Source organism: Halomonas sp. E14 (genome assembly GCF_052568415.1).
Genome location: NZ_CP199423.1, coordinates 1,906,440 through 2,019,428 on the forward strand (window position 1 = coordinate 1,906,440; position 112,989 = coordinate 2,019,428).

Annotated in this window: 108 protein-coding genes and 1 tRNA gene (2 of these 109 running past the window's edge); 69 read left to right on the top strand and 40 right to left on the bottom strand. The window is 64.7% G+C overall.

Annotated elements, in window-relative coordinates:
* The 11 genes from ruvC to ACT7B3_RS08985 form a co-directional block, all read left to right on the top strand.
* A protein-coding gene (gene ruvC, locus ACT7B3_RS08935) for a crossover junction endodeoxyribonuclease RuvC (protein WP_445157675.1) crosses the window boundary here: on the top strand, nt 1-366 show its 3' portion. Its footprint begins 174 nt before the window's first position; the window shows 366 of its 540 coding nt (coding positions 175-540); its start codon lies beyond the left edge, outside the window; the stop codon is at nt 364-366.
* Nucleotides 367-528: 162 nt separating this feature from the next.
* The gene (gene ruvA, locus ACT7B3_RS08940) at nt 529-1,143 is read left to right on the top strand and encodes a Holliday junction branch migration protein RuvA (RefSeq protein WP_444677730.1); all 615 of its coding nucleotides are present in this window, start codon (nt 529-531) and stop codon (nt 1,141-1,143) included.
* An 81-nt stretch (nt 1,144-1,224) separates the two neighbouring features.
* The gene (ruvB, locus tag ACT7B3_RS08945; protein ID WP_445157676.1) at nt 1,225-2,262 is read left to right on the top strand and encodes a Holliday junction branch migration DNA helicase RuvB; all 1,038 of its coding nucleotides are present in this window, start codon (nt 1,225-1,227) and stop codon (nt 2,260-2,262) included.
* Nucleotides 2,259-2,654: a tol-pal system-associated acyl-CoA thioesterase gene (gene ybgC, locus ACT7B3_RS08950; RefSeq protein WP_444677729.1), complete on the top strand. Its 396-nt coding sequence runs from the start codon at nt 2,259-2,261 to the stop codon at nt 2,652-2,654. The genes ruvB and ybgC overlap by 4 nt, the downstream gene beginning before the upstream one ends.
* Nucleotides 2,655-2,676: 22 nt before the next feature.
* Nucleotides 2,677-3,366 (top strand): protein TolQ, encoded by a 690-nt coding sequence (tolQ, locus tag ACT7B3_RS08955; RefSeq protein ID WP_445157677.1) that lies wholly within the window; start codon nt 2,677-2,679, stop codon nt 3,364-3,366.
* A gap of 11 nt (nt 3,367-3,377) precedes the next feature.
* A complete protein-coding gene (gene tolR / locus ACT7B3_RS08960; protein ID WP_444677728.1) occupies nt 3,378-3,815 on the top strand; it encodes a protein TolR in 438 nt (145 codons plus the stop codon).
* 16 nt (nt 3,816-3,831) lie between these two features.
* A complete protein-coding gene (gene tolA / locus ACT7B3_RS08965; RefSeq protein WP_445157678.1) occupies nt 3,832-5,094 on the top strand; it encodes a cell envelope integrity protein TolA in 1,263 nt (420 codons plus the stop codon).
* Nucleotides 5,094-6,380, top strand: coding sequence for a Tol-Pal system beta propeller repeat protein TolB (tolB, locus tag ACT7B3_RS08970; RefSeq protein ID WP_445157679.1), 1,287 nt, complete (start codon nt 5,094-5,096; stop codon nt 6,378-6,380). Before tolA ends, tolB begins: the two co-directional genes overlap by 1 nt.
* A 44-nt stretch (nt 6,381-6,424) precedes the next feature.
* Entirely contained in the window at nt 6,425-6,967 is a 543-nt protein-coding gene (pal, locus tag ACT7B3_RS08975; RefSeq protein WP_444677726.1) for a peptidoglycan-associated lipoprotein Pal, read from the top strand.
* 37 nt (nt 6,968-7,004) lie between these two features.
* Entirely contained in the window at nt 7,005-7,775 is a 771-nt protein-coding gene (ybgF, locus tag ACT7B3_RS08980; protein WP_445157680.1) for a tol-pal system protein YbgF, read from the top strand.
* 23 nt (nt 7,776-7,798) lie between these two features.
* Nucleotides 7,799-8,560 carry a YciK family oxidoreductase gene (locus ACT7B3_RS08985; protein ID WP_445157681.1) on the top strand — a complete coding sequence of 254 codons (762 nt, stop codon included), beginning with the start codon at nt 7,799-7,801 and terminating at the stop codon, nt 8,558-8,560.
* Nucleotides 8,561-8,569: 9 nt separating this feature from the next.
* Here the strand turns inward: ACT7B3_RS08985 and ACT7B3_RS08990 are convergent, their stop codons facing one another.
* Both ACT7B3_RS08990 and ubiG read right to left on the bottom strand, forming a co-directional pair.
* Nucleotides 8,570-9,235, bottom strand: coding sequence for an HAD family hydrolase (locus ACT7B3_RS08990; RefSeq protein WP_445157682.1), 666 nt, complete (start codon nt 9,233-9,235; stop codon nt 8,570-8,572).
* On the bottom strand, nt 9,232-9,966 hold the full coding sequence (gene ubiG, locus ACT7B3_RS08995) for a bifunctional 2-polyprenyl-6-hydroxyphenol methylase/3-demethylubiquinol 3-O-methyltransferase UbiG (protein WP_445157683.1): 735 nt from the start codon (nt 9,964-9,966) through the stop codon (nt 9,232-9,234). The genes ACT7B3_RS08990 and ubiG overlap by 4 nt, the downstream gene beginning before the upstream one ends.
* Nucleotides 9,967-10,116: 150 nt before the next feature.
* Here ubiG and galU point away from each other — a divergent pair, with 150 nt between their 5' ends.
* The 6 genes from galU (at nt 10,117) to msrA (ending at nt 20,176) form a co-directional block, all read left to right on the top strand.
* A complete protein-coding gene (gene galU / locus ACT7B3_RS09000; protein WP_445157684.1) occupies nt 10,117-11,007 on the top strand; it encodes a UTP--glucose-1-phosphate uridylyltransferase GalU in 891 nt (296 codons plus the stop codon).
* A 5-nt stretch (nt 11,008-11,012) separates the two neighbouring features.
* Nucleotides 11,013-12,326 carry a UDP binding domain-containing protein gene (locus tag ACT7B3_RS09005; RefSeq protein WP_444677723.1) on the top strand — a complete coding sequence of 438 codons (1,314 nt, stop codon included), beginning with the start codon at nt 11,013-11,015 and terminating at the stop codon, nt 12,324-12,326.
* A 79-nt stretch (nt 12,327-12,405) separates the two neighbouring features.
* A complete protein-coding gene (locus ACT7B3_RS09010; RefSeq protein WP_445157685.1) occupies nt 12,406-13,329 on the top strand; it encodes a hypothetical protein in 924 nt (307 codons plus the stop codon).
* Between the two features lie 112 nt (nt 13,330-13,441).
* A complete protein-coding gene (gene tamA / locus ACT7B3_RS09015) occupies nt 13,442-15,277 on the top strand; it encodes an autotransporter assembly complex protein TamA (protein WP_445157686.1) in 1,836 nt (611 codons plus the stop codon).
* A gap of 2 nt (nt 15,278-15,279) precedes the next feature.
* Nucleotides 15,280-19,539 carry an autotransporter assembly complex protein TamB gene (gene tamB / locus ACT7B3_RS09020; RefSeq protein WP_445157687.1) on the top strand — a complete coding sequence of 1,420 codons (4,260 nt, stop codon included), beginning with the start codon at nt 15,280-15,282 and terminating at the stop codon, nt 19,537-19,539.
* A gap of 22 nt (nt 19,540-19,561) precedes the next feature.
* Complete coding sequence (gene msrA / locus ACT7B3_RS09025) at nt 19,562-20,176, top strand: peptide-methionine (S)-S-oxide reductase MsrA (RefSeq protein WP_445157688.1); 615 nt, start codon at nt 19,562-19,564, stop codon at nt 20,174-20,176.
* On the opposite strand, the gene ACT7B3_RS09030 is transcribed toward msrA, so the two are convergent.
* Nucleotides 20,157-21,197 (bottom strand): hydrolase, encoded by a 1,041-nt coding sequence (locus ACT7B3_RS09030; RefSeq protein ID WP_445157689.1) that lies wholly within the window; start codon nt 21,195-21,197, stop codon nt 20,157-20,159. The genes msrA and ACT7B3_RS09030 overlap by 20 nt on opposite strands.
* Before the next feature lie 7 nt (nt 21,198-21,204).
* On the bottom strand, nt 21,205-22,533 hold the full coding sequence (gene pepQ / locus ACT7B3_RS09035) for a Xaa-Pro dipeptidase (RefSeq protein WP_445157690.1): 1,329 nt from the start codon (nt 22,531-22,533) through the stop codon (nt 21,205-21,207).
* A 239-nt stretch (nt 22,534-22,772) separates the two neighbouring features.
* Here pepQ and gorA point away from each other — a divergent pair, with 239 nt between their 5' ends.
* The 10 genes from gorA (at nt 22,773) to yidD (ending at nt 31,892) form a co-directional block, all read left to right on the top strand.
* A complete protein-coding gene (gene gorA, locus ACT7B3_RS09040) occupies nt 22,773-24,134 on the top strand; it encodes a glutathione-disulfide reductase (RefSeq protein WP_445157691.1) in 1,362 nt (453 codons plus the stop codon).
* Between the two features lie 295 nt (nt 24,135-24,429).
* The gene (gene ectA / locus ACT7B3_RS09045) at nt 24,430-25,008 is read left to right on the top strand and encodes a diaminobutyrate acetyltransferase (RefSeq protein ID WP_445157692.1); all 579 of its coding nucleotides are present in this window, start codon (nt 24,430-24,432) and stop codon (nt 25,006-25,008) included.
* An 89-nt stretch (nt 25,009-25,097) separates the two neighbouring features.
* On the top strand, nt 25,098-26,363 hold the full coding sequence (gene ectB / locus ACT7B3_RS09050; RefSeq protein ID WP_444677714.1) for a diaminobutyrate--2-oxoglutarate transaminase: 1,266 nt from the start codon (nt 25,098-25,100) through the stop codon (nt 26,361-26,363).
* Nucleotides 26,364-26,470: 107 nt separating this feature from the next.
* The gene (locus ACT7B3_RS09055; protein WP_445157693.1) at nt 26,471-26,869 is read left to right on the top strand and encodes an ectoine synthase; all 399 of its coding nucleotides are present in this window, start codon (nt 26,471-26,473) and stop codon (nt 26,867-26,869) included.
* A 299-nt stretch (nt 26,870-27,168) separates the two neighbouring features.
* The gene (locus tag ACT7B3_RS09060; protein WP_445157694.1) at nt 27,169-28,017 is read left to right on the top strand and encodes a putative ATP-dependent zinc protease; all 849 of its coding nucleotides are present in this window, start codon (nt 27,169-27,171) and stop codon (nt 28,015-28,017) included.
* Nucleotides 28,018-28,049: 32 nt separating this feature from the next.
* On the top strand, nt 28,050-29,555 hold the full coding sequence (locus ACT7B3_RS09065; RefSeq protein WP_445157695.1) for a UUP1 family membrane protein: 1,506 nt from the start codon (nt 28,050-28,052) through the stop codon (nt 29,553-29,555).
* A gap of 3 nt (nt 29,556-29,558) precedes the next feature.
* Complete coding sequence (locus ACT7B3_RS09070) at nt 29,559-30,521, top strand: alpha-L-glutamate ligase-like protein (RefSeq protein ID WP_445157696.1); 963 nt, start codon at nt 29,559-29,561, stop codon at nt 30,519-30,521.
* Between the two features lie 69 nt (nt 30,522-30,590).
* On the top strand, nt 30,591-31,043 hold the full coding sequence (locus tag ACT7B3_RS09075) for a transcriptional repressor (RefSeq protein ID WP_444677711.1): 453 nt from the start codon (nt 30,591-30,593) through the stop codon (nt 31,041-31,043).
* Between the two features lie 45 nt (nt 31,044-31,088).
* Nucleotides 31,089-31,538, top strand: coding sequence for a phosphoribosyl-AMP cyclohydrolase (hisI, locus tag ACT7B3_RS09080; RefSeq protein ID WP_444677710.1), 450 nt, complete (start codon nt 31,089-31,091; stop codon nt 31,536-31,538).
* Nucleotides 31,539-31,541: 3 nt separating this feature from the next.
* Nucleotides 31,542-31,892: a membrane protein insertion efficiency factor YidD gene (yidD, locus tag ACT7B3_RS09085; RefSeq protein WP_444677709.1), complete on the top strand. Its 351-nt coding sequence runs from the start codon at nt 31,542-31,544 to the stop codon at nt 31,890-31,892.
* 18 nt (nt 31,893-31,910) lie between these two features.
* Here the strand turns inward: yidD and ACT7B3_RS09090 are convergent, their stop codons facing one another.
* The gene (locus tag ACT7B3_RS09090) at nt 31,911-32,336 is read right to left on the bottom strand and encodes a SufE family protein (RefSeq protein ID WP_445157697.1); all 426 of its coding nucleotides are present in this window, start codon (nt 32,334-32,336) and stop codon (nt 31,911-31,913) included.
* A gap of 28 nt (nt 32,337-32,364) precedes the next feature.
* Nucleotides 32,365-33,492 (bottom strand): tyrosine-type recombinase/integrase, encoded by a 1,128-nt coding sequence (locus tag ACT7B3_RS09095; RefSeq protein ID WP_445158863.1) that lies wholly within the window; start codon nt 33,490-33,492, stop codon nt 32,365-32,367.
* Nucleotides 33,493-33,813: 321 nt separating this feature from the next.
* On the opposite strand from ACT7B3_RS09095, the gene ACT7B3_RS09100 reads away from it, so the two are divergent.
* A complete protein-coding gene (locus ACT7B3_RS09100) occupies nt 33,814-34,836 on the top strand; it encodes a DNA-binding protein (RefSeq protein ID WP_444677707.1) in 1,023 nt (340 codons plus the stop codon).
* A gap of 100 nt (nt 34,837-34,936) precedes the next feature.
* Here the strand turns inward: ACT7B3_RS09100 and nfuA are convergent, their stop codons facing one another.
* Nucleotides 34,937-35,527 (bottom strand): Fe-S biogenesis protein NfuA, encoded by a 591-nt coding sequence (gene nfuA, locus ACT7B3_RS09105; RefSeq protein WP_445158864.1) that lies wholly within the window; start codon nt 35,525-35,527, stop codon nt 34,937-34,939.
* A 248-nt stretch (nt 35,528-35,775) separates the two neighbouring features.
* On the opposite strand from nfuA, the gene metH reads away from it, so the two are divergent.
* From metH to ACT7B3_RS09120, 3 genes are all read left to right on the top strand, one after another.
* Nucleotides 35,776-39,477, top strand: a complete 3,702-nt coding sequence (gene metH, locus ACT7B3_RS09110; RefSeq protein ID WP_445157698.1) for a methionine synthase — start codon at nt 35,776-35,778, stop codon at nt 39,475-39,477.
* A gap of 222 nt (nt 39,478-39,699) precedes the next feature.
* A complete protein-coding gene (locus ACT7B3_RS09115) occupies nt 39,700-41,352 on the top strand; it encodes a nitrite/sulfite reductase (protein ID WP_445157699.1) in 1,653 nt (550 codons plus the stop codon).
* Complete coding sequence (locus ACT7B3_RS09120) at nt 41,345-41,878, top strand: DUF934 domain-containing protein (protein ID WP_445157700.1); 534 nt, start codon at nt 41,345-41,347, stop codon at nt 41,876-41,878. Before ACT7B3_RS09115 ends, ACT7B3_RS09120 begins: the two co-directional genes overlap by 8 nt.
* A 52-nt stretch (nt 41,879-41,930) precedes the next feature.
* On the opposite strand, the gene smrA is transcribed toward ACT7B3_RS09120, so the two are convergent.
* Nucleotides 41,931-42,524 (bottom strand): DNA endonuclease SmrA, encoded by a 594-nt coding sequence (gene smrA / locus ACT7B3_RS09125; RefSeq protein ID WP_445157701.1) that lies wholly within the window; start codon nt 42,522-42,524, stop codon nt 41,931-41,933.
* A 138-nt stretch (nt 42,525-42,662) separates the two neighbouring features.
* On the opposite strand from smrA, the gene ACT7B3_RS09130 reads away from it, so the two are divergent.
* From ACT7B3_RS09130 to pdxH, 7 genes are all read left to right on the top strand, one after another.
* Entirely contained in the window at nt 42,663-43,118 is a 456-nt protein-coding gene (locus ACT7B3_RS09130) for a gamma-glutamylcyclotransferase family protein (protein ID WP_445157702.1), read from the top strand.
* 157 nt (nt 43,119-43,275) lie between these two features.
* Nucleotides 43,276-43,632 carry an arsenate reductase (glutaredoxin) gene (gene arsC / locus ACT7B3_RS09135; protein WP_445157703.1) on the top strand — a complete coding sequence of 119 codons (357 nt, stop codon included), beginning with the start codon at nt 43,276-43,278 and terminating at the stop codon, nt 43,630-43,632.
* 36 nt (nt 43,633-43,668) lie between these two features.
* Nucleotides 43,669-44,289 carry an NAD(P)H:quinone oxidoreductase gene (gene wrbA / locus ACT7B3_RS09140; RefSeq protein WP_445157704.1) on the top strand — a complete coding sequence of 207 codons (621 nt, stop codon included), beginning with the start codon at nt 43,669-43,671 and terminating at the stop codon, nt 44,287-44,289.
* Nucleotides 44,286-44,687, top strand: a complete 402-nt coding sequence (locus ACT7B3_RS09145) for a DUF2069 domain-containing protein (RefSeq protein WP_444677703.1) — start codon at nt 44,286-44,288, stop codon at nt 44,685-44,687. Before wrbA ends, ACT7B3_RS09145 begins: the two co-directional genes overlap by 4 nt.
* A gap of 125 nt (nt 44,688-44,812) precedes the next feature.
* Entirely contained in the window at nt 44,813-45,529 is a 717-nt protein-coding gene (locus ACT7B3_RS09150; protein WP_445157705.1) for an AzlC family ABC transporter permease, read from the top strand.
* A complete protein-coding gene (locus ACT7B3_RS09155; RefSeq protein ID WP_445157706.1) occupies nt 45,526-45,876 on the top strand; it encodes a branched-chain amino acid transporter permease in 351 nt (116 codons plus the stop codon). The genes ACT7B3_RS09150 and ACT7B3_RS09155 overlap by 4 nt, the downstream gene beginning before the upstream one ends.
* A 79-nt stretch (nt 45,877-45,955) precedes the next feature.
* The gene (gene pdxH / locus ACT7B3_RS09160; protein ID WP_445157707.1) at nt 45,956-46,597 is read left to right on the top strand and encodes a pyridoxamine 5'-phosphate oxidase; all 642 of its coding nucleotides are present in this window, start codon (nt 45,956-45,958) and stop codon (nt 46,595-46,597) included.
* Between the two features lie 73 nt (nt 46,598-46,670).
* On the opposite strand, the gene ACT7B3_RS09165 is transcribed toward pdxH, so the two are convergent.
* Nucleotides 46,671-49,418 (bottom strand): bifunctional acetate--CoA ligase family protein/GNAT family N-acetyltransferase, encoded by a 2,748-nt coding sequence (locus tag ACT7B3_RS09165; RefSeq protein ID WP_445157708.1) that lies wholly within the window; start codon nt 49,416-49,418, stop codon nt 46,671-46,673.
* A 110-nt stretch (nt 49,419-49,528) separates the two neighbouring features.
* Between ACT7B3_RS09165 and ACT7B3_RS09170 the strand changes: the two genes are divergently transcribed.
* The 5 genes from ACT7B3_RS09170 to ACT7B3_RS09190 all read left to right on the top strand — a co-directional run bounded on the left by ACT7B3_RS09170 (nt 49,529) and on the right by ACT7B3_RS09190 (nt 53,280).
* The gene (locus ACT7B3_RS09170) at nt 49,529-50,464 is read left to right on the top strand and encodes a histone deacetylase family protein (protein ID WP_445157709.1); all 936 of its coding nucleotides are present in this window, start codon (nt 49,529-49,531) and stop codon (nt 50,462-50,464) included.
* 83 nt (nt 50,465-50,547) lie between these two features.
* Entirely contained in the window at nt 50,548-51,180 is a 633-nt protein-coding gene (locus ACT7B3_RS09175) for a helix-turn-helix domain-containing protein (RefSeq protein WP_445157710.1), read from the top strand.
* Nucleotides 51,181-51,240: 60 nt separating this feature from the next.
* Entirely contained in the window at nt 51,241-51,561 is a 321-nt protein-coding gene (locus ACT7B3_RS09180; RefSeq protein ID WP_444677699.1) for a DUF1244 domain-containing protein, read from the top strand.
* On the top strand, nt 51,558-52,079 hold the full coding sequence (gene moaB, locus ACT7B3_RS09185; protein WP_444677698.1) for a molybdenum cofactor biosynthesis protein B: 522 nt from the start codon (nt 51,558-51,560) through the stop codon (nt 52,077-52,079). Before ACT7B3_RS09180 ends, moaB begins: the two co-directional genes overlap by 4 nt.
* Complete coding sequence (locus tag ACT7B3_RS09190; RefSeq protein WP_445157711.1) at nt 52,072-53,280, top strand: molybdopterin molybdotransferase MoeA; 1,209 nt, start codon at nt 52,072-52,074, stop codon at nt 53,278-53,280. The genes moaB and ACT7B3_RS09190 overlap by 8 nt, the downstream gene beginning before the upstream one ends.
* 12 nt (nt 53,281-53,292) lie before the next feature.
* On the opposite strand, the gene ACT7B3_RS09195 is transcribed toward ACT7B3_RS09190, so the two are convergent.
* The 6 genes from ACT7B3_RS09195 to ACT7B3_RS09220 form a co-directional block, all read right to left on the bottom strand.
* The gene (locus ACT7B3_RS09195) at nt 53,293-53,865 is read right to left on the bottom strand and encodes an acyl carrier protein phosphodiesterase (protein WP_445157712.1); all 573 of its coding nucleotides are present in this window, start codon (nt 53,863-53,865) and stop codon (nt 53,293-53,295) included.
* 4 nt (nt 53,866-53,869) lie between these two features.
* Entirely contained in the window at nt 53,870-54,223 is a 354-nt protein-coding gene (locus tag ACT7B3_RS09200) for a TusE/DsrC/DsvC family sulfur relay protein (protein WP_444677696.1), read from the bottom strand.
* Nucleotides 54,223-54,513, bottom strand: coding sequence for a sulfurtransferase complex subunit TusB (gene tusB, locus ACT7B3_RS09205; protein WP_445157713.1), 291 nt, complete (start codon nt 54,511-54,513; stop codon nt 54,223-54,225). The genes ACT7B3_RS09200 and tusB overlap by 1 nt, the downstream gene beginning before the upstream one ends.
* A 41-nt stretch (nt 54,514-54,554) precedes the next feature.
* Nucleotides 54,555-54,935, bottom strand: a complete 381-nt coding sequence (gene tusC / locus ACT7B3_RS09210; protein WP_445157714.1) for a sulfurtransferase complex subunit TusC — start codon at nt 54,933-54,935, stop codon at nt 54,555-54,557.
* Between the two features lie 10 nt (nt 54,936-54,945).
* Entirely contained in the window at nt 54,946-55,338 is a 393-nt protein-coding gene (gene tusD, locus ACT7B3_RS09215) for a sulfurtransferase complex subunit TusD (protein ID WP_445157715.1), read from the bottom strand.
* Nucleotides 55,339-55,407: 69 nt separating this feature from the next.
* Entirely contained in the window at nt 55,408-56,076 is a 669-nt protein-coding gene (locus tag ACT7B3_RS09220; protein ID WP_445157716.1) for a Bax inhibitor-1/YccA family protein, read from the bottom strand.
* A gap of 256 nt (nt 56,077-56,332) precedes the next feature.
* Between ACT7B3_RS09220 and ACT7B3_RS09225 the strand changes: the two genes are divergently transcribed.
* The 3 genes from ACT7B3_RS09225 to nhaD all read left to right on the top strand — a co-directional run bounded on the left by ACT7B3_RS09225 (nt 56,333) and on the right by nhaD (nt 58,705).
* Nucleotides 56,333-56,422, top strand: a tRNA-Ser gene (locus tag ACT7B3_RS09225).
* Between the two features lie 137 nt (nt 56,423-56,559).
* On the top strand, nt 56,560-57,102 hold the full coding sequence (locus ACT7B3_RS09230) for a YaeQ family protein (RefSeq protein ID WP_444677693.1): 543 nt from the start codon (nt 56,560-56,562) through the stop codon (nt 57,100-57,102).
* A 124-nt stretch (nt 57,103-57,226) separates the two neighbouring features.
* A complete protein-coding gene (gene nhaD / locus ACT7B3_RS09235; RefSeq protein ID WP_445157717.1) occupies nt 57,227-58,705 on the top strand; it encodes a sodium:proton antiporter NhaD in 1,479 nt (492 codons plus the stop codon).
* Between the two features lie 203 nt (nt 58,706-58,908).
* On the opposite strand, the gene ACT7B3_RS09240 is transcribed toward nhaD, so the two are convergent.
* Entirely contained in the window at nt 58,909-59,103 is a 195-nt protein-coding gene (locus ACT7B3_RS09240; protein WP_445157718.1) for a hypothetical protein, read from the bottom strand.
* A 104-nt stretch (nt 59,104-59,207) separates the two neighbouring features.
* Nucleotides 59,208-60,914: a potassium/proton antiporter gene (locus ACT7B3_RS09245; RefSeq protein ID WP_445157719.1), complete on the bottom strand. Its 1,707-nt coding sequence runs from the start codon at nt 60,912-60,914 to the stop codon at nt 59,208-59,210.
* A 202-nt stretch (nt 60,915-61,116) separates the two neighbouring features.
* On the opposite strand from ACT7B3_RS09245, the gene ACT7B3_RS09250 reads away from it, so the two are divergent.
* The gene (locus ACT7B3_RS09250) at nt 61,117-62,349 is read left to right on the top strand and encodes an ABC transporter substrate-binding protein (RefSeq protein WP_445157720.1); all 1,233 of its coding nucleotides are present in this window, start codon (nt 61,117-61,119) and stop codon (nt 62,347-62,349) included.
* 8 nt (nt 62,350-62,357) lie between these two features.
* On the opposite strand, the gene ACT7B3_RS09255 is transcribed toward ACT7B3_RS09250, so the two are convergent.
* The 3 genes from ACT7B3_RS09255 to ACT7B3_RS09265 form a co-directional block, all read right to left on the bottom strand.
* Complete coding sequence (locus ACT7B3_RS09255) at nt 62,358-63,137, bottom strand: alpha/beta fold hydrolase (RefSeq protein ID WP_444677689.1); 780 nt, start codon at nt 63,135-63,137, stop codon at nt 62,358-62,360.
* 27 nt (nt 63,138-63,164) lie between these two features.
* A complete protein-coding gene (locus ACT7B3_RS09260; RefSeq protein WP_444677688.1) occupies nt 63,165-63,836 on the bottom strand; it encodes a 7-cyano-7-deazaguanine/7-aminomethyl-7-deazaguanine transporter in 672 nt (223 codons plus the stop codon).
* A 142-nt stretch (nt 63,837-63,978) separates the two neighbouring features.
* Nucleotides 63,979-65,889, bottom strand: coding sequence for a propionyl-CoA synthetase (locus ACT7B3_RS09265; protein ID WP_445157721.1), 1,911 nt, complete (start codon nt 65,887-65,889; stop codon nt 63,979-63,981).
* Between the two features lie 343 nt (nt 65,890-66,232).
* On the opposite strand from ACT7B3_RS09265, the gene ACT7B3_RS09270 reads away from it, so the two are divergent.
* Nucleotides 66,233-66,553 (top strand): ArsR/SmtB family transcription factor, encoded by a 321-nt coding sequence (locus ACT7B3_RS09270; RefSeq protein ID WP_444677687.1) that lies wholly within the window; start codon nt 66,233-66,235, stop codon nt 66,551-66,553.
* 11 nt (nt 66,554-66,564) lie between these two features.
* On the opposite strand, the gene sohB is transcribed toward ACT7B3_RS09270, so the two are convergent.
* Entirely contained in the window at nt 66,565-67,605 is a 1,041-nt protein-coding gene (gene sohB, locus ACT7B3_RS09275; protein WP_445157722.1) for a protease SohB, read from the bottom strand.
* A gap of 143 nt (nt 67,606-67,748) precedes the next feature.
* Between sohB and ACT7B3_RS09280 the strand changes: the two genes are divergently transcribed.
* The gene (locus ACT7B3_RS09280) at nt 67,749-68,060 is read left to right on the top strand and encodes an SCP2 sterol-binding domain-containing protein (protein ID WP_444677683.1); all 312 of its coding nucleotides are present in this window, start codon (nt 67,749-67,751) and stop codon (nt 68,058-68,060) included.
* A gap of 116 nt (nt 68,061-68,176) precedes the next feature.
* On the opposite strand, the gene nudC is transcribed toward ACT7B3_RS09280, so the two are convergent.
* From nudC to ACT7B3_RS09300, 4 genes are read right to left on the bottom strand one after another with little or no spacing between them, the layout of a single operon-like run.
* Nucleotides 68,177-68,968, bottom strand: a complete 792-nt coding sequence (nudC, locus tag ACT7B3_RS09285) for an NAD(+) diphosphatase (RefSeq protein WP_445157723.1) — start codon at nt 68,966-68,968, stop codon at nt 68,177-68,179.
* Complete coding sequence (dnaQ, locus tag ACT7B3_RS09290; RefSeq protein WP_445157724.1) at nt 68,955-69,728, bottom strand: DNA polymerase III subunit epsilon; 774 nt, start codon at nt 69,726-69,728, stop codon at nt 68,955-68,957. The genes nudC and dnaQ overlap by 14 nt, the downstream gene beginning before the upstream one ends.
* Nucleotides 69,729-69,744: 16 nt before the next feature.
* Nucleotides 69,745-70,236 (bottom strand): ribonuclease HI, encoded by a 492-nt coding sequence (rnhA, locus tag ACT7B3_RS09295; protein WP_445157725.1) that lies wholly within the window; start codon nt 70,234-70,236, stop codon nt 69,745-69,747.
* Entirely contained in the window at nt 70,229-71,020 is a 792-nt protein-coding gene (locus ACT7B3_RS09300) for a methyltransferase domain-containing protein (RefSeq protein WP_445157726.1), read from the bottom strand. Before ACT7B3_RS09300 ends, rnhA begins: the two co-directional genes overlap by 8 nt.
* A 179-nt stretch (nt 71,021-71,199) precedes the next feature.
* On the opposite strand from ACT7B3_RS09300, the gene gloB reads away from it, so the two are divergent.
* From gloB to ACT7B3_RS09330, 6 genes are all read left to right on the top strand, one after another.
* Nucleotides 71,200-71,967 carry a hydroxyacylglutathione hydrolase gene (gene gloB / locus ACT7B3_RS09305; RefSeq protein ID WP_444677680.1) on the top strand — a complete coding sequence of 256 codons (768 nt, stop codon included), beginning with the start codon at nt 71,200-71,202 and terminating at the stop codon, nt 71,965-71,967.
* A gap of 61 nt (nt 71,968-72,028) precedes the next feature.
* Nucleotides 72,029-73,189: a transglycosylase SLT domain-containing protein gene (locus tag ACT7B3_RS09310; protein ID WP_444677679.1), complete on the top strand. Its 1,161-nt coding sequence runs from the start codon at nt 72,029-72,031 to the stop codon at nt 73,187-73,189.
* Between the two features lie 91 nt (nt 73,190-73,280).
* Entirely contained in the window at nt 73,281-75,116 is a 1,836-nt protein-coding gene (locus ACT7B3_RS09315) for an extracellular solute-binding protein (RefSeq protein WP_445157727.1), read from the top strand.
* Nucleotides 75,117-75,146: 30 nt separating this feature from the next.
* Nucleotides 75,147-76,220, top strand: coding sequence for a microcin C ABC transporter permease YejB (locus ACT7B3_RS09320; protein ID WP_445157728.1), 1,074 nt, complete (start codon nt 75,147-75,149; stop codon nt 76,218-76,220).
* A gap of 24 nt (nt 76,221-76,244) precedes the next feature.
* Nucleotides 76,245-77,324: an ABC transporter permease gene (locus ACT7B3_RS09325; protein WP_445158865.1), complete on the top strand. Its 1,080-nt coding sequence runs from the start codon at nt 76,245-76,247 to the stop codon at nt 77,322-77,324.
* Nucleotides 77,317-78,915, top strand: a complete 1,599-nt coding sequence (locus ACT7B3_RS09330) for an ABC transporter ATP-binding protein (protein WP_445157729.1) — start codon at nt 77,317-77,319, stop codon at nt 78,913-78,915. The genes ACT7B3_RS09325 and ACT7B3_RS09330 overlap by 8 nt, the downstream gene beginning before the upstream one ends.
* 55 nt (nt 78,916-78,970) lie before the next feature.
* On the opposite strand, the gene ACT7B3_RS09335 is transcribed toward ACT7B3_RS09330, so the two are convergent.
* Together ACT7B3_RS09335 and ACT7B3_RS09340 are read right to left on the bottom strand one after the other, a co-directional pair.
* Complete coding sequence (locus ACT7B3_RS09335) at nt 78,971-79,666, bottom strand: pseudouridine synthase (protein ID WP_445157730.1); 696 nt, start codon at nt 79,664-79,666, stop codon at nt 78,971-78,973.
* Entirely contained in the window at nt 79,666-80,481 is an 816-nt protein-coding gene (locus tag ACT7B3_RS09340) for an amidohydrolase (RefSeq protein WP_444677677.1), read from the bottom strand. Before ACT7B3_RS09340 ends, ACT7B3_RS09335 begins: the two co-directional genes overlap by 1 nt.
* A 151-nt stretch (nt 80,482-80,632) precedes the next feature.
* Here ACT7B3_RS09340 and rarD point away from each other — a divergent pair, with 151 nt between their 5' ends.
* On the top strand, nt 80,633-81,571 hold the full coding sequence (gene rarD, locus ACT7B3_RS09345) for an EamA family transporter RarD (RefSeq protein WP_445157731.1): 939 nt from the start codon (nt 80,633-80,635) through the stop codon (nt 81,569-81,571).
* Between the two features lie 81 nt (nt 81,572-81,652).
* On the opposite strand, the gene ACT7B3_RS09350 is transcribed toward rarD, so the two are convergent.
* Together ACT7B3_RS09350 and ACT7B3_RS09355 are read right to left on the bottom strand one after the other, a co-directional pair.
* Nucleotides 81,653-83,320, bottom strand: a complete 1,668-nt coding sequence (locus tag ACT7B3_RS09350; protein ID WP_445157732.1) for a methyl-accepting chemotaxis protein — start codon at nt 83,318-83,320, stop codon at nt 81,653-81,655.
* 180 nt (nt 83,321-83,500) lie between these two features.
* On the bottom strand, nt 83,501-84,775 hold the full coding sequence (locus ACT7B3_RS09355; protein ID WP_445157733.1) for an O-acetylhomoserine aminocarboxypropyltransferase/cysteine synthase family protein: 1,275 nt from the start codon (nt 84,773-84,775) through the stop codon (nt 83,501-83,503).
* 145 nt (nt 84,776-84,920) lie between these two features.
* Between ACT7B3_RS09355 and ACT7B3_RS09360 the strand changes: the two genes are divergently transcribed.
* From ACT7B3_RS09360 to ACT7B3_RS09375, 4 genes are all read left to right on the top strand, one after another.
* Nucleotides 84,921-86,633: a SulP family inorganic anion transporter gene (locus tag ACT7B3_RS09360; protein ID WP_445157734.1), complete on the top strand. Its 1,713-nt coding sequence runs from the start codon at nt 84,921-84,923 to the stop codon at nt 86,631-86,633.
* 295 nt (nt 86,634-86,928) lie between these two features.
* Complete coding sequence (locus ACT7B3_RS09365) at nt 86,929-88,089, top strand: TAXI family TRAP transporter solute-binding subunit (protein WP_445157735.1); 1,161 nt, start codon at nt 86,929-86,931, stop codon at nt 88,087-88,089.
* 64 nt (nt 88,090-88,153) lie between these two features.
* Nucleotides 88,154-90,178: a TRAP transporter permease gene (locus ACT7B3_RS09370; protein WP_445157736.1), complete on the top strand. Its 2,025-nt coding sequence runs from the start codon at nt 88,154-88,156 to the stop codon at nt 90,176-90,178.
* 55 nt (nt 90,179-90,233) lie between these two features.
* A complete protein-coding gene (locus ACT7B3_RS09375; RefSeq protein ID WP_445157737.1) occupies nt 90,234-91,655 on the top strand; it encodes an enoyl-CoA hydratase/isomerase family protein in 1,422 nt (473 codons plus the stop codon).
* A 16-nt stretch (nt 91,656-91,671) separates the two neighbouring features.
* Here the strand turns inward: ACT7B3_RS09375 and ACT7B3_RS09380 are convergent, their stop codons facing one another.
* From ACT7B3_RS09380 to ACT7B3_RS09395, 4 genes are read right to left on the bottom strand one after another with little or no spacing between them, the layout of a single operon-like run.
* Entirely contained in the window at nt 91,672-93,060 is a 1,389-nt protein-coding gene (locus tag ACT7B3_RS09380) for a hypothetical protein (protein ID WP_445157738.1), read from the bottom strand.
* Complete coding sequence (locus ACT7B3_RS09385) at nt 93,057-93,473, bottom strand: PaaI family thioesterase (RefSeq protein ID WP_444677668.1); 417 nt, start codon at nt 93,471-93,473, stop codon at nt 93,057-93,059. Before ACT7B3_RS09385 ends, ACT7B3_RS09380 begins: the two co-directional genes overlap by 4 nt.
* Nucleotides 93,470-95,092, bottom strand: a complete 1,623-nt coding sequence (locus tag ACT7B3_RS09390; protein WP_445157739.1) for a class I adenylate-forming enzyme family protein — start codon at nt 95,090-95,092, stop codon at nt 93,470-93,472. The genes ACT7B3_RS09385 and ACT7B3_RS09390 overlap by 4 nt, the downstream gene beginning before the upstream one ends.
* A complete protein-coding gene (locus tag ACT7B3_RS09395) occupies nt 95,092-96,243 on the bottom strand; it encodes an acyl-CoA dehydrogenase family protein (protein WP_445157740.1) in 1,152 nt (383 codons plus the stop codon). The genes ACT7B3_RS09390 and ACT7B3_RS09395 overlap by 1 nt, the downstream gene beginning before the upstream one ends.
* Before the next feature lie 245 nt (nt 96,244-96,488).
* Here ACT7B3_RS09395 and ACT7B3_RS09400 point away from each other — a divergent pair, with 245 nt between their 5' ends.
* The 9 genes from ACT7B3_RS09400 (at nt 96,489) to ACT7B3_RS09440 (ending at nt 104,882) form a co-directional block, all read left to right on the top strand.
* A complete protein-coding gene (locus tag ACT7B3_RS09400; RefSeq protein ID WP_445157741.1) occupies nt 96,489-98,009 on the top strand; it encodes a 3-hydroxyacyl-CoA dehydrogenase in 1,521 nt (506 codons plus the stop codon).
* Nucleotides 98,010-98,034: 25 nt separating this feature from the next.
* Entirely contained in the window at nt 98,035-99,243 is a 1,209-nt protein-coding gene (locus tag ACT7B3_RS09405; RefSeq protein ID WP_445157742.1) for a 3-oxoadipyl-CoA thiolase, read from the top strand.
* A 90-nt stretch (nt 99,244-99,333) separates the two neighbouring features.
* A complete protein-coding gene (locus ACT7B3_RS09410; RefSeq protein ID WP_445157743.1) occupies nt 99,334-100,149 on the top strand; it encodes an IclR family transcriptional regulator in 816 nt (271 codons plus the stop codon).
* A 107-nt stretch (nt 100,150-100,256) separates the two neighbouring features.
* The gene (locus ACT7B3_RS09415) at nt 100,257-101,378 is read left to right on the top strand and encodes an MlaE family ABC transporter permease (RefSeq protein WP_445157744.1); all 1,122 of its coding nucleotides are present in this window, start codon (nt 100,257-100,259) and stop codon (nt 101,376-101,378) included.
* Nucleotides 101,375-102,166 (top strand): ABC transporter ATP-binding protein, encoded by a 792-nt coding sequence (locus ACT7B3_RS09420; RefSeq protein ID WP_445157745.1) that lies wholly within the window; start codon nt 101,375-101,377, stop codon nt 102,164-102,166. The genes ACT7B3_RS09415 and ACT7B3_RS09420 overlap by 4 nt, the downstream gene beginning before the upstream one ends.
* A complete protein-coding gene (locus tag ACT7B3_RS09425; RefSeq protein WP_444677660.1) occupies nt 102,166-103,104 on the top strand; it encodes an MlaD family protein in 939 nt (312 codons plus the stop codon). The genes ACT7B3_RS09420 and ACT7B3_RS09425 overlap by 1 nt, the downstream gene beginning before the upstream one ends.
* The gene (locus ACT7B3_RS09430; protein WP_444677659.1) at nt 103,101-103,739 is read left to right on the top strand and encodes an ABC-type transport auxiliary lipoprotein family protein; all 639 of its coding nucleotides are present in this window, start codon (nt 103,101-103,103) and stop codon (nt 103,737-103,739) included. The genes ACT7B3_RS09425 and ACT7B3_RS09430 overlap by 4 nt, the downstream gene beginning before the upstream one ends.
* Nucleotides 103,740-103,849: 110 nt before the next feature.
* Nucleotides 103,850-104,536: a DNA-binding transcriptional regulator CsiR gene (gene csiR, locus ACT7B3_RS09435; protein ID WP_444677658.1), complete on the top strand. Its 687-nt coding sequence runs from the start codon at nt 103,850-103,852 to the stop codon at nt 104,534-104,536.
* 124 nt (nt 104,537-104,660) lie between these two features.
* Complete coding sequence (locus ACT7B3_RS09440; RefSeq protein ID WP_445157746.1) at nt 104,661-104,882, top strand: hypothetical protein; 222 nt, start codon at nt 104,661-104,663, stop codon at nt 104,880-104,882.
* Nucleotides 104,883-104,914: 32 nt separating this feature from the next.
* Here the strand turns inward: ACT7B3_RS09440 and ACT7B3_RS09445 are convergent, their stop codons facing one another.
* The 7 genes from ACT7B3_RS09445 to ACT7B3_RS09475 all read right to left on the bottom strand — a co-directional run.
* Nucleotides 104,915-105,859 carry a biotin-dependent carboxyltransferase family protein gene (locus ACT7B3_RS09445; protein ID WP_445157747.1) on the bottom strand — a complete coding sequence of 315 codons (945 nt, stop codon included), beginning with the start codon at nt 105,857-105,859 and terminating at the stop codon, nt 104,915-104,917.
* On the bottom strand, nt 105,856-106,566 hold the full coding sequence (gene pxpB, locus ACT7B3_RS09450) for a 5-oxoprolinase subunit PxpB (protein WP_445157748.1): 711 nt from the start codon (nt 106,564-106,566) through the stop codon (nt 105,856-105,858). Before pxpB ends, ACT7B3_RS09445 begins: the two co-directional genes overlap by 4 nt.
* An 11-nt stretch (nt 106,567-106,577) precedes the next feature.
* Nucleotides 106,578-107,333: a 5-oxoprolinase subunit PxpA gene (locus ACT7B3_RS09455; protein WP_444677654.1), complete on the bottom strand. Its 756-nt coding sequence runs from the start codon at nt 107,331-107,333 to the stop codon at nt 106,578-106,580.
* Between the two features lie 68 nt (nt 107,334-107,401).
* Nucleotides 107,402-109,249, bottom strand: a complete 1,848-nt coding sequence (locus ACT7B3_RS09460) for a protein kinase domain-containing protein (RefSeq protein WP_445157749.1) — start codon at nt 109,247-109,249, stop codon at nt 107,402-107,404.
* 57 nt (nt 109,250-109,306) lie between these two features.
* Nucleotides 109,307-110,941, bottom strand: coding sequence for a dihydrolipoyllysine-residue acetyltransferase (locus ACT7B3_RS09465; protein WP_445157750.1), 1,635 nt, complete (start codon nt 110,939-110,941; stop codon nt 109,307-109,309).
* Between the two features lie 27 nt (nt 110,942-110,968).
* Nucleotides 110,969-111,946, bottom strand: coding sequence for an alpha-ketoacid dehydrogenase subunit beta (locus ACT7B3_RS09470; protein WP_445157751.1), 978 nt, complete (start codon nt 111,944-111,946; stop codon nt 110,969-110,971).
* A gap of 1 nt (nt 111,947) precedes the next feature.
* A protein-coding gene (locus ACT7B3_RS09475) for a thiamine pyrophosphate-dependent dehydrogenase E1 component subunit alpha (protein WP_445157752.1) crosses the window boundary here: on the bottom strand, nt 111,948-112,989 show its 3' portion. The gene runs 185 nt beyond the window's last position; only the last 1,042 of its 1,227 coding nucleotides appear in the window; its start codon lies off the right edge, out of view; its stop codon occupies nt 111,948-111,950.

The following is a 112,989-nucleotide window of genomic DNA, read 5'->3' on the forward strand; positions in this document are numbered from 1 at the left end:
CGCCCGGGCGAGCTGGCCATCGAGCAGGTATTCATGTCGAAGAATCCCGATTCTGCGCTCAAGTTGGGACAGGCGCGCGGCGCGGCCATCGTCTGCGCCGCCAACCATGGCCTGCCGGTAGAGGAGTACGGACCGCGCCAGATCAAGCAGGCGGTAACCGGCAGCGGAGCGGCGACCAAGGCCCAGGTGCAGCACATGGTCGTGTCGATCCTGGGGCTCAGCGGCGTTCCCCAAGCGGATGCGGCCGATGCCCTGGCCATTGCGCTGACCCATGCCTACGCCCGCCTGGGGCTGGTCCAGCAGGGCAGTTTCGGCGGCCATCGCAGCCGCCGGCGCGGGGGCTCCTGGCGCGATTTTCAGCCTTGAAGCGTGCGTCTGGCGAGCGGCGAAAATATTTTCGAACACCGTTTACGGTGGGCTGGTAAGGCGCTTGGGCGACCAGTATAGTGGCGCCAAAGAGGCCCTGGGCCCGGGTGGCGCCATGATAGCCGGGCTGCCTCTCAACGACGAATACATAGTGGGAGCCCCATGATCGGACGCCTGCGTGGCACTCTGCTCGACAAGCAACCGCCCTGGCTGGTGGTCGATGTGGCCGGTGTCGGCTATGAGCTCGAAGCCTCGATGACGACCCTGGTGGCACTACCCGCCGTCGGTGAGCCGGTGTCGCTGTTCACCCATCTGACGGTCCGCGAGGATGCGCACCTGCTCTACGGCTTCGCCCGCGATCAGGAGCGTGCGCTATTCCGGGCACTGATTCGCGTCAACGGTGTCGGGCCCAAACTGGCGCTGGCCATTCTTTCCGGCATGGAGGAAGACGCCTTCATTCGCTGTGTCATGGAGGACGACATCAAGGCCCTGACGCGGCTGCCGGGGGTCGGCAAGAAGACCGCAGAGCGGTTGATCGTCGAGATGCGCGACCGCTTTCCCCACTGGGAGCATCCGGGCGGCTCGGGCCTGTTCGCCGATAAGGCCGGCACCGGGCTGCCGGCATCGCCAAGCCATCCGCTGGCCGACGCCGAGGCCGCCCTGGTCAGCCTTGGGTACAAGCCAGCCGAGGCGGCCCGCATGCTATCGGGGCTGGACGAGGGGCTCTCCACCGAGGCCATGATCAAGGCGGCGCTGACGCGGCGCCTGGCCGGTTGATACGGCATGCTCGGGCACGCGAAGGAACCGGGCAGTGAGGCGGGTGAGGGGAAGTGGCGAACATGACTGCAGGTGGTGGCCATGCTGGACAATGATCGACTGATAGCCGCCGAGGAGCGGGCCGGGGAAGGGCGTGTCGACCATGCCATTCGCCCCAAGCGCCTGGCCGAGTACATTGGCCAGGCACGAGTCCGTGAGCAACTGGGCATCTTCATCGATGCGGCTCGCGGGCGCGACGAAAGCCTCGATCATACCCTGGTGTTCGGCCCCCCGGGGCTGGGCAAGACCACGCTGGCCAACATCATCGCGGCCGAGATGGGCGTGGGGCTGAAGTCCACCTCCGGCCCGGTGCTCGAGCGTGCCGGTGACCTGGCCGCCATGCTTACCAACCTCCAGCCCGGCGACGTGCTGTTCATCGACGAGATCCATCGGCTGTCGCCGGTGGTGGAGGAGATTCTCTATCCCGCGATGGAGGACTACCAGCTCGACATCGTCATCGGTGAGGGGCCGGCGGCGCGCTCGATCAAGCTCGACCTGCCGCGCTTCACGCTGGTGGGCGCCACCACCCGTGCGGGGCTGCTCACCTCGCCACTGCGCGACCGCTTCGGCATCGTGCAGCGGTTGGAGTTCTACACCATCGACGAGCTCACCGAAATCGTCGAGCGCTCGGCGCGGTTGCTCGGCGTCGAAGCGGATCGCGAGGGGGCGCAGGAAGTGGCGAGGCGCTCGCGCGGCACGCCGCGAATTGCCAATCGACTGCTGCGCCGAGTCCGCGACTTCGCCCAGGTGCGCGCCGATGGACGCGTCGATGCCGAGGTGGCCGATCAGGCGCTCAACATGTTGCACGTCGACCATCATGGCCTCGACCACATGGACCGGCGCCTGCTGCTGGCCATGATCGAGAAGTTCGACGGCGGGCCGGTGGGCGTTGACTCGCTGGCGGCCGCCATCGGGGAGGAGCGTGACACCATCGAAGACGTCATCGAGCCCTACCTGATCCAGCAGGGACTGATGATGCGCACGGCGCGAGGCCGCGTGGTGACGCGTCAGGCCTGGCTGCACTTCGGCCTGGCCCCCCACGAAACGGCCGTCGACGCCGCGGGCGAGGTGCGTCCGTGACGCCGTTCCAACTTCCGCTGCGGGTCTATATCGAGGATACCGATGCCGGTGGCATCGTCTATTACGTCAATTACCTGAAATTCATGGAGCGCGCCCGCAGCGAGTGGTTGCGCCACCAGGGTTTCACGCAACGCGACCTGCTTGAGGCAGGCATTCAACTGGTCGTGCATCGTCTGGAGTGTCGCTACGCCAAGCCGGCGCGCCTGGATGATGAACTGGTGGTCACGGCCGCCGTCGAATCGCAGGGCCGCTGCCGCTTGCGCTTTACGCAAGCGGTGCAGCGCCACGGGGAACCCCTGTGCGAAGCGAAGGTCGACATCGCCTGCCTGGATGCCAGCCGCCTCAAGCCTACCCCCTGGCCGCCGGCCCTTGCCGCGGTACTCAACGGTTAACTGCTAGTCGACGAGGATGCCCGTGAACGACACCATGTCCATTCCCTATCTGATCATGAGCGCCAGCACCGTGGTGCAGCTGGTCATGCTGCTCCTGGTGGTCGGCTCGATCCTCTCCTGGATCGTGATCTTTCAGCGCACCCTGGCGATGCGGCGCGCACGCGCGGCGCACCAGGCCTTCGAGGAACGGTTCTGGTCGGGCGTCGACCTCAACGAGCTCTATCGGGAGACCCCCTCCGAGCAGGAAACCCAGGGTGCCGAGCATGTATTCCGCGCGGGCTTTCGCGAGTTCAACCGGCTGATGCCCAAGACCAAGAGCCCCGACGCCATCCTCGACGGCGTGCAGCGCAGCATGCGCGTGGCCTGGTCGCGCGAAGAGGAACGCCTGACGCTGCACCTGGTGTTCCTGGCCACGGTGGCCTCGGCCAGTCCCTATATCGGCCTGTTCGGCACCGTCTGGGGCATCATGGGCTCCTTCCAGTCGCTCTCCATGACCCAGCAGGCCACCCTGGCAACCGTCGCCCCCTGGATCGCCGAAGCCCTGATCGCTACCGCCATGGGGCTGTTTGCCGCCATCCCGGCGGTCATTTTCTACAACAAGCTGTCGTCGGAGTCGGGGCGCCTGCTTGGCAAGTACGAGGACTTCGCTGAGGAGTTCCACTCCATCCTGCATCGCAATCTGCAGGGTCGTGGCGACGCAGGATCGGCCTGAGGAGGCGTACGATGCACGGACCCTTCAATAGAGGTAGCCAGCGCAAGCCGATGGGCGAGATCAACGTCGTGCCCTTCATCGACGTCATGCTGGTTCTGCTGGTCATCTTCATGATTACTGCGCCCATGCTTACGCAGGGGGTGCAGGTGGAACTGCCTCAGGTCACCTCCGAGCCCATCGAGAGCCAGGAGGATCGCGACCCGATCATCGTTTCCGTGGACCGCGAAGGAGGCTACTACCTCTCCATCGGCGGTGACGAGATGGCCGTGGACCTCGAGGAGCTGGGTGACCGCGTGATCATCCTGCTCGATCGTCAGCCCGGCACGCCGGTCATGGTGCGCGGAGACCGCTTCGTGCCCTATGGCGAGGTCGTGACGCTGATGAGCACTCTCCAGGTGGCTGGCGTGACCAATGTCGGCCTGATCTCCGAGCCGCCGGCGCGTGACTGAGAAACGAGGAGAGGCGATGGCTCGGAAGGAGCGACGTGCGCCCTTGCAGCAGGAGACAGAGGTTGGCTACGGCCTGCCGGCGGTTTTCTCCATCGGTCTGCATCTGCTGGTGGTGATACTCAGCATCATCACGCTGCCCCAGCGTGAGCCTGACGCGCCTGAGTCGAGCTCGATCGTGCAGGCCACCCTGGTCAGCACCGAGACCACCACCAACCAGGCGCAGCGTGCGGAAGAGGCGCGTGCGCGTGCCCAGGCGCGCCAGGCCACCGAAGAGGCGCAGCAGGCGGAAGAGGCGGCCCGGCAGGCGGAGGCCGAGGCCGAGGCGCGTGCCGAGGCTGAACGCCAGGCGGCCGAGCAGCAAGCGGCCCGCGAAGAAGACGCGCGACGCCTTCAGGCCGAGCGCGAAGCGGCCGAGGCCGATGCCCAGCGCCGTGCCGATGAGGCCGAGCGCCAGGCGCAACTGCGCCAGGAGCAGGAGGCCGAACGGCAGCGACAGCAAGAACAGGCGGCCGAAGCCGAGCGGCAGCGTCAGGCCCAGCAGCGCGAGGAAGAAGCTCGGCGCCAGCAGGAAGCCGAGGCGCAGCGTCAGCGCGAGGCGGAAGCCCAACGCCAGCGTGAAGCTGAAGAGCAGGCGCGCCGTGAGGCGGAAGCCCAACGTCAGCGTGAGGCCGAGGAGCAGCGCCGTCGCGAGGCCGAGGCGGAAGCCCAACGCCAGCGCGAGGCCGAGGAGCAGCGCCGTCGGGAAGCCGAAGCGGAAGCCCAACGCCAGCGCGAGGCCGAGGAGCAACGCCGTCGGGAAGCCGAAGCGGAAGCCCAACGCCAGCGCGAGGCTGAAGAGCAGCGCCGTCGCGAGGCCGAGGCGGAAGCTCAGCGTCAGCGTGAAGCCGAGGCCCAGGCACGCCGGGCCGCCGAAGCCGCCAGCCAAGGGCTCGATCGCGCCATCGAGGGTGAGTCCGATGCCGTGGCCAATGCGCGCCAGGCTCAGGAGGCTGCCAACAGTTTCATCAACATTGTGCGACGTGCCGTGGAGCAGGCATGGGTAATCCCGCCGGGCGCTGGCAGCAATCTGGACGCCACGGTACAGGTTCAGCTTGGCCCGTCGGGTGAGTTGTTTGGCGCTACCATTAGTCAAAGCAGTGGTGACAGCAGTTTCGATCGTTCGGCGATACAGGCGGTCGAAGCGGCAGCACCCTTTGCAGAACTGCGGCAACTGCCGGCAACGGCACAACGAGACTTCCGTCAATTCAATCTGCGATTCAGACCGGGAGATGTACGCTGATGAAAGCCCTGATGACCGCCTGGCTAAGCGTCGTGCTGCTGATGTTCAGCACGCTAGCCCAGGCCAACCTCACCATCGAGATCACCCGCGGCAGCGACCGGGCGACGCCCATCGCGGTGGTGCCCTTTGCCGCCGACGGTGACGTCCCGGAGGACATCGCCCGGATCGTGAGCGATAACCTCCAGCGCAGCGGCTACTTCGACCCATTGTCGCGCAACGCCATGTACGACCGGCCGAGCCAGAGCGACGAGGTGCGCTATGGCCAGTGGCGGGCGCTGGATGTGCGCTATCTGGTGGTCGGGCGCGTCAGCCGTGAGGGCGATGGCTTCCGTATCCGCTATGAGCTGATGGACGTGAGCGGCGAGCGACGCATGCTCGGCGAGAGCGTCACGGCTGGGCGCAACGAGCTGCGCGGCGGTGCCCACTATGTCAGCGATCAGATCTTCGAGGCGATCACCGGCATTCGCGGTGCCTTCTCGACGCGTATCGCCTATGTCACCGCCCAGGGGGTAGGTGACCAGATGCAGTTTGCGCTCTACGTGGCCGATGCCGATGGCCACAACAGCCAGCAAGTGCTCAACTCACGCGAGCCGATCCTGTCACCGGCCTGGTCTCCCGATGGCCGCAAGCTGGCCTATGTGTCGTTCGAGACCGAGCGGCCGGCCATCTACATCCAGGAACTCGCCACCGGACAGCGCATCCGTGCCACCTCGTTCGAGGGCCTCAACGGGGCGCCGTCCTGGTCGCCCGATGGGCGCCGCCTGGCGATGTCGCTGTCCAAGGACGGCCAGCCAGAGATCTATTTGATGGATGTGGCATCGCGCAATGTCGAGCGCATCACCAACAGCTCCAGCATCGATACCGAGCCGGCCTGGGCGCCCGATGGCCGCAGCCTGCTGTTCACCTCGGATCGCAGCGGTGGGCCGCAGCTGTATCGCTACCATCTGGCCAACGGCCAGACCGAACGCCTGACCTTTACCGGTAACTACAATGCCCGCGGCCGCTTTGCGCCGGATGGCCAATCGATCTATCTGGTGCACCGCAGCAGCAATGGTTACCAAGTGGCTCGGCAGGATCTCGGCTCGGGCCGACTGGTCGTACTCAGTGACTCACGTTGGGATGAATCGCCTAGTGTTGCGCCCAACGGGACCATGGTAATCTTCGCCACCCGGCAAGGTAGCAGCGGGGTGTTGGGGGCCGTGTCGGCAGATGGACGTTCGTCCTATCGGCTGCCATCGGCACAGGGTGACGTGCGTGAACCCGCATGGTCACCGTTTCTGAACTAAAGCTCGATGATCGGTGTCATTCGATTCCTCCAAGGAGTTTGACGATGCAATTCAAGTCCTATGCCAGGAGCCTGGCAGTCGCTTTGTCTCTGGCTCTCGTGGCCGGCTGTTCCAGCACCGGAGGGTCCCGTGACGGGTCCATGGATGGCACCCGTACCGGTACCGGAAGTGGTGTCGCTGGCTCTGGCGTAGCCGGCTCCGGTCAGGTCGGTGGTACGGGCATCAGCGGTGACCGTGCCGGCCAGCAGGCCGATGGCCGTATCCCTGATGTGCGCGTGATCTACTTCGATTTTGATCGTGACAACATTCGTCCCGAGTTCGAATCGGTGCTGGTATCGCATGCTCGCTACCTGCGTTCCAGCGGCGCTCGCGTCGTGCTGCAGGGCCATACCGACGAGCGTGGCACGCGTGAATACAACATGGCGCTCGGCGAGCGTCGTGCCAATTCGGTGAAGCGTTTCCTCGAAGTGCAGGGCGTGTCGCCCTCGCAGCTCGAAGTCGTCAGCTATGGCGAAGAGCGCCCGGCCGTAAGCGGCAACAACGAAGCGGCCTACTCGCAGAATCGTCGCGTGGTGTTCGCCTACTGATTGGAACGGGCGCGAAGCTGCGCCTATGGAGTGTTACATGAGACACAGTCTGAAAAGGCTGTGCGGCGCGGGAGCCCTGGTGCTCCCGCTGTCCGTAATGAGCCTAGCCGTAGCCCAGCAGCGACCGGTGATCGAGGACCGCAGCCCGCAGCCCCGCACTTTTCTGGATCAGGCAGAAGTGCGCGAGGAGGCCGGCGGCAGCCTGGTGATCTTCAACCAGGTTCAGGAGCACCAGCGCGAAATCCAGCAGCTGCGTGGGCAGATCGAAGAGTTACGCCATCAGCTCGAGCAGCTGCGCAACCAGACGCGCCAGCAATACATGGACCTCGACGAGCGGCTCATGGCCGGCAGCGCCGGTATCGAGACCCGCCCGGAGGTGGATCAGGAGGCGGCGCGCCAGGTGCGCGAAACGCCGTCGCCCAGCGGCGCCAGCGCCGGGGCGCAGGCCGAATACCAAGCGGCCTTCGCCAAGGTGCAGAGCCGCCAGTTCGGCGAGGCCATCACCGCATTCGAGCGCTTCGTGCAGCAGCATCCCGACAACAATCTCACCCCCAACGGTCACTACTGGCTCGGTGAGCTGCACTCCGCGGAAGGCAACCTGGACGAGGCGGAAACGGCATTTCGGCGGGTGATCGATGACTATCCGCAAAGCAGCAAGGTGCCGGATGCGCTCTACAAGCTTGGCTTGATCAAGGCGCGCCAGGGCAACCTGCAGGAGAGTCGAGCCCTGCTGGAGCGTGTGCGGGAGAACCATCCCGACAGCAGCGCGGCGGGGCTGGCCAACGACTTTTTACGTCAGTCCCTGTAGGACTGGCTACTTAAGGAGCCGACATGAGCTGCAAGATCGACTATCAAGCGCCGAGCCATCTGCTTGAAGATCGGATCATCCTGGTGACAGGGGCAGGCGACGGCATCGGCCGCGAAGCGGCACTGAGCTTTGCGCGCCACGGTGCTACCGTGGTGCTGCTGGGACGCACCATCGCCAAGCTGGAAAAAGTCTACGACGAGATCGAGGCATTCGGCGGGCCGCAGCCCGCCATCTTCCCGCTCAACCTGGAAGGGGCCACGCTCAAGGACTACCACGACATGGCCGAAACCCTGGACAAGGAATTCGGTCGTCTCGATGGCCTGCTGCACAACGCCGGGCTGCTGGGGCGCATCACTCCCTTCGAGCAGTACAACCCGGAGCTGTGGGAGCAGGTCATGCAGGTCAACATCAACGGGCCGATCTGGATGACCCAGGCGCTGCTGCCGCTGCTCAAGTCGTCCCGCGATGCCTCGGTGGTCTTTACCAGCTCAAGCGTCGGTCGCAAGGGGCGTGCCTTCTGGGGGGCCTACGCCGTTTCGAAGTTCGCCACTGAAGGCTTCGTCGAGGTGCTGGCCGACGAGCTGGAGCACCTGGGCACGATTCGCGTCAACAGCCTCAACCCTGGCGCCACGCGCACCAAGATGCGCGCCAATGCCTATCCGGGCGAAGACCCCGACACCCTGCGCAGTGCAGCGGAGATCATGCCGACCTACCTGTGGCTGATGGGGCCGGACAGCCACGGTCACAACGGCCAGCGATTCGACGCTCAACCGCCCCGTGCCTGAGCGTTCCCGCTACTCGATGGCGGGCTGCAGGGCCTCAACCAGCGCTTCGCAGGTCTCGAACCAGAGATCGGCGGGCCAGCTGAGGTAGTCGTCGCCCTCCTCAATGTAGCCGTAGCCGACTGCCACCGCCGGCATGCCGGCGGCGCGAGCCGCCTGCATGTCGCGCACATGATCGCCGATGTACCAACACTGCGAAGGCGCTACCCTCAGGGCCTGGGCCGCGGCCAGCAAGGGCTCCGGAGCCGGCTTTTTTACCGGCAGGTCGTCGGCACAGAGCAGGGCGCCGGGCCTCAGCCCGAGCGCTTCCACCAGCGGTGCGGCGTAGGCGCGGGGTTTGTTGGTCACGATTCCCCAGGGCCGCTGCAAGGCCTCCCAGCGCTGCAGCAACATGTCGAGTGGCGCAAACACATAGCTCTCTTCCGCCACGGCCTGGCCGTAGGCATCCAGCAGGAATTGTCGCGCTTCGGCGTGGGCTTCATGCTCGGGGGCGAGGCCAAGGGCCAGCGCCACCAGGGCGCTGCCGCCATTGGATACCTGCGCCCGAATCGCCGGGAAGGGCAGGGGCGCCAGCCCATGGTGGGCCCGCAGCGCGTTGGTGGCGCGCGCCAGGTCGGGCGCGGTGTCGACCAGCGTGCCGTCGAGGTCAAACAACAGCCCTTGAGGCATCGGGGTCATGCCGGCTCCTGCGGCGTCTTTTCGCGCTGGCAGTGCACTAGGTAGTTCACCGTCACGTCATGGCTCGACAGCCGGTAGCGCTGTGTCAGCGGGTTATAGACCAGGCCGCTCTGCTCGCGCACGACGATGCCGCTTTCCCGGCACCAGCCCGCCAGCTCGGAAGGGCGAATGAACTTACGGTAATCGTGCGTCCCCCGTGGCAGCAGCTTCAGCACGTATTCGGCCCCAATGATCGCCAGGGCATAGGCCTTGGGAGTACGGTTGATGGTAGAGAAGAACAGCTGCCCACCCGGCTTGACCAGCGTGGCACAGGCGCGAATCACCGAGCCCGGGTTGGGCACGTGCTCGAGCATCTCGAGACAGGTCACCACATCGAACTCGCCGGGATGCTCGGCCGCCATAGCCTCGGCGCTGGCCTGGCGATAGTCGACCGACACTCCGCTTTCGAGTGCATGCAGGCGAGCCACGGCCAGCGGCGCTTCGCCCATGTCCACCCCGGTGACCTGGGCGCCGCGACGAGCCATCGCCTCGGCCAGGATGCCCCCACCGCAGCCGACGTCCAGCACCTTACGTCCCGCCAGCCCACAGCGGGCGTCGATGAAGTCGAGGCGCAGGGGGTTGATGTCATGCAGCGGCTTGAACTCGCTGTGCGGGTCCCACCAGCGGCTGGCCAGAGCCTCAAACTTGGCGATCTCGCCCTGGTCGACGTTATGGTGGAGGCTTGCGCTCATGTGGTCTCTCCGTGTGAATTGGTCTCGCACCCTGGCAACATTCTTTACCTTCGGTATCATGCTCTATTCTACCCGTAGCAGCCTGGGCTTTCCCATGACGGAATCATGGCGACGCCCGGGGGGACATCCACAACCGACAAGGAAGGCACCATGATCCGCAAGGCCGTTCTGCCCGTCGCCGGTTTCGGCACTCGCTGCCTGCCCGCTTCCAAGGCAATTCCCAAGGAAATGATCACTATCGTTGACCGCCCCGTGATCCAGTACGTGGTCAACGAGGCGGTGGCAGCGGGCATCCGCGACATCGTGCTGGTCACCCATGCCAGCAAGAGCGCCATCGAGAACCACTTCGACAAGCACTTCGAGCTCGAGGCCACCCTCGAGGCCAAGGGCAAGCAGGAGCTGCTCGATGAGCTGCGGGCCATCGTGCCCAAAGGTGTCAACATCATCAGCGTGCGCCAGCCGGAGCCCCTGGGGCTCGGCCATGCCGTGCTCTGCGCGCGCCCGGTGATCGGCGACAGCGAGCCCTTTGCCGTCCTGCTGCCCGATGTCCTGGTCGACGACGAGGGGCTGGCACGCAATGATCTGGCCGGCATGATCGATGCCTTTGAAGCTACCGGCCGCACGCAGCTGATGGTGGAAGAGGTTGACTGGGCGACGGTGCACAAGTACGGCATCGTCAGCCCCGAGGGCGAGCCGCCAGCGGCCGGGCAGTCTTGCCGCCTGGCGGGCGTGGTGGAAAAGCCCGCTCGCGAGCAGGCGCCTTCCAACCTGGCGGTGATCGGCCGCTACGTGTTGCCCGGCAGCATCTTCTCACTGCTGGCCGAAACCCCCCCGGGGGCAGGTGACGAGATTCAGCTGACCGATGCCATCGAGACCCTGCGCCAGCGCGACGGCGTCGATGCCTGGCGCATGTGTGGCAAGACCTATGATTGCGGCCATCAGCTCGGTTACCTCGAGGCGACGCTGGTCTACGCCCGCCGCCACCCGCGCTTCGGCGAGGGGTTCCGTGAGCTGATGGCTCGCTATAGCCGGGCGGAGTGACGTCGATGCGTATCGAGCTACATGGAAGTGAACTGGCCGCGGTCACGGCGGCGGCCGCACTCTCGTGGGTGGGGCATCAGGTGCACTGGATTCCCCACGCCACGATTCCCTGGGCGGCCTTGCTGGAGGCCGACTGGGTGCGGCGCGAGCCCGACCTGCTCGGCCACCTGCAGGAGAGCCTGCAGCAAGGCACCCTCACGGTGTCCGACGACGCCTCGCTGCCTTCGGCGGAGCCGATCGACGTGCTTTGGTTCTCGCTGTCGCCCGAACAGCGTGAAGAGGCAGGACGGCTGGCCGAACAGGCCGCACAGCGGCAGAGCAAGCCGCTGGTCCTGGTCAACCACTCCACCTTCCCGGTCGGCGAGACCGAGCGCCTCGAGGCGCGCCTGGGCAACTACGAACGGCGTGCGGTCGCCTTGGTCGACATGATCGAGGAGGGGCGGGCCTGGGATAGCTTCACGCGTCCTGGCCGCTGGCTGCTGGGCTGCGATGATGAGCGCGCCGAGGCCCAGGTGCGTGAACTGCTGCGTGCCTTCAATCGCCGTCGCGACGTCATGCAGCTGATGCCGCGTCGCGCCGCGGAGCTGACCAAGCTGGCCACCATCGGCATGCTGGCCACCCGCATCAGCTACATGAACGAGATAGCCGGCCTGGCCGACAGCCTCGGTGTGGACGTGGAGTACGTGCGCCAGGGCATGGGCGCCGACTCGCGCATCGGCTACGAATACCTCTACCCTGGCTGTGGCTTTGGCGGCCCCAATTTCTCGCGTGACCTGATGCGCTTGGCCGATGTGCAGGTGGCCAGCGGCCGCCAGTCGGCGCTGCTCGAACAGGTGCTCGATATCAACGAGCAGAAGAAGGAAACCCTGTTTCGCAAGCTCTGGACGCATTTCAATGGTCAGCTGGAAGGGCGCACGGTGGCGATCTGGGGCGCGGCGTTCAAGCCCGGCTCGGCGCGCATCGATCATTCCCCAGCACTGACCCTACTGCGGGCGCTCTGGGCCCAAGGAGTGCGGGTGCGCCTTCACGACCCGGCGGCCATTCCCGCCGTGCGGGCCGAGGTGGGCGACCATCCGCTGCTCGAAACCTTCGACGCCGACCCCTACATCGCGTGCCAGGGCGCCGACGCCTTGATGTTGGTGACCGAGTGGAAGCATTATTGGAACCCGGATTGGGCTCGGCTGGCCAAACACTTGCGTGAACATCTGTTACTCGATGGCCGTAATATCTACGACCCCAACCACGTGGCAAGCTGGGGGCTGGTCTACCGCGGCATAGGTCGGCGCGCTGACCCGAAGGTGGCTGGCTCCTCGCATTGAGGCAACAGCGAGCGCGCAGGCGTGGCCTCTGTTTATCATCGGCGGGCGCCTGCCGCACCTGTCCACAAGGAGTTAGCTCATGCCCGAATCGCGCCCCGTCGAGCGACGCCCTATCGTGCCTGACCCTGATGCCAGCCTGACGCGTTCGCGCCGCTACGCTCCCCCCCGGCAGCGGCTGTGGCCCGTCAAGCTGGTGACGCTACTCCTGGTGGTGGCCGTGGCGGGGCTCGGCTGGCTGGGCTGGCAGGAGCAGCAGCGGTTGCATAACCTGTGGCAGCAGCTGGCCGGCGAAATGTCCAACCTGCATGCACGCTTCGATGCCGAAGAAGGGCGCGGCGACAGGCTGGAAGGCATCGAGTCGCGGCTTTACAGCATCGAGGCACACGGCGAGTCGGTCGTGGCGCGGATGGCCGGCCTTGAGGCCGAGGTGCGCCAGGTCACCCAGCACGATGCGCCACGAGTGGAAAGCCTGGCCGAGACCCTGGCCGCCATCGAAGCGCAGCTCGACAGGCTGAACGAGGAAGCCCAGACGCGCGATGCCTTGCTCGGTGCCATTCGGCTCTCCGTCGATGCCATCGAGCGCGCTGGCGAGGAGGGTAGGCAGGCACTGGCGGCACGGCTCGACACCGTGGCCGAAGGCAGCCAGCAGCATGCCGCCCAGATCGAGGACACTGACGCGCGCCTGCAGGCACTCGTGGCAGAGCGCGATGATCAGCAGGTGAATCTGACCGAGCGGGTCGAGGCACTGGAACAGCGTTTCGACACGGCGCTCGACCAGCAGGCAATGCAGATCGACGAAAGACTCGACGCCCGCGATGACGCCATGACGCAGCGCCTGGCGGCCCTGTCGGAGCAGCTTGAGTCGCTGAACGAACAGCTGGACGCAATCAGCGAGGTGCAGCAGGGCCTGCCGACAAGAATCACCGCCATGGAAGCGGAACTGCTCGAACTCAGGCAAGCCCAGCTATCCTTGAGCGCAGGGCTTGAAGCCTTGCAGCAGTAACGTCGCAAGCCGCCGGGCCCAGGTCCTGCGGTTTTAAGGAGTCAGTCAGGAAGCCGTTGATATGAGGAAAGGCGTGATTTCACGCATGGGTGCGACGGCCTTGTGTCTTGGCATGGCTCATGCAGCGCTCGCGCTCGAGGCACGCATCGACGGTCTCGAAGGCGACGTCGCAGACAATGTGCGCTTCTACCTGGCCAGTCTCGACGCCGAGCAGTACGATCGGCGCCGCCTGGAGGGGGTGGTGGCACGCAGGACACGTGAAGCCATGCGCGTGTATGGCTATTACGAACCGCGCCTGGCCATTGCCCTGGACGAGACGGAGCCGCCCAAGCACGTGGCGCTGACCATCGACCCCGGGCCACGGGTCAGGATCCAGGTGCTCGACGTGAACCTGGAGGGCGAGGCCGCGAGCGATAGCCCCTTCCGCGACACCGTCGACGCCCTGCCGCTCGCCGTCGGCGATCCGCTGTTGCATGCACCATGGGATCGCATGCGCAACCGCCTGGCCAACCTGTCGCTCGAGCGCGGCTACTTTGATTGGCGCTTCACCGATCGCCGAATGGAGGTCAGACCCTTCGACGAAAGTGCGCGCCTTTATCTGACCCTTGACAGCGGCCAGCGCTACGATTTCGGCCAGGTCAGCATTCGCGGCAGCCATATCGTCGAGGAGCGCCTGCGTAGCATGGCGCCCTTCACTCCGGGCGAACCCTACCTGGCCGGCGACGTTGCGCTATACGCCCAGCGCCTTGGGCAGTCGCGCTGGTTCAGCTCGGTCAGCGTCCGCCCACGCCTCGATGCACGGCGCGAGCTGGCCTTCCCGCCGCCGACGCTGGGCTGGTGGAACGAGGTGACGACGGAAGGGGAGGCGCTGCTGCCACGCGGGCCCACGCGGCTGCGCATGGCGCGACCGCCCGGCCCCCAGCTGTCGGCCCAGGCGCTCGCCGCCGTCAGTCAGCTGCACGCGCCCGAGCGCCCCAATATGCCAATCGACATAGAGGTGGCACCGGCGGACCGGCACCATTTCGAAGTCGGCGTGGGCTTCGCCACCGACGTGGGTCCGCGGCTTTCCTTCAGCTGGGATCAGCCATGGATCAACCGCTACGGGCATAGTCTGGATCATGACCTGTTCGTCTCTCAGCCGGAGCAGCGCCTGACCGGTACCTATCTGCTGCCGCTGGATGATCCACTGCGCGACCAGTACCGTTTCCAGTACGGCTTCCGCCACCGCGACATGGACGATACCCGTACCAACGAACTCTCGCTCGAGGCGGCACGGCGCTGGGAGTTCGACAACCGCTGGGTGCAGACGGTCTATGTGCGTGCCACCTACGAGGACTTCACCCAGGGCGGTGAGGCCGAAAGCGTTTTCATCTACTACCCCGGGGTCAGCTGGTCGCGCACGCGCACGCGGGATCCCCGCTTTCCGACCTGGGGCGATCGCCAGCGCATCGCCTTCGAATATTCCGACAGCGCCTGGGGTTCCGATGCCGACTTCCTGCGCATGACCGGCGACACCGAATGGATCCGCATGCTGGGCGAGCGGCTGCGCTTCGTGACCCGCCTGAGCGTGGGCGCCATCGAAACCGATGACTTCTCGCAAATTCCGCCTTCGCTGCGCTTCTTCACCGGCGGCGATCGCTCTGTGCGGGGCTACGCCTTCGAAAGCCTGGCGCCACGCAACGAGGAGGGGCGCCTGATCGGCGGACAGCAGCTGCTGGTCGGCAGCGCCGAGCTCCAGCGTCATGTCACGGGTGACTGGTGGGGAGCGCTGTTCCTCGACAGCGGCGACGCCTTCACCGACTGGTGGCCGGAGCAGCTCAACACTGGCGTTGGGCTGGGGGTGCGCTGGATCTCGCCGGTTGGCCCGGTGCGCTTCGACGTGGCCCACCCGTTCGACGACGAAGAGAATGCCTGGCGCATTCACTTCACCATCGGCCCGGAGTTTTGAGTGTGAGGTTACTGTTGTGGTCCCTGCTGCGCCTGTCGATTCTGTTGCCACTGTGGCTGTTGGGCCTGACGCTGCTCGCCCTGGGCCTGGCGCTCTCGCCCTGGGGGACTGGCCTGCTGCTGCAGGAAGGGGCCAAGCGAGGCTTCTACGCACTGGAAAGCGTCGAAGGGGCCCCGCTGGAGCGCCTGGTATTGCGCGGCTTCGCGCTTGACACCGCCACCTTGTCTTTCTCCGCTACACGCCTTGAGCTGGCCTGGGCCGACGACTGCCTGCTGCAGGGGCGGCTGTGCATCGATCAACTGGTCATCGAAGACGCCCGCATTGCGCTGGACGCGTCGCCAACAGAGGACGAAATCACACCCGCCGCGCAAGAGGACGCTCCCGGCGAGCCCGTGCAGCTACCGATTCCCGTCGAGCTCCGCTCGCTCGAGCTCATCAACGTCCAATTACACCTGGCCGATGGCACCCGAGTGGCTCTTGATCACGGCAGTAGCGCTGCAGAGGCGGGAGCGTCGCGGTTGGAGCTCGGCGCCACCCACCTCGAGGGGCTGCGTGTGAGCCTGCCGCCACCGTCGCAAGCGCTGGTAAATGAAGCGACGCCGCTGACCGCAGCGAGCCTGGAAGCCGCCGAAGAGGTCCAGGCCCCCGTTACTACTGCCGAGTTTCGTTTTCCCCTGGCGATCGAGGCGCCGGAGCTCGCCCTAGACAATGCGCGCGTCGTGCTGGGGGATGGCACCCGAATCACCCTGGAGGAGCTTCGCGCCGGCGTGCATGCCGAGGACGACTTCCTGCAGCTGCTGCCCAGTCGACTCCGCGGCATGACGCTGGCCTTGCCACCGCCGCTCGCTGCGCTGGTTTTGGCCGCGGAAGACGGCGCCCCCCCACGGCTCGACGAGGCAGCGCTATTGGCCGCCCAGGCTGTACAGGCGCCGGCCTTATCCACCGAGCCGGTTCAGGAGCTTCCGCTGGCGGAGCAGGCGCGGCGCGAGCTGCCCAGTGTGACCTTGCCGTTCCGTCTCTCGGTGCCACGTCTGCAGGTCGAGGACATTGCCATCAGCGGCCCCCTCGACTACCACGTTCGCCAGCTAGCCGTGGGACTCGAGGCCGAGGACCAGAGGGTCGAGCTCCATTATCTGGATATCGCCAGCCTCGACGCCGATGCCAGGCTCAGCGGACGCGTGGCGCTGCGCGACGACTACCCGCTGGAGGCCAGGCTCGAGGTAGCACTATGGCTCCCTGACCTCATGCCGGAGCTGGCGAGTCAGCGCCTGACCCTGGCGATAAGCGGTGACCTTTCCGATCTGCGTGCCGAGCTTGCGGCAGCCGGTCCGGTTGATGCACAGCTGACGGCCGGCGCGGATCTCCTCGACCCCACGCTACCTTTCACGGCCGCCCTGGATAGCGACTTTCTGCAATGGCCGCTGCCTTCGCGGTGGATGCTGGAAGTGCCCGAGTCGCCCGAGGAGACACTGGACGAACCCTTCCTCGCTGAGGATGTGAGGGCGCGCGTCAGCGGCGATCTGGAACACTACACCGCCGCCCTGTCGCTGTGGCTGGAAGGCCCTGACGTACCGCGCACCCGCGTGGCGATGACGGGCAGCGGGGACAGTAGCCACTTTGCCTGGACGCCGCTGTCGATGTCCCTGGGCGACGCTTCGGTGGTCAGCCGCGGGCGCATCGACTGGCAGGACGGCCTTGGCCTGAATGCCACGCTGCGGCTCGATAATCTTGACCCCGGGCGCTTCACCGATGCCGTACAAGGACGGCTGAGCGGCAATGTCGATATCGCCTTCGAGCAGGCACCTGACGGCTGGGAGCTTGGCGTGCCAAAGCTCGCCATTGCCGGTGAGCTGCAAGGCCTGCCGCTATCGCTGCAGGCGCGCCTGGCGGGCGACAGCGACATGCGCTGGAGCGTCGAGGAGTTCGACTTCCGCCAGGGCGAGCGCAATCGTCTGACCGCCAGCGGCGAGATTTCCGACCGCCGCATGTCGCTGAGCGGCGATATCGCGCTCAGCGAGCTTTCGGCCTTGCATGAGTCGCTGAGCGGCAGCCTGCAGGGCCGCTTCCGAACTGCAGGCACGCTCGATGCACCACGGCTCGAGCTCGACCTCGACGGCAGCGAGCTGGCCTTCGATGACAACCGTCTGGCAGCGTTGAGCCTGAGCGGCACGGTGCAGGGTCTCGACGACCCCGTACTGGACCTGCGCCTGGCTGCGACGGGGATCGCTGCCGCCGGCCAGCGTTTCAGCGAGGTGACGCTGGACCTCGAAGGACGGCTGTCGGCCCATCAGGCCAGGCTGAATGCCGTGGCCGGCCCCGACATGCCGCTGTCGCAAGCCTCGCTGACGCTGCAGGGCCGGCTCACCGAGGACCGCCAGCGCTATGTGGGCGAAATCGATCCCTTGGCGGTGAATACCGAACATGGGGAGCTGCGCCTGGCGGATCCGCTGCGCTTCACCGCCGACCTGGCGGCCGGCAGCGCCCAGGTGCAGCCGTTCTGCCTACGCCGCGAGCAGGGCGGCCGCCTGTGCCTCGATGAAACGCTGCAAGCCAGTGGCGACCAAGGGCAGATGGCGCTGTCGGTGCAGCAGCTGCCGATGGCGTTGATTAACGAATGGTTGCCCGACGATTGGCGCGCCGGTGGCGAAAGCAACCTGCAGCTGCAGGTGCAGTGGCGGCAGGGAGGCGACCAGTGGCGAGTCAGAGGAGGGCTGGACAGTGACCTGTCGCTGCAGGGGGTGGATATCTATGGCCAGCCGTGGTCGCTACCTGCGACGCGTCTGAACCTCGATATCGATGCCACCCAGTCTCGCGCCGATCTCGACGTGGATCTCAACCTGGCCGGCGCCGGGCGCCTGGCGCTGCAGCTCGGCCTGCAGGATCCGATGGGAGAGGGGCGCCTGCAGGGAGCCTTGACCCTGGCCGAGGTGGACCTCTCACGCTATCGCACCCTGGCCGCTGGGGTCGATACGCTGGAAGGTGTGCTTAGCGGCCGCGTCGAGATCAGCGGAACGCGTGACTCGCCCAGTCTCGATGGTGCGCTTGAGCTGGCGGGGCTTCAGGCCGCTGGCATGGACATTCCGCTGTTTGTCGAGGATGGCCGCATACGCGTCGAGTTCCAGGGCGATGGTGCGCGTATCCTCGGCTTCGTTGCCACTGACGACGGACGCCTGGTGATCGACGGAACGGCCACTTGGCCGACCCTCGAGACCTGGCGTATCGCCATCGGCGTGGACGGCACACGACGCCCGCTGCTGGTGGCACTACCCGAGTTCGGCCGGCTGCGTGTGGCACCGAACCTGCGCATCCGCATCGACCCGAGCGAGCTGCGCGTACGTGGCGAGGTCCAGGTGCCCTGGGCGCGACTGGAGATCGGTGAGACGCCGCCGGCCGCCGTCAGCCCGAGCCCGGACGAGATCATTATCACGCGGCGAGACGAAGCCCGGGCCCAGCGCTCGGAGGCGCTGGATGTACGAGCCGGCGACGACGAGGCGGCCGCGGTGGCGCTGCGCGAGGCCGGCATGCGCCTGGATGTTCGCATCGATCTGCTGCTCGGCCCTGACATGCTGCTGGCCGCCTCCGGGCTGGAAACCGGGCTGCGCGGTACCCTACAGGTGCGCCAGCAGGACGGCCCGGTCCAGCTGTTCGGCGAGGTCATTCTGACCGATGGCCGTTTCCGCGCCTTTGGCCAGGACCTGCTGATTCGCCAAGGCCAGCTGCTGTTCAGCGGACCGCCGGACCAGCCGCTGCTCGACTTCGAGGCCATCCGCAATCCCGATGTCACCGAAGACGGCGTGGTGGCCGGGCTGCGCGTCACCGGCTTCGCCGCGGAGCCGAGCCTCGAGATCTTCTCCGAGCCGGCGATGAATGAAGCCTCAGCGCTGTCCTACCTGCTGCGCGGCAGGGCGCCGCGGGACGGGGATACCGACGGCGCCCTGACCTCGGCACTGGTGGGCTTGACCCTGGGTCAGACAGGCGGTGCGGTGGGGGCGTTGGGGCGTGCGTTCGGCATCGATGACCTGGCCCTGGAAACGGCAGGCGTGGGCGATGAAAGCCAGGTGGTCGTCACCGGCTACCTGACCGAGGACCTGCGCATCAGCTACGGGGTCGGCATCTTCTCGCCGATCGCCGAACTGACCCTGCGCTACACGCTGTGGCGCAACCTTTATGTGCAGGCTGTCTCCGGGGCGGCCCAGGCCGTCGACCTGGTCTATATTTTCACCCGACCCGGCAGGCCGCCGGGCGGCAGCGAAACCCCGTGAAGGCCACTACCAGGAGACCAGCATGATCATCGATCCCTCTCTGGCACTGCCAGGTCGCGACACGCCGCTGCGCGTGTCGGGCGTCCATGCCGTCAGCGGTCGCTCGATGCTGCCGCCATTTCCGCAAGGGCACGAGGTCGTGGTGCTGGGCCTGGGGTGCTTCTGGGGGGCCGAACGCTTGTTCTGGCAGCTGCCAGGGGTGCATGTCACCGCAGTGGGCTATGCCGGTGGGGTGACGCCGAATCCGACCTACGAAGAGACCTGCACCGGGCGTACCGGGCATACGGAGGTAGTCCAGGTGGTGTTCAATCCGCAGGAGCAGGATTTCGAGACACTGCTGAAAACCTTCTGGGAAGCGCATGACCCGACCCAGGGCATGCGCCAGGGCAACGACATGGGCAGCCAGTACCGCTCCGCGATCTATACCACTCACGACGCCCAGCTCCGCGCGGCAAAGCGCAGCCGCGATATCTACCAGTCTGCCTTGGCCCAGGCGGGACGGAGCACGATTACCACCGAGATCGCGCCGCTGACCCACTTCTATCTGGCCGAGGAGTACCACCAGCAGTACCTGCACAAGAACCCGGGCGGCTATTGCGGCCTGCGGGGCACGGGCGTCAGCTGTCCGATCGGCTGAGTCGCGCGCCGGTCGCTTGCCGCCAGATGTCGTCCTGCGGACGCCAGGCCAGAAGGGCCTGTTCCACGCGCCTGGCCAGCCAGGGGCGCAGTCGACCTTGGCGCCACTCCATGAAGCCCACATGACCGCCGTGCTCGGTGATCTCCAGGCGTACGGCATCGGACGGAACCGGAAGCCGTCTAAAGAGATTCGCCGGCATGAAGGGGTCGTCATCGGCATGCAGGATCAGGGTGGGCAGCTCGATGCTGTCCAGCAGCCTGCCGGCCGAGGCACGCTGATAGTAGTCGGCGGCATCGCGAAAGCCGTGCAGCGGGGCGGTGACGGCATCATCGTAGGCGCGCAGGCTGTCGATGCGCGCCAGCCCCTTGTGGTCCAGCGCCAGGGGCAGGCCGCCGCGATTCAGTTTTACCTGGACCTTGGATTTCAGCGCCTTGAGCAGGTGGCGTTCGTACACTCGTGAAAAGCCGCGATGTAGGGTATCGGCGCTGGCGGCCAGGTCGAGCGGGGCGCTGACGACGATGGCGCCGGCCAGGTCGAGACCATCGCCGCCTTGTTCGGCGACCAGCTTGAGCAGCATGTTGCCGCCCAGCGACACGCCTGCGGCCACCTTGAGCGCCCTGGGATAGCGGTGCGAGAGTTCGCCGAGCAGCCAGTAGGCGTCCGCCGTGTCACCGCTGTGGTAAGCACGCGGCAGGCGATTGGGCTGGGCACCGCAGCCGCGGAAATGCATCAGTACGGCACGCCAGCCCAGGCCCGTGGCGGCCTTGAGAAGCCAGCGAGCATAGGGCGAGTCGAAGGAGCCTTCCAGCCCATGGAACAGCACGAAGAGCGGGGCGGTCGGCTCTGCCGGCTTGGGGAGCGCCCAGTTGAGCTCGACGAAATCACCGTCTGGCAGCTCTAGCACCTCGATCTCCCGCGCCAGGCGGGGCAAGGACATCAGCCGAGGCAGCAGGGTCTGCACGTGAGGGTTGGCGGCCCCACGCGGCGGCGTGAAATCGGCACAAAAATAGCGCTCGCTCATGGTCGCCTCACCGGACCCTGGCCTCCACTTCCCGCTCGTCGGGCGTCAAGTTCAACGCAGCGTCAGCCGTGATCAGCAGGTTGTCTTCGATGCGTATGCCACCGTGCGGCGCCAAGCGTGCCACTCGCGTCCAGTCGATCGTTTTCCCCTGCGGCTGTGCCTTGAGCGGCTCGAGCAGCATCGGAATGAAATACAGCCCCGGCTCGATGGTCAGCACCATGCCGGGCTCCAGGTCGCGCGTCAGGCGCAGGGCCGGATGCGCCGGGGGCGGTGGCAGCGAGGAGCCATCGGCGGCGCGGCGCCCGGCGACATCGTGCACCTGGAGCCCCAGCAGATGGCCCAGCCCATGCGGGCAGAAGGCGTGCGTCACGCCCTCATTCACCGCGGCCTCGGGACTACAGGTGATCAGCCCGCTGTCGCGCAGAAGCTTCGCCAGCCCCTCATGCATGGCCATGTGTAGCACCACATAGGAAAGCCCGGGGCGCAGCTCGGCCACCAGGCGCTGCTTGAGTTCGGTCATGCCGCGGATCAGGTCAGCGAACAGCGGGTCGGCGTCGGCGCCTGCCCAGGTGCGGGTGATATCCGCGCAATAACCGCGATGACGGGCGCCGGCATCGACCAGCAGGCTGTGCCTGCGCGCCGGAGGCCGAACCTCATAGTGCTGGTAGTGCAGCACACTGCCATGAGCATTGATGCCGACGATATTGCCGTAGGGCACCTCACTTTCACGCTGGCGTGAAGCACCAAGGTAGGCGAGCTGGACGTCGAGTTCGGCGCCGCCGGCCAGGAAGGCGTTGCGGGCGGCCAGATGGCCGACCATGGCCTGCCGATTGGCCTCCATCAGGCAGGCTATCTCAAAGTCGCTCTTGCGTACGCGTGCCTCATCAAGTGCCTGCCACAGCGCGGCGGGGTTGAGTTCGGCGCCGAGCGCCTGGGCAGTGGCGGAGTCGAGATCTCCCAGCACGGCGAAGCGGCCGGGTGTGGCGGGCGGCGGCGTCTCGAAGCGTCCTACCACGATCTCCATGCGCTCGGTCCATGCTTCGTCCGGCAGACGGGTCGGCAGGTGCCAGAAGTCATCCGGGGCGTGCAGGAAGAGAGTCGGGCGCTTGCCGGGGATGATGCGCAACCAGCAGTGCGCCATGCCGGGCTGGCCGGTCCAATGCTGGAAATGCCCAAAGCTGCTGTAGCTGGCGTACTGGTCGTCGCCGAAATGCAGGAGCGGCCTCCCGCTGAACAGCCAGACACCGTCATAGCCGAGCGCTGAGAGCCGCTCGGCGTAGTATCGTTCGAGCCCATCGAGATGCGCCTGTTGCAGTGGGGCGAAAGGATCGTTCATGCGGGTTCCCTGCGTGGTGTCGCACATGTCCGTGGCTTGGGCAGGCGCCGGCGTCCGCTGTGCCCGGTTGCACTGACGATGCCGGCTGGCTGCCACCGTCGAGTTCACTCGTGCGTTTTCTACGGATCGAGTAGGCCGCGGTCAAGCGCCGCACTCCCACTGTCCATCCACGGGCTGGTAGTATCGGCGGAGGCAACGCTGGGCCTTGTACGCCAAGCCCGCATGACTAGGAGATTTTCGTGCCAGATTTCGACTACGACCTGTTCGTCATAGGGGCCGGCTCCGGCGGCGTCAGGGCGGCGCGTACCGCCGCAGCCACCGGGGCGCGTGTGGCAGTCGCCGAGGACCGCTACCTGGGAGGCACCTGCGTCAACGTGGGCTGCGTACCCAAGAAGCTTTATTCCTATGCCGCGCATTTTCAAGAGGCCTTTGGCGATGCCGATGGTTTTGGCTGGAGCCTGCCAGAGGCGCCAACCTTCGACTGGGCCACGCTGCGCGACAACAAGACCCGCGAGATAAACCGACTCAACGAGATCTATGGCAGGCTGCTGGAGAGTGCCGGTGTCACGCTCATTGAAGGGCGCGCCAAGGTGCTCGACCCGCACCGGGTCGAAGTGGCCGGGACCGTTCACAGTGCCGCCAAGATCCTCGTCGCCGTGGGAGGCTGGCCTTGGGTGCCCGAGTTCCCCGGCCGCGAGCATACCCTGACGTCCAACGAGATCTTTGATCTTGATACCTTCCCGAAGCGCTTCCTGGTGCTGGGCGGCGGCTACATTGCCGTGGAGTTCGCCAGCATCTTCAACGGCCTGGGCAGCGAATCACACCTGGTCTATCGCGGCGAGCTGTTCCTGCGTGGATTCGACCGCGAGGTAAGGGAGTTCACCCGTGAGCAGATGGAAGAGCGGGGCGTCCGGCTGCATTTTGAGACCAACATCGAAAGCATCGAGAAGGGCGAATCAGGCTTGACCGTCAGCCTGACCAACGGCGAGACCCTCGAGGTGGATGCCGTGCTTGCCGCCACCGGGCGCAAGCCGCATCTGCAAGGCTTGGGGCTGGATACACTGGGCGTTGAACTGAATTCGGATGGCACCGTGCATGCCAATGAGCGCCACGAGACCTCGATCCCTTCAATCCTGGCCTTGGGCGACGTGACCGGTGGCCCGGAATTGACCCCGGTGGCGCTGGCCGAAGCGATGCACCTCGTGCGCTGTCATTTCAGCGATGATACGCCGCCGCCTCTGGATTACTCCCATATTGCAACCGCGGTGTTCTGCCACCCTAATATTGGCACGGTGGGCCTGTCGGAGGAGCAGGCGCGTGAGCGCTACGCGGCTATCCGCGTGTATCGCACCGACTTCAAGCCGATGAAACATTCATTGTCGAACAGCCGGGCACGCTGCTTGATGAAGCTGATCGTCGACGACGAAAGCGATGTGGTCGTTGGGGCGCACATGGTCGGCGACGAGGCAGGCGAGGTGATTCAGGGCATCGCCATCGCGGTCAAGGCGGGCCTGACCAAGGCGGATTTCGATGCCACCATCGGCATTCATCCCACCGGGGCGGAAGAGTTCGTGACGATGCGCACGCCGACGCGACGCTGATCCCCTTCGTACCATCGCAGCGGTTACCGCTGCGACAGTCCTGCACCGGGCCGCCCTAGGGCGGCCCGTTTGCTTAACCATGGCGTGCCGCTGGGGGTGGTCTAGACTGAGAGTGGTGTAAGGGTGGGTGGTCAAAGCGGAGCGTCGTCTCGGCCGAACCAGGTGCGGCTCGCTTGGTCTTGATTAGCGGGCATAATTTTGTGTTATGGATGAAGGCTTAAGTCATAACCTTAGTTTTGATTTATCCGACGGCCCTGTTATCATTGTCTCAACCTCGCTACAGCGAAGCCTTACCATGAACGTGACAACACAGCCTTTTACGCCTTCAGCTGAGCTGGCCCGTCCAAGTGTGGCCGATGCCGTGGTCGGCAGCGACGCCTCGCCGCTCTTCATTCGCAAGCCTAACCCCGACGACGGCTGGGCGGTGTATGAGCTCGTCAAGTCCTGCCCCCCACTGGACGTCAATTCCGCTTACGCCTATCTGCTCCTGGCAACCCAGTTCCGCAATACCTGCGCGGTAGCCACCAACGCAGAGGACGAGATCGTCGGCTTCGTGTCTGGCTATGTGAAAAGCAACGCGCCGGATACCTATTTCCTATGGCAGGTAGCCGTGGGCGAGAAAGCGCGCGGTACCGGCCTGGCACGTCGCCTGGTCGAAGCAGTCATGACCCGGCCCGAGCTTGCCGAGGTCCACCATCTGGAAACCACTATCACGCCGGACAACCAGGCGTCATGGGGGCTTTTCCGCCGGCTTGCCGACCGCTGGCAGGCCCCTCTCAACAGCCGGGAATACTTCTCTACCGACCAACTTGGCGGGGAACACGACCCGGAGAATCTGGTGCGTATCGGCCCCTTCGATACCCGCCGGATCTAGCCCTGTCCATCAAGAATGAAGCGGGATGGCCGTCAGGCGGCCGTCCACTCTCTTCTCATGTCTTTTTTACCTCACCAGGAGGTCTTCAGATGCAAACCCAGACGCTTGAACGCATGGAATCCAACGTACGGACTTATTCGCGTTCCTTTCCGGTCGTTTTCACTCAGGCCCGAAATGCCAGACTGACCGACGAGGAGGGCCGCGAGTACATCGATTTCCTGGCGGGCGCCGGCACCCTCAACTACGGCCACAACAATCCTCATTTGAAGCAGGCGCTGCTGGATTACCTGGATAGTGACGGGATCGTGCACGGCCTCGACTTCTGGACCGCCGCCAAGCGGGACTATTTCGAAGCGCTGGAGGAGCTGATCCTCAAGCCGCGCGGCCTGGACTACAAGATCCACCTGCCGGGGCCGACCGGCACCAACGCCGTCGAAGCCGCCATTCGCCTGGCGCGGGTGGCCAAAGGACGTCACAACATTGTGACCTTCACCAATGGTTTCCATGGGGTGACCATGGGGTCGTTGGCGACCACTGGCAATCGCAAGTTCCGCGAGGCCACCGGTGGCATTCCGCTGCAGGGTGCCGCTTTCATGCCGTACGATGGCTATCTAGGCGAAAACACCGATACTCTGGACTACTTCGAAAAATTGCTGGCCGACAAGTCCGGCGGCCTCGATGTTCCGGCCGCGGTGATCGTCGAGACCGTACAGGGTGAAGGTGGCATCAATGTCGCCGGTCTCGATTGGCTCAAGCGCCTCGAGCAGATCTGTCGCGACAACGATATCCTGTTGATCGTCGACGACATCCAGGCTGGCTGTGGCCGCACCGGGAAGTTCTTCAGCTTCGAGCACGCCGGCATCACGCCTGATATCGTCACCAACTCGAAATCATTGTCAGCCTATGGGCTGCCGTTCGCCCACGTGCTGATGCGCCCGGAGCTCGACCAGTGGAAGCCGGGCCAGTACAACGGCACCTTCCGCGGCTTCAACCTGGCGCTGACCACTGCCGCTGCGGCACTGCGCAAGTATTGGCAGGACGACACCTTCGAACGCGATGTGCAGCGCAAGGGCAGGGTGGTCGAGGACCGCTTCCAGAAGATTGCCACCTGGATCAGCGAGCAAGGCGTGCCGGCGAGCGAACGCGGCCGAGGCCTGATGCGTGGCATCGACGTGGGCACCGGCGAGCTGGCCGACAAGATCACCAGCAAGGCCTTCGAAAAGGGGCTGATCATCGAGACCAGTGGTCAGGATGGTGAAGTGGTGAAGTGCCTGTGCCCGCTGACCATTCCCGATGAGGATCTGCTCAAGGGGCTGGATATCCTCGAGGAGAGCGTCAAGGAAGTTGTCGGCTGAGGGGTGGCAACACAACAAGCAGCGCGATCGGCTGCCACGGCAGCCGATCGTTGCAATATTATGTTTCGAACTTTTGTTTCGATATTTTGAGCGGAGCTACGTGAACCATGATCGTTCGCAATCTCGAGGAAGCGCGCAAGACGGACCGACTGGTCAAGGCGGAAACCGGCACCTGGGACAGCACGCGGCTGGTACTGGCTGGCGATGGCGGTGGGTTTTCCTTCCACATCACGCGTATCTACGAAGGTACCGAGACCCACATTCATTACAAGCATCACTACGAGTCGGTCTACTGCATCGAGGGTGAAGGCGAAGTCGAGACCCTGGCCGACGGCAAGATCTGGCCGATCAAGCCGGGTGACATCTATGTGCTGGACCAGCATGACGAGCATCTGCTGCGCGCCCACAAGACCATGCACCTGGCCTGCGTGTTCACGCCGCCGATCACCGGCAAGGAAGTGCACCGCGAGGACGGTTCCTACGCACCGGCGGACGAAGGCTCCTGACCCGAAGCGAATGTCCCGCCAATGAAACCCCGGCATGCCGCCGGGGTTTCTCGCTTGCAGGGTTTCTTGGTCGCAGGCAAGGCGTTCCCGGCATGGCCAGGGTTGGTGATGTCTATAGCAAAGTGCGCATAATGTATATTATGTTAAATGATGAATTCGCCAAGGCGTTGGACAAAACCGTAGCTTAATCCTTATCATCTCTCGTCACTTTCTTGCGCTAGGCTGGGTTGTGCCTCTCCCGCCGTTTCGCCTCGTCACCCATCGTTCTCGGTTCTGTCCCCGGAGGTTTTTGATCCATCATGCGACCACGCACGCTGCTGACACTCGCCCCCTGGTTGCTGACCTCCTTGGTACTGACAGGCTGCGCCGTTGCTCCTCAGGCAGAGCCCGAGCCCACCCTAAGCCCGGATGCCTTCGAGGCCCGCATGCAGCAGCTCGAACAGCAGCTCGCCCTCAGCTGCGATCGCCTCGATGACCGCCTGGAGCGCCAGGATCTTTACCAAGACACGCTGTTCCGCGAACTGCGTGACTCCGGCGCCACGCTGCGCGAGATCAACTTCAACCTGGCTCGCCTGGAGCAGCGTGGGGAAGAGCCTATCGTGGTCACGGCTGAATGCCGCGAAGAGATCAGCGAAACGCTCAACGACAAGGAGCTCGTTGGGCGTTCGGAGTGGATCGGCCTGCCCGACGTGGGCACCTATCTTCGGGCGCGGATCGATTCCGGGGCCAACACTTCGTCCCTGTCGGCCAAGGACCTGACACGCTTCGAGCGCGATGGTGAGGACTGGGTGCGCTTCCGCCTGGGGCTGACCGACGACGATGTGGTGGTGGAAGGCGTCAAGAATGAGTGGATCGAGCGACCGGTGATTCGACGCGTACGCATCGTGCAGGCTTCCGGCAGCGAAGCTCGCCCGGTCGTGAGCCTGATGATGACCCTGGGTCCAATTCGCGAGCAGGTCGAGTTCACCCTCAACGACAGAACGCACCTCAACTATCCGGTACTGCTCGGGCGCCGCTTCTTGATGGATATCGCCCTGATCGACGTGGCCGAAACCTACCTGCATCCTCGACCTGAATTTCCCGGCGGGCGGCCCGCCTCGGAAGCCGCCGAGGACGAAATCGTCGACCGAGACGATGACGAGATCTAAATCCGCAGCCCACGCCTGACCAAGGACGCTTCATGTCGCGCTTGCCTTTCTACCTTATCGTGGGCCTGCTGCTGGTGCTGGGGGTTGGCACCAGCCTGCATCGTCACATTCAGCTCGAGGTTCCCTGGACACCGGGCGAACAGCGTCTGGTGTGGGAGGTGGAGGCCGTGGTCGATTTCACCGCGCTCGGCTCTCCGGTACGGGTCGACCTCGCCCTGCCCTCCCACCAGCGTGGCTACCGCATTCTGACCGAGAACACCGCCTCCCCGGGGTACGGCCTCTCCTTCCTGCAGGATGAAACCGGTCGCCGCGCCCAATGGTCGATTCGCGAAGCCGCCGGTAGCCAGCAGCTCTACTACTCCGTGCGCCTGCAGGTGACCGAGGACCGGCGGCGCCAGAATATCCGCCCCCCGGCGCTGCGCGACATCAGCTGGGAGCGCCCCTACGACACCGCCGCTGCCAATGTGATCGAGCGTGCCTGGGCCCGCAGCGCTGACCCTTATACCTTCGCCCGTGAGCTGATCCACGAACTCAGCGGCGAGCGCCAGGGCGAGAATGCCCGCCTGCTGCTGACCCAGTTCGAGCGCAGCCCACTGGTGGTAAGGCTGCTCAACGAGGCCGGCGTACCGGCACGCGAAGTGAGCGGGCTGCTGCTGGACGACGGCCGTCGTCGTCAGACGCTGACCCCATGGATCCAGGTGTTCGAGAACGACGAGAGCTGGACCCTGTTCGACCCGATGACCGGTGCCCAAGGCCAGCCGGAGAACCTGCTGCTGTGGGAAACCGGCGGGCGGGCGGTGCTGGAGGTCCAGGGCGGGACCAATTCACGCGTGACGTTCTCGATGCTGTCGCGCAGCCAGCCGGCGGCGGCTGCCGTTCGCAGCCAGCTGGCTGACGACACCCTGCTCAACTTCTCGATTCACAGCCTCCCGCTCGAAGAGCAGGCGCTGTTCCAGACCATCCTGCTGATCCCCATTGGCGCGCTGGTGGTGGTGTTCCTGCGCATCCTCGTCGGGATCAAGACCTCGGGCACCTTCATGCCGGTGCTGATCGCCCTCGCCTTCATTCAGACCACGCTGCTGACGGGGCTGATCGGCTTCCTGCTGATCGTCTCGGTCGGCCTAGTGATCCGCAACTACCTGTCGTACCTGAACCTGCTCTTGGTGGCACGAGTCTCGGCAGTCATCATCACGGTGATCGCCATCATCTCGATCTTCTCGGTGCTCTCGTACCGGGTGGGCCTCAACGCCGGTCTGACCATCACCTTCTTCCCGATGATCATCCTGGCCTGGACCATCGAGCGCATGTCGATCCTGTGGGAGGAGGAAGGACCCAAGCAGGTGCTGATCCAGGGCGGCGGCAGCCTGGTCACCGCGGTGCTGGCCTACCTGGCGATGAACAACCCGTGGATACGGCACATCACCTTCAACTTCCTGGGCGTTCAGCTGATCATCATGGCGATGATCCTGCTGATCGGCAACTACACCGGCTACCGCCTGCTCGAACTGCGGCGGTTCAAGCCCGTCACCGAGGATTGAGCCATGTGGGCAAGGCCAGGCCAGCTCCTTCGACGCGGCATCATCGGCATGAACCGCCGCAACATTCGCTACATCGGCCGCTACAATAGCCGGCGGCTCTACCCCCTGGTGGATGACAAGCTGAAGACCAAGCTGCTGGCCGAGCAGCATGGCATTACCACCCCGGCGCTGATCGGCACGGTGACGACCCAGTTCGGCATCAAGGGGCTGCAGGAGATGATCGCGGGGCATTCCGGCTTCGTGATCAAACCGGCCAAGGGCAGCGGCGGCAAGGGCATCCTGGTGATCGAGCACGTCGAGAATGAAGGCTACATCAAGCCGAGCGGCGTGCGCCTCGAGCTGGAAGACCTGCACCGGCATATCTCCAATATCCTGTCGGGCCTCTATTCCCTGGGCGGCACGCCTGACGTGGCGATGATCGAGGCGCTGATCAACTTCGATGTCCAGCTCTCCGAATACACCTACGAAGGGGTGCCCGACATACGGGTCATCGTCTTCTTGGGGTATCCGGTGATGGCCATGATGCGACTTTCCACGGCCGCCTCCGACGGCAAGGCCAACCTGCACCAGGGCGCGGTGGGCGTGGGGCTGGACATCGCCACCGGAACCGCGGTGCGCGGCGTGCAGTTCGACCGCTCGCGACGCGACCACCCCGATACCGGCCATGAGCTGGCCAGCCTGCGCATTCCGGACTGGACCAATCTGCTCAAGCTGGCGTCGGGCTGCTACGAGATGACCGGACTGGGCTACCTGGGCACCGACATGGTGATCGACCAGAACCGCGGCCCGATGCTGCTTGAACTCAATGCGCGCCCCGGCCTTGCGATCCAGATGGCCAACGGCGAGGGGCTGCGCCCTCGGCTGGACCTGATCGAAAAGCAGCCGCCCGGCCTTGATGTCGAGGCGCGAGTGGCCTTCGCGCAAGCGCATTTTGCCCGTCGCGGCGAGCTCAAGCCCGCCGTATGAGCCGGGCGCTGGTGACTGCCTGGCGCAACGCGTAGAATGCCTACTTGTCCTGAACCTGCCGGTTTCCTCATGACCGACTCCAGCGCCCTGCTTGTGCAGGCGGAAAGACAGTGCCAGCGAAATGGCGTGCGTTTCACCCCCATTAGGCGGCGAGTGCTCGAGATGATCGCCTCGACCGCCGGCGGCCTGAAGGCCTACGATCTGCTTGATCGCCTCACCGTCGAACATGCGGCGGCGCGCCCACCCACCGTCTATCGCGCCCTCGACTTCCTGATCGAGCAAGGCTTTGTGCATCGCATCGAATCGCTGAATGCCTATGTCGCCTGCCCCTGCCCCGAGCACAGGCATGGCTTCCAGCTGCTTATTTGCCGCCATTGCGGGCGCGTGGAGGAACTGCACCTGGACGAGGTGAATAGCCAGCTCAGCGAGCATGCACGCGCGCTCGGCTTTCGCGTGGAGCGGCAGACCATCGAGCTACTGGGCAGCTGCCAGCACTGCCTCGGCCAGGCGGTAAATGCATGAGGCTGATTCGGCCTGCCAGCTTTCAGTAAGAATAGGAATGACGACATGACCACCTTCAAGGCGCTTGAACGCGGCAGCCAGGGCGAGACTCACCCGCTGGAACAGGTACTCGATGCGGCGCTGTTCAACGCCGAAGGACTGATTCCCGCCATTGCTCAGCAGTACGACACCGGCGAAGTGCTGATGATGGCCTGGATGACCCGCGAAGCGCTGGAAGAGACGCTGGCCACCGGGCGTGTCTGCTACTGGTCGCGCTCCCGAGGCAAGCTGTGGCGTAAGGGCGAGACTTCGGGCCAGCAGCAGCAGCTCAAGGCAGCCAGCCTCGACTGCGACGGCGATACCCTGCTGCTGCAGGTCGACCAGACGGGGCCGGCCTGTCATACCGGTCGGCGCAGCTGCTTCTATGTGGCGCTGGAAAAACCCGCGGCAAGGATCAGCAGCGATCCCTTGATCGACCCCGAGCAGCTCTACCCCACTGCTACTGCGGCGCGCTGACGGATGCCCTGCCTTGCCGCCTGGCTGTATCGTCTGGGTCGGCTGGCCGGGCGCGGACTGGGGCTCGTTCTGATCGGCCTGGTTCGTATCTATCAGTGGGTAGTGAGCCCCCTGCTGGGGCCACGCTGCCGTTTCTGGCCCAGCTGTTCGCACTATACCGTGGAGGCCATCCAGGTCCACGGCCCGCTGCGCGGAGGCTGGCTGGCCGCCAGACGTATCGTGCGCTGCCACCCCGGCAGCGCAGGTGGCATCGATCCGGTGCCGGGCGGGCCTAGCGAGCGGCTCTGTCGCGACGATCCCGAGCTCGACCAGCACTTTCGCTGCCGCCATGGCCAGCATCCCGAAAAACGCTGACCCGGCTGCAGGCTTCGCTCAGGCGGCTTCGCTCTCCGCCACCTCGTAGATCTTTGCCAGCATGGCATGCAGCCCGTTGCTACGTGTCGGCGACAGGTGCTTGTCCAGCCCCAGGTCCTGCAGGAAGTGGGGGCTGGTCGCACGGATTTCTTCCGGCGGGCGGTCGTTGTAGATGCGCATCAGCACGGCGATCAGGCCAGAAACGATGGCGGCATCGGAGACCGCATCGAAGTGGATCACGTCACCGTCTCGGCGGTGGTGTACCCAGACGTTCGACTGGCAGCCCTGAATCTTTAGCTCCGGGGTTTTCCACTCTTCGGGGAACGGCGGCAGCTGCTTACCCATGTCGATGATGTACTGATAACGATCCATCCAGTTGTCGAACAGCTCGAACTCTTCCCGTAAGGCCTGCTGGGCCTGCTCGGCCGTGGCTTCGGTGGTCATGTTGCCTCCCATGTTGGCTTGATCGCCATTATACCGATTCGCCGGCCCGGCCGGGCAAGCCATGGGCGGACTGCTGGCGATGCCACTCCTCGTCCTCCGTGTGCAAGTACCTGGCCGTGGTATCAAGGCGAGCATGGCGTGCGGTGCTGGCGAGATAGCGCAATTCCACGCCGGCCTGGGCCTGGTGGGTCAGCGCCGTATGTCGCAGCCAGTGGGGCGTGGCGGCGCGCAGCCTGGCCACCTGGGCCATGGCCGGCTCACCCGCTTCCGCCTTGAGTGCCTCGGCGGCCTCGCGGAAGGTATCGCGTATCAGCCGGTAGAGCTGGTTGTCACCCAGCCCGCGGCAACCATCCAGTCCCCGCAGCACGGGACCCTCCTCGCCTGGCCGCGGCAGCGCCACAAGCCCAAGTACGGTTCGCCATTCGCCTAGCAATGCCAGCATGTCGGCGGGCACCGGGATGCGTGCTACCTTCCCCCCCTTCCCCACTACCCGCCACCACCAGCGCCCTTCACGCTCGAAGAAATCACCCATCTCGGCCGTTGCCATCTCGCTGAGGCGGGGTGCCAACAGGTAGGCAAAGCCGAAGAGAGTGCGCCGCCGCTGCCAGGCATAGCGTTGCCGCCCGTCGCTTTCGTCACTAAGCGGGCGCTCCAGCCACTGCCATAGCCACTCCCATAGCGGCCGTTCGAGGTAGCGCTCGATGCCTGCCTGGCGGTTGTCGAGCCGGCGGCGCTTGTCGCGCATAAGTCGGAAGGGGTTGTGCTCGACCCACCCCGCCTCAACCAGCCAGGCAAACAACCCCTGCAGGATCACTAGGCTCTGTCGACGACTGGCGGGCGACAGCGGCCCGCGGAACGGGCGCCAGTCCGGCGCATGGCGAGGCCGCGGCGGCCCGATCCAGCGCTCTTCCGGCATGGGTGCAGCCAAGAAACTCTCGAATGCATCCAGGTCATAACGGCGCAGCTGTGCAAGACCGCGACCTTGTGGTTCGAGCCACAGCAGCAGACGTTCGGCTTCACGGCGATAGGCACGCAGCGTCTGCGGGCTGGCACGAAACTCCGCCAGCCACTGGGCCACAGCTTCGGCATCGCTGCGGGCTGCAATACGCTGGGCCTCGCCCTGTCGGCACGAAGGTGAAACTCTATTTGAATCAATTACTTGGTAATAATTTACGGCAGTGATAACCGGCCTTTTCGCATCTCTTTCTGGCTTGTCTGGCGGCACCATCTGCTGGGCTCCTTAAACGCTGTGCCCTTAGTCTCAGGTGTAGCGAGCATTAATTCAAGATAAGGCGGGTAATCTTGAATTTATTGCCGAGCATTATTCGTAATTACATATTACGTATAATGTAATTTACTTCCCCCTTTCGTCGAATGGCGCTATGCTGCGATTTGCGGGCGCAGGGAAGTGAAACAACAAGCGACGCCTGCGGCATAACTCAAGGAGCAAGCGCTTGTTCTTTCAAGGAGAGCCGTGATGGCACGCAGCGGTGTGCAATATGAAGACGTTCAGCGGGCAATCGAGGCCCTTCAGGCCAAGGGGGAAGCGCCGAGCGTGCAGAAGATTCGTGAAGTATTGGGAACCGGCAGCTTCACGACCATCAGCGATCATCTGCGCGAATGGCGAAACCGTCGTGAAACCAATCGCGAGAGCCCGACTCCCCTGGCATTGCCGGAATCCGTACAGCGGCTCGTCGAAGGGCTATGGGGCAAGGCGCAGGAAGAGGCCGGCGAGGCCCTTGGCCGCTATCGTGAAGAAGCGGATCGCCAGGTCGCCGACGCCAAGGAGGCCATGCTCAGCGCCCAGCGGCTGGTCGAAGATGCCGAGCAGCGCGAAACCGCGCTGGCGGCACACCTGGCCGGCACCGAGCAGCGCCTGGAGCAGCGCAGCGCCGCTTTGGCGAAGGCCGAAGCCGAGCGCGAGCAAGCGCTGGAGCGAGCCAGCCAGCTAGCCGAGCGACTGACCCGCAGCCTGCAGCAGCTTGATCAGCTCCAGGTCGACAGCGAGCAGCAGGCGCAGGCCTACCAGCAGGGGCTGGCCGAGCGGGACGCCCAGCACCAGGCTCGTCTTAACCAGGAAGAGCAGCGCCATGAATCGGCGGAAGCCCGCCTGATGGGGCTGCTCGACGAGGCGCGACAGGAGCGGCTGTCGAACGAGAAGCGACACCAGGCAGCACTGCAGCAGATGGAAAAGCGCCAGGAAGCCCTGCAGCGACAGCTGCACGAGACGCAGGCGGTGTTGGCGCAAGAAGAGAAGCGTCATCGGGAGACCCAGTGGGCCAAAACCCGCGCCGAAGAGCGAATCGATACGCTACGCCACGAGCACTCGCTGCTGCAGGCGCGCATCGATGACCAGAAGCGTCATCTCGATGAGCAGGCGGGGCGAATCCGGGCGTTGGAGCAGGAACTGTCGCGGCGCATCTGGCAGGAGCCGGGCGAGCGGCACCGCGAGGAGGCTGCGGAAAGCTCGGAGACGGAGCCCTCCGCAACCGAGCGCTGAGACTCTTCGGGATGCTTTCAGCGTTTAGATTCTTTCAAGACACTCGGAGTCTATCCTCATGGCGCCTCTGGTGCGCCATGAGGGTGCTGCGATGAGAAGCTCAGCGGTAGTAGGCGTTGCTGGTGTCGGTGTGATCGGTGACGTCGCGGATGCCGGCGAGCTCGGGAATGCGCTCCATCAGGGTTTTCTCCACCCCCTCCTTCAGCGTCAGGTCGACCGCAGCGCAGCCCTGACAGCCGCCGCCGAAGGCGAGGATGGCCACGTTGTCGTCGGTCAGCTCGATCAGCTTGATCTCGCCGCCATGGGCCGCCAGCCCCGGGTTGATCTCGCTGTAGAGAATATAGTTGACCCTGTCTTCCATGGGGCTGTCGGCATTGACCTTGGGCATCTTGGCGTTGGGTGCCTTGATGGTGAGCTGCCCGCCCATGCGGTCGGCGTTGAAGTCGACCACCGCCTCCTCGAGGAAGGGAATGCTGTTCTTGTCGACGAAGACCTTGAGCTTGGTGAAGCCCAGCGCCTGATCGGTAGGTTCTTCCTCACCGGGACGACAATAGGCAAGGCAGGTTTCGGCGTAAGGGGTACCCGGCTGGGTGATGAAGATGCGCACCGCGATTCCCTCGACGTTCTGCTTCTCGAGCAGTTCGGCAAGGTAGTCCTGGGCGCTGTCGGTAATCTGGATGATCTCGCTCATGCTGTTCTCGCTGGTCGGGCCGGCGCCGTCGGTGCCGACCATAGGTGACATGCCTAGTATGGTAAGCAAAACCCCGGCACGACACAATCCCGACCAATTTGGTCGGTTTTTGATCAGCCCTGCCCCCAGGGCCCTGTTTTTGCTACCATGAGCGGCCAAACTGACCGCCCCTGACAAGACGCCCTTCCTCAAGGCGCCCCTGCGGTCGACCCTATGGACCGTGATTTCGCTGGAGACCGACTCGACCCATGGCCGCCCTACCTTCTGCATTGACCGCCTCTCTCACCGAGCGTCTCGGCGAGCGCATCCTCATGCTGGATGGCGGCATGGGTACCATGTTGCAGAACGCCCGACTCGATGAAGCCGACTTTCGGGGCGAACGCTTTCGCGACTGGCCTTCGGACCTGAAGGGCAACAATGACCTGCTGGCGCTGACCTGCCCCGAGCTGGTGGCGCGTATTCACCGACAGTATCTGGAGGCCGGCGCCGACATCATCGAGACCAACACCTTCAACAGCACTCGCCTCTCTCAGGCCGACTACGGCATGGAGGCGCTGGTGGTTGAACTTAACCGCGAATCGGCACGCCTGGCGCGTGAGGTGTGCGATGCCGTGGCGGCCGAGACCGGCGTGCCGCGCTACGTAGCCGGCGTACTTGGCCCGACCTCGCGCACCGCTTCGCTGTCGCCCGATGTGAATGACCCGGCCAAGCGTAACGTCACCTTCGACGAGCTGCGTGACAATTACTATGAAGCCGCCGAAGCGCTGATCGAGGGTGGCGCCGACCTGATCCTGATCGAAACGATCTTCGATACACTCAACGCCAAGGCGGCCATCTTCGCACTCGAGACCCTGTTCGACGATCGCGGCGAACGGCTCCCGGTGATGATCTCGGGCACCATCACCGATGCCTCCGGGCGCACCCTCTCGGGCCAGACCACCGAAGCCTTCTGGAACTCGGTGCGCCATGCCAAGCCGCTCTCCGTCGGCCTTAACTGTGCGCTGGGGGCCGAGGAGCTGCGCCCCTATCTGGAAGAACTTTCCAACAAGGCCGATACCTTCGTCTCCGCGCACCCCAACGCCGGGCTACCCAACGAGTTCGGCGAGTACGACCAGACCCCGGATGAGATGGCAGCCATCGTTGCCGAGTTCGCCCAAAGCGGCCTGGTCAACATCATCGGCGGCTGCTGCGGCTCGACCCCGGAGCACATCGCGGCGATCCACGCCGCGATTCGGGACGTAGCGCCACGCAAGGTGCCCGAACGGCCGCGGGCGTGCCGCCTGTCCGGCCTGGAGCCGTTCAACATCGAGAAGAGCTCGCTGTTCGTCAACGTCGGCGAGCGTACCAACGTCACCGGCTCGGCGCGCTTCAAGCGCCTGATCGTCGAGGAGGACTTCACCACGGCACTGGAGGTGGCGCTGGACCAGGTCGAGAACGGCGCACAGGTCATCGACATCAACATGGACGAGGGCATGCTGGAATCGCAGGAAGCGATGGTGCGCTTCCTCAACCTGATCGCCGGCGAGCCCGACATCGCTCGTGTGCCGATCATGATCGACTCCTCCAAGTGGGAGATCATCGAGGCCGGCCTCAAGTGCGTTCAGGGCAAGGCGGTGGTCAACTCCATCTCGCTCAAGGAGGGCGAGGCGTCCTTCATCGAGCAGGCCACGCTGTGTCGCCGCTATGGCGCCGCGGTGGTGGTCATGGCCTTCGACGAGACCGGCCAGGCCGACACCTTCGCACGCAAGACCGAGATCTGCCGGCGTGCCTATGAGCTGCTGGTCGAGCGGGTCGGTTTCCCGCCGGAAGACATCATCTTCGACCCCAACATCTTCGCCATTGCCACCGGCATCGAGGAGCACGACAACTACGCCGTCGACTTCATCGAGGCCACCCGCTGGATCCGCGAGCACCTGCCCCACGCCATGGTCTCGGGCGGTGTGTCCAACGTGTCGTTCTCCTTCCGCGGCAACGACCCGGTGCGCGAGGCCATCCATTCGGTCTTCCTTTACCACGCCATCCGCGCCGGCCTGACCATGGGCATCGTGAACGCGGGGCAGCTGGCGGTCTATGACGACCTGCCGGAGGAGCTGCGCGAAGCGGTCGAGGACGTGGTGCTCAACCGCCGCAGCGACGGCACCGAGCGCCTGGTCGACCTGGCTGAAAAATACAAGGGCGACGGCAGCGGTGCGGCGAAGAAGGAAGATCTCGAGTGGCGCTCCTGGCCAGTCAACAAGCGCATCGAGCATGCGCTGGTGAAAGGCGTGACAGCATTCATCGAAGAGGATACCGAGGAGGCCAGATCGCAGGCCGCACGCCCCATCGAAGTGATCGAAGGGCCACTGATGGACGGCATGAACGTGGTCGGCGACCTGTTCGGCGCCGGCAAGATGTTCCTGCCTCAGGTGGTCAAATCGGCGCGGGTGATGAAGCAGGCGGTGGCCTACCTCATTCCTTATATCGAAGCCGAGAAGAGCGAGGACAGCCAGGCCAAGGGCAAGATCGTCATGGCCACGGTGAAGGGCGACGTGCACGACATCGGCAAGAACATCGTCGGCGTGGTCCTGCAGTGCAACAACTACGACGTGGTCGACCTCGGCGTCATGGTGCCGGCGGAGAAGATTCTGCAGACCGCCCGTGAGGTGAGCGCCGACATCATCGGTCTCTCGGGGCTGATCACACCCTCGCTGGACGAGATGGTCCATGTGGCCAAGGAGATGCAGCGCCAGGGCTTCACGCTGCCCTTGCTGATCGGCGGCGCCACCACCTCCAAGGCACACACCGCGGTGAAGGTCGACCCCCAGTACGCGGAGCCGGTGATCTACGTGGCCGACGCCTCGCGGGCGGTGGGCGTAGCCGGCAAGCTGCTCTCGCCGACGCTGAAGCCCATCTATGTGGCCGAGATCAAGGCAGAGTACGAACAGGTGCGCGACCGCAACGCCAAGCGCCGTCCCAAGGCCGCGGACCTGAGCTACGCCGAGGCGCGACAGCGCAAGCTGCCCATCGCGTGGGATAGCTACACGCCGCCGCGCCCCGCCGTCACCGGACTGATGACATTCACTGGCTACGATATCGAAGAGCTGCTCGAGCGCATCGACTGGACGCCCTTCTTCATGAGTTGGGAACTGGCGGGCAAGTACCCGAAGATTCTCGACGATGCCGTGGTAGGTGAGGCGGCGCGCAACCTGTTCGCCGATGCACAGGCGATGCTGCGCAAGCTGATCGACGAGAAGCGCGTCGAGGCGCGCGGGGTAATCGGCCTGTGGCCGGCCAACAGCGTCGACGATGACGTCGTCGAGGTATATGCGGACGAGACGCGCAGCGAGGTGATCGAACGACTGCACCATATTCGTCAGCAGACCACCAAGAACCGAGACGGCGTCTGCTACAGCCTGGCCGACTTCATTGCGCCGAAGGAGAGCGGCAAGCCCGACTGGATCGGCGGCTTTGCCGTGACCACCGGGCACGGCGTCGAGGCGCTGGCGGAGCGCTACAAGGCCGCCGGTGACGATTACAACGCGATCATGGTGCAGGCGCTGACAGATCGCCTGGCCGAGGCCTTCGCCGAGCGCATGCACGAACGCGTGCGTAAGGAGTTCTGGGGCTACGTGCCCGACGAAACGCTCGACAATGACTCGCTGATCGCCGAGAAGTACCAGGGTATCCGGCCGGCACCAGGCTACCCCGCCTGTCCCGACCATACCGAGAAGCGCACCCTGTTCCGCCTGCTCGACGCTACCGAGAACGCCGGCATCGAGCTGACCGAAAACTTCGCCATGTGGCCGGCCGCGGCGGTATCGGGCTGGTACTTCTCGCATCCACAGTCGAAATACTTCTCCACCGGCAAGATCACCCGAGACCAGGTCGAGGCGCTGGCGCAGCGCAAAGGCATGACCCTGGAAGAGATGGAGCGCTGGCTGTCGCCGGTGCTCTCCTACGACCCCGCCTGACGAGGAAGACGTCGCCCGTGCCGCTTTCGTCACGGGCTTCGCTCCCTTGCGGCCATTGCCCGAAGGCGCATCGCGCTCCGGTAGAGGCGATGCACCGAGGTTGACGTCTTATATTACTTTTCGTATAAAAAATATGAAGATTTATTCTTTCATAGAATAATGCTGGGGCGTTAAGGTGCCCCCTGACGCTTCGCCAATCCCCTAAGCAGCAGGACCGGCTGAATGTATCGCTATGACACCCATGACCAGACCCTGGTCAATGAACGCGTTGCCCAGTTCCGTGACCAGATGAATCGCTATCTGGCCGGACGCCTGAGCGATGAGGAATTCCTGCCGCTGCGCGTGCAGAACGGGCTCTATGTCCAGCGCCACTCGCCGATGCTGCGCATCGCCATCCCCTACGGCATGCTGGCGTCCTACCAGCTGCGCAAGCTGGGGGACCTGGCGCGCGACTACGATCGTGGCTATGGCCACTTCACCACCCGTACCAACCTGCAGCTCAACTGGCCGAAGCTGGAGACGGTGCCCGACATGCTGGCCGAGCTTGCCAGCGTGCAGATGCATGCCATCCAGACCAGCGGCAACGACATTCGCAATACCTCGACCGACCAGTTCGCCGGCGTAGCCGAGGATGAGGAGGTCGATCCACGCCCCTGGTGCGAGCTGATTCGCCAGTGGTCGACTTTCCACCCGGAATTCACCTACCTACCGCGCAAGTTCAAGATTGCCGTGACCGGTGCCGCTGAGGATCGCGCCGCCATTCAGGTTCATGACGTGGGGCTGCGCCTGTGGCGCGACGACAAGGGCGAGGTGCGCGTGCGCGTGCTGGCCGGTGGCGGCCTGGGCCGCACGCCGATGATCGGCGAAGTGGTGCGCGACGACCTGCCGTGGCAGCACCTGTTGACCTACCTGGAGGCGCTGGTTCGCGTCTATAACCAGTTCGGTCGCCGCGACAACAAGTTCAAGGCGCGCATCAAGATTCTGGTCAAGGCGCTGGGCGTCGAGGAGTTTCGTCGCCGGGTCGACGCCGAATGGGCGCACCTGAAGGATGGCCCGCAGACGCTGACCCACGAAGTGGTGGAGGCGATGCAATCACACTTCGTCGACCCGGATCGTCGCGCCATCGGCGCAGAGGCGATGGCCGAATTCGAGCGCCTGCGCGGCGAGAATCGTGCCTTTGCGCGCTTCGTTACCAATAACGTCCAGGGGCACAAGGTGCCGGGCTACAAGTCGGTCACGCTGGCACTCAAGCGCCGCGGCCATTCGCCGGGCGACCTGACCTGGGAGCAGATGCATCAGGTGGCAGACCTGGCCGACGAGTTCAGCTACGGCGAAATCCGCGTGACTCATGAGCAGAACCTGGTGCTGGCCGACGTGGCCGTGGATCGGCTCGAGGAGCTCTGGCATCGCCTGGAAGCGCTTGGTCTGGCCAACCCCACCGTGGGCACCCTGGCCGACCTGATCTGCTGCCCGGGGGGCGACTACTGCTCCTTGGCGAATGCCAAGTCGATTCCCGTCGCTCAGGCGATCCAGGAGCGGTTCGAGGACATCGACTACCTCTACGACCTGGGGCCGCTGGAACTCAACATCTCTGGCTGCATGAACGCCTGCGGTCATCACCACGTCGGCCATATCGGCATTCTCGGCGTCGACAAGAAGGGCGAGGAGTGGTATCAGATTTCGCTCGGCGGCGCCCAGGGCAACGACTCCTCGCTCGGCAAGATACTCGGCCCTTCCTTCGACCGTGAGAGCGTTCCCGAGGTGATCGACAAGGTCCTGCAGGTCTATGTCGGCGAGCGTGCCGAGGGAGAGACCTTCATCGAAACCTATCGCCGAATCGGCCTCAAGCCTTTCAAGGAGCGGGTATATGCCTGATCAGAACGCTGCGACGCGCCCTTTCATTCGTGACGGTCAGCCGGCCGAGGACCGCTGGGTGTTGATCCGCGAGGATGAGGCCGTGCTGCCGGATGCTCCGGCGATCGTGCCGCTGGCGCGCTGGCAGGCGCGGGAAGAGGGCCGTGTGCTTGCTCCCTGGCTTGCCAGCGGCACCGAGCTTACATCTGAGCTGGCCGCGGAGCTGGCTGAGGCCCCCCTGATCGCCATCGACTTTCCGAAGTTCACCGACGGTCGCGGCTACAGCGTCGCTCGCCTGCTGCGCGAACGCTATGGCTACACCGGTGAGGTTCGCGCCATCGGCGATGTGCTGGTCGACCAGGTGTTCTTCCTGACCCGCTGTGGCTTCGATGCGCTGTCGCTGCGCGAGGATCAGTGGGTCGAGGACGCTCTGCATGCCCTCAACACCTTCAGCCGCGCCTACCAGCCGGCGGTGGATGTGGACGAGCCGCTGTTCCGCCAGCGCATGCGCGATGGTGTGAAACGCGCCGAGCCGGCTCTCGTCTAAGCGCCGCCAGTCTGCCGCACAAGCCGCACTCTACCGGCTTGTGTGGCCCTTCTCATCCTCGGCGCTTCTGCTGCCGTTCGCGATTCTCCGCCTTCGCCCGCGCACTCTTGCGTAGCATCACCCAGGTGGCACCCAGCCCACCGTCGGCTGGCTGCGCCGAGACGTAGGCCTGCACCTCATCGAACTGGGCCAGCCATTTGGCCAGGTAGGAGCGCAACACGTTGGCGGCACTGTCGACCTCATGGCCGCGGCCGTGCACGATCAGTACCGAGCGCAGGTCATGGGCGTAGGCTTCATGGATGAACGATGGCAGCATCCGGCGACACTCGGCCAGGGGGCGGCGCAGCAGGTGCAGGCGCGACTGCGCGGTATAGCCGCCATGGCGCAGGCGATCGACGACGCCGTGCTGGATGCCGTCGCGGCGAAACTCCATGGGGTCGAACGGCGGTAGCAGTTCGACGAAGTCATCCGACAGGAAGCTGTCCTGGCCCAGCTCCGCCTGGGCGCTCTCGCGGCGGGCAAGCTGGGCCTCCGTGGGGCGACTGCGGCGCGGGCCCGGGCTGGCTCGATTGGTGCCCCTGCGCAGCGGCTTCACATCGCCCACCAACGCCCTGAAGTCCTGGTCCTCGAATGCCGACGGGTTCATGGGCTACCTCCGCTGTGATCAAGGCTGGGAAGTGACACGACTAGTCATCCTAGCAGAGCGCTAACCAAGGTTAGAACAACCGGACATGGCCGCCGTCGGCGTGGCAGGATAGCGAGGACTTCATTGCAAGGAATGCGCATGCGCCCCCGCCCACGCGATATCGTGCTGAGCCTGCTCGTCCTCCTGCTGGGAGCGCTGAGCTGGCTGTGGCTTACCATGCTGAGTCCCTTCACCTATGATCGCCCCGCCCACCTGCCTGAGGTCGACGAAGGGCCTCACGCCGTGTTCGTCTACGGCACCCTGCGCCTGGCCCCCGTTCGCTGGCTGGTGATGGGGCGCGCCGGAGAGACCGAACCGGCGGTACTCGCCGGCTTCCGCCGCGATGGCCTCGACCTGGTCGAGGCGCCGGGGGAGCGAACCGCAGGTGAGCTGGTCATCGTGTCTGCCGAAGAACTCGAGCAGTTGGATCGCTACGAGCGACTGGGCATTCGCTACCAGCGCGTGCCCCTGCAGCTCGCCGATGGTCGCACCGCCTGGGTTTATCGCCGCTTGAACGACGCCGAGGCTCCCGCCGGTGAAGGCGCCGGCGGCTAGAAAGGTGATGACTACGCATGAGCATGAGAGGGATTCAGGCAAGCACGACAAGGCAACCAAGGCGCTGATCGCAGGGCTCCCTTCCCTGGCTGCGGTTGTGGCCGGCAAGGCTGCCCTTCTACAATGCCGGTACCTTTCAAGGAACGAGGAGTCTCGCATGGCCATTACGCTTTACCACAACCCCCGCTGCTCCAAGTCACGCCAGGCATTGGCGCTGCTGGAAGAGCGCGGCGCCGACGTGACGGTGCGACGTTATCTCGACGAGCCGTTGAGCGAGGACGAGCTGCGTGACCTGATGTCGCGGCTAGATGCCGACGGCGAGGCGCTGGTGCGTACCCAGGAGCCTGAATGGCAGCAGGTCGAGGAGGACAACCTGCAGGACCAGGAGCAGGTGATTCGTGCTATCGTCGCCCATCCCAAGCTGCTGGAGCGCCCCATCGCCGATGATGGCAAGCGGGCCGTGATCGGTCGTCCCCCCGAGGACGTCCTCGCCCTGCTCCATGCAGACGACTGATCTCCGTTCTTTCTGGCCGGCTACTCTGGAGCAACGATGCGCGACTCCCTGCCCTACGTGTTGATCCTCTACTACTCACGCCACGGTGCCACGCGAACCATGGCCGAACAGTTGGCGGCCGGCGTTGAGTCGTGCTCCGGCATCGAAGCCCGCCTGCGCACCGTGCCCCCGGTATCGCCCACCTGTGAGGCCGTCGATCCCGAGATCCCGGCCGAAGGGGCCATCTATGCCGAGCTGGATGATCTGCGTCACTGCGCCGGACTGGCGCTGGGCAGTCCGACCCGCTTTGGCAACATGGCGGCTCCCTTGAAGCACTTCATCGACTCGACCAGCGCGCTGTGGCTCAACGGCGCGCTGGTAGATAAGCCTGCTACCGCCTTCACCTCCACCTCGAGCCTGCACGGGGGGCAGGAGACCACGCTAATCTCCATGCTGCTGCCGCTACTGCACCACGGTATGGTCTATGCGGGACTGCCTTACAGCGAAATCGAACTGATGTCCACGACATCAGGCGGCACTCCCTATGGTGCCAGTCACCTGGCGGGGCAGCGCAACGACCAGCCGCTGACCGACACTGAGCGTTCGCTGGTGCGTGCCCAGGGCAAGCGCCTGGGCCGGCTGGCCCTGGCGATGACCAGCCTGAGGGAGCCGTCATGAGGCGATGGGTGGAATCCCTGGAGGCGCGCCATGGGCTCGACCCGCTCACCGAGCGCAGCCGCCAGCTGGTGCTGGGTAGCTACGTGGTACTGCTGGCCCTGCTGATCTGGAGCGGCCTGGCCATGGAGGCCGGTACCAACCCGCTTACGCCTATCCTCATCCGTGTCCTGCCGTTGGTCCTCTTCCTGCCCTCCATTCTGGGTCGACGCCCGCGTGGACATGCCTGGCTCGCCTTCGTCAGCCTGCTCTACTTTATCCAGGGCGTGATGGTGGCGACCCTGCCCGGTCAGGGCGTGCTTGGCATTGCTGAGGCGCTGGCGTCGCTGGGTCTGTTCACCGGCTGCATGTTCTATGCGCGTTTCCGCAGTCGACAGATGAGAGAGAACGGAAATCCCTAAACTCCTGGCTGGGTTTACTACGCAGTTGGAAAATAACGATGGTATCCACTGGAATTTGGCCCAACGTGCCATAAAATAGGCCGCAAGGCACGTTGCCACCGGCGTCGCACAAGGAGGCCGCCCCAGTGTCCCCATCGCTTTCCCCTTCCGCTTGGCGCAGCGCCGGCGCGCGTACGGTGCCGGTCATGTTCGGCTACCTGCCCTTGGGTGCCGCCTTCGGCATCCTCGCCATCGAGCTCGGCATGCCTTGGTGGGCCGCCCTGCTCATGTCGCTATTCATCTATGCCGGAGCGGGGCAGTTTCTTGCCGTCGCACTGCTCGCGGCCGGTGCCGGCCTGGTGGAAGTTGCCGTGGCCACGCTGATGCTCAATTCCCGCCACCTCTTCTATGGCTTATCCCTGATCAAGCGCTTCCAGGGCGCGGGCTGGCGCAAGCCATATCTGATCTTCTCGCTCACCGACGAGACCTATTCCCTGCTAACCACCCAGCCGGCAGCGGAACAGCGTGACCATGGGCTGGCGTTTCGCATCAGCGCGCTCAACCAGCTGTGGTGGGTGATGGGTACGCTGACGGGCGTCATGATCGGCAGCGCTCTCGATTTCGACAGCCGTGGCATCGAATTCGCCCTGACGGCGCTGTTCATCGTCCTGACGCTTGAGCAGGCGCGGCGTTTGCGCCAGGGCCTGCCCTTCGTGATCGCCTTGCTGGCCGGCGTAGGCGCCATCCTGCTGGTGCCGGACCAGCACATGCTGCTGACGGCCATCGCCGCCGCCAGCCTGATGCTGCTGGCGCATTACCACCACGGTCAGCGCGGCGCTCGGGACGAGGTGCCGACTGCATGAGCGCAATAGAGCTGGGCATCTTCATCGCCGTCTGCGCAGTGGCCACGCTTGCCACCCGCCTGCTGCCCTTCGTGGCCCTGGCGCGCCAGGCCGATCACCCCCTCATCCTGCACCTGGGACGCTACCTGCCCCCGGCGATCATGCTGATTCTGGTGATCTATGCGCTGCGCGACATCCGCCCCTTGATCCAGGCAGAACTCAACGTCGGGCCCAACGGGCTCCCTATGCTGGTGGCCTCGCTGGTGGTGGCGGCACTGCACCTCTGGCGGCGCAATGCTCTGCTGTCGATCATGGTCGGCACCGGCGCCTATATGCTGATGGTGCAACTGGGCTGGGCCGTCGCTTGAACCGTTCGGCCGGCAGGTTTGCGCTTGTGATGGACAGCCACAGCGGCGACCATAGACAAAAATTCGAAAGGAGAACGCCATGACACGCAATATTGCCGACATTCGCCGCGATTACGAAGGCGGACGGCTCGAAGAGGGCCTGGTTCCCGCCGATCCGCTGGTGCTGTTCGACGAGTGGATGGCCCTGGCCGTGGACTCGGAAGGCGACGACGCCAACGTCATGACTCTGGCGACGGTGGACAGCCAGGGGCTTCCCCATGCCAGAATCGTGCTGCTCAAGGGCTACGATGAGCGTGGCATGGTGTTCTACACCAACTACCACAGTCACAAGGGCAGCGAATTGGCCAATGTGCCGCATGCCGCCCTGGTGTTCTGGTGGCCCTCGCTGGGCCGCCAGCTGCGGGTCGAAGGCCTGGTGGAGCAGGTCAGCGAGGAGGAATCGAACGTCTACTTCGACAGCCGCCCCCGCGCTAGTCAGCTTGGCGCCTGGATCGCCACCCAAAGCGTGGTCATTCCGGACCGCCACTGGCTCGAAGAGCGGCAGCACCGCTTCGAGCAGGCCTACGAAGGCCAGGAGATTCCACGGCCGGGCCACTGGGGCGGCTATCGGGTCATGCCGCAGATGCTCGAGTTCTGGCAAGGCCAGCCCAGCCGGCTGCATGACCGCATCCGCTACGAGCAGCGCGATGGACGCTGGTCCTCCTTCCGCCTGGCTCCCTGACGGGTTTTACGCCAGGCGCCTCTGATGGCGCCTGGCGGCATAGACTGGAGGTGTCAGGCGCCACCCGCAGGGCTCAATCGGGCAGGCTTTCCAGGCGTAGCCGCTGCCACTCGCTCTGGGGTTCGTTCAGGCGCATCACCGCATCGACGACTTGCTCTTCCATGTTGTAGCGACAGGTGAAACCCAGATGCTTCATCAGGGCGCGCATCGGGTGGTTGTCGACCATCACCTTGCCGATCATCTCCAGCGTGCCGATGCTCCTACAGTAGGCGATCATCTTGTTCATCAGCAGGCTGCCGAGCCCCTGCCCGGCCATGTCGTCGCGCACGATGATCGAGAACTCCGTGCGGATGTTGTCGGGGTCGTTCCAGACGCGCACCACGCCTAACATCTCCTTGCCGCCTTCTTCCTTGTGATGCTCGGCGATGAAGGCCATCTGGCGGTCATAGTTGATATGCGACAGGATCGACAGGTCGCGCTGGCTCAAGTCCGACTTGTTGTGGAAATAGCGGAAGCGGATGCTCTCCTCGGAGAGCTGCGCGTGGAAGCTGGTGATCAGCGGAGCGTCTTCGGCGCGTATGGGGCGCACCTCCACCTGCATGCCGTTGCGCAGGGTGGTCCATTCGCGCAGCTCTTCCGGATACGGCATGATCGCGAAGCGCGCCGGGTGGCCAAGGTCGAGGGCGAAATCCACCGCCACCAGGCCGTCACGATTGAGCAGCAGCGGATTGAGCTCCAGGCCCCGCAGCTCCAGCAGATCGGAGGCCATCTGCGAAAGCTTGACCAACAGCTGGCACAGCCGGGTAAGGTCGCGTTCGGGATGCGAGGAGTGCTCGCGGATCAGCCTGGCCGCATGGGTGCGGCCTATGACGTCGGCCGCCAGCGTCATGTTCAACGGCGGCAGCGCCACTTGGCGGTCGGCCAGCACGTTGACCTTGTAGCCGCCGATGCCGAACACGATGAGCGGGCCGAACACCGGGTCGCGGGTGATCCCGGCACACAGCTGCATCGAATGCTTGCCACGCTGCATGGGCTGCAGGCAGTACTCGCGAATCTTTACCGGAGGGAATTTTTCGCGCAGCTTGTCGCCCAGCACGACCAGTCCTTCCGCCACCTGCTGGGCGTCATGCAGGTCCTGCATCAGCCCGGCCGACAGCTTGTGCGGATGCTTGCGATAGCGGAACGGTCGACAGTTGCCTTCGTGCACGATCTTGAGCGCCCAGGGGCCCTCGAACGCCTGGCTGGCCTCGGCGGCCTCTTCCGGCGTATGCACGTAGCGGCTGGGTGCGGTGGGGATACCGTAGGCTTCGAGCACCTTGGCCGTTTCGGAGTGCGACAGAGTCTCGCGCCCTTCCGCCCTGGCCTGCTCGATCAGCTGGCGGCACTGGGCGCGGATATCGGCGGTGGTGGAAAACGGCAGGCTTGGTGGAGTTTCCTGCAGCAGCGCTTGCACCCGCTGGTAGTCCACCATGTGCATGAAGGCCTTGACCGCCTTTTCCGGCGATACATAGGTCGGAATGCCCGCCATGCTGCATTCATGGCGGGCATACAGGGCCCCTTCCAGCCCCATCCAACTAGTCAGCAGGTTGCGGCGAAAGCGCTTGCGGTTGGCGATGATCGCCTGGGCCGTGACCTTCGACGGCGCCAAGCGCGTGGGGGCGTGAACGACCAGTACCGCATCGACATTTGGGTCTCCGGCCACAATCTCCAGCGCCTCGACCATCTTTTCAGGGGTGCCGTTGCCGCCTAGGTCCACCGGGTTATCGCCCGGCTTACTCATGTCGAAGTCGCCCTTCCTCAACGCCCGACGCGTCTCATCGCTGAAGCGGGCCAGCCGACCGCCCGAGCTGATCAGCTTGTCGATCGCCAGCATGGCGGGCCCCAGGCCGTTCGACACGATGGCCAGCCGGTCGCCCTTCAGCGGCTTCATCTGGGACAGCGTCATCAGCGCGTCGAAGAGTTCGTCGGAATCGTTGACCCTGACCACGCCCGCCCGCGACAGCGCGGCGTCGAACACCATGTCGCGGTTGGCAATGCCCGGCGTGGGCGGCAGGTTGGTCAGGTCCGACTCCGGCGTACGTCCGCTCTTGATCGCGAGCACCAGGCGGTGGCGCGAGGCGTCGCGCAGCGCGGTCATGAAGTGCTGGGAGTCCTGGATACGCTCCAGGTGCAGCAGGATCGCCTGGGTGGGGGCGTACTGATTGATGTAGTCGATGAGGTCGGGAAGCATCACGTCGACGCTATCGCCAACCGTGATCAGATGCGAGAAGCCGATGCCGCGGCCTGCCGCCCAGTCGATCATGGCATTGCCGAGCATGCCCGACTGACCGAGGTAAGCGACCTTGCCCGGCTTGACCGGCTGGCTGGCATAGGAGGCGTTGAGCTTGCGGCCCGGCACGATCAGGCCCATGCACTCCGGCCCAAGCACCCGGATACCCGACTCCATCGCGGCGCTGAGCATGCGTTCGCGGATCGAGCTCTCGCCCTCTTCGGCATCATCGAGATCCGATCCGCCGGACAGAACCAGGGTCGCCTTCACGCCGATGCGCCCGAGCTGGCGAATCAGCTTTGGCAGGGTGGGCGCGGGCGAGCAGATCACGGCAAGGTCCGGGGCTTCCGGCAGGTCGCGGACACGCGCCACGCAGGGCTGTCCGAACACACTTTCGTACCCTCTCAGGTTGACAGCCCAGAGCGTCCCCGGGAAGCCTGCTTCCTGCAGGTTGCGAATCACGATGCCACCGATGGAGTGGGGCTTCTCCGAAGCACCGATCACTGCGATGGTGCGAGGTTCGAAGAAGTGCCGCAAGAACCGGGTACTCAAATCGCTCCCTCCGCCTGGTCAGGTTTTCCTACTCTGTGTACGACTTATTGACAGTGTTATGCAAGGGGTTACGCGGATTATGGTGATCCAAGTCACTCTGGAGCCACCCAATGATCACGGCGTATATCACTCACCCTCACTGCCACCTTCATCATATGGGTCCGGAGCATCCCGAAAGCCCCTTGCGCCTAGAGGCCATCAGCGCCCGCCTGGCGCTGAGTGGCCTGCTGCAGCAAACCATGCAGTCCGACGCCCGAGAAGCGACCGAGGAGGAGCTTGCCCGTGTGCATCCGCTGCGGCATCTGCGCGCGCTCGACAAATGCGTGCCCGAAACGGGGATCGTAACGCTCGACACCGACACCATGATGAATCCGGACAGCCTCGAAGCCGCACGCATGGCGGCGGGCGCGGTGATCCGTGGCGTCGACCAGGTCTACCGCCGCCAGGCGGATAATGTCTTCTGCGCTGTCCGCCCCCCGGGGCATCACGCCGAGGCTACCGACGCCATGGGCTTCTGTTTCTATAACAACGTGGCAGTCGGGGCCGCACACGCCAAGGCGAAATACGGGGCACGGCGCATTGCCATCCTCGATTTCGACGTCCACCAGTGCAACGGCACTATCGATATCTTCAAGAACGACCCGGAAGTCCTGATCTGCACCAGCTTCCAGTTCCCCTTCTATCCCTGGCGCTACCTGCGCAGCGAATGGCAGAACGTGGTCAATACGCCGCTGGAGGCCGGCACCGACAGCGCCGCCTTCCGCCGCGCGATCGAGGATGACTGGCTGCCGGCGCTGCATGCCTTCAAGCCGGAGCTGGTGCTGGTCTCGGCCGGCTTCGATGCCCACCGCGAAGACGCGATGGCCGAACTCTGCCTGGAAGACGAGGACTTCTATTGGGTCACCCGCCTGGCCCTCGACATCGCGGCACTGTATGCCGACAACCGCCTGGTTTCGGTGCTGGAGGGCGGCTACGACCTCGACTCGCTGAGCCGCAGCGCCGAAGCGCATGTCAAGGCGCTGCTTGGCCTGCCCTTCGAGGATTGACATGCGGCGGGAGTCAGCCAAACAAGGCACGGCAGGCGTCTTGTGGTAGGCTTCGGGGAAATCTGTTTCCTATAGTGAAATCCATGCCCGCCAAAACCGACCAGCAGGCCGCGCTGAAGATTGCTGCCGGCCGCAAGCCCTTCGTCGAGCCCCTGCGTCTGGGTGAGCGACTCAAAGAGATTCGCCTGGCCAATCACTGGACACTTGAGGATGTCAGCCAGCGCACGGGGCTGGCTCGCTCGACTCTGTCGAAGATCGAGAATAATCAGATCTCGCCGACTTTCACCGCCGTGCAGAAGCTCATCAACGGCCTCGGCATAGACCTGCCCCAGCTGCTGACACCGCCACGCGTGCAGCCGCGCACCATGGGGCGCCGCGACCTGACCCGCCAGGGTGAGGGGCAGCATCATCCGACCCCCACCTATGAGCATGAACTGCTCAGCTGTGAACTGGCCCAGAAGCGCATGATTCCCTTCAAGACGATCGTGCGTGCGCGTCATTTCGATGAGTTCAGCGAGTGGGTTCGCCACGACGGCGAGGAATTTCTGATGGTGCTGCAGGGCGAGATTCAGCTCTATACCGAATTCTACGAGCCCTTGCAGCTCGCCCAAGGCGACAGCATCTACTTCGACAGCGACATGGGACATGCGCTGGTCTCCGTCAGCGAGGAAGATGCCGTCGTGCTGTCGGTCTGTACTCGCGGGGATGCCGCCTGACCCCGGCCCGTCTGCCTTCGGCAGTTCGCGCCGCAGCCATGCAACACAAGGAGCGACACCATGCAGCATCTCGACGATGCCACCCGTACCCAGCTCGAAGCCGCCGCGTTCCGTCGCCTGCTCAAGCACTTGGACGCCAACAAGGACGTGCAGAACATCGACCTAATGATCCTTGCCGATTTCTGTCGAAATTGCCTGGCGAAATGGCTGGTTGCCGCCGCCGAGGAGCGTGACGTCGCGCTCGATGACGAGGCGGCGCGTGAGCATGTCTACGGCATGCCGTACGCCGAGTGGAAGTCGCGCTACCAACAGGATGCCACGCCGGAGCAGCTGGCGGCCTTCCAGGCACGGCAGGCTGGCAAGCAGGAAGACAAGTCATGAGCGAGGCGATGATTCCGCTGCGTATCGCGGTGCTGACTATTTCGGACACCCGCGATCTCGGCAGCGACAAGAGCGGTGCCCTGCTGATCGAAAGCCTGACGGAAGCGGGTCATCGGCTCGTCGAGCGGCGCATCGTCATCGACGACATCTACCAGATCCGCGCGGTGGTGGCCGAGTGGATCGCCGACCCGCAGGTTCAGGTCATCCTGACTACCGGCGGCACCGGCTTCACCGGGCGGGATTCCACGCCCGAGGCGGTGTCCGTCCTGCTGGACAAGCGTATCGAAGGCTTCGGCGAGCAGTTCCGCCAGCTTTCCGCCCAGGAAATCGGCAGCTCCACCATCCAGAGCCGCTGCCTGGGCGGCCTGGCCAACGCCACGGTAATCTTCTGCCTGCCCGGCTCCAGCGGCGCCTGCCGCACCGCCTGGGAAGGCCTGCTGGCCGAGCAGCTCGACAGCCGCCACAAGCCGTGCAATTTCGCCAACCTGGTGATTCCCGAGCGAGGCCAGCATGGCTGAGCTGCAATCCGTCGAAGCAGCGCTGGCCGCGCTGCTTAACCAGCTCGTGCCCGTGGAGTCGGAAATCGTGCCCTGTGAGCTGGCAGCACAGCGCGTGCTGGCCGATGAGGTCATTGCACGGCTCGACGTGCCGCCCTTCGCCAACAGCGCGATGGACGGTTATGCCTTGCACCACGCAGACGCTGGCCAGACCCTCCCTATTGCCCAGCGCATTGCCGCTGGGAGCGTTCCGCAGCCGCTGGCACGGGGAACCTGTGCCAGGATCTTTACCGGCGCCCCACTGCCGCCAGGCGCCGACTGCGTGGTCATGCAGGAAAAGGCCGAAGCCGCCGGCGAGGCGGTGATGATGCCTGCCAACGTGCCGCTCGATAACAACGTTCGCCACCGGGGCTGCGACGTGACCGCTGGCAGCGTGCTGCTCGGCCGCGGCCACCGCCTGAACGCCGCTGCCCTCGGCCACCTGGCCAGCCAAGGTATTGCCAAGGTGGCGGTACGCCGCCGCCCCCGTGTTGCCCTGCTCACCAGCGGCGACGAGATCGTCGAGCCCGGCCGACCTTTGTTGCCGGGCCAAATCTACAACAGCAATCGACCGATGCTGAGCGAGCTGTTGCAACGCTTCGGCGCCGAACTTACGTTCGTCGCCAGCATGCCCGACGACGCCCAGGGTACCCGCAATACCCTCCGGCACGCGGCGGAGCTAGCCGATGTGGTGGTCACCACGGGCGGAGTCAGCGTGGGTGAAGAGGATCACGTCAAAGCGGCCATCGAGGCGATCGGTCGGCTCGACCTCTGGCGTCTGGCACTGAAGCCCGGCAAGCCGCTGGCGCTGGGGCGCCTGGAAGACAGCCGCGGGCGCGAGGTGCGATTCGTCGGCCTTCCCGGCAACCCCGTTTCCAGCTTCGTTGCTGCCTGGCTGTTCCTGCGTCCGCTGCTGGGCGCTCTGCTCGACTGCCCCGAACTCGCCAACCTGCCTACGCTCAAGGCGCGTGCCGGCTTTGCCACACGTACTGGGCCGCGGCGGCACTACATGCGTGTGGCCCTGGCCATGGACGATGACGGCATCACGGCACAAGCCTACGCCGACCAGGGCTCGGGCGTGCTCTCGTCGTGCGTCGTGGCCGACGCGCTGGCCGTTATCCCGGCAGACAGCCGGGTCGAGGTGGGCGACCCGGTCTCCTGCCTGTGGCTTCGGGCCGACTGAAGCGCGGGTGGCTCAGGCCCCGGGGGCGACCTCGAGCTCGGCGGCAACCGCCGGCCAGAGCTGCATGAAATCCTCTCTCAGCTGGTCATAGTCCGCTTTCAGCCAGGGAACGAGAGCCTCCAGGTGATTCGGTCCCGACAGGCGCTGGCCGATGCCGCTGACCGCCCGGCAGGTGAACGCAAAATCGGAATAGCGATGCAGCCAGTCCTGTGCGATCAGGGCCGGAATCATGCCCGCCAGTCGCGCCGGCGCTGGCCGCTGACGTAACACTCGGTAGCTGCGAGCCACCAGCTCGGATTCGCGGCGGTGCAGCGACAGCTGGCGTGCCACGAAATGGTCCCATACCAGGTCGAGCGCGATACCAGCGTAACGACGATGCGGGTGAGGGGCACGACGACGCGCCGAGAGCACCGTGGGATGTGCATCCACGAAGGCATCGACCCGGCGGTGATGGCGTATCCCCAGGGCCACGTCCTGCGGCCAGGCAGAAAGGTCGCTGCCCTTGACCCCGTCGGCGATCAGGTTGCCGTAAAGGAAGGCGTCGCTCCCTGCACGGGCCAGCCAGGCATGGGCAAGAAAGTTCATCGCATCAGAGGCAGTTGGCCGGCTTGGGCAGCCCGGCCAGACGTGCCGCGACCTTGGCCGGGCTATCGGGAAAAAGCGTCAACAAATGCACCGAGCGGCCCTTTTCGGGGCCTAGCGCCTGACCCACCGCCTTGACCAGAGGGCGCATGGCGGGTGCCGCCTCGTAGCGCTGGTAGAAGTCGCGCAGCACCCTAATGACCTCCCAGTGCTCTTCGGTCAGCGCCCGCCCCTCCTCTGCGGCAAGAGCCTTGGCCACGTCCGGCGTCCAGTCGGCGAGGTCAACCAGGTAACCTTCTGGGTCGAGGGCAATCGGGGAGCCGTCGACATCGAGATAACGATCGGTAGCGGTAGAAGCCATCAGAACCAGCTCACTGTCTTGTCGGCTTCTTCGGTCAGGGTCACGAAGCCATCGACGTCCACCACCTGGACGCCTGCATCGCAGCGCCCCTCCAGGCCACGGGCGACGAGATCTTCACGCAGGGCAAAGATGCGACCTTCTACCGTCTGAAAATGGGGAACCTGTGTAGCCAATGCCCCGAGCACGCCATCCTCGACCAGCAGCAGGCGGTCATCGGGTCCCATCCCGGCCAGCGCATCGCGATAGGCGAGACTGGTGCCAGGCGAGCGGTTCAGTATGTGCAGGATCATGGGCTGCCTCGCATCGTGCTGATGTGCCGGATCGTAAGACGTCAGAACGTCAGGACCAGGGCATGCCCGTCGATCAGCCGGGCAATGGCCGCACTGTCGACCAGGTGGCAGGCAAGCGACAGGTCCTGTACCGAAAGGGCCTGTGCGGCCCTGGCCGAATCGTCCACGTAGATCGACTCGATGTCGTACATGGCCAGCATGTCGAGCGTGGCGGCCGTACCTTTCTGGCCCAGAGCTCCCGGGCCTTGGCCTTTGGCCAGCGCCGCCACGCCATCCCCCTGGAACAGCAAGCTTACCTGCTGCCCGAACGCCGCGGCGACCAGGGCGGCGTCCAGTCCTTCACGTAACCAGCTGCTGCCATGGGGCGCATGCCGAAGCACGACCAGCAGGTCGCCGTACCGGGCCGCATCTCGTTGGCTCATGGCGGCCTCCTCAGGGCGCAAAGGTGACAAGGCGATCAACCTCCTGACCCAGACCAATCAACTGGCCAAGGCCGGTCAGCTCGAAGGGCGCTTCGACGCTGTGGCCGCTCTTGCCGTGTCGCAGCGCCTCGCGCTCATCGAGCAGGCCGCGGCGCAGCGCTGCGGCAATGCAAACCTGTAGCTGGGTGCCATGCGCCTGGTGCAGTTCGCACCAGGCATCGTAAAGGTGCGGTTCGTCCTGCGGCGGCGCGGCCAGTCGGGCTGCGTTGTACACCCCATCATGATAGAAGAACACGGCCTCAAGAACGTGTCCTCTGGCAAGCAGCCCGGAAGCAAAGCGCAGCGCGGAATGGCTGGCCTGGCTGCTGTAGGGCGCCCCTTGGACGAGTAAGGCATATCGCATGGAGAAAGCTTCCATCAAAATGCGCAGGCCCCGCTTGTGCGGGGCCTGCGAACAGCTACCGCTTTGCGATCAATCGTTGCTCATGATGCCGAGCAGTGCCAGCAGGCTGACGAAGAGGTTGTAGATCGAGACGTAGAGCGTGATGGTGGCAAGGATGTAGTTGGTCTCGCCGGCGCGGTGCACAATCTCGCTGGTCTGGTAGAGGATGGCCGCCGAGGCGAACAGCACAAAGCCAGCCGAAACCATGAGCATCAGGGTCGGGATCTGGAAGATCAGCCCCGCCACCATGGCCAGGATCAGCACGATGGCACCGGCCATGAGGAAGTTGCCGAGGAAGCTGAAGTCCTTCTTGCTGACCAGCGCCACGGCGGAAAGGCCGATGAAGGTCAGGCCGGTCATGGCCAGTGCATTCATGATCAGCGCCGCGCCGTTGGGCAGGGCCAGGTAAGCGCTGAGAATGGGGCCGAGCGTGAAGCCCATGAAGCCAGTAAAGGCAAAGGTTGCCAGCAGGCCGGAGGCCGAATTGGCAGTCTTGTGGACCAGGAACATCAAGCCGTATGCGCCGATGAAGAACACGAAGATGTTCATCCGTTCGACGCCCATGGCCATGGCGGCACCCGCTGTGACGGCGGAGAACAGCAGTGTCATCGCCAGTAGCGCATAGGTATTGCGCAGCACCTTGTTGGTGCTGACGGCTTGGGACGAGTGCTGGGCCACATGTGTGTCGTGGTAGGCCATTGATCCAGAGCTCCCTGTGGTTGATCTTTGTTGATCTCTGCAGTGGACCAAGAATGCCGTTCGTTGGTTCCCGACGCAACCCCTTAGTACTGCAAGGATCAACGCCTGATCATCGCAAGCACTTGCGGCAACTGTATACCGTCGTCTTGTTGCCTTGCCGGCGGTTGCCGGCCTCGACTGGCGCTTTCTTGGGCGGAGCCTGGCGCGAACCCCTTGACCTACAGAGCAAAACTGGTAATATTCGCCCCCGTGAGCCGGAGGGATGGCAGAGCGGTTGAATGCACCGGTCTTGAAAACCGGCAAGGGTTAACGCCCTTCCAGGGTTCGAATCCCTGTCCCTCCGCCATTACATGAAGAAAAGCCACTGTCATCAGTGGCTTTTCTTTTTTCTGGGGGTTATTCCCAAGCATGGCGGTCTGGCCACCGCTTGCAAGGTGGCGTTGGCAAAGGCTGGGCGAATCCCTTTTTCAGGAGGCTCCCTGAATGGCACTGAAAGCCACTATCTTCAAGGCAAGGCTCCAGATAGCCGACATGGATCGCCATTACTACGGCGAGCATGCCCTCACTCTCGCCCGCCACCCCTCGGAGACCGACGAGCGCATGATGCTGCGCCTGCTTGCCTTCGCTCGCCATGCCGAGGAAGACCTGGCCTTCGGCCGCGGCGTCAGCGCCGACGATGAGCCAGACCTTTGGCTGAAGAACCTGAGCGGCGAGATCGATCTGTGGATTCAGCTTGGCCAGCCGGAAGAGCGTGAGGTACGGCGCGCCTGCGGCCGGGCCAAGCAAGTCGTTCTCTACACCTACAGTGGCCAGGGCGCCAGGATCTGGTGGGAGCAGCTCGGCAACAAGCTCGCCGGGCTTGCCAACCTCTCGATCTACGATATTTCGCCGGAGAGCATGTCGGCGCTGGGGCAGTTGGCGGCTCGCAGTATGGTTCTGAACATAACGCTTCAGGATGGCGCGCTCTGGGTGAGCGATGACAAGACGTCTGTTGAGGTGGAACTTCACGCACGCCTGGCCCATTGACGGATACCTATACCTTCGTCGCAAATTTTCTAGATTGTTAGCCGCCTTATCACTATTGCAGTGCAATAACGCATGTTAAGATTTTGGGGTTTTTCCCCTCCCCTTTCCATGCAGGAACGACCCCATGCCGACTGGCAGCTGCTACCTCCCCAGACTTCGGGCGCAAGCCCGGTGGTCGAGTCTTCTATTGCTGTTACTTCTTGCTATTACGTTCAGTCCCGATGCCTTGGCTGCAACAGGCTCGCTTGACTTGACGGGCTCCACGGTGGGCCTGATCGCCGTCGCCATCTTCGTCCTGGCTTATGCGCTGGTCATGGGCGAAGAGAAATTGCACATGCGTAAATCGAAGCCGGTGCTGGTGGCGGCCGGTCTGATCTGGGCCATGATCGGCTGGGTATATGTCCAGTTGGGAATGCCTGCCGACGCAGAGCACGCCTTTCGCGAAACGCTTCTCGAGTTCACCGAGTTGATGCTGTTCCTGCTGGTGGCGATGACTTATATCAACGCCATGGAGGAGCGCCGCGTCTTTGATGCCCTGCGCTCCTGGATGCTGCGCAAGGGCTTCAGCTACCGCCAGCTGTTCTGGATCACCGGTGGGCTGGCGTTCTTTATTTCTCCCATCGCCGACAACCTGACTACCGCCATGCTCATGTGCGCCGTCGTCACCAAGGTGGCCGAAGGTGACCGACGCTTCATTAACCTATGCTGTATCAACATTGTGATCGCCGCCAACGCGGGCGGAGCCTTCAGCCCCTTTGGTGACATCACCACGTTGATGGTGTGGCAGGCGGGCATCATCCAGTTCTCGGAATTCTTCACCCTGTTGCTGCCGTCACTGGTCAACTTCCTGATCCCGGCCTCGGTGATGAGCTTCTTCATCAAGGCTCACCGGCCGGAAGGCGTATATGAGGATGTCTGGCTCAAGCGCGGAGCCAGGCGCATCGTGCTGCTGTTCCTGCTGACGGTGGCCACGGCCGTGGCCTGTCACACCCTGCTGCATCTGCCCCCAGTGCTGGGCATGATGACGGGACTTGGCTACCTGCAGTTCTTCGGCTACTACCTGCGCCGCAGCCTGCCACGCTCGATAGAGCGCAAGCGCGAGCGCTACACCCGGCGAGGAGACGAACGCAAACTGGCCCAGTTGGGTAGCGTCGTGCCTTTCGATGTCTTCAACCGCGTCGCACGCGCTGAATGGGATACGTTGCTGTTCTTCTATGGCGTAGTGATGTGTGTCGGCGGGCTGGGCTTCATGGGCTATCTAGGGCTGCTTTCCGAAACCCTTTATACGGGCTGGAGCGCCACCTGGGCCAATATCACGCTGGGGGTGATTTCGGCCGTGGTCGATAACATTCCGGTCATGTTCGCCGTGCTTACCATGCAGCCGGAGATGTCGCACGGCCAGTGGCTGTTGATTACCCTGACCGCCGGCGTGGGGGGCAGCCTGCTCTCGATTGGCTCGGCGGCAGGAGTCGCCCTGATGGGCCAGGCAAGAGGAAGCTATACGTTCATGGGGCATTTGCGCTGGGCACCGGTGATCCTGCTGGGCTATATCGCCAGCATTGTCGTGCACCTGTGGCTGAATGCGGCAAGCTTTGCCAACTAAGGCTCCTGCCAATGACTGCGCCCGGCTTCGGCCGGGCGCAGTTGTTTCGAGGGTCTTTACAATTGTGGCTTTGCGAATGGGTCTTGCCGTTAGCACGCTTGTAAAACGGTTTCGTTGAATGAGGCGTGGCTAAGTCGCCACGGTCAATCGAGTAAAGCCGGTCCTGCCTTTTGCAGCAGAAACGCCCATGCCCCAATGTATAGTCAGAAAATGAGCATCAGCAGGCCAATGACCACAAGCAGGCCAATGAGAAAGATGATACCGGCTGTGCTGGCGAGAAATTTGAGCATGGTGTGACTCTCCTTGTCGCTGTGAAACGTCGTTGCGGGAAACGTTGAGGCATCTAGGCCGTGGCCAAAGGCTCGTTGGTTCTGCCGACACGACACTGTGAGTGGCATCGGCCATGTTCCGCTGTTCCCGGTTCGGCAGGCGTCGATGCAGCTGCACGAAGGCTCACCCTGAAGATAGAGCCCACCCTAGGGGGGCGCAAGCGAAGCGGCGGTTAGTAAAGGCGCAGCCCGACCCGAGTGATCCGGTTACCTTCCATGGCACTGACGACCCAGTGGATGCCATGCCAATCCACGTCATCGCCGACCACCGGGTGGCCTCCGACTCGCAGCGAAACAAATTCCGCCAGCGTCATTTCGCTCTCTCCCGGGCTCAGGGTCAGGCCGTATACAGCGGCGATATCGCGCATCAGGGCATCCCCATCGAAGGTGAAGGTGCCGAAGAAGGCCCGCTCCTGCTTCAGCTTGGCGTTGCCGCTGAACAGGCGATTGAGCGCCGGCAGATCATGGCTACGCCCGATCACGCAGATCACATCCCCCACCTTCAGCCGGGTGCTGCCCTTGGGGTGCAACATGGCGTGCTCGCGAAACAGGGCGGAGATCACCGCGCCGGAAGGAAAGCGCAGCAGGCGTATCGGCACGTCGTCGAGGTCTTCGTTGTCCACGACATAGACGAACATCTCGAAGTCGTTTTCTGGCAAGATGCCCAGCGGCCCGCGGTGATTGGGCGAGACGCCCAGGGGCACCTCGACGCGCATCCAGCGGGCCATCAGCGGCAAGGTCCCTCCCTGGATCAGCAGCGACATCAGTACCACCGCAAAGGCCACGTTGAAATAGAGCGCGGAGTTCTCGACCCCCCCGATGACCGGGAAAATCGCCAGCACGATGGGTACTGCACCGCGCAGCCCCACCCAGGAAATGAAGCCGATCTCTCGCCAGCGGAACTTGAAGAAGGGCTTGATGGTGATCAGTACCGCCAGGGGGCGCGCAATGAAGATCAGCGCCAGAGCCACCAGCGAGGCCGGCAGGGCAAATTCCAGCAGCCCCGATGGACTGACCAGCAGGCCCAGGATGAGGAAGAGTCCGATCTGGCTCAACCACGCCAGGCCATCGTGCACAGGCAGGATGAAATTGAGGTGACGACCGGGCTGGTTGCCGATCATCAGCCCGGTGAGGTAGATGGCCAGGAAGCCTGACCCGCCGAGCAGGCTGGTCAGGCCGAAGACGCAGAAGCCAAGCGCCAGGGCCAGCAGCGAATAGAGCCCAGGCGCCAAGTCGAGCGAGCGCAGCAGCTTGGCGCTCAGCCAGCCGCCCCCCAGGCCGATGACCAGGGCCAGGCCGAACTGCGATACCAGGAACAGTACCGTCGAGGCTGCGCCTCGAATGTCCCCTACCAGCATTTCGACCAGCAGCAGCGTGAGGAAGATCGCCATGGGGTCGTTGGTACCCGACTCGATCTCTAGGGTGGCGCTGACGCGTTCGTTGAGATGCACGCCGCGCCCACTGAGCATCGAAAACACGGCCGCCGCATCGGTAGAACCGACGATGGCACCCACCAGCAGTCCCTGGATCAAGGTCAAGTCAAAGACCCACATGGCGATCAGGCCGACTACCGAACTGGTGACGAAGACCCCTAGCGTAGCCAGCGACAACGCGGGCCTGAAGCCGACGCGGAAGGTGGTGAGGCGCGTGCGAAGCCCGCCATCGAGAAGGATCATGGCCAGCGCCAGGTGACCGATCAGGAAGGCTAGCGAATAGTCATCGAATTGAATGCCCAGCACGCCGTCTTCACCCGCCAGCATACCGAGCCCAAGGAAAATCAACAGCAAGGGCAGCCCGACCAGGGAGGAGAGGCGACTGGCAAGTACGCTCAGGGCGATCAGGAAGCCCGAGAGCAGAAAGAGCGTGTTGATCGTATCCATACCGTTCCCCGCTGGCGAAGGGGTCATTATGACATGCCACACCCGCCGGCACAGGGGTAGCTTTGCTAGCCAGCGAGGAGCAGGCGACGCTAAACTGCCGTTTTACGAAGATTTACACTGGCGCCGGAGACCCGCCATGGGCAGTCCACCTCATGCTCGCTGCTACCATTTAGGGCGCCTTGCTGCGCTGCTGCTGCTGTGCTTGCAGCTGACGCCTGCCGTCGCCGAAATGGAAGGCGAAGCAGCGCAGGCTCTAGCGGTCCCGCAGGCCAGTCAGGAGAGTGAATCAAGGCTTGCCACCGGGCCGCTGCCGACGGAAGCCTTGGCCTCTCCGCCGCCCACGCCTCTGGTTGCGGTGCCCCCCGTAGTCGACGGGCCCTCGTTCCTCCGCCTGCTCGTGCCCAGCGCTGCGCTGAGTGCAAGGCCAGCCGAGAAGACAATACTCGAAGACGCGCCGGCCACCGTGGCAAACCCTGAAGTGCCACTGGTGATCAGCGCGCCCGCCGAACCACTGGTGCCCCCGCCGGTTCAAAGGCTGGAGGTGACGCTTGACTGGTACCCGGGCCCTGAACACGCCTTGCTGCTCATCGCGCGCGAAAAGGGTATGTTCAAGCGCCGCGGGCTGGAAGTCGCCCTGGCCACCCCCGCCGACCCCAGCGTACCGGCGAAGCTGCTGGCGGCCGGCAGGACCGACCTGGTCGTCGGGCGCCAGACGCAGCTGCACCTGCTGGCCGACCAGGGGCTTCCGCTCGTTCGCGTGGCTACCCTGGTCGACACGCCCATGGCAGGCCTGGCCTTGCGGGAATCCGTCCTAGCGGGCTCTTCCTCCGAAATCAGTTACGAGACGCTGACCTTCGGCTATATCGACCAGGACGGCCGTGACATTCTGCTGGCACGCGCCCTTGCCCACTTGATGGATATCAGCGCGGCCCTCGACCTGGTCGAGACGCGCGAGGTCAACTACGGTGTGCTCACTGCGCTTCGTGAAGGCGAAGTAGGCGCCATGCTGCTGCATAAGCGCTTCCTGCCACCGCGCCAATGGGCGGACGAGGGCATCGCGACCCGACTGCTGCCCGTTGAGGAACTGGGCCTTCCGCCGCATGATGGGCTAATCCTCATGGCCAATCGCGACCAGATCAACGGCAAGCGCGACGCCATACGGTATGTGGTCGCCGCACTGGAAGAGGCCGCCATGTGGATCGTTAACCATCCTGAGAAAGCCTGGTCGATCATGGCGGAAGCGGAGCCCTTGCTGAATGACCCCAACCTGCGTGAAACCTGGAAGGACATCATGCCGCGGCTGGCATTGCGCCCCGCCGCGGTCGACCTGGGCCGGTATCGGCGCTTCGACCACTATCTGCTGGAGGCGGGCCTGCTGGAGCGAGGCACGCCGGCAGAACGCCTGACTGTCGATCTCGACGGCCAGGCGCCCTGAGCAGCGGGTTACGCCCGCTGCTGCGCCAGGAAGGCGTTGACTTCGGCCTGGAAGGCCTCAGGCTGCTCGGCATGCAGCCAGTGCCCCGCCTGCTCCAGCGTGCGAATTTCCGCCTGGGGCAGCACCGCCAGGATCTCCGGGCGCATCGCGTCGGTCACGTAGTGGGAGCGCCCGCCCCGCAGCAGCAGGGTTGGCCCTTCATAGGCTCCCTCACCGGCCGGCCCCTGCATGATATCGCTGTACCCCGCTTCGATCTGCCGCAGGCCGATACGCAATTCAAGGCCCTGCTCGCCGCGCTCCAAATTGGTGGCAAGGAACAGCCGCGTCGCGCGGTCCTCAACGTGCTCGGCCAGCAGCTCATCGGCCTCCCGCCGCGACGCCGGCTTGCCCGCGTCGACGGAGCGAAGCCCGGCGAACACGGCGTCATGGCCGTGGGAATAGGGCAGAGGCGCAATGTCGGCCACGATCAGCGAGGCCACCCGCTCAGGAGCCAGTCGTGCCAGGCTGATTACCACCTTGCCGCCCATGGAGTGCCCGAGAAGGTGGGCGCGCTCGATGGCCAGCGAATCCATCAGAGCCAGCAGGTCCCCTGCCATCTGCGCATAGTGCATGCCCTCGGCATGGGGTGAGCGACCATGGTTGCGCAGGTCAACGGCCACGACGCGCCGCGCCTGCTGCCACTGCTTGACGTGGGAGCGCCAGTTGTCGGCGCTGCCCAGCAGCCCATGGACCACCACCAGCGGAATGCCCTCTCCTCCGGTATCGGTAAAAGCGAGTTCGACCGTCATGCATGTCTCCCTGGGTCGGTTGTGGGGTCAGGTGCGCTGGGGTGTCAGCTCCTGCTTCCCGGTGAGGTCTACCAGCCGGCGGCTGAGCCATGCCAGCAGCACGCCGTAAAGCGGCAGGAAGAACAGCAGGCTGATGGCGAGCTTGATCACATAGTCGACCACGGCGATTTCCATCCAGTTGGCCGCCATGAAGGGGTCGGGGCTGCGGTAGAAGGCCATCGAGAAGAAGGCCGCCGTATCCGCCAGGTTGCCGAATACGGTCGATACCGCTGGCGCCACCCACCAGGCGCGCAGTCCGCGCAGCCGGTCGAACACCTGAACGTCCAGCAGCTGACCCAGGACATAGGCCATGAAGCTGGCCAGGGCAATACGTGCCACGAACAGGTTCCACTCGCCCAGCGCCTCAATCCCCGCATAGCCGCCGCGGGGAAATACCACGGATACGACGTACGAGATGATCAGTGCCGGCAGCATGACGCGAGTAATGATAGCCCGCGCCGGCTCCTTGCCGAACAGGCGTACCGTCAGGTCGGTGGCCAGGAAGATGAAGGGAAAGCTAAAGGCTCCCCAGGTGGTATGAAAACCGAATAGCGTGAAGGGAAGCTGGACCAGATAGTTGCTGGCGGCAATGACGACAATATGAAACGTGACAAGCAGCGCAACGCAGCGTCGCTGCTGCACTTCGGTCAGGACGAACATGAGCTTTCCTTTTTTTGCGGATGAGGGGTAAGGGAACCCTCGGTTTCACGAGGCGCGGATTATACGCACTGCCGTGGAGCGTGGCCAATCCACCCTGACGTGAAACGCCGCCCCGGGGGGCGGCGTTGCAATCCCGGCAGGCTCAGACCTGGCGGGCTTGGTGCGCGGCTCCGATTTCGCGCGCCTTCATGGCTTCGTGAACATCCTGCAGGCTCGCCGGGTCATCAATGGTCGACGGTACGCCGAATTCCTGGCCATCGGCGATATTGCGCAGCAGCTTGCGTAGGATCTTGCCCGAGCGGGTCTTGGGCAGCCGGTTCACCACCAGCACCTGCTTGAAGCAGGCGATCGGGCCGATCTTGTCGCGGACCAGTGCGATCAGCTCGTTTTCCAGCGCCACTTCATCGCCGTCGAAGCCATCCTTGGGGATGACCAGCCCGACCGGAAGCTGGCCCTTGAGCGCGTCATGGATGCCGATCACCGCGCACTCCGCGACGGCCTTGTGGGCACCAACGACCTCTTCCATCTCGCCGGTCGAGAGGCGATGGCCGGCGATGTTGATCACGTCATCGGTGCGGCCCATGATGAAGAGGTAGCCATCCTGGTCGAAATAGCCGCCGTCACCGGTCAGGTAATAGCCCGGGTAGGCCGCCATGTAGGCACTGTGGAAGCGCCGTGGGTCTCCCCATACACCGACCAGGCATCCGGGCGGCAGCGGCTGCTTGATGACCACGCTACCCTGCTCCATCGCCTTGGCTTGCTCGCCTTCGCGATCGAGGATCTGCACGTCGAAACCGGGCACCGGCACCGTGGCACTCCCGGCCTTGGTCGGCATCGGGTCGAGGCCATGCAGGTTGGCGGCGATCGGCCAGCCGGTCTCGGTCTGCCACCAATGGTCGATCACCGGCACGTCGAGCAGGTCATCGAGCCAGTGGAAGGTCGGCGGATCAAGGCGCTCGCCGGCCAGGAACAGCGCCTTCAGGCAGGAGATGTCGTACTGCTCCAGCAGCTTGCCGTCCGGGTCCTCCTTCTTGATCGCCCGGAAGGCGGTCGGGGCGGTGAAGAAGCTCTTGACCCGGTATTCGCTGATCAGTCGCCAGAACGCCCCCGCGTCGGGTGTCTTGACCGGCTTGCCTTCGTAGACGACCGTGGTGCAACCGCGCAGCAGCGGGGCGTAGACGATGTAGGAGTGCCCCACCACCCAGCCCACGTCGGACGCCGAAAAGAACACGTCGCCCGGCGCCACGTCGTAGATCGCTTCCATGGAGTAGTGCAGCGCCACGGCATAGCCGCCGGTGTCGCGCACCACGCCCTTGGGCTTGCCCGTGGTGCCCGAGGTATAGAGTACGTACAGCGGGTCGGTTGCCTTTACCGGCACGCACGCTGCCGGCGTGGCCTGGGCCGTGAGCGCCGCCCAGTCGTGGTCTTTTTCGCCCAGCGCCGCCTGGAGCTGTTCCCGCTGCAGCACGACGCAGGCCTGGGGCTTGTGCTCGCTCTGCTCGATGGCAGCATCGATGATGGGCTTGTAGGAGATGACGCGATCAACCTCGATACCGCACGATGCCGCCACCACCACCTTGGGCTGTGCATCGTCGATACGCACCGCCAACTCATGCGGGGCGAAGCCCCCGAATACCACCGAATGGATCGCACCCAGGCGGGCACAGGCATACATTGCCACCAGCGCTTCCGGCACCATCGGCATGTAGATGACCACACGGTCGCCCTTCTCGACCCCGAGCGACTGCAATGCACCGGCGAACAGGGCCACCTCGTCGCGCATTTCGCGATAGGTCAGGGTGCGCTTCTTGCCGCTGACGGGGGAGTCCCAGTAAATGGCCGGCTGATCGGCGCGACCATTATCCACATGGTGGTCCAGGGCGGCATGACACAGATTGAGTTCGCCGTCGACAAACCAGCGGGCATGGCCTTGGTCATCGTAATCAAGGATCTTGCTGGGCGGGGTGAACCAGGGTATGCGACCCGACTGCTCCTGCCAGAAGGCTTCAGGCTGATCAATCGACTGACGAAAGGTGGCGTTATAGGTTGTCATGAGCGTCTATCCAGCATCGTGGCGTTACAGGAATTGTTGACACTCTAGAGAAATCCTGAGGAATTACCTTCATACCATCGGCTAATCTGGCGCTCTCCTCCCTTTATCCAACCTAAATTGTCGACAATATTGCAGCTATCGAGACGCACCTTGCACCACTTAAGTTGAATCTTCGTTTGACAGCCGTCGCTTCCCTATCAATGATAACTAAATCAGTAATGGCATGAATCATGTGTGCTGCACCCGAGCTGAAGCAGGAGCACCGGCCAGCAGCGCCTGCCTTCACGCCATTGACACGTCATTCGCCTGGGGGAGCCCTCCGGGCCCGTTCGAGGAGATGACCATGAGCACTTCGCACAGCGCAGCGACGCGTCTTCTCGCCGCCGGCGACCCGGCCATCGACCAGGCCACCGCGCTGCTGAAGGCGCTGGCCAACGAAAACCGATTGCGCATCCTGTGCCTTCTCGACGACACGGAGCTCTCGGTCACCGAGCTCAACCAGCGCCTAGCGCTTAGCCAGTCCGCGCTTTCCCAGCATCTGGCGATTCTCCGCCGCGAAGGCCTGGTCAACACGCGAAGGGCATCGCAGACCATCTACTATTCGCTGCTGGGCGAACAGGCACGCAAGGTGGTGGAAACGCTGGCCAGACTCCAGCAGCTCTAGCGCACGGCGCATCACTTCTTTTCCCAGCGTCCCGCGTCAAGGCGCTCCAAGATGCGCTCCAGACCTGCCTCGATGCCATTGGACACCGCCATGCCCAGTCGCCCTCCCAGGTTATTGCGCGCCTCCAGCCGGACGCTGAGCACACGCGCTTGCGGCAGGCGTGACATCAAGTAGGCCTCGCTGGTACCCAGCGCATCGATCATGCCCTTTTCCAAGGCATCGCGACCGTACCAAATCTCGCCGGTAGCAACAGCTTCGATATCCAGCCCCGGTCGATGCCTGGCGACATGCGCCTTGAAAAGTTGGTGGGTGTGCTCCAGGTCGGACTGGAACTTATCCCGTCCCTCGTCGGTATTCTCGCCGAACACGGTCAGGGTGCGCTTGTACTCACCAGCGGTCAGCAATTCGACGTCAATATCGTGGCGCTTGAGCAGGCGATGCAAGTTGGGCAGCTGGGCAACGACGCCAATCGAGCCAATCACGGCGAAGGGGGCAGCACGCAACTGGTCGGCGGCACAGGCCATGAGATAGCCGCCGCTGGCGGCGACCTTGTCCACGCATACCGTCACGGTGAGACGGGCCTCCTTGAGCCGTTCCACCTGGGCGGCGGCCAGGCCATAGGCGTGTACCAGCCCGCCTGGCGACTCCAGGCGCAGCACCACCTCGTCACCATCGCTCGCCGCTGCCAGCACGGCCGAGATTTCTTCGGCGAGGCGCTGCACCCCGCTGGCCTTGATGTCACCGCGAAAATCAAGCACCCACACGGTCGCCCTCGGCTTCGCCTGCTCTTTCGAGGCCTTGAAACGCTGCTTGTCGTCGCGCCGAAAGCCCTTCAGCAGGCGCTTGCGCAAGCTGGGCTCGGCAGCCGCCAAAGCCAGCCGGCGGCGGCGATGTTCGTAACGCTGGTTCAGCTCTTCAATGCGCAGGCGCAGCCTGTCGCTTCCCGCCTCGCTTCTGGCGCGCGCAAGCACCGCGATGACTATGCCCAGCACTAACGTCAGGATTGTCAACTGGGCGGCAAACCGACCGATATCCATCAACCATTCATTCACTGGCACGACTCCACTTTCTCAGCTTTTCATCATCCTGACGCGAGGCGTCGGTCAGCACAATGGGCTTGATTGAAACGATTGTTTGAAATACCCTCCTAACCCTCTAGCCTTATGCCCAAACCCCTGACGGAGGAATGCCTCACATGTCGAACTCGATCTTTGAAAAGCTGCAGTCCCGCTTCGATCCCCAGGCTGCCAAAGGCATGGATGACGTGTTCCAATTTCACTTCAGCGACAACGGCAGCCATTACCTGGTGGTGAAGGATGGCAGCCTGAACATCGAGGAAGGCGAGCACGATGACCCCTCCGTATCTCTTTCGATGAGTTCCGAGACGCTGAAAGGCATCATGAATGGCGAGGTTAACGGCATGACGGCCTTCATGACCGGCAAGCTCAAGGCGACCGGCAACGTGATGCTGGCTACCAAGCTGACCAGCCTGTTCCCCAAGCGCTGATACACGACGCCAAGCCGGGCAGCTTTAAAACAAAGCCGGGAAAAGCAAAGCCAGACAAAACAAAGCGGGCCACCTCTGGGCGGCCCGCTTTGCTTTATCCCTCCTTTCGCGCTATCTCATGTCGTGGCTGCGCTTGGGCGCGGCTGACCGCTTACTTCGGCAAGGTGCGTCTCGATCAGCGCGCGCGAGATGGAATAGGGTGGCGGCAGCTGAGGCAGCCGGCTCGGCATGAACCAGGCCGCATCGTCGATTTCCACCCCATCGATGCGAATGCGCCGGCTGGCCGCCTCGGCAAAGAAACCCAGCATCAGCGCATGGGGGAACGGCCACGCCTGGCTGCGAAAATAGCGCACTCGGCCTACCGTCACGCCCACCTCCTCGAACACCTCTCGGTGCACGGCCTCCTCGGCCGATTCCCCCGGCTCGATAAAGCCTGCCAGGGTGGAAAAGCGCCCCGGCGGAAAGCGTGGGCTGTGGGCCAGCAGCATGGCATCTCCATGGGTCACCAGGGTGATGATGCAGGGTGAGATGCGCGGGTAGTTGCGGTGTCCGCACTGCTGGCAATGCATGGCGAACTCGGCATCCAGCGGAGCGGCGGCAGTGCCACAGCGGCCACAGAAACGATGGTCGTTCAGCCAGGCGGCAACCTGCAACGCCGTGGAAATCAGCGGAAAGTACGACTCCGGCAACCGAGCCAGCCATTCGCGCCCGCTGGGCCAGTGCGTTTCAGCACAATTATCGAGTGCCAGGGCAACAGGTTCATCATGCCAGTAACACAGCGGCTGCATGGCCGCGCTCCAGGGTTGAGCAGGCTGCAGTAGCAGGCCCTCCGGGCCGGGCGCTATGCGGCCTTCCGCAATGCGTATCACCCTGCCAGCACGCTCCAGGGGCAGCTCACGGCGCAGCATCAGGCGCCACTTCCGTTGTGCTGGCCTCAGCGTTCAATGCATCCCAGTGGCACACCCCGGCGACCTTGCGGATCTGGGCCAGCTTGGCCTCATGAGCAGTTAGCTCAACCGTAGCCGGCCGAACCACTCGTAGTGCGCCCGCCGGCAGCGACAGGCGTCGAATGGCGTGGCCTTTGGCCATGGCCTCGCCCCCTGCCCCTTCGTCCGCGTCCAGCGTCAGTGCGGTCTGGCCGCCCGTCATGGCCAGATACACTTCCGCCAGGATTTCAGCGTCAAGCAGGGCGCCGTGCAGCACCCGACGACCGTTGTCGATCTCGTAGCGTTTGCACAGCGCATCGAGGTTGTTGCGCTGGCCCGGATGGCGGTCGCGGGCCAACTGCAGGGTATCCAGTACCTCGCAGTGTGCAGCGACAGGGCCGAGCCGAGGTTCACCGCGCTGCGCCTGCAGCCGCGAGAACTCGTGATCAATGAAGCCGACATCGAAGGCGGCATTGTGAATCACGAGCTCCGCACCGCGCACGAATTCCCAGAACTCATCGGCAATGGCGGCAAACACCGGCTTGTCGGCCAGAAATTCGTTGGTAATGCCGTGCACCTGGATGGCCTCGGCTTCAACTTCACGCTCTGGGTTGATGTACTGATGGTACGTCCTGCCCGTAAAGCGCCGGTTGATCATTTCGATGGCGCCAATCTCGATAAGGCGATGTCCCTCGCGGGGATCGATACCGGTCGTTTCGGTATCCAGTACGATCTGACGCATGACGCTGCTCTTTCGTTTACGTAGGGTTGCGTACGGTACGCCTGGCCGGTCCGTGGGCATCGATAGCGGCGTTGGCCAGCGCGTCGGCACGCTCGTTGCCAGGGTGGCCACTGTGGCCCTTCACCCAGTGCCAGGACATGTCGTGGCGCTGGGTTTCTTCCAGTAGGGCCTGCCACAGCTCGGCATTCTTTACCGGCTGGCGTGCCGCGGTCTTCCATCCGCGCTTCTGCCAGCCATGGATCCACTCGGTGATGCCGCGCCGCAGGTACTCCGAGTCGGTCCACAGCTGTACCTGGCAGCGCCGCTTCAGCGCGCGCAGCGCCATGATGGCAGCCATCAGTTCCATGCGGTTGTTGGTGGTGGCCGGCTCGAAGCCATTGAGGGTCTTTTCATGCTTGCCGCTGATCAGCACGGCCCCCCAGCCGCCGGGCCCGGGGTTGCCGCGACAGGCGCCATCAGTGTAGACGATGACGTCGGGAAGCGGCGTAGCGTTTGGGGTGTCACTCAACCTCTGCGGTCCTTTTGCTGGTGGTTTCCTGGGCGCGCCGCGCCACCCGAGAGGAGGCATGTCCCAGCGCACCCCCGCCTAGCGCGCTGCCCAACCGCAGCCGCGGACGCTGGATCTGAGCCAGCTTGGTGCTGCGCCTTGCACGGATGATGTAGCTGTCTCCAAGGGGCACATTGTGTCGACGCCCCAGGGTTTCCAGCGACGCATTGCCGGGCATGCGGCCCGGCAGGTGAAAGCCGCAGTAGTCTACCCGTTCGATGCGGAAATCGACAAACGCAAGCCAGTCGCGCAGCTTGGCCGGGGTACGCCAGCTGCCGCGCCAGGGCAGTCGGTCACGGCGCCCGGGATAGAGTCGCGACAGGCCGGACAACCCCATCGGTGCCCAGCCGAGGATGATCAGGCAGCCGTCGTCGGCGGTGATCCGAGCGGCCTCCTGCAGCAGGCGGTGAGGGCTCGGTGCGACTTCCAGCAAATGATGCACGAGCACCAGGTGAAGGCTCTCGTCGGGCAGCGGCAGCGCATCGGGCTCGCAGACCAGGGTGGAGGGCTGTTCGGAAAGTTCGACGCTGGGTGCCCAGCGCATGCTATGGCGGATCGGTGACATATCAATCAGCGAAGGGGCCATGCCGAGCTCCAGGCTGTGGCCGCCGTGCAGGCGTTCGCAGACCGGGCCCAGACAGGCTCGTTCACTCTTCCAGTGGGCGATGCCGTCCGCACTCGACCAGTAGCGCCGTCCCTCGCGGTAGAGTTGCGCGAGAGTCAGCATGGCTTGCGGATTTGACATTGACGACCAAAGCCTCCAAGATCAGCGGTTTTGCAACCAAGATAGATGACATTGGCGATTTCCACCGCCTTCGCGATGCCCCTCGGCCGCTCTCTTCGTCGTTCCACTGCAACGGAGCCATGCTGCGGCCGCACGACCCGGCACAAAACGGTTGACGACGCGACGAGGACAGTCTGACCATGCTCAGCGTGACACCGATTCCCGCTTTTAGCGACAACTATATCTGGCTGTTGCGACAGGATTCGAGCCCCGACGTATGCGTCGTGGACCCCGGCGATGCCCGCCCGGTGATCCAGATGTTGGAGCGAGAGAACCTATCGCTAACCACTATTCTAGTCACACATCACCACCCGGATCATATCGGCGGCCTAACGGAACTCATCGAGCGCTATGCCCCCCATGTGATCGGCCCCCGTAATCCGCATATCCAGGGTATCGACGAACACGTCGGCGAAGGCGACAGCTGCCGCGTGCTCGGCCGACAATTCGATGTGTTCGAGGTGCCGGGCCACACGTTGGACCATATCGCCTTCTTCACTGCCGGCATTCCACCGCTACTGTTCTGTGGCGACACCCTCTTCTCAGGTGGCTGCGGCCGGTTGTTCGAAGGCACGCCGCAGCAGATGTTCCATTCGCTGCAGCGTCTTGCCGAGCTGCCCGCCGATACGCTGGTGTTCGCCGCTCACGAATACACGCGCGCCAATCTTGAATTTGCGCGTGCGGCCGACCCCGACAACAGCGATGTGCGCACGGCGCTAGCCGACACGATGCTCGCCAGAGAGCTCGACCGCCCCACGCTGCCCAGCAATTTGGCTCGTGAAAAGCGCATCAATCCGTTTCTGCGCACTGCCGACGCCGGGGTGCGGGCCGCCGCGGCACAGCATGGCGGAACCGATACCGACGAAGCCACCTTCGCCACCCTGCGTGCCTGGAAGGATAGATTCTGATGCGCCACACCATTGCCACCCGCCCTTCAGCCAACCGCAGCTGCGAACTGGAGAGGGAAACATGACGTTTCGAACGACTCGGCGCCGGGCCATTTGCCTTGCCAGCCTGCTGGCGGCGCTCGGCGCTACCGCCTTACCCGGACTAAACGTACAGGCGGCCCCGGCGTTCGGGGCCTTGCAGCCGATCCCCACCCACCACTTCTGGGACGATCTCCAACTGAGAGCGCAACCCGGCGACACCTGGGAGCGACTGCGCGACAATCTGCAGTGGCAGGATCGCTACCAGCATGAACGCGTGCAGCACTGGATCGATTACTACCGCTCCAACCCGGCCAACGTTCTTGGCATTGTCGAGCGGGCCCGCCCCTGGCTCTTCTGGATCAATGAACAGGTGGAACTGAGGGGCCTGCCGGGCGAAATCTCCCTTATTCCCTTCATCGAAAGTGCTTTCGACCCCCACGCGCTGAGCCATCGCGGTGCCGCGGGCCTGTGGCAGTTCATGCCGGGAACGGCAACGGCCCTGGGGCTGCGCAGCCAGGGTGGCTACGATGGCCGCCTCGATGTTATCGCTTCCACCCAGGCGGCGCTGGATTACATCGAACTGCAGGCCGAACAGTGGTACGACGGCGATATCGAACTGTCGCTGGCGGCCTACAATGCCGGAGCGGGCACGGTGAACCGAGCGCGCCACAGTGCGGCGGCACAGGGTGCGCCGAACGACTACTGGCACCTCAGCCTACCGAACGAGACCATGCACTACCTGCCCAAGCTGTATGCGATCGCCGCTATCATCGCCGAGCCCGAACAGCACGGCGTTGTGCTGCCCGATATCGACGATGCACCCGCTTTCGCCAAGGTGCCGGTCGAAACGGTAATCAATCTGCAGCAGCTTGCGGCGGCCACGGGCGTGGACAGCCGCGAGCTGCGTGCGCTCAATCCCGGGCTGACCAACGGCCAGGCCAGCCCCGCAACGGCAGAGGTGGTGCTGGTGCCCATCGAGCATGAAGAGGCAGTACTGGCACGCCTCACCGCACCGAGCGTCGAGCCTGGGCCCGGCAGCACGGAGCGTTACATCGTGCAGCGGGGAGACAGCCTGTCGGCGATTGCCTCGCTCCACGGCGTGAGCCTGGTGGAGCTGCGACAGCACAATGGCCTAAATGGCGATGTCATCCAGATCGGCCAGGCGCTGGAGATTCCGCGCCGCAGCCTGGCCGCACGCTGAGCGGGACTGAGGTAAAGGTTTACAATGCACAGTGGGCCTGACACCTTATGGCCATTGCCTGCATGGGCGGTGGCCATCAAGGAAGTCATTGATGCGGTTTGTCATTCATAGCCTTTTCCTCAGCCTTTCACTTATCGCCTGGGCGCCACTCGCTCTGGCGGACGAGGCCACAGAGGCCATTACCGTTCACGGCCTGTCGTTGTACGACGAACCGGCGCTCGCCGCCGACTTCCCCCACTTCCCGTATGTGAACCCCGAGGCACCCAAGGGCGGCACCATGACCCAGGCCGCGGTGGGCAGCAGCTTCGACTCGACCAACCCCTTCATCATTCGCGGCACCCCTGCCATCGGTGTGGGCGAAATCTACGACACCCTGCTGGTCGAGAATCTCGACGAGCCTTTCAGCGTCTACGGCCTGCTCGCTTCAGGAATGCGGCTCGACCCCGAGCGCTACTGGATCGAGTTCGACCTTCGCCCCGAGGCCCGCTTCCACGATGGCGAGGCGGTGACCGCCGAAGACGTGGTCTTCAGCTTTTACCTGCTGATCGAGCAGGCCAACCCCTTCTACCGGGCCTATTACGCCGACGTAGAGCGCGTCGAGGCGCTCGATCGCCACCGGGTGCGCTTCGAATTCTCCAACAATGACTCCCGCGAGCTGCCGCTGATCGTCGGCCAACTGCCAATCTTGCCGAAGCATTACTGGGAGTCGCGCGATTTCACCGCACCGACGCTGGCGCGTCACCCGGGTTCCGGCCCCTATCGCATCGCCGAGGTGGAACCCGGCAGGCGCATCGTCTATCAGCGCGTCGAGGACTACTGGGCTCGCGACCTGCCGGTGAACCGCGGCCGCCACAACATCGACCGCCTGGTCTTCGACTACTACCGGGATCGCGACATCGCCTGGGAAGCGTTCAAGGCCGGCGTGATGGACTATCGCATCGATGCGCGGGCCGCCACTTGGGCGATCGGCTATGACTTTCCTGCCTACCGGGACGGCCTGGTCCGCCGAATCACCGTGCCCGATGGCCATCCGTCCAGGATGCAGGCCTTCGTCTTCAACCTGCGCCAAGAGAAGTTTCAGGACCCTCGCGTCCGCGAAGCGCTCAACCTGACGTTCGACTTTCCTTGGCTGAACGCCAACCTCTTCTATGACTCCTACTATCGCACCGAGAGCTATTTTCAGAACTCGGTGATGCAGGCCGAGGGGCTGCCGAGTGAAGCGGAGCGGGATCTGCTGGCGCCATTCGCCGACCGACTGCCGTCGCGGGTCTTCGATGAACCGCTGCCCATCGGTCACCCCGAGGACCTGCGCGAGCGCCTGAGGCTCGCCTATGACCTGCTGCTGCAGGCAGGCTACGAAGTACGCGACGGGACACTGGTGAACGCCGAGACCGGGCACCCGCTGACCATCGAGGTGATGCTGTTCGATAGCGGGCTGGAGCGAGTCGTCCAACCGATGCTGCGCAACATGTCGCGCCTGGGCATCCAGGGCCGCTTGCGCATCGTGGACATCAATCAATACCTCAATCGCCTGCGCAGCTTCGACTTCGAGATCATTACCGGGCAATTTCCGCAGTCGAACAATCCCGGCAACGAGCAGCGCGAATACTGGACCAGCGAGTTTGCCGAGAGCCCTCAGAGCCGCAACCTCATGGGACTCCAGCATCCGGTAGTGGATCAGCTAGTGGACCGGCTGATTCGCGCGTCGAGCCGCGAGGAGCTGAACACAACCGCGCAGGCGCTGGATCGTGTGCTGCGCTGGGAGTTCATAACCATCCCCCACTACCATTCGGGCGAGACGCGTATCGCGATATGGGACAAGTTCGGCTATCCCGAGCCCTTCCCGACCTACGGGCTCGACCTGTCGGCCTGGTGGGTGGACATCGAGCGAGAAGCGGAGCTCAATCGACGCCTGCGGCGTCGCTGAGGCCACTGCCGTTTATATCAGGGAGCCAATGTGAGCCGTTATATTCTCCGACGCCTGCTGCTCATGATACCGACGCTGATCGGCATCATGCTGCTCAACTTCATCATTGTGCAAGCAGCGCCCGGCGGGCCCATCGACCAGATGCTGGCCCGCTTTGAAGGCATGGATGGCATGGCCAGCACCCGCCTGGATGCCGGCGGCGGCGACGTGGTGATACGCGATGAATCCCGCGCCGCACGCGGGATCGACCCCCGCTTTATCGAACAACTCGAGCAGCAGTTCGGATTCGACAAGCCCGCCCATGAGCGCTTCCTGACCATGATGCGCGACTACGCCACCTTCGATTTCGGCAACAGCTTCTTTCGCGACCGGCCGGTGGTCGATCTCATGATCGAGCGGCTTCCGGTGTCGATCTCCCTGGGCCTATGGACCACGCTGTTGGTTTATTTGATCTCCATCCCGCTGGGCATACGCAAGGCGCTGCGGCACGGCTCGCGCTTCGATGTCTGGAGCTCCGGGTTGGTCATCGTCGGCTATGCCATCCCGGGCTTTCTGTTCGCCATTCTGCTGATCGTACTGTTCGCGGGCGGCAGCTACTGGGATCTCTTCCCGCTGCGCGGGCTGACCTCGCCCGATTTCGACGAGCTGTCGACCTGGGGCAAGATCAAAGATTATTTCTGGCACATCACCCTGCCCGTCACGGCCATGACCATCGGCAGCTTTGCCACCTTGACCATGCTGACCAAGAACAGCTTCCTGGACGAGATCCACAAGCAGTACGTGCTGACCGCTCGTGCCAAGGGTGCCAGCGACCGCAGGACGCTCTACGGCCATGTCTTTCGCAACGCCATGCTGATCATCATCGCCGGCCTGCCCGGCGCGTTGATCACCATCTTCTTCACCGGCTCGCTGCTGATCGAGGTGATCTTCTCGCTGGAAGGACTCGGGCTGCTGGGCTTCGAGGCCGTCATGCAGCGCGACTATCCGGTCATTTTCGGCACCCTGTTCCTCTATACCCTGATCGGGCTGATCCTCAAGCTGGTGTCTGACCTCACCTACGTGTGGGTGGACCCCCGCATCGATTTCGAGACACGGGAGTCCTAACCGATGGCATGGTTTTCACCGCCAATGAAAGGCCTTTCCTCACTCTCGCCGATCACACAGCGCCGCATTCGCGTGTTTCGCCAGAACCGCCGGGCGCGCGTGTCGCTGTGGATCTTCCTGACGCTGTTCATCGTCAGCCTGGGTGCCGAGCTGATCGCCAACGACAAGCCGTTGCTGCTGCGCTACGACGGCCAGTGGTACACGCCGCTGCTGGTCGACTATCCCGAGACCGAGTTTGGCGGTTTCCTGCCGACGCGGACGGACTACCATGATCCGTTCATCCAGGCGCAGATCGCGCAGCACGGCTGGGCCATCTGGCCGCCGATTCCGTTCTCCTACCAGACGCTAGACATGCAGATGATGCGGCCCTCCCCTTCGCCACCAGATCGCCGCCACTGGCTTGGTACCGATGACCAAGGCAGGGATGTGCTGGCCCGCGTCATCTACGGCTTTCGCCTGTCGGTATTCTTTGCCCTGGTACTGACCGCTGGCTCGTTGGCCATGGGCGTGGTCATCGGGGGGATACAGGGCTATTTCGGCGGCAAGACCGACCTGATCGGGCAGCGGCTCACGGAGATCTGGTCCGGGCTGCCGGTGCTGTTCCTGCTGATCATCCTGGCCAGCCTGGTGCAGCCCGGGTTCTGGTGGCTGCTCGGCATCATGCTGCTGTTCTCGTGGTTAGGGCTTGTCGATGTGGTGCGCGCTGAATTCCTGCGGGCGCGAAACCTGGAATACGTGCGTGCCGCCAAGGCCATGGGCTTGCCGTCTCGGCTGATCATGTGGCGCCACGTGCTGCCCAACGCCATGGTAGCCACGCTCACCTTCATTCCGTTCCTGTTCACCGGTGCCATCACCACCCTGACCGCGCTGGACTTCCTCGGTTTCGGCCTGCCGCCCGGCTCTCCCTCGCTGGGCGAACTGGTGGCCCAAGGCAAGAACAACCTGCATGCGCCCTGGCTTGGCATCACCGCTTTCGTCAGCCTTTCACTGATGCTCTCGCTGCTGGTCTTCATCGGCGAGGGGCTGCGCGACGCCTTCGATCCGCGCCATATCCAGCACGCTCCCACCGCCACTCCGTTGACCAGGACCCAGCCCAATGCCTGATTCCGCCTCTCGCGACCTGCTGCACCTCGACAGGCTCACCATCAGCTTCGACGGCAAGCCGGTCGTTCAGGAGCTTTCGCTCCACGTCCGGCGCGGCGAAACCGTGGCCCTGGTAGGCGAATCAGGATCGGGCAAGTCGGTGTCGGCGCTCGGCACCATGAACCTACTGCCCGACAATGCCCAGGTCAGCGGTGGCCGTTGGCTGGGTGAGACGAACCTGGCCAACCTTAAATCCCGCGACTGGCAGGCGCTGCGCGGCGGCCGCGTCGGCTTCGTATTCCAGGAGCCCATGACGTCGCTCAACCCCCTGCACACCGTGGCCAAACAGATCGGCGAAACGCTGCGGCTGCATCAGGGTCTGACGGGGCGCGAAGCCAGGGAGCGTACGCGCGTGCTGCTTGAACAAGTGAAGCTGCCCCGCCCCGGCGAACTGCTCGATGCCTGGCCACACCAGCTCTCCGGCGGCCAGCGTCAGCGCGTCATGATCGCGATGGCCATCGCCAACGACCCAGAACTGTTGATCGCCGATGAGCCCACCACGGCGCTGGATGTGACTGTGCAACAGGAGATCCTCGCCTTGCTGGCGGAGCTGCGCGACCGTCACGGCATGGGCATGCTCTTCATTACCCACGACCTGAATCTGGTACGCCGCCATGCCGATCGCGTCTGCGTGCTGTATGCAGGCAAGGAGCAGGAAACCGGGCCTGTAGCCGAGGTGTTCCAGGCCCCTCGCAGCGACTACACCCGGACCCTGCTGGCTGCCGAGCCGGTGGGACGACCGCAGCCGGTGGCCGACGCCGCCCCGCTGCTGCAGGCACGCCAGCTGTCGGTCAGCTTTCAGCGCCCCAAGCGGCTTTTCGCCAAGCGGCCGCCTGCGTTCGAGGCCGTCAAGCCGCTCGACCTCACGCTTGCGCCGGGAGAAACCCTGGGTATCGTGGGGGAATCCGGTTCGGGGAAGACGACGCTGGCGATGGCACTGCTGCGTCTGGTCGAAAGCCGTGGGGAGATCGTGTTCGACGGCGAGCGGCTGGACTGCCTGCGCGGAAATGCTCTGCGTGCGCGTCGTCGACGCTTTCAGGTGGTGTTTCAGGACCCCTACGGCTCGCTGTCTCCGCGCCTACCGGTATCGGATATCGTCAGCGAGGGGCTGCGGTTCCACTGCCCCGAGCTAAGTGAGCAGGACGTAGTGGCCCGCGTACAGCAGACGCTGCAGGAAGTTGGCCTGCCGAGCGACTGTGCGGCCCGCTATCCGCATGAATTCTCAGGTGGCCAGCGCCAGCGGATCGCCGTGGCCCGCGCCCTGATTCTCGAACCTGAGCTGGTGGTGCTCGACGAGCCCACCTCGGCCTTGGATCGTACCGTACAGAAGCAACTGGTCGAGCTGCTGCGTGAGCTGCAGGCGCGACGGGGTCTGAGTTACCTGTTCATCAGCCATGACCTGGCGGTGGTACGCGCGATGGCACATCGAGTCATGGTTTTGAAGGAAGGTGCGTTGGTCGAAGAAGGTGAATGCCTGTCGCTCCTTGAAGCGCCATCCCAAGACTATACGCGTGCTCTGGTGGCGGCCGCAGGCCTGACGACTCAGGCCTGATTCCACCCAGATTGGCGATGTCTGTGAGGACAAGAATGATAACGGTATAAATGTCTTAACGAAACGCTTCAACCTCCGCATCCGTCAGCGTACGCCACTCGCCTTCTGCAAGATCATCCAGCGCAAGTGGCCCAATTGCCACCCGCTGCAGGTCAACCACTGCATTGCCAAGCGCGGCGAACATGCGTTTCACCTGGTGATAGCGGCCTTCGTACAGTGTCAGTGCCACTTCGGTCGGCGACAGCACGTCGAGCTCTGCCGGCAGCGTCGGCTTCTCTTCCCCTTCGAGCAGGATACCCTCATGAAAAATCACCACGGCGTCGTCTGGGTGCGCCAGGGGTTCGGCCAGCCTGGCGCGATACACCTTGCCACAGCGTTTTCGCGGCGAGGTGATCCGGTGCGCCCACTGTCCGTCATCCGTGAGCAGGACGAGTCCGGTGGTATCCACGTCAAGCCGGCCAACCGGCTGTAGGCGCTCCGCCTTGGGCAGGTCAATGAGATCGATGGCACGCGGATAGAGTCCCCTGCGGGAAGTGCATTCCACCCCTGCCGGCTTGTGCAGCATCACGTAACGCAGCCCGACCAGTTCCAGAAGTTCATCGTTCCAGTGCACCCGATCGGTGGGATCGAGATGTGTCGCCGGCTGCTTGACGATCTCACCGTTGACGCGAACCTCGCCACGCTGCATCGCCTTTTTGGCCAGGCTGCGGGTCAGGTCGGTCGTTTCCGCCAGGAAGCGGTCGAGGCGCATCAGAACCCCACTCCGTCGGCCAGGGAAAAGTGGTCGGCATCGCGCCAGGCGGGAAACTTCTGGCGAAACTCCTCGAGCTCGGCGTGACGCAGCGTGGCTGTGCGAATGAAGCTGCTGCCCTGCGGTTCGTCAATGATCGGCTCGCCCTTGACATCCACCAGCATGGAATCGCCGCTGTACTGCATGCCGTTGGCATCCTCACCGACGCGATTCACCCCGATGACGGGGCACAGATTCTCGATGGCGCGCGCCTGCAGCAGGATACGCCAGGGATGACGCCGCGGCGCCGGCCAATTGGCCACGCACAGCAAGGCATCGTATTCGAAGTGCTCACCTGGCGCCGGGCTCTGGCGAAGCCAAACGGGGAAGCGCAGGTCGTAGCAAACGCTCAGCAGGATACGAAAGCCCTTGAGCGTGACGATCACACGCTCATGCCCCATGGAGTAGCGCTCATGCTCACCCGCCATGCGAAACAGATGCCGCTTGTCGTAATAGACGATGCTGCCATCCGGGCGGGCCCACACCAGGCGGTTGAAGTAGTGGCCGCCCTCTTGCACCGCCACGCTGCCGGTCACCACGCAGTTGCGCTGCGCTGCCTGCTGCTGCAGCCAGGCCACCGCACGGCTCTCACCCATCGGCTCGGCCATTTCGCGTGAATTCATGGTGAAGCCGGTGGAGAACATTTCGGGCAGCACGATCAGATCGGTGTCTTCACCGCTCAGATCGCCCAGCAGCGCCTCGAGTCGTTGGCAGTTGGCCTGCGCATCTTCCCAGCGCAGATCGCACTGCACCAGGGTGGCACGTAAGTCGCTCATGTCGGTTCCCTTGCAGGTATCACTCGTGGGCTCAGACTAACCCAGCGGGCGCGTGGCGTCAGTACATCGCCAATAGCTGCACGAGCAATGTCGGCATGGTCAGCCATCGAATAGCCTGCTAAGTTGGTGGTTTTACGCGAGAGAGCCCCCCATGACAGCGCGCCCGGCCAGTGAACAAGACGCCACTCGCGGTGTGGCATATGGCTTGGGCGCCTATGTGATGTGGGGTTGCTTTCCGCTGTTCTTCGCCCTTTTCGACGGCGTGCCGGCTTTTGAAGTCCTGATTCACCGGATCATCTGGTCGTGCCTGTTCCTGGCGGGGCTGGTTACCCTGCTGAAACGCTGGGCTCCCATTCGCCAGGCGCTGGGCGAGCCGAGCCGCCTGGGTGCAGTCTTGGCCTGTGCCCTGCTGATCGCCTTCAATTGGGGGCTGTACATCTATTCGGTGGAAACCCGCCAGGTACTGCAGGCAAGCCTTGGCTACTTTCTTACGCCGCTAGTGAATGTAGCGCTGGGGATGCTGGTGCTGCGTGAACGTATCTCGGGCCTGCAGGTACTGGCGATAGGCCTGGCCGGGCTGGCCATCATCATTCAACTCTCGCTGCTTGGCGTGCTGCCCTGGATCAGCCTTGCACTGGCGCTCAGTTTCGGCACCTATGGCCTACTGCGCAAGCGGGTTCCGCTCGATGGCCTGTCCGGCCTGTTCGTCGAGACCCTGCTGCTGCTGCCGCTGGGCCTGCTAACTCTTGCGTGGCTCTCACTGGTTGGCCAGTCGCACTTCCTGGAGGCACCCCGCACCTTGATACTCTTGGTCGCTAGCGGGGTCATCACCGCACTGCCACTGCTTGCCTTTGCCGGCGCGGCACGGCGCCTGCGCCTGGCCACCCTGGGTTTTCTGATGTACCTCAACCCCAGCATCCAGTTCTTTATCGCCCTGTGGGTCTTCCATGAGCCGTTGACCACCGCTCAGCTGCTGACCTTTCTGCTGATCTGGCTCGGCTTGGCACTCTACTCGTGGTCAGCATGGAGCACGCGACCACGCCCAGTGCTGGTACCCACCGGTACGGACGAACCGCACAAGTCGCAGTGAGCCGCCTCTCTAAGAGTCCCCACGCGCAAGCATTTCGGCCTGCCCCGTTCCCTCCGGACCAGGGCATGCCCGAGCCAGGCCTTACACCGGCATGACGGTGCGTGAACTTTCCTGGCGCATTTCGAAGCTCAGCGGGATGGGTGGCTCCACCTGCGGGGCAGCCGATTCCGGCTTGTAGCCCACCCGGAAACCGCCCCAGTGCTTGCCCGACACGTAGATAGGCACCGACAGGTCATGCATGATCTCACCGGTGTCACGTTTGTAGGTTTGCAGCAGCAGCGTCTGTTCATGGGTTCCGCAACGCTGGCCGGTCGTATCCTCGTAGATGCGCTTGTTGCGGCAGAATTTCAGGTCATGCTCGTACTCGCCGGTGGGCGGCCGGCTGCTCTTCATGTTGTGCGTGGGGATGTAGCCACGCCGATCGATGGCGATGGCGTAGGCCAGGCCAAGGGTTTCCAGCAGGGGCTCCTGAATTTCAGGCAAGCGTTCGTCGCAGAAGGTGTCATAGCCTGCGTGATATTGAACGGGATTGGTGCCGGGAATGGGCACGTAGCGAGGATTGAAGAGATTGGCCTCATCGAGCTCACCACGCTTGATCGCAGATTCGAGCAGAGCACCGATCTTGGTGGCTGCCCCGCGCGCCGCCTCGAAGGCCTGCTGGTGGCGCCCTTCCAGGCGCTGCTGGGCAAGGCCGGCATCGACGGCTTCAGCGCCGCCCATCAGCGCATGTGCTTGCTTGGCCAGGCCATGCATTTCCCGATTGCCCTGCTCGGTCTCCTTTTCGAGCAGGGTGAGCGTGCCGGCGACACGCTGCGAATGGCGCTGGGTGTCGTCCATGGCCTCGGCAATGGAGCGAATCTCGCTTTCCACCTGGTCGAAATGCCCGGTCATCTCGGTCAACTGCTCGCCTACCTTGCCCATTTCGCTGGCACGCATGCCCACGCGCTGCATGAGATGACCGATGGTGTCCACCACGCGATGGCTGCTGTCGCCAATATCCGCCACCAGCGCCTCAACGTTGCGAGTGGCATCCGACGTACGGCCGGCAAGCTGACGCACTTCACCCGCAACCACGGCAAAACCGCGGCCATGCTCGCCGGCTCGGGCCGCCTCGATGGACGCGTTGAGCGACAGCAGGTTGGTCTGCTCGGCAATCTCTTCAATCAGCGAGGTGACGTTGCGCACGCTCTCGGCCTTCTGACCGAGTACGCTCAACAGCTCCAGCGCCTCCTCCGAACGCTCTGCCAATGCACGCATCTCGGTGATCACCAGCTCCAGCGATTCACGACTGACATGGCTGGCGTCGCGCGACCGGCTGGCCAGGCTAGCCACATTGGCCGCACTCACGGCCACTTGCTCGATGGCTGAGGTGATCGCCGCCATGCTCGAGGACGCCTCGCTGACCGTGCGCTCCTGACGCGTCAGGCGCTGATCCATGCAATCGGCATGATGCGATACTTCCGCCGAGGCAATGGCGGTAGTACTCGCCTGGTGGATAAGACCGTTGGCCATGCGGCGCAGCGACAGGTAGTCGCGGGTGACCGGCAGCCACGCCGAGACGCTGCCTTGCTCAAGGGCTTGCGCGCCCGCCCGATAAACCCCAACCAGGCCTGCCTGCGCCAGGATGCCTCCGCCAAGCGCCCCCAGGAGGACAGGCAGCAGCGCCATCCAACCGGCGTCAATGGAGAAAGAAAGCAACAGCCCCCCGGCCAGCGACCCCATAGCCAGCAAGTACATCAGAATTCGCATGGCGTCTTGTCTCTTTGTTATTGGAGTGGGATGAGAGTAGCGCCATGTGGGTAATGAACGCACCCCCACTTTCGACTCACAGACCAAAGCTCGACTCAAGCTGGGCCGGCTTTGGCCGACAACCTGGGGCCCGCCCGGGGGCGGCGGCACTCGCCGTCGCCCCCGGGCTGCCAAGCTGACTCACGCCTGGCTGGCGGCCAGCGCCTGGTCCAGGTCAGCCAGGATGTCGTCGATATGTTCGATACCAATGGAGAGGCGCACCATGTCGGGCGTCACCCCGGCTGCGCGGAGCTCCTCGTCGTTGAGCTGACGGTGGGTCGTCGATGCAGGAATGGAGGCACAGCTCTTGGCATCGCCGATGTTGACCAGGCGCAGGACCAGGCCCAGTGCATCGTAGAAACGCGCGCCAGCCTCGCGGCCGCCCTGGATGCCGAAGCTGAGGATGCCCGAGGCACTCCCGTTCATGTAGCGCTGTGCCAGGGCGTGGTCCTTGTGGCTGGGCAGGCCGGCGAACTGGACCCAGGTGACCGAGGGGTGACGCTCGAGGTACTCGGCGACCCGCTGCGCGTTGTCACAGATACGCTCGATGCGCAGCGACAGGGTTTCCAGGCCCTGCAGCAGGTTCCACGCCGCCTGGGCGGAGAGCGCCGCACCCATGTTGCGCAGCGGCACCACCCGGGCCCGGGCGATGAAGGCGGCCTCACCGACGTCGCGGGTGTAGCTCACCCCGTGGTAGGAGGTATCGGGCTCGTTGAGCAGCGGGAAGCGCTGAGCATGCTCGGCCCAGGGAAACTTGCCGGAATCGACGATCACGCCGCCGATGGTGGTGCCATGCCCGCCGATGTACTTGGTCGCCGAATGGATGACGATATCGGCCCCATGCTCGATCGGACGCCATAGGAACGGGGTGGCCACGGTATTGTCGACGATGACCGGCACGCCGTGGCGATGGGCCGCTTCCGCCAGGCGCGCCATGTCGATCACGCTGCCGGAGGGGTTGCCCACGCTTTCGCAGAACACCGCCTTGGTGCGCGCATCGATCAGCGACTCGATGCCGTCGATGTCGTCCTTGTCGGCGAAGCGCACCTCGATACCCTGGCGCGGCAGGGTGTGAGCGAACAGATTGTAGGTACCGCCATAGAGTTCGCTGATGGAGACGATATTGTCGCCGGCCTCGGCGATGGTCTGAATGGCATAGGTAATCGCCGCCATGCCGGAGGCCACCGCCAGGCCGGCGATCCCGCCTTCCAGCGCGGCGATACGCTGCTCCAGCACCGCGCACGTAGGGTTCATGATGCGCGAGTAGATGTTGCCCTCGACCTTGAGGTCGAACAGGTCGGCCGCATGCTGGGCGCTGTCGAAGGAGAACGACGTAGTCTGGTGAATGGGCACGGCCACGGCGTGCTGGTCGTTGGCGGTGTATCCGTGGTGAAGGGCGATGGTTTCCGGCTTCATGGCGTATCCTGTCGGCATAGGGCGTGAGCGGGCCGTTTCGACTCGCGGCGGCGGATAACGGCTATATCACGCGATGCTAACCAAGACTCAACCCAATCACCAATATCGTTTAGTCTGGTTGACCGACCCTGACGTGAAAACACGGATGCTGCGACGCTACCTGCCGATTCTCACATGGCTGCCCCACTACAACCGACGCCTGGCCACTGCCGATGTGCTGGCGGGGGTGATCGTTACCATCATGGTGATCCCCCAGTCGCTGGCCTACGCCGTGCTGGCCGGTCTGCCTGCCGTGGTGGGGTTGTATGCCAGCCTGCTCCCGGCGATCGCCTATGCGCTACTGGGGACCAGCCGCACGCTGGCCGTCGGCCCGGTCGCCATCATCGCGCTGATGACCGGGGCGGCCCTGTCAGGCGTTGCCGCACCGGGAAGCGCCGAGTATCTGCATGCCGCTTTGATCCTGTCCCTGCTCTCGGGCGTGATCCTGCTGCTGATGGGCCTGCTGCGCATGGGGTTCGTGGCGAACTTCCTCAGCCACCCGGTCATTGCCGGCTTTCTTACCGCCTCTGGCGTGCTTATCGCTGCCAGCCAGGTGGGGCATCTGGCGGGCCTCGACCTCGCCGCGCGTGACCTGCTGCCAAGGTTGGCGGAGCTGATCACGGCCCTGCCAGGCCTGCACCTGCCGACGCTCGCCATCGGCCTCGGCACGCTCGCCTTCCTGCTGCTGCTGCGGCAACAAGGGCGCCCGGCCCTGCGCCGCCTGGGCCTCTCTCGCCCCCTGGCCGACCTGCTGACACGCAGCGGGCCGGTCTTCGCGGTATTGGTCACCGCCGCCGTCACCTGGCAGTTCACGCTGAACGAGCGTGGTGTCGCCGTGATTGGCGATATCCCCCAGGGGCTGCCTGCGCTCACCCTGCCCGGCTTCGATGCCGGGCTGTGGCAGGCCCTGCTAATACCGGCCCTGCTGATCAGCGTGGTGGGCTTCGTCGAGTCGGTCTCCATGGGACAGATGCTGGCCGCTCGGCGCCGCGAGCGGATCTCACCCAACCAAGAGCTGGTCGCGCTGGGCAGCGCCAACCTGGCCGCCGGATTTTCTGCCGGGATGCCAGTCACCGGCGGCCTGACCCGTACGGTCATCAACCACGACGCGGGGGCCCAGACCCCGCTGGCCGGGCTATTCACCGCGCTCGGCATCGGCGCCGTGACCCTCTTCCTTACCCCGGCACTGGCCTACCTGCCGATCGCCACCCTCGCCGCCACCATCACGGTGTCGATCCTCACCCTGATCGACATTCCCATGATTCGCCAGACCTGGCGCTACTCCCGCAGCGACTTCTCGGCGATGGCCGTGACCATCCTGCTAACCCTGGTGGAAGGCGTCGAGGCCGGCATCATCAGCGGCGTGGTGCTCTCCATCGGCCTGTTTCTCTACCGCACCAGTCGCCCCCACAGCGCACTGGTCGGACGTATCCCGGATACCGAGCATTTCCGCAACGTCGAGCGTCACACCACGGAAACCGTCAGCCATGTGGCCCTGCTGCGTATCGACGAGAGCCTCTATTTCGCCAACGCGCGCTATCTCGAAGACACCGTGTATGACCTGGTGGCCACCCGCCCGGAGCTCGAGCACGTGGTGCTGATCTGCTCCGCCGTCAACCTGATCGATGCCTCGGCGCTGGAAAGCCTCGACGCCATCAACGCGCGCCTCAGGGATTCTCGGGTGACCCTGCACCTGGCCGAGGTCAAGGGTCCAGTCATGGATCGCCTGAAGCGCAGCGACTTCCTCGACGACATGACCGGCAGGGTCTTCCTCAGCACCTTTGCCGCCTGGCGCGAACTGTCTCGCCCTGCCGAATAGTAGAGAACCGAGCACGCAGCATCCTGCTTCTTCCATATTGCCTTTGGTCTATCAACCCGCGCCTAGACCTTGGTCTAGGGGTGCCCTCACCTGCCTCTGTAGGAAAGCGCCAACTTCTTGTTGTGACAGAGAGACTCGGCGAGCCTTAGGCCATGTTCCGCAGAGCGGAAGGCTGACGATACATCATTCTTGCGGACTCATTGACACCACCACGGTGGCTTCCTAGTATCGAACTCAGTTTCGGAATTAAATACCGCATAGCAAAACAACAACCGGCACAATACAGGAGACATCTATGCGCCAGCTGCCCTGCTCGCTCGCTCTCGTAGCACTTCCGCTCTCGCTGCTCGCTGCCACAGTGGCCCAGGCCAGTGACGTCGAGCTTCCCCGCACCATGGCCTGGACCGCCTACGGCACCAACTCCAGCGGCTATGCCCAGGCGGTGGCCATCGGCAACATGCTGCAGAGCCACTACGGCACCTCGGTGCGCATCCTGCCAGGCGACAATGATGTCTCGCGCATGACGCCGCTCAAGCAGGGCCGCGTCGACCTTTGCGCCTGCGGCATCGCCAGCTACTACGGTGCCGAAGGCGTCATGATGTTCGCCAACCGCGACTGGGGCCCGCAGCCAATCCGCGTCATCACCACCTCCACTGCCTCCTTCGGCCTTTCACTGGCCGTTGCCGGCGATCTCGGCGTCGAGACACCGGCCGACCTGGCCGGAAAGCGCATCGCCTATATTCGTGGCGATGACGCCCTGAACAAGGGCACCGAAGCCTACCTGGCCTTCGGCGGGTTGACGTGGGATGACGTCGAGCGAGTGGATTTCCCCGGCTATGCCCGCTCCTTCGACGGCATCATTGCCGGTAACGCCGATGCCTCCTTCACCACCACCGTCACCCCGCCGGCCCAGCAGCTCGCCAGCAGCCCACGCGGCATCAGCTGGCCGGTGCTCGACCCCGACGACGCCGAGGGCTGGGAGCGCATGATGGCGGTGGCCCCCTACTTCCGCCCCCACGAGGTGACCGCCGGGGCCGGCGACGTCAGTGCCGACAACCCCGTGCCCAGCGCCAGCTACCCCTATCCGATCGTGGTCGCCAACCGTGACCTCGACGACAAGGTGGCCTACGGCCTGATCAGGGCGCTGCAGGACAACTACGACGACTACAAGGATGCCGCGCCCGGCGCCGTGGGCTACGCCTTCGATTATCAGGACCTGCAGTGGGTCGTGCCGTTCCACGACGCGGTGGTGGCGTACTACGAGGAAATCGGCGTCTGGACCGACGAAATGCAGGCGCACCAGGAGGCGCTGGTAGAACGTCAGGAGCTGCTCATCGCCACCTGGGAGGAGTTTCTTGGCGACGCTCCCGACGACGAAGACGCCTTCGAGGAAGCCTGGATGCAGACCCGTGCCGAAGCGCTGCGCAAGGCTGGTCTCGACCCGGTCTTCGAGTGAAGCCAGGACCTCAGCCTGACCCGGGGCGGCCATGCCGCCCCTTCCCCGATTCACGGACGCCGCCATGACCCCTCCCACTCCCCCTAACGAATCGACGCGCCAGCTCAAGGAGAAGGTCACCCATATCCGCACGCTGCCGCTCGCGCTGCGCTGGATCCCCGGCGCGGTGACCGTGGTATTGATGGCGATGACCCTGGACTATCTGTTCAACCTCGGCTGGCTGCGCTTCGTCACCGGGCTCGAGACCCAGTTCTATTACGCCGTGGTGGCGCTGCTGCTGCCGCTGGTCTACCTGCTGTGGCCGATCACCCCGTCTCTGCAGCACCGCCCGGTGCCCTGGTACGACTACGCGCTGAGCCTGGCCACGCTGATCGTCGGCGGCTACTTCGTTTACCACGCCGAATCGATCCTCGAGCGCGGCTGGGCCTTCGCCGCCCCCGACACCGCCATCCTGGCCAGCTACGCCTGGTGGCTCTTGATCGTCGAAGCGGCCCGCCGCGCCGGGGGCTGGCCCATCGCCGTGATCGTGGCCATGTTCTCGCTCTATCCGCTGGTGGCCGACGTCGTTCCCGGGCCGATCCAGGCGTTCCCCTCCACCCTGGAGGAGACCGCCATGTATCACACCATGAGTACCGAGAGCATCATGGGCGTGCCGCTGCAGGCCTTCGCCGGCCTGGTGATCGGCTTCCTGGTGTTCGGCGTGGTGCTGCAGAAGAGCGGCGGCGGGAAGTTCTTCATCGACCTGGCCTTCGCCCTGCTGGGGCACGTGCGCGGTGGCCCGGCCAAGGTCTCGATCTTCTCCAGCGGCCTGATGGGCTCGATGAGCGGCAGCGTGATCAGCAACGTGCTGACCACCGGCGTGCTATCGATTCCCGCCATGCGCCGCATCGGCATGGGCCGCTCGTTCTCAGGCGGGGTGGAGGCCTGTGCCTCCACCGGCGGCGTGTTGATGCCCCCGGTGATGGGCGCCACCGCCTTCGTCATGGCGATGTTTCTCGACGTGCCCTATGCCGCCGTGGCGCTGGCCGCCGTCATCCCCTCGATCCTCTACTTCCTCGGTCTGTTCATCCAGATCGACGCCTATGCGGCACGCCACGACATCAAGGGCCTGCCGGCGGCCGAGCTGCCTTCGCTGTGGCAGACCCTCAAGCAGGGCTGGTACTTCATCTTTGTCTTCGCCCTGCTGGTGTGGATGCTGCTGGTAATGCAGCGCGAAGCGGTGGCGCCCTTCTACGCCACGGCGCTGCTGCTGGTGCTCAACCAGTTCTCGCGTCGCAATCGCTGGGGGCTCCGCGAGCTGGGCGAGTCGCTGTCGTCGGCGGCCAAACTGTTCGCCGAGCTGATCGCCATCCTGGCCGGCGTCGGCATGCTGGTCGGGGCACTGTCGATGACCGGCCTCTCCGGCACCATCGCCAACGACTTCATTCACATCGCCGGCGGCAGCGTACCGCTGCTGCTGATCATGGGGGCGCTCACCAGCTTCGTGCTGGGTATCGGCATGACCGTCACCGCCGCTTACATCTTCCTCGCCGTGGCCCTGGCCCCGGCGCTGATCCAAGGCGGCGGCCTCGACCCCATGGCGGTGCACATGTTCATCCTCTACTGGGGCATGCTCAGCTTCATCACCCCACCCGTGGCGCTCGGCGCCTTCGCCGCCGCCACCGTCGCCGGTGCGCGGCCCATGGCCACCGGGCTGCAGGCCATGCGCCTGGGCAGCGTGATCTACTTCATCCCCTTCCTGTTCGTGCTCAATCCGGCGCTGATCATGCAGGCCGAGCCGCTGCAGATCGGGCTGGTCTTCGTCCAGGCGCTGATCGGTATCGTGCTGTTCGCCTCCGCCATGCAGGGCTATCTCATCGGTGTGGGCCGCCTCGGCATTGGCGCCGTCAGCGAAACCGTCACCCGCGGCCTGGTGCTGGTGGCAGGCCTGCTGTTCGCCCTGCCCGGCGGCGGCATGGTCCCGCTCAGCCAGCTCGAGCTGTTCGCCTTCGCCCTCGCTGCGCTGGTGCCCGCCGTACTGCTGGCGCGCTGGAGTCAGCGCCTGGCACGGCCACGCTCGGCGACCCTGACGCCCCCCATCGATTCATGAGCCTGACGATGCGCGATACGCTTACTCTTCTACCAGCCACTGAGAGCCATGCCCCATGACGACTCCGGTCAGCTACCAGCGCCATGACGACATCGGCGTGATCACCATCGACAACCCGCCGGTCAACGCCCTGGGCCAGGCCGTCCGCCAGGGCCTGATGGAGACCGTCGCCCGGGGCCGCGAGGATAGCGAGGCGCGGGTGCTGGTACTCCTCGCTCGCGGCCGCACCTTCATTGCCGGCGCCGACATTCGCGAGTTCGGCAAACCGCCCCAGGCGCCGATCCTGCCGGAGGTGATCGCCACCCTGGAAGCCGGTGACAAGCCCATCGTCGCCGTGCTGCACGGTACCGCGCTGGGCGGCGGGCTCGAGGTGGCGCTGGGCTGCCAGTTGAGGGTGGCCCTGCCCGGCACCAAGCTGGGCCTGCCCGAGGTCAAGCTCGGCCTGCTGCCGGGCGCCGGCGGCACGCAGCGTCTGCCACGGCTGAGCGGCATCGAAGCGGCCCTCGACCTGATCACCAGCGGCCGCTTTGTCGATGCCGACGAGGCACTCGCCCTGGGTATCGTCGACGCCGTAGCGGACGCTGGCGACCCGCTCGAGGCGGGACTGGCGGCGGCGCGTGACGTCCTCGCCGGCAAACATACGCCGCGGGTCACCGGGGAGCTGCCGTCCCCTGTCGCCAACACGGCGGCCATCGAGCGCTACCGGGCCCAGCTGGAAAGCGAGGTGCCGGAACTCTACTCCCCCTTCCGCTGTGTCGAAGCGATTGCCTTCAGCAGCGAAGGCAGCCTGGCCGATGGCCTGCGTCGTGAGCGCGAACTGTTCTTCGCCTGCATGGATTCACCCCAGCGCGCCGGGCTGATCCACGCCTTCTTCGCCGCTCGCGCACCGCACCGGGTGCCCGACGCCGGTGAGCCGCCGACACTCGAGCACCTCGCTCTGCTGGGCGAGCACCCGCTGTTCGAGCGCCTGCGTGGAAAAGCCGAGCGAGCCGGCATCCAACTCGCCAACCGTCCCGCAGAGGCCACTCTGGCGTGTCTGATCGCCGGTTCCGACACGACCTGTCCGAGTCATTGTCTGAGCATCGTTGTGCTGTCGCCCGAGGCGGCAGAAGACCTCAACGCCGTCGCTGCCGACCTGGCGCTGGTCGTGACCGCCGGCATGACCGAACTGGTCGCGCTGCGCGCCGACGCCGAACGGCAGCAGGCGGTGGCCAATGCGCTGAAGGCACTGCGTCTGCCCGTGACGGTGAGCCGTCAGGGCAGCCTGCTGGCCACGCTGGCCAAGGCAGCACGCGACGACGACGCCAATCCCCGGGCGGCCATGGAGGCAGCGAGCCTGATGCTGGCCGAGCGCGGCTGGGCCTACCGCGAGAGCGACATCGACCTGCTCGCCATCGAGGCGCTGAGTTACCCGCGCCACCTGGGCGGCCCCCACCGCCAGGCCACTCTGGCGTTGGAAGAACGCCGCTGCGGATAAAGGCTGCGCCAGCCATTTACCAGGCGGCGAGCAGGAACCACCCTGTCAGCAGCGGAATGCAGGCCAGCAGGAAGCGGGCGTTCCAGCGGTAGCCGATATGACGGGAGGAAACGCCGGTGAAGCGCGACAGGATCAGCATCGAAGCCGTGATCGGCGATGACATCAGCGCCAGCGCCCAACCCACCATCAGGGCGGCACCAGTCAGTGCCGGCGAGAGTCCTTCGATTGGCAGCGAAGGCAGCAGACCCACCAGCAGTGTCACGGTCACGATGGGGTTGACCCCGACCTGGGCCAACCCCACCACCAGTAGCATCGCCAGCACCGCGTTGGCAGCACCCAGCGGCGCGATGAAGGTCAGCAGTGGCCCCAGACTTTCCACCGGGACCAGTGCCACGCCAAGATGGCCGAGATACCCCGCCGCCCCCAGCACCACGACCTCGTTGCCGATGGGCGCCACCAGCCACGGCAACTGACGCCGCAGGCTCGCCAGGGCCGCCGGAACACCCAGCAGGCCGAGCCGACGCCGTTGCCAGGCCAGCCAACCGAATGCGCTGAGAGGCGCCCCGACCAGGGCGGCGATCGGCAAACGAAGCTCAAGCCACCAGGACAGCAGGAAAACCAACGAGACGATGCCGAACAGCAGCAGGCAGAACGCCCCCAGCGGAGCCAGTGAAGGCACCGCGACCGCTTCGCTGCGAGCCACAGGGTGCGGGCCGGTCAAGTGGTCAATGCCCCACCCCACCAGGAAGATGAGCAGCGCCGCGCCCACCACATAGGGGGCCAGGTCGATCCAGCGCAGCTCCGGCAGGCTCGAGAGTACTACCGCTACGCCGATACCCATGGGCGAGATCAGCGGTGCCAGGGAAAAACCACGCAGCAGCGCCAGCATCATCCGCCGCTGACGTGCCTGACGGACCCAGGCCCGCCCTTGGGCCGCCGCCAGGGTGTTGCTCTTCTCGATCATGCCGGCGAACAAATTCAGCACCCCGATGTTGAGGATAATGCCGAACAGTGCCGAACCGGCAGAAAGAATGGGATAGCGTCGCGTGGGCGGCTGCAGCAGCATGGCGGTGCCACAGCGGCGTACCAAGCGTGAGCGGTAGGCCGGCAGGCGCAACAGGCCGAGCGCCACGACGAAGGTAGCGAAAAAAGCGAAACGTCCGGCGGCCTCGAACAGCAGCCGACCCGGCGCCTCGGCCTGCCACAGCGCCAGCAGGCTCCCCATGGCGGCGGCGGACAGCAGCCCTAGCGCCATGGGCGAGAGCCGGCCGCCAAGCATGACCAGGTAGCCGGCCAGGGCCAGGATAGCCAGCGCCTGGACCACAGCGCTTCCGAAGACAAGCTGAAACAGCGTGCACAGCGTAACGATCGACAACAGGCCGGCGCGCAGGCACGCCGCGTTCACTCGGGCACACCCTCCGCCGACTCGCTGCCGCTGCGACGGCGAAACGCTCCTTCGGCCATAGCCAGCAGCGTGCCCTCGGCATCGATGACTTCACCGCTTGCCAGGTAGACCTTGCGCCCTCCACCGCGCACCCTGCCGGTGGCACGCAAGGTGCCGGTCCCGGCTGGGCCCACGAAGGTGCTGGTCAGCGACAGCGTCATGCCGCGGCGCACCCGCCCGGGGTCATCGCAGTAAAGCCCGGCGAGGCTCAGGGCGCTGTCGAGCATCGACGTGAGCACCCCGCCATGCACAATGCCACTGCGATTGAGGTGGCGGTCGTCTGCTACCAGTTCAACCACCGCAAGTCCTTCCGACCACTCCACCACCCGTATGCCGAGCAGCTCGTGGTAGCCCATGAGTGCAGTTTCTCTCATGCCTCCTTCTCCCGGCCCGCCATGTCGCGCAGGCGGCCTTTGAGGATCTTGCCGCTGGCCGTGGCCGGCAGCGTGTCCATCAGGATCAGGCGCGTGGGCCGCTTATAGGGCGCCAGCCGCGAGCCGATGAACGCACGCAGCTCCGCCTCGCTGAGCGTGGCGCCGGGCTCGCACTGGACGAAGGCGACCACCTCCTCATTGCCCTCCACCTGGCGTCCCACCACCGCCGACAGTGTCACGTCCGGATGCTCATTGATCACCGCCTCCACGTCGGGTGGATAGATGTTGAAGCCGGAGCGGATGATCAGCTCCTTGCTGCGGCCGACGATATAAAGCTGGTCGTCGTCATCGAAGCGGGCGATGTCGCCGGTGTTCAGCCAGCCGTCCGCGGTGAGGCAGGCCCGGGTGGCCGTGGGCTGGCGAAAGTAGCCTTTCATCACGTTGGGTCCACGTACCCACAGCTCGCCGGCGCCGGCATGTGCGGGTTCGTCCTCGCCACCGTCGCCCAGCGGCGCCAGGCGGTACTCCAGCAGCGGCAGTACGCGCCCTACGGTGTTGCTGTCGAAGCAGTCGTCGATACGGGTCTGGCTGATGGTCGGGCTCGCCTCGGTGAGGCCATAGCCGTTGTGCAGGGTCAGGCCGAACAGGGCCTGGACACGCCCCTTGAGATCGCCATCGAGCGGCGAGCCCCCCGCCGAGATGTAGCGCAGCGCCGGCGCCACCAGGCTTCTCCCTTCGCGGCGAAGGTACTCCAGCGTGCGTGCGAACATCGCCGGCACGCCTTGCAGCACGGTGATGCGCTCATGCTCGAGTGCGGCCAGCATGGCGGCGGCATCGAAGCGTGGCACGGTGTAGAGGCAGGCGCCATTGTAGAGCGAACCCATGCACACCGATGACAGGCCGAACACGTGCGACACCGGCAGCACCCCGTAGACCCGCTCGCCCTGGCACAGGTGACGCATGCCGCCCGAAATGGAGGCGATATAGAGGACGCCGCGATGGGTCAGCATCACTCCCTTGGGCGTGCCGGTAGTGCCGGAGGTATAGATCATCGCCGCCACCTGCTCGGCGCCGCTGGCGGCGACCGGCTCCGGTGCCACCTCAGCCAATGCGGAGAGATGCAGTCGGCCCAGTGAGGCATGCTCGAGCGCCTCGGCGCCATGGCGTTCGCCATGGGACTCGGCGTCCGGCGAGGCCTCGCTGGTATAGAACACCCGCCGCGGCTGGCAGTTGTCGCGGATGACATCTATCTCCTGGGCCGAGAGGCGCGAATTGACGATGGCCACCCAGACGTCGCGCTCGCTGGCCGCCAGCAGCAACGCCACCAGCGCTCGGCCATTCTCGCTCACCGTCATGATGCGATCACCGCGGCGAATGCCCAGTGAATCAAGCCACTCGGCGGTGGCATGAATCGCATGCCCCAGCTCGCCGTAGCTCCAGCGCACCTCGCCGTCGACCAGCGCCGGCTCGTCGGCCAGGCGCTCGGCATTCTGCAGCACCCGGGTGCTGAGTCGCTCGGGAAGCTCGGCCACCAGCTCGCTCGCCATACGGCCGAAGATCGCCTCGTCGGGCGCCTGGCGGATGTCCGACTTAGCCGTCGGCGCACTCCCAACCGCCATCAGGTCACCTCCCGCACCATGTTGCGCGCGATCACCACCTGCTGGATCTGGGTCGTGCCCTCGTAGATGCGGAACAGGCGAACGTCGCGATAGAAGCGCTCCACCGCGTATTCCGCCATGTAGCCGGCACCGCCGTGCACCTGCACCGCCCGGTCGGCCACGCGTCCCACCATCTCGGCGCAGAACAGCTTGCAGCAGGAGGCCAGCGTCGAGACGTTCTCGCCGGCGTCCTTGCGCCGTGCGGCATCGAGCACCATGGTGCGTCCCGCGTAGGCCTCGGTCTTGCTATCGGCAAGCATCGCCTGCACCAGTTGGTGCTCGGCCAGGGGCACGCCGAACTGCTTGCGCTCGATCGCGTAGTTGAGCGACTCCTCCACGAGTCGGTCGGCCACGCCCACGCATACGGCCGCGATATGCAGCCGGCCTCGATCGAGCACCTTCATGGCGGTCTTGAAACCTACCCCTTCCACGCCACCGATGATGTTTTCGGCGGGTACACGGCAGTCTTCGAAGATGATGTCGCAGGTATGGGCACCCTTCTGGCCCATCTTGTTGTCCGCCGGGCCGCGCTTGAGCCCCGGGGTGTCGCCCTCGACGATGAAGGCGCTGATACCACCAGCGCCCTTGTGGCTCGGGTCGGTGCGCGCCATCACGGTGAAGATGTCGGCTTCGGGGCCGTTGGTGATGTAGCGCTTGGTGCCGTTGAGCACGTAGTGCTCGCCGTCGCGCACGGCCGTGGTGCGCAGGCTGGCGGCATCCGAACCGGAATCGGGCTCAGTCAGACAGAAGGCGCTTAGCAGCTCACCGGTGGCCAGACGGGGTACGTATTTCGCCTTCTGCTCGGGCGTCCCGTCGATCAGGATACCCTGGGCGCCGATCCCGTTGTTGGTACCGAACACCGAGCGGAAGGCCGGCGAGGTCTTGCCCAGCTCCATGGCCACCAATGCTTCTTCTTCCATGGTCAGAGCCAGGCCGCCGTACTCCTCTGGAATCGACAGGCCGAACAGCCCCAGCGCCTTCATCTCTTCGAGCAGCTCCGGCGGCACGGCGTCTTCCTCTGCCAGCCGCGCCTCATTGGGGATCAAGCGCTCGCGCACGAAGCGGGCGATGGTGGTGGTCAGCTGGTCGAGCAGTTCGGGGTCGCGAATCATGACGAGTCCTCACGCAGGAGAGAAGCGGCCGTTCGACGGGCATTGCCCTAAAGCGTCAAGGCCAGGCCTGCCTTGTTTCGCTTAGCAGAACGTAAGACCGCATTTGGTTGTCTTGCACTCTTGCATAGCCTAGGATATCAGTCAATAAATGAAATGTTGTTTCGCAAAGCGAAACCAAGGTACAAACCAGAAGTACAACAATTCGGAAGCACAAAAGCTTAAAAAGCAGCCCAGAGAGGATCTTCATGCTGAACAACACACCGACTCCCTTCCGTACCCTGGGTATCGTTGGCACGGGTGCGATGGGCCGGGGCATTGCCCAGATCGCCGCCCAAGCCGGGCTGACCGTCTACCTGCATGACCTGCGCGAAGGGGCAGTTGCCGAGGCGCGCCAGTACATCGGTGGCCTGTGGCAGCGCGCCGTGCAGAAGCAGCGCCTGAACGAGACCGATGCCGAGCGCTACCGCACTGCCCTGAAGCAGGCCGAGGCCCTGTCCGACCTGGCAGGCTGCGATATCGTCGTTGAGGCGATCGTAGAAAAGCTCGAGGCCAAGCAGGCGCTGTTCCAGCAGTTGGAGGCCATTCTCGGCAATGAAGCCGTACTGGCGACCAATACCTCGTCGCTGTCGGTGACGGCGATTGCCTCGGGCTGTCGCCATCCGCAGCGCGTGATCGGGTTTCACTTCTTCAACCCGGTACCGCTGATGAAGATCGTCGAGGTGATCCCCGGGCTGCGCACCGCTGATGACGTGACCGATAGAGTGGAGGCGCTGGGACGCGCCATGGGTCACTTCACCGCCCGCACTACCGACACCCCGGGCTTCCTGGTCAACCATGCCGGTCGCGCCTACGGCACCGAGGCGCTGCGTATCCTGGGCGAAAGCGTGACCGACCACGTTACGATCGATCGCATCCTGGTCGATCAAGGCGGATTTCGCTTGGGCCCTTTTGCGCTGCTCGACCTCACCGGGCTCGACGTCTCCCATGCGGTGATGGAGTCGATCTACCACCAGTACTACGAAGAGCCGCGCTTTCGCCCCTCGCCCCTGACGCGCCAGCGCCTGACGGCCGGGCTGCTCGGACGCAAGAGTGGCGAAGGCTTCTACCGCTATGAGGAGGGCAAACCCCAGCTGCCCTCCGAGCCCCCCACGCCCGAAGCCGCGCCGCGCCCGGTGTGGATCGGCACTGAGGATGACGAAGCCAGACGACAGCTCGCCGCGCTGGTGACCACAGCGGGCTGGCCGCTGGACAGTGCTTCGGCTCCCTCTTCGGAAGCGCTGTGCCTGGTCGCCCCGCTAGGCGAAGATGCCACAACCTGCGCACTGCGCCTGGGCCTGGAGCCCGAACGCTGCGTGGCCGTCGATCTGCTGGCCGGCCTCGAGCGGCGCCGCAGCCTGATGACCACGCCAGTCACCCAACCTGCCTATCGCGATGCCGCCGCGGCCCTGTTTGCCCATGACGGCACGCCGGTCAGCATCATCAATGACAGCAATGGGTTCGTGCTGCAGCGGGTGGTGGCATGCATCGTCAACGTCGGCAGCGACATCGCCCAGCAGGGCGTGGCCGCCCCAGCGATCATCGATCGCGCCGTGGAACTCGGCTTGGGCTATCCACTGGGGCCGCTGGCCATGGGCGACCATTACGGCCGCCGCCGCATTCTCACCATTCTCGACAACCTTCTGGCCGCTACCGGCGATCCCCGCTACCGCGCCAGCCCCTGGCTACGCCGCCGTGCTGCCCTCGACCTTACCCTGACAGCGGCCTGAAGCCCCCTGCCCAATAGGAACTCCCATGCAAGACGCCTATATCTTCGACGGACTGCGTACTCCCTTCGGTCGCCATGGAGGCAGCCTCGCCGCCATACGCCCCGACGACCTGCTCGGCCACGTGCTAAAAGCGCTCGTCGCACGCAACGCCTTTTCCATCGAAGCCTATGAAGAGGTGCTGGCCGGCTGTACCAACCAGGCCGGCGAGGATTCGCGCAACATCGCACGGCACGCGGGGCTGGTCGCCGGCCTACCGGTCGAAGTGGCGGCCCAGACGGTCAACCGCCTGTGCGGCAGTGGCCTCGCGGCGGTCATCGATGCCGCTCGCGCCACACGGCTCGGCGAGGGTGAACTGTTCCTGGCCGGGGGGGTGGAATCCATGTCCCGCGCCCCCTATGTGCTGGGCAAGGCGGAATCCCCTTACGCCCGCAACCAGCCGCTGTACGATACCGTAATCGGCTCGCGCTTCCCCAACCCCTGGATTTCCCGCGAATACGGCAGCCACAGCATGCCCGAGACCGCCGACAACGTGGCCCAGGATCTCGGCATCGGCCGCGAGGCGAGCGACGCCTTCGCCGCTCGCTCCCAGTCCCGCTATGCCGAGGCCCAGACCCGCGGCTTCTATGACGACGAGCTGCTGGCCGTGGAGGTCGCCCAGGGTCGCAGGCAACCACCGCAGGTGGTAACGCAAGACGAACACCCGCGCCCCGACACCGACGCCGACAAGCTGGCCAGGCTGGGCCCGTTGTTCGAAGGCGGCGTGGTCACGGCTGGCAACGCTTCCGGCCTTAACGACGGCGCGGCGGCGCTGATCGTGGGTAGCCTCGCCGCAGGCGAGCGTGCCGGCATTGCGCCACGGGCACGTATCGTGGCCAGTGCCGTAGCCGGCGTGCCCCCCCGTGTGATGGGGCTGGGCCCGGTACCGGCCAGCCGCAAGGCGCTCGAAAGAGCCGGCCTAACCCTCGAGCAGATGGACGTAATCGAGATCAATGAGGCCTTCGCGGTGCAGGTGCTGGGCTGCGTCAAGCAGCTGGGACTCGATCCGGACGACAGCCGCCTCAACGCCAACGGCGGCGCCATCGCCATCGGCCACCCGCTGGGTGCCTCCGGCGCTCGCCTGGCGCTGACCGCACTGCGCCAGCTCGAAGCCGGAGCAGGCCGCTACGCACTGGTCACCATGTGCATCGGGGTCGGCCAGGGCATCGCCTGCATTATCGAAAGAGCGGAGCGCTGAGCACCCCTGCCGCCCCGGGCTCGGCCGCCAACGGACTGACCCGGGGCAATATGCGATACTCGCCCAACGACCTCGCGACAGGGAACCACAATGAACACACCTGCCCCGCTGGAAGATGACGGCACATTGCCGACCAAGGACCGCAACTTCGTCACCGCTCTGGCCCGCGGCCTGGAACTGCTGCGCGCCTTCGGTGCCGGCGAGGAGTATCTTGGCAATGCCGAGCTTTCCAGCCGCACCGGGATTCCGCGCCCGACGGTGTCGCGGCTGACCTACACCCTGACCCAGCTCGGCTATCTTCGGCATAACACCCGGTTGGAGAAATATCGCCTTGGCCCCGGCATCCTGGCCCTGGGCTACCGCTTCCTGGCCAGCCAGGGCATTCGCGACATCGCTCGCCCTTTCATGCAGCAGTTCGCCGAAGCCACCGATTGCAATGTCAGCCTCGGGGAGCCGGACAAGCACGACATGGTGTATATCGAAAGCTGCCATGGCAGCGGCCCACTGATCGTGCGTCTCGACATTGGCTCGCGCCTGCCGATGGCGACCACGGCGATCGGCCGCGCCTGGCTGTGCGGGCTCTCCGAAGCGCGCCGCGAGGCGGTGATGGCGGAACTGGCCAAGGCGCATGGCGCGGACTGGCCGGGACTGGAAAAAGGGATTCGGAGAAGCCAGGAGGATTATGCTCGCTATGGCTTCTGTCTCTCGGAGGGCGACTGGCAGTCGCAAATCAGCGCCGTGGCTACGCCGCTGATCCTCGAGGATGGCGCCGAGGTAATGGCGATCAACTGCGGCGGTGCCGCCCACCGTCTCGGCCATTCGATCATGGTCGACAACCTGGGGCCGCGACTCAAGGAAGTGGCAAGACGCATCCTGGCGGAACTGCAGCACGGCAACGCACCCTGACGGCTGCCAAGCCGCCCCTGTCACCCGCCCGGCGATCAGGATATAGTGCAAAAACCGTGAGGTGACGACACCTTGCAACTGAACGCCAGGAGAATTGAGTCGACTTCATGCCCGACACTGCTTCTCGTCCCGGCATGCTGGTGCAGGAGGCCGATCGGTTCAGCGCCGAGGGTGACTGGACGCTGCCGCACTACGCCAGGCTGAGCGCCGTTGCCGCCAAGGCCAGGGCCGCCGAAGAGATTGCGCTTGATCGCCTCGGTGCCCTGGACACCTCCGGCGCCTCTGTGCTGGTCGATCTGCTGGGCGCCGACCGGGTGCAGGAGATAGACCGCTGGGCACCGGCGCTGCCACCGGAACGCCGCAGCATGCTCAAGGCAGTGGCCAAGGCGCGGGAGGCGTCGCCGCCGCCTACCGAACCACGGGCGCTGCCGATACTCGGTGCATTGGCCGAGCTGGGCCGGCGCGTCGAGGCACTGGGCCGCCAGCAGCTTCAGCTCGCCGGCTTCATCGGGCTGACCCTGACCAGCCTGCTGGCCAACCTGCCGCGCCCCTGGCGCTGGCGCATCACCGCCCTCGTCGCTCATATCCAGCAGACCGGGCTCAACGCCATTCCCATCGTGGCGCTGCTCACCTTCCTGGTCGGCGCCGTGGTGGCGTTTCTCGGCGCCACGGTGCTGCGCGATTTCGGCGCCACCATCTATACCGTCAACCTGGTCACCTACTCCTTCCTGCGTGAGTTCGGCGTCTTACTCGCAGCCATTCTGCTGGCCGGGCGAACCGCCAGCGCCTTCACCGCCCAGATCGGCGCCATGAAGGCCAACGAAGAGCTCGATGCCCTGCGCGCCCAGGGCCTGAGCCCCATGGAGCTGCTGGTACTGCCCCGAGTGCTGGCGATGATGATCAGCCTGCCGATCCTCACCCTGGTGGGCATGCTCAGCGGCATGCTGGGCGGGGCGCTGGTCTGTGCCCTGGCGCTGGATATCTCTACCACGCAGTTCCTGGCCATCCTGCAGCGCGAGATACCGCTGCGCCATTTCCTGCTGGGGATCGGTAAGGCGCCGGTATTCGCCTTCATCATCGCAGTCATCGGCTGCCTGGAAGGCTTCAAGGCCAAGGCCAGCGCCCAGTCTGTCGGTGAGCACACCACCTCCAGCGTGGTGCAATCCATCTTCATGGTAATCCTGCTCGACGCACTTGCCGCCATGTTCTTCATGGAGATGGGCTGGTGAGTCAAGCGTCCGATACGGTGGTCGAAGTACGCGGCCTCACCAACCGCTTCGGCAGCCATGTGGTGCATAACGGCCTCGACCTGGATATCCGTCGCGGCGAGATTCTCGGCGTCGTGGGCGGTTCCGGCACCGGAAAGTCGGTTCTGCTCCGTAGCATCGTCGGGCTCAAGCGGCCGGACGGCGGGTCGATTCACGTGCTCGGCGAGGACCTGCAGCGGCTGGCGCCCGACCGGCGAGCACGAATCGAACGCCGCTTCGGTGTGCTGTTCCAGCGTGGCGCGCTCTTCAGCTCGCTCAACCTGCAGGAAAACGTCGCCCTGCCGCTGATCGAACACCTGGGAATGGCCCGGGCGGACGCCGAACATCTGGCGCGACTCAAGCTGGCCCTGGCCGGCTTGCCTTCCCAGGCAGCCCAGCTGATGCCGGATGCGCTGTCGGGCGGCATGGTCAAGCGTGCTGCCCTGGCTCGTGCGCTGGCCCTCGACCCGGAGGTGCTGTTTCTCGACGAACCCACTGCCGGCCTGGACCCCATCGGCGCCGCCGCCTTCGATACACTGCTGATGACGCTACGCGACGCCCTCGGCTTCAGCGTCTTTCTGGTGACCCACGATCTCGATACGCTCTATACAGCCTGCGATCGCGTCGCGGTCATCGCTCACCGCCGGATTCTGGTCGCCGACCGCCTGGACGTCGTGGAAGCGACCGACGATCCGTGGGTCCGCGACTATTTTCATGGCCCGCGAGGCCGCGCCGCCCGCCACGCGGCCCACGCTGCAAAGGAGGGGTGATGGAAACCCGAGCCCACCATGTCGTCATTGGCCTGTTCACCGTACTGGCCATAGCAGGCGGCCTGCTGTTTGCGCTGTGGCTGAACCACACCGCTGGCGACCGCGACTACACCCATTACGAGGTGCTGTTCAATCGAGGGGTCAGCGGCCTGTCCGAGGGCAACGCCGTGGAATACAGCGGGGTCCGGGTCGGCGACGTCGTTAACCTGAGACTCGATCCGGTCGATCCTCGCAACGTGCGAGCGCTGATTCGCGTGCAGAGCCACGTGCCTATTCGTCAGGACACGCGGGCGCGCCTTGCGCTGGCCAATATCACCGGCAGCATGTCGATCCAACTGCACGGCGGCACACCGGAGAGCCCACTGCTGATTAATCGCGGCGAGGCACCGCCACAGATCGTGGCCGATCCGTCGCCGCTGGGTGCGCTGCTCAGCGACAGCGAAGAACTGCTCGGCAACGTCAACAGCGTGCTATCACGCCTCGAGGCGCTGCTGTCGCAGGACAATATCGACAGCGTGGAGCAGATCCTTGCCAACCTGGAGCGCACCACGGCTCAACTGGCCGCCATCGGCGATGCGCCGAGTCAGGTAGCAGAACGCATGGTGGAGGTCACCCAGGAAGCGGCGCGCGTGCTGGCGGAGCTGCGCAGCCTGGCGGAGCGCACAGGTGGGCTATTGCAGGGCCCCACGGAGAGCATGCTGCGTGAAGCCGGCCAGCTCACCGGCAGTCTGGCCCGGGCGGCCCAGCAGATTGAACAGCTCATGCAGGACAACCAGGGTGCGTTGGAAAGCGGCATTCGTGGGGTGCAGGGACTCGGCCCCGCCACGCTCGAACTGCGCAACACCCTGTCATCCTTGAATCGCCTGGTGCGCAGGCTGGAGGACAACCCGACCGATTTCCTGCTCGGACGCGACCAGATAGAGGAGTTCACCCCATGACCCCGCTGCGGCTACCCCTGCTGGGTCTGCTGTTCCTGATGCTCGGCGCTGCCGGCTGCACCCTGGTGCCGCAGCGCACCCCGCTGGCACTCTACACCTTGCCCGATGGCACCGTTCCGCCAGCACACGCCAACGCTGCCCGGCAGGACACGCGCACTCTGCGGATCGACACGCCACAAGCCAGCGGCCTGCTCGACAGTGCTCGCATCGTGGTCGTGCCCACTCCGCACCAGCCTCAGGTCTACGAAGGCGCACGCTGGGCCGACGACATGCCCCGCCTGCTGCGCAATCGCATGCTGGATGCCTTCCAGGCCGATGGCCGCCTCTCGCGTCTCGTCCATGATGGTGCCGCGCTGGTCGCCGACTTCGAGCTTGCCAGCGACCTGCGCGCCTTCCAGAGCGAGTACCACGCTGGCCGTGCCCCGCAGGCGGTGATCCGCCTGGACGCCCGCCTGATCGATGCCCGCTCCCAGCAGCTGTTGGCCAGCCGGCGCTTCGAGCAGCGCCACCACGCGCAGAGCGAAGCCCTGCCCGATGTCGTCACGGCCTTCGGCGCAGCGGCGGACCAACTCACCCTCGAACTCGTGGCCTGGGTGGTGGAACAGGCTGACCGGGGCGATACGGCGGCCCGTTGAACCCACCCTCGGCTCAGGCCGTCGAATATAGACAATTCATCATAATGTCTTGCGGTTACCGTTATCGGCAGCAATTGGTTATGATGCGGCTAAAAGCAAGGATGTACGCCATGGATAGTTCGCCCCGACAGAACCTGGGCATCAGCGCCTATAGCTGGCTCAAGCATGACATCATCCGCGGCATCTTCCAGCCGGGAGAAAAACTGCTCATGAGCCGGCTCAAGGATCGCTATCGCCTGGGAATCGGCCCGCTTCGCGAAGCCCTGTCTCAGCTGGTGGCAGAGCGGCTGGTAATTGCCATCAGCCAGCGGGGCTATCGAGTCGCCCCGATGTCCCTGGCCGAGCTGAAGGACATCTATGACGCCCGAGCCCAGCTCGAAGGGCTGATACTCACGCTTGCGATCGAGCGTGGCGACGACGCCTGGGAAGCGGAGATTCTGGCCACGGCTCATACCCTCTCCAAAGTTATGGAGGTCAATACACCGGACGAGCTGCTCGATGTCTGGGACACCCGCCACAAGGCCTTTCATACTGCCATCGCCAGCGGCTGTGGCTCTCCTCACCTGCTTCAGGTCCGCGAAAGCCTGTTCGATCAGGTCGAACGCTATCGCCACCTCTGGCTGCGCGAAACGGTCTTCTCCGAAGACGCCCTCGAGCGCAAGCGCCAGGAGCATGCCGCGCTGGTCGAGGTGATTCTCGCCCGTCGTGCCGAGCAGGCCGGAGAGATGATGCGCGAGCACCTGATGACACCGGTACCGATCATCACCGAGGTGATGACACGACGCGGCCTGGCCTGACCGTCACCTTCCTGTCACTACACTCGGCCATACTGTGGCCGTGACAAGATGAAACTCACGTTTTATTTTGTAGAGACAACCGGCCAAGCGCAGCCCTATCGTTGCCGGCCCGAAGGAGGGCGTTATGCCACACATCCTGCGTTTTTCACGTGAAGTCGAAGACCGGCTGGAATGCCTTCTTCAAGGAACCGATCTCAGCAAGGCGGAGCTGATCGAGCGCTGCCTGGGTCGCGGCCTGGCAGAGCTGGAAGCCGAGCTGCTGATGGAGGGCGCCGATGCCCGCCTCGACCCGGTAAATGGCCCGACCATCGACCAGCTGCTGCGCGAAAGCGGCTTGGGCGCCTGAACCGGCTTTTGCAAACGCCCCCTGGCTTGTCATCATGCGCCAAAGACAGCTCGGAAACGACGGTAGGCCGCGAGAGCCCGTTCCGGAGTGTCTGGCGCCAGACGTATCGCCTGGCCCGGCAGGCACTGGGCCAGGCGTGACGCTGCCAACGGTGTCAGCGCACCGAGCCTGGGGTAGCCACCTATCGTCTGGCGGTCATTGAGCAGTGCGATGGGCTGGCCATCCGGCGGGACCTGCACTGCGCCAAGACCGATTCCTTCGGAGATCAGCGAATCACCACGGAATTCAAGTTTCGGTCCCGTGAGCCTGACCCCCATGCGATCGGCACGATCGTCCACCCGCCATGTCGCATTGAAGGCCCGGAAAAGACTTCGGCCGGTGAATTCGCCGATCTGGGCGCCGGGCAGCAGGGACAGGGCTGCAGGCACTCGATAATCGATCCGCGCCTCCGCCGGGGCCTGACGCAAGCCGCCCCCGGCGGGAGCGGCAGGCATCACCGTCAGTCGATCGCCCTGTGCCAGCTTGCTGCCGCGGCCGTCGAAACCGCCGAGCCCCTCACGTACTACGCAGGCGACGCTGCCTAGCACTGCATTAGCGTGGAAGCCTCCCGCCACCGCCAGATAAGCGCGCAGACCATTGACCGGCGAAGCGAAGCTCAGCCGCTGGCCTTTCCCGCAAGGGAAGCGCTGCCAGATGGGCAACGGCTGGCCATCGAGGCTGGCCCCCAGGTCAGCCCCGGCCACGGCCAACACAAGGTCACGCTCGGCCACAAGGGTGAGCCCGCCGAACGTAATCTCGAGCGCCGCAGCCCCCCAGGCATTGCCGGCGAGTCGGTTGGCCCAGCTCCAAGCATGGAGATCTGCCGGCCCTCCTTGGGTCACGCCAAGGCGACGCACGCCGAAACGACCGGCATCCTGAAGCAACGCCAGGGGTCCTGCTTGTTCGACGCGAAAACCGATAACGGTATACTCATTCATCGACGAGCCTCCGTTGGGGTGGTATCGCCTCCACGGGCCTCGAAGGTGTGGCGGTCAACCGGCACGAAGCGCACCCTGTCGCCCACCTTGAGCAGGCTGAAACCGTCGCGGTCGCGATCGAACAGGCGCACCGAGGTGCGGCCCAGCAGGTTCCATCCTCCCGGCGTCACGGCGGGATAGGCCGCCGTCTGGCGGCCGGCAATCGCCACGCTATTCACCGGCACCCACTTTCGCGGGGTAGCCAGGCGCGGCATCTCCAGGCAGGCATCCAGCAGGCCCATAAAGGCAAAACCGGGAGCAAAGCCGAGGGCGAAGACGCGATAGTCGGTACCGGCATGACGTTCGATCACTTTCTCGACGCTCATGCCGGTATGCCCGGCTACCCGCTCCAGGTCTGGCCCGACGCTTGGGTCATACCAGGTGGGCAGCTCATGCACGTCTCCCGACGCCGTGGGACCATCCGGCACCAGTTCGTGGAGCAGTGCCTGCAGGCGGTGACGCGCCTCCAGTGGGGTCAGGTTGAGGGGGTCGAAGACCACCAGCAGCGTGGTGTAGGAAGGCACCAAGTCTACCAGAGCGGCGCCGAAGGCCGCCTCGCTGCGCCGCATCAGCGCCGTGATCCAGGGCAGATTCTGCTCGTCGATGCGCTCGAACAGTCGCACCATCCAGCCATCCAGCCCGGCCGACTCCAGCCGCGGCAATTTCACTCTCCTGCCGCTCACGAATCGTCCCCAAGCGCATCCAGTGCCTGGCGAATGGCCTTTACGGCGGCAATGGACTCCGGGTTGTCCCCATGCACACAGAGCGTGTCCGCGATTAGCACAAGGTCACTGCCATCGCTGGCAACAAGCGGCCGACCGGTAGCGATACGCCGCGCCTGGTCGACGATGACCTCGGGATCATGGTGTACCGCCCCTGGCTCGCGGCGGGCAATGAGACGCCCGTCGCCGTCATAGGCGCGGTCAGCAAAGGCCTCGAACCAGAGGGTCACGCCTTGTTCTCGCGCCAGGGCGCTCACCGCCGAGGTATCGCGGGTTGCCATGGTCATCAGTGGCAGCCCGGGGTCATAGGCCAGGATGGCACGCATCACCGCCGTCATGATCTCGGGGTCACGCGCCATATCGTTGTAAAGCGCCCCATGCGGCTTCACGTAGCTGACCTCGATACCCTCGGCCCGGCACAGCGCCGTCAGAGCACCCAACTGGTACAGCACCATGTTCTCGATTTCGGCCGCCGAGCAGGCCAGAGAACGACGCCCGAAACCAACCAGGTCGGGATAGGCGGGGTGCGCACCTACGCATACGCCGTGCTGGCGGGCCAGGCGCACCGTCTTGCGGATGACATCGGGATCGGAGGCATGGAAACCGCAGGCCACATTGGCAAGGTCCACGTGAGGCATCACCTCGGAGTCGCGTCCCATGACCCAGGGGCCGAAGCTTTCTCCCATGTCAGCGTTGAGCAGCAGCGTCGTCATGGTTCCCTCGCCTAGGCAAAAGGAAGAATTTACCAGCGTTTCGACGCGAAGCCACCGGGGCACAAACCTTACCGAGTGCGCTCGGGCGCCGACGGCTCTGCCCACTCGCGGGGGTTTCGCGGATAGTAGCGCTCGGGCTGGCGCTCGACATGGGTGAAGAAGCGTGTGTCCTTGTAGGGCATCTTCATGAAGCCGGACACCCCGAGGCCCTCGATGAGTCCGACCGCATCGAGAATATCCTCGAGCCGGGCGCGAAACTCGGCCTCGCGGGCGGGGTCGAGCAGGCGATAATAGCTGTGGATCTTGAGATGCTGGGGCAGCGCCTCGAAGATGATCATCCCGGTATGGTGAATCTCGTTGAGCGCCTCGAGCGAGGTGATGATTGGCTCGGGCAGCACCAGGAACTCCTCAGGATCGGGCCCATCCTCGAAGTAGCTATGCAGTCGGCTGCTGTCCTCAAGCTCCGGCACGGCACTCACTTCGTAGCGCAGCCGCATGCCGGGCGTAATGGCGAAGGGATGAGCCGGGCCTTCCCGGTCCAGGTGCAAGGTATCGCGGGCATTGAACAGGCAGCTCTTGAAGATGCCTTGGCGGTAGATCGCTTGAGCCAGGTTGACCATGTTGTTGACGGCGGCGACGAACGCCGGCCGCAGGCCGGGGTCATGCAGGTTGAGCGAGGTGTCGATGTAGACGCCATCGGCCTCCCAGCGCACCGCCAGCCCACCCACCACCGGGTACCTGCCGAGCCGGCTTACCGCCGCCAGGAAGGCCTTCTCGGTTTCGCCCATGCCCTGCATGAAGTTCTTGTAGTAGCGATCGAGCTGCACATCGTTGATGTCGTTGAGGGTCTCATGCCCTCCCTCCTCACGCAGGAAGGCCTTGCGCGAGCTGTAGACCACCGTGTCGATCTCCCGCGTCGACGGCCTTACCCAGGTCGGCACCAGCGGTACCTCGGCCGGCTCCGGCAAGTCGATCATCACCACCCGGGCCAGCCTCGGCATCTCGCTGATGAAGTGATCCCCGGCCCGGCGGCGAATGCGGGGGTCGTCATCGAGCATGCCGTCGAGCATTCGCGCAAACTCCATGGGCAGGCCCAGGGAAGTGGCCGGAATAGCCCGCTGCCCGAAACGGCATGACTGTGCCGACGCCAGGGCGTAGAGCGTGCCGGCCGTGCCCTGCTCGTCAAACCGCGGCGACGAGAGCGCCCCGTTGAGCTGTTCGTCGCCGATGAAATAGACGTCGCCGAGGCGTGCATTGGTCTGCTGCAGGTTGTCGGACATCAGCTCCATGACGTTGGACGCCACGAACTGCTGGTTGGCGTCGAGCTGGGCAAAGACGGAGGAGCCCCAGTCGATCAAGGCAATGGTTTCCCGCTCCGCATCGAACACCAGGTTCGACGGCTTGATATCGCCATGCACGATAGGCCGCCCCGAAGGCCCGGCTTCACGCCGCAGGCTGCGCAGGATATCGGCAAGCTGATCGGCGATTCGCACCACCAGGCGCGGCGAAAGCCGCCCTTGCCGTAGCGAGACCTCTTCGAGATTGAGCCCCGGCGCCCGTTGCATGACCAGGATCGACTGGTTGCGCACGCGTTGGAAGGCCACCAGCCGAGGCACGCGGGGGTGCACGACCTGCTCCAGCATGAACGCCTCCTCCTCGAGGCGATCCTGCAGCTGCTGGGGCAGGTTGACCCGGGTAAACTTGAAAACGTACTCCTCGCCATGGGGCGCGATGCCGGCGAACACGAAGCCATAGGCACCCTTGCCGATCAGCGCGATCTCGCGGTACCCCAGCTGTTCGAGCTGAGCCTGGCACAGCGCCACCCACGCCTTGAGCTTACGCGCATCGTCATGACTGAGCAGGTAGATCGACTGCTCTTCCGGAATGTAGAACTGCTGTAGCTGTGCCTGGGACATGGCGGGCATCCCCACAGGAGAGAAGACGCCCGAGCCATTGGGCTCGGGCGGCGGCGATCAGCCGAGATGAAGCAGCATGGTTTCCGGCGCTTCCAGGTAGCCCTTCCAGGCGTTGCAGAAGCGCGCAATGGTACCGCCATCGATGACCCGGTGGTCACCGGCCCAGGTCACGGTCATGATCGCCCGCTTGGCCAGCTCGCCTTGCGCATCGAAGCGCGGCAGCCACTGGCTCTTGCCGATGGCGACAATGGCCAGCTCAGGGGCGTTGATGATGGGCGCCGCGTAGGTGCCGCCGAAGGCGCCGATATTGGAGATGCTGATGGTGCCCCCCTTGAGATCCTCCTGGGCCACCCGACCTTCGCGGGCGGCGCCGGTGAGGCGCTGGATCTCGCGTGCCACCTCCAGCACGCTACGCCGCTCCACGTGCTTGACGTTGGGCACGATCAGCCCGCTCTGGCTGTCCACTGCCATGCCGACGTTCACTGAGGGCAGATAGTGGATCTCGGTGACCTCGGCATTCAAACGGGCATTGAGAATCGGCTCTTCGCGCACCGCCAGGGCCAGCGCCTTCATGAAGAAGGGCATCAGGGTCAGGCGCACCTGCTGCGCCTCGGCCAGCGGCTTCAAGCGCTCGCGTAAGGCCAGCAGTTCGGTGACGTCGATCTCCTCGCCGTACTGGAAGTGCGGGATAGTAGTGGCCGACTCGACCATGCGCCTGGCCATCACCGCACGTACACCGCGAATCGGCTCGACCCGCACCTCGCCCTCCGCGGCCTGAGGCACCGGGGCCGGCTTGGCCGGCGATGCTGCGGACGTGGACGTCGCCGCCTCCTGAGTGGGGCTCGCCTCCCCGTGCTCGAGATGTCGCAGCACGTCCTCCTTGAGCACGCGGCCATCCTTGCCTGAGCCGGCCACGGCGTCCAGACTCAGGCCGTGCTCGCGCACCAGGCGCCGCACCGCCGGGCTTGCGGGAGTGCGCCCGTAGGCCCCCCGTCCGCCGCCCTCGCCTCCAACGGCGGCGCAGGGAGCAATACTGGCGGAACTTTCAGCGCTGGCCACCGACCCCGAGCTCGCCGGGGCGGGTTCGCTTTCGCCGGCCAGGTCCGGCACATAGGCAAACAGCGGCGCATGCACCTTGGCAATCTCGCCCTTGGCCACATGCAGCTTGCTCACCACGCCGGCTTCCGGCGCGGTGATCTCGACCAGCGCCTTGTCGGTCATCACGTCGACCAGCGGCTGGTCTTCGGCGATGGCCTCTCCTTCGGCAACACGCCACTCGACGACTTCACACTCGACGATGCCTTCGCCGATATCGGGCAGAATGAAATCCTTTGTCTTGGCGGATGACGCGGGGGCCGTTGACGCCTGGGCGGCAGGCGGGGCCTCGGCGGCAGGGCTGACGGCTTCCTCTTCCACCCGGGGGCGCGGCGGTGCGTCTGGCGTCGCAGGCTCCTCCCCCACTGCCTCGTAGGCAAACAGCGGGGCGTGCACCTTGGCGATATCGCCTTTCGCCACATAAAGCCGGGTGACACGGCCCGCCTCGGGGGCGGTGATCTCGACCAGCGCCTTGTCGGTCATTACCTCGACCACCGGCTGGTCCTCAGCGATCTCCTCGCCTTCGCTCACACGCCACTCGACCACCTCACACTCCACGATACCTTCGCCGATATCGGGCAGCTTGAAATCGCTCATCGTTCTCTCCTGTCCTGATATCGGGCGTCAGTACGCCACGGATGCCTTGATCGCCTCGAAGATCTTCAGGTGGTCGGGCAGGTATTCCTTTTCCAGCGTCAGCGGGAAAGGCGTATCCAGCCCCGTCACCCGTTCGATAGGCGATTCCAGGTACAGGAAACAGCGCTCCTGGACGGTAGCGGCGATCTCGGCGGCGAAGCCACCGGTACGCGGCGCCTCGTGGGTGATTACCAGCCGTCCGGTCTTCAGCACCGACTCGACCACGGTGTCTTCGTCCCACGGCATGATGGTGCGCAGGTCAATGACTTCACAGGAAATGCCTTCCTTCTCGGCCAGTTCCACGGCGCGGTCGATCACTTCCATCTGGGCGCCCCAGCCCAGCACGGTGACGTCGCTGCCCTCCTTGGTCACCTCGGCTTCGCCGATGGGCAGCTGGTAGTCCTCCTCGGGCACTTCGCCTACCGCGGCACGGTAGAGGCGCTTGGGCTCGAAGAAGATGACCGGATCAGGGTCGCGAATGGCAGAGAGCAGCAGCCCCTTGGCCTGGTAGGGGTTGCGCGGCACGAGGATCTTCAGCCCCGGCGTGTGTGCGAAGTAGGCCTCCGGCGACTGGGAATGGTAGAGACCGCCGGAAATCCCGCCGCCATAGGGCGTACGGATGGTCAGGCCACCGACGTTGAACAGGTCACCGGAGCGAAAGCGGAACTTGGCCGACTCGTTGACGATCTGGTCGAAGGCCGGAAAGATGTAATCGGCAAACTGAATCTCGGCCACCGGCACCGAGCCCTGGGCGGCGAGGCCGTTGGCGAAGCCGATGATGCCCTGCTCCACCAGCGGCGTGTTGAAGCAGCGAGCCTTGCCGTATTTTTCCTGCAGATGACTGGTGGCGCGGAACACCCCACCGAAGATTCCCACATCCTCGCCGAAGCAGAGTACCTTGTCGTCCTCGGCCATGGCGATGTCCAGCGCGTTGTTGATCGCCTGCAGCATGTTCATCTTGGGCATCTCAGGCTCTCCCCTGGTCGTCGCCAGCGGTGGCATCTGGCTGGGTGTCGCGCACATCCGGGTCGAGGGATCGCGCGCCTTTCGGGTAGGCATCCGGATACTTGCGGATATGGCGCTTGAGGCCATCGAGCTGGCGCTGCAGCGCCGGCGTCACGTCGGCATAGACGTCTGTCACCAGCGACTCCAGTGGCGGCGGTGGCCGCTTCTCGGCACGCTTCATGGTGTCGAGCACCTCGCGGCGCAGGGTCTCCTGCAGGTTCTTCTCCTCCTCTTCGCTCCACCAGCCCTGGTCCAGCAGCCACGCCCTCATGCGTGAAATGGGGTCCTTCTCGCGCCAGGCCTCCTCCTCCTTGCGGGAACGATAGCCGGACGGGTCGTCCGACGAGGAGTGAGCCGCCAGCCGATAGGTCATCGCCTCGATCAACACCGGTTCGTTGCGCTCCACCGCAATGCGGCGCGCCTCCTCGGTGGCACGATAGACCGCCAGGACGTCGTTGCCGTCGACGCGGATCGCATGCATGCGATAACCGAAGGCCCGCGGTGCGATGCCGTCGGCAGCGAACTGCTCGCTTGCGGGTGTGGAGATGGCGTAGCCGTTGTTGCGACAGAAGAAGATCACCGGCACCTTGTGCACCGACGCCATGTTCAGCGCGGCGTGGAAGTCGCCCTCGGAGGCGGCCCCTTCTCCGAAGAAGGTAATGGTGCAGTGCCCTTCGCCGGCCAGCTTCTGGCCATAGGCATAGCCTGCCGCCTGGGGGATCTGGGTGGCCAGCGGGGACGAGATGGTCATGTAGTGCAGCTTACGCGACCCATAGTGGATCGGCATCTGGCGACCCTTACCGTAATCGAGCTCGTTGCCGAACAGCTGGTTCATGAACTCGTCGTAGCTGAAGCCACGGTAGACTAGCGCGCCCTGCTCTCGGTACTGCGCCATGATCATGTCGGCATCTTCCAGCGCTGCGGTGGCGCCGATCACGGCGGCCTCTTCACCGGTGCACTGCATGTAGAACGACAGCCGGCCCTGGCGCTGCGCGGCCATCATG

Coding starts and splice junctions, on each gene's coding strand:
- ruvA (WP_444677730.1), top strand. CDS start 529: ATGATCGGACGCCTGCGTGGCACTCTGCTCGACAAGCAACCGCCCTGG.
- ruvB (WP_445157676.1), top strand. CDS start 1,225: ATGCTGGACAATGATCGACTGATAGCCGCCGAGGAGCGGGCCGGGGAA.
- tolR (WP_444677728.1), top strand. CDS start 3,378: ATGCACGGACCCTTCAATAGAGGTAGCCAGCGCAAGCCGATGGGCGAG.
- tolA (WP_445157678.1), top strand. CDS start 3,832: ATGGCTCGGAAGGAGCGACGTGCGCCCTTGCAGCAGGAGACAGAGGTT.
- tolB (WP_445157679.1), top strand. CDS start 5,094: ATGAAAGCCCTGATGACCGCCTGGCTAAGCGTCGTGCTGCTGATGTTC.
- pal (WP_444677726.1), top strand. CDS start 6,425: ATGCAATTCAAGTCCTATGCCAGGAGCCTGGCAGTCGCTTTGTCTCTG.
- ybgF (WP_445157680.1), top strand. CDS start 7,005: ATGAGACACAGTCTGAAAAGGCTGTGCGGCGCGGGAGCCCTGGTGCTC.
- ACT7B3_RS08985 (WP_445157681.1), top strand. CDS start 7,799: ATGAGCTGCAAGATCGACTATCAAGCGCCGAGCCATCTGCTTGAAGAT.
- ACT7B3_RS08990 (WP_445157682.1), bottom strand. CDS start 9,235: ATGACCCCGATGCCTCAAGGGCTGTTGTTTGACCTCGACGGCACGCTG.
- ubiG (WP_445157683.1), bottom strand. CDS start 9,966: ATGAGCGCAAGCCTCCACCATAACGTCGACCAGGGCGAGATCGCCAAG.
- galU (WP_445157684.1), top strand. CDS start 10,117: ATGATCCGCAAGGCCGTTCTGCCCGTCGCCGGTTTCGGCACTCGCTGC.
- ACT7B3_RS09005 (WP_444677723.1), top strand. CDS start 11,013: ATGCGTATCGAGCTACATGGAAGTGAACTGGCCGCGGTCACGGCGGCG.
- ACT7B3_RS09010 (WP_445157685.1), top strand. CDS start 12,406: ATGCCCGAATCGCGCCCCGTCGAGCGACGCCCTATCGTGCCTGACCCT.
- tamA (WP_445157686.1), top strand. CDS start 13,442: ATGGCTCATGCAGCGCTCGCGCTCGAGGCACGCATCGACGGTCTCGAA.
- msrA (WP_445157688.1), top strand. CDS start 19,562: ATGATCATCGATCCCTCTCTGGCACTGCCAGGTCGCGACACGCCGCTG.
- ACT7B3_RS09030 (WP_445157689.1), bottom strand. CDS start 21,197: ATGAGCGAGCGCTATTTTTGTGCCGATTTCACGCCGCCGCGTGGGGCC.
- pepQ (WP_445157690.1), bottom strand. CDS start 22,533: ATGAACGATCCTTTCGCCCCACTGCAACAGGCGCATCTCGATGGGCTC.
- ectA (WP_445157692.1), top strand. CDS start 24,430: ATGAACGTGACAACACAGCCTTTTACGCCTTCAGCTGAGCTGGCCCGT.
- ectB (WP_444677714.1), top strand. CDS start 25,098: ATGCAAACCCAGACGCTTGAACGCATGGAATCCAACGTACGGACTTAT.
- ACT7B3_RS09055 (WP_445157693.1), top strand. CDS start 26,471: ATGATCGTTCGCAATCTCGAGGAAGCGCGCAAGACGGACCGACTGGTC.
- ACT7B3_RS09060 (WP_445157694.1), top strand. CDS start 27,169: ATGCGACCACGCACGCTGCTGACACTCGCCCCCTGGTTGCTGACCTCC.
- ACT7B3_RS09065 (WP_445157695.1), top strand. CDS start 28,050: ATGTCGCGCTTGCCTTTCTACCTTATCGTGGGCCTGCTGCTGGTGCTG.
- ACT7B3_RS09070 (WP_445157696.1), top strand. CDS start 29,559: ATGTGGGCAAGGCCAGGCCAGCTCCTTCGACGCGGCATCATCGGCATG.
- ACT7B3_RS09075 (WP_444677711.1), top strand. CDS start 30,591: ATGACCGACTCCAGCGCCCTGCTTGTGCAGGCGGAAAGACAGTGCCAG.
- hisI (WP_444677710.1), top strand. CDS start 31,089: ATGACCACCTTCAAGGCGCTTGAACGCGGCAGCCAGGGCGAGACTCAC.
- yidD (WP_444677709.1), top strand. CDS start 31,542: ATGCCCTGCCTTGCCGCCTGGCTGTATCGTCTGGGTCGGCTGGCCGGG.
- ACT7B3_RS09090 (WP_445157697.1), bottom strand. CDS start 32,336: ATGACCACCGAAGCCACGGCCGAGCAGGCCCAGCAGGCCTTACGGGAA.
- ACT7B3_RS09100 (WP_444677707.1), top strand. CDS start 33,814: ATGGCACGCAGCGGTGTGCAATATGAAGACGTTCAGCGGGCAATCGAG.
- nfuA (WP_445158864.1), bottom strand. CDS start 35,527: ATGAGCGAGATCATCCAGATTACCGACAGCGCCCAGGACTACCTTGCC.
- metH (WP_445157698.1), top strand. CDS start 35,776: ATGGCCGCCCTACCTTCTGCATTGACCGCCTCTCTCACCGAGCGTCTC.
- ACT7B3_RS09115 (WP_445157699.1), top strand. CDS start 39,700: ATGTATCGCTATGACACCCATGACCAGACCCTGGTCAATGAACGCGTT.
- ACT7B3_RS09120 (WP_445157700.1), top strand. CDS start 41,345: ATGCCTGATCAGAACGCTGCGACGCGCCCTTTCATTCGTGACGGTCAG.
- smrA (WP_445157701.1), bottom strand. CDS start 42,524: ATGAACCCGTCGGCATTCGAGGACCAGGACTTCAGGGCGTTGGTGGGC.
- ACT7B3_RS09130 (WP_445157702.1), top strand. CDS start 42,663: ATGCGCCCCCGCCCACGCGATATCGTGCTGAGCCTGCTCGTCCTCCTG.
- arsC (WP_445157703.1), top strand. CDS start 43,276: ATGGCCATTACGCTTTACCACAACCCCCGCTGCTCCAAGTCACGCCAG.
- wrbA (WP_445157704.1), top strand. CDS start 43,669: ATGCGCGACTCCCTGCCCTACGTGTTGATCCTCTACTACTCACGCCAC.
- ACT7B3_RS09145 (WP_444677703.1), top strand. CDS start 44,286: ATGAGGCGATGGGTGGAATCCCTGGAGGCGCGCCATGGGCTCGACCCG.
- ACT7B3_RS09155 (WP_445157706.1), top strand. CDS start 45,526: ATGAGCGCAATAGAGCTGGGCATCTTCATCGCCGTCTGCGCAGTGGCC.
- pdxH (WP_445157707.1), top strand. CDS start 45,956: ATGACACGCAATATTGCCGACATTCGCCGCGATTACGAAGGCGGACGG.
- ACT7B3_RS09170 (WP_445157709.1), top strand. CDS start 49,529: ATGATCACGGCGTATATCACTCACCCTCACTGCCACCTTCATCATATG.
- ACT7B3_RS09175 (WP_445157710.1), top strand. CDS start 50,548: ATGCCCGCCAAAACCGACCAGCAGGCCGCGCTGAAGATTGCTGCCGGC.
- ACT7B3_RS09180 (WP_444677699.1), top strand. CDS start 51,241: ATGCAGCATCTCGACGATGCCACCCGTACCCAGCTCGAAGCCGCCGCG.
- moaB (WP_444677698.1), top strand. CDS start 51,558: ATGAGCGAGGCGATGATTCCGCTGCGTATCGCGGTGCTGACTATTTCG.
- ACT7B3_RS09190 (WP_445157711.1), top strand. CDS start 52,072: ATGGCTGAGCTGCAATCCGTCGAAGCAGCGCTGGCCGCGCTGCTTAAC.
- ACT7B3_RS09195 (WP_445157712.1), bottom strand. CDS start 53,865: ATGAACTTTCTTGCCCATGCCTGGCTGGCCCGTGCAGGGAGCGACGCC.
- ACT7B3_RS09200 (WP_444677696.1), bottom strand. CDS start 54,223: ATGGCTTCTACCGCTACCGATCGTTATCTCGATGTCGACGGCTCCCCG.
- tusB (WP_445157713.1), bottom strand. CDS start 54,513: ATGATCCTGCACATACTGAACCGCTCGCCTGGCACCAGTCTCGCCTAT.
- tusC (WP_445157714.1), bottom strand. CDS start 54,935: ATGAGCCAACGAGATGCGGCCCGGTACGGCGACCTGCTGGTCGTGCTT.
- tusD (WP_445157715.1), bottom strand. CDS start 55,338: ATGCGATATGCCTTACTCGTCCAAGGGGCGCCCTACAGCAGCCAGGCC.
- ACT7B3_RS09220 (WP_445157716.1), bottom strand. CDS start 56,076: ATGGCCTACCACGACACACATGTGGCCCAGCACTCGTCCCAAGCCGTC.
- ACT7B3_RS09230 (WP_444677693.1), top strand. CDS start 56,560: ATGGCACTGAAAGCCACTATCTTCAAGGCAAGGCTCCAGATAGCCGAC.
- nhaD (WP_445157717.1), top strand. CDS start 57,227: ATGCCGACTGGCAGCTGCTACCTCCCCAGACTTCGGGCGCAAGCCCGG.
- ACT7B3_RS09240 (WP_445157718.1), bottom strand. CDS start 59,103: ATGCCACTCACAGTGTCGTGTCGGCAGAACCAACGAGCCTTTGGCCAC.
- ACT7B3_RS09245 (WP_445157719.1), bottom strand. CDS start 60,914: ATGGATACGATCAACACGCTCTTTCTGCTCTCGGGCTTCCTGATCGCC.
- ACT7B3_RS09255 (WP_444677689.1), bottom strand. CDS start 63,137: ATGACGGTCGAACTCGCTTTTACCGATACCGGAGGAGAGGGCATTCCG.
- ACT7B3_RS09260 (WP_444677688.1), bottom strand. CDS start 63,836: ATGTTCGTCCTGACCGAAGTGCAGCAGCGACGCTGCGTTGCGCTGCTT.
- ACT7B3_RS09265 (WP_445157721.1), bottom strand. CDS start 65,889: ATGACAACCTATAACGCCACCTTTCGTCAGTCGATTGATCAGCCTGAA.
- ACT7B3_RS09270 (WP_444677687.1), top strand. CDS start 66,233: ATGAGCACTTCGCACAGCGCAGCGACGCGTCTTCTCGCCGCCGGCGAC.
- ACT7B3_RS09280 (WP_444677683.1), top strand. CDS start 67,749: ATGTCGAACTCGATCTTTGAAAAGCTGCAGTCCCGCTTCGATCCCCAG.
- nudC (WP_445157723.1), bottom strand. CDS start 68,968: ATGCTGCGCCGTGAGCTGCCCCTGGAGCGTGCTGGCAGGGTGATACGC.
- dnaQ (WP_445157724.1), bottom strand. CDS start 69,728: ATGCGTCAGATCGTACTGGATACCGAAACGACCGGTATCGATCCCCGC.
- ACT7B3_RS09300 (WP_445157726.1), bottom strand. CDS start 71,020: ATGTCAAATCCGCAAGCCATGCTGACTCTCGCGCAACTCTACCGCGAG.
- gloB (WP_444677680.1), top strand. CDS start 71,200: ATGCTCAGCGTGACACCGATTCCCGCTTTTAGCGACAACTATATCTGG.
- ACT7B3_RS09310 (WP_444677679.1), top strand. CDS start 72,029: ATGACGTTTCGAACGACTCGGCGCCGGGCCATTTGCCTTGCCAGCCTG.
- ACT7B3_RS09315 (WP_445157727.1), top strand. CDS start 73,281: ATGCGGTTTGTCATTCATAGCCTTTTCCTCAGCCTTTCACTTATCGCC.
- ACT7B3_RS09325 (WP_445158865.1), top strand. CDS start 76,245: ATGAAAGGCCTTTCCTCACTCTCGCCGATCACACAGCGCCGCATTCGC.
- ACT7B3_RS09330 (WP_445157729.1), top strand. CDS start 77,317: ATGCCTGATTCCGCCTCTCGCGACCTGCTGCACCTCGACAGGCTCACC.
- ACT7B3_RS09335 (WP_445157730.1), bottom strand. CDS start 79,666: ATGCGCCTCGACCGCTTCCTGGCGGAAACGACCGACCTGACCCGCAGC.
- ACT7B3_RS09340 (WP_444677677.1), bottom strand. CDS start 80,481: ATGAGCGACTTACGTGCCACCCTGGTGCAGTGCGATCTGCGCTGGGAA.
- rarD (WP_445157731.1), top strand. CDS start 80,633: ATGACAGCGCGCCCGGCCAGTGAACAAGACGCCACTCGCGGTGTGGCA.
- ACT7B3_RS09350 (WP_445157732.1), bottom strand. CDS start 83,320: ATGCGAATTCTGATGTACTTGCTGGCTATGGGGTCGCTGGCCGGGGGG.
- ACT7B3_RS09355 (WP_445157733.1), bottom strand. CDS start 84,775: ATGAAGCCGGAAACCATCGCCCTTCACCACGGATACACCGCCAACGAC.
- ACT7B3_RS09360 (WP_445157734.1), top strand. CDS start 84,921: ATGCTGCGACGCTACCTGCCGATTCTCACATGGCTGCCCCACTACAAC.
- ACT7B3_RS09365 (WP_445157735.1), top strand. CDS start 86,929: ATGCGCCAGCTGCCCTGCTCGCTCGCTCTCGTAGCACTTCCGCTCTCG.
- ACT7B3_RS09370 (WP_445157736.1), top strand. CDS start 88,154: ATGACCCCTCCCACTCCCCCTAACGAATCGACGCGCCAGCTCAAGGAG.
- ACT7B3_RS09375 (WP_445157737.1), top strand. CDS start 90,234: ATGACGACTCCGGTCAGCTACCAGCGCCATGACGACATCGGCGTGATC.
- ACT7B3_RS09385 (WP_444677668.1), bottom strand. CDS start 93,473: ATGAGAGAAACTGCACTCATGGGCTACCACGAGCTGCTCGGCATACGG.
- ACT7B3_RS09390 (WP_445157739.1), bottom strand. CDS start 95,092: ATGGCGGTTGGGAGTGCGCCGACGGCTAAGTCGGACATCCGCCAGGCG.
- ACT7B3_RS09395 (WP_445157740.1), bottom strand. CDS start 96,243: ATGATTCGCGACCCCGAACTGCTCGACCAGCTGACCACCACCATCGCC.
- ACT7B3_RS09400 (WP_445157741.1), top strand. CDS start 96,489: ATGCTGAACAACACACCGACTCCCTTCCGTACCCTGGGTATCGTTGGC.
- ACT7B3_RS09405 (WP_445157742.1), top strand. CDS start 98,035: ATGCAAGACGCCTATATCTTCGACGGACTGCGTACTCCCTTCGGTCGC.
- ACT7B3_RS09410 (WP_445157743.1), top strand. CDS start 99,334: ATGAACACACCTGCCCCGCTGGAAGATGACGGCACATTGCCGACCAAG.
- ACT7B3_RS09415 (WP_445157744.1), top strand. CDS start 100,257: ATGCCCGACACTGCTTCTCGTCCCGGCATGCTGGTGCAGGAGGCCGAT.
- ACT7B3_RS09425 (WP_444677660.1), top strand. CDS start 102,166: ATGGAAACCCGAGCCCACCATGTCGTCATTGGCCTGTTCACCGTACTG.
- ACT7B3_RS09430 (WP_444677659.1), top strand. CDS start 103,101: ATGACCCCGCTGCGGCTACCCCTGCTGGGTCTGCTGTTCCTGATGCTC.
- csiR (WP_444677658.1), top strand. CDS start 103,850: ATGGATAGTTCGCCCCGACAGAACCTGGGCATCAGCGCCTATAGCTGG.
- ACT7B3_RS09440 (WP_445157746.1), top strand. CDS start 104,661: ATGCCACACATCCTGCGTTTTTCACGTGAAGTCGAAGACCGGCTGGAA.
- ACT7B3_RS09445 (WP_445157747.1), bottom strand. CDS start 105,859: ATGAATGAGTATACCGTTATCGGTTTTCGCGTCGAACAAGCAGGACCC.
- ACT7B3_RS09455 (WP_444677654.1), bottom strand. CDS start 107,333: ATGACGACGCTGCTGCTCAACGCTGACATGGGAGAAAGCTTCGGCCCC.
- ACT7B3_RS09460 (WP_445157749.1), bottom strand. CDS start 109,249: ATGTCCCAGGCACAGCTACAGCAGTTCTACATTCCGGAAGAGCAGTCG.
- ACT7B3_RS09465 (WP_445157750.1), bottom strand. CDS start 110,941: ATGAGCGATTTCAAGCTGCCCGATATCGGCGAAGGTATCGTGGAGTGT.
- ACT7B3_RS09470 (WP_445157751.1), bottom strand. CDS start 111,946: ATGCCCAAGATGAACATGCTGCAGGCGATCAACAACGCGCTGGACATC.